This is a genomic window from Streptomyces sp. NPDC088746, from assembly GCF_044751065.1.
GTDB lineage: Bacteria > Actinomycetota > Actinomycetes > Streptomycetales > Streptomycetaceae > Streptomyces.
On record NZ_JBIVLA010000007.1, the window covers coordinates 112,916 to 228,258 of the forward strand.

General features: G+C 71.9%; 89 protein-coding genes and 1 pseudogene (1 of these 90 cut by a window edge). 54 read left to right on the forward strand and 36 right to left on the reverse strand.

From position 1 onward, the window contains the following. The 3 genes from ACIP63_RS28065 to ACIP63_RS28075 all read left to right on the forward strand — a co-directional run. Positions 1-352 carry the final stretch of an alpha-ketoacid dehydrogenase subunit beta gene (locus ACIP63_RS28065; RefSeq protein ID WP_401520979.1) on the forward strand. Its footprint begins 629 nt before the window's first position, so the window shows 352 of its 981 coding nt (coding positions 630-981); its start codon lies beyond the left edge, outside the window; it ends in the stop codon at positions 350-352. A gap of 10 nt (positions 353-362) precedes the next feature. Further along, positions 363-1,763 carry a dihydrolipoamide acetyltransferase family protein gene (locus tag ACIP63_RS28070; protein ID WP_401520982.1) on the forward strand — a complete coding sequence of 467 codons (1,401 nt, stop codon included), beginning with the start codon at positions 363-365 and terminating at the stop codon, positions 1,761-1,763. A 120-nt stretch (positions 1,764-1,883) separates the two neighbouring features. Beyond that, positions 1,884-2,423, forward strand: coding sequence for a hypothetical protein (locus ACIP63_RS28075; protein ID WP_401520985.1), 540 nt, complete (start codon positions 1,884-1,886; stop codon positions 2,421-2,423). Between the two features lie 15 nt (positions 2,424-2,438). Here ACIP63_RS28075 and ACIP63_RS28080 read toward each other — a convergent pair whose 3' ends face one another. Then, positions 2,439-2,861, reverse strand: coding sequence for an ATP-binding protein (locus tag ACIP63_RS28080; protein ID WP_401520987.1), 423 nt, complete (start codon positions 2,859-2,861; stop codon positions 2,439-2,441). 206 nt (positions 2,862-3,067) lie between these two features. On the opposite strand from ACIP63_RS28080, the gene ACIP63_RS28085 reads away from it, so the two are divergent. Continuing rightward, positions 3,068-3,946 (forward strand): helix-turn-helix domain-containing protein, encoded by an 879-nt coding sequence (locus ACIP63_RS28085; RefSeq protein WP_401520988.1) that lies wholly within the window; start codon positions 3,068-3,070, stop codon positions 3,944-3,946. A gap of 2 nt (positions 3,947-3,948) precedes the next feature. Beyond that, positions 3,949-4,131, forward strand: a complete 183-nt coding sequence (locus ACIP63_RS28090) for a DUF397 domain-containing protein (protein ID WP_401520991.1) — start codon at positions 3,949-3,951, stop codon at positions 4,129-4,131. A gap of 59 nt (positions 4,132-4,190) precedes the next feature. Here the strand turns inward: ACIP63_RS28090 and ACIP63_RS28095 are convergent, their stop codons facing one another. Beyond that, positions 4,191-5,090, reverse strand: coding sequence for a D-alanyl-D-alanine carboxypeptidase family protein (locus tag ACIP63_RS28095; RefSeq protein ID WP_401520993.1), 900 nt, complete (start codon positions 5,088-5,090; stop codon positions 4,191-4,193). 208 nt (positions 5,091-5,298) lie between these two features. Between ACIP63_RS28095 and ACIP63_RS28100 the strand changes: the two genes are divergently transcribed. Then, on the forward strand, positions 5,299-5,982 hold the full coding sequence (locus tag ACIP63_RS28100; RefSeq protein ID WP_401520995.1) for a GntR family transcriptional regulator: 684 nt from the start codon (positions 5,299-5,301) through the stop codon (positions 5,980-5,982). Continuing rightward, positions 5,979-7,286 (forward strand): nitrate/nitrite transporter, encoded by a 1,308-nt coding sequence (locus ACIP63_RS28105; RefSeq protein ID WP_401520997.1) that lies wholly within the window; start codon positions 5,979-5,981, stop codon positions 7,284-7,286. Before ACIP63_RS28100 ends, ACIP63_RS28105 begins: the two co-directional genes overlap by 4 nt. 86 nt (positions 7,287-7,372) lie before the next feature. On the opposite strand, the gene ACIP63_RS28110 is transcribed toward ACIP63_RS28105, so the two are convergent. After that, positions 7,373-8,197 (reverse strand): maleylpyruvate isomerase family mycothiol-dependent enzyme, encoded by an 825-nt coding sequence (locus ACIP63_RS28110; protein ID WP_401520999.1) that lies wholly within the window; start codon positions 8,195-8,197, stop codon positions 7,373-7,375. A gap of 198 nt (positions 8,198-8,395) precedes the next feature. Between ACIP63_RS28110 and ACIP63_RS28115 the strand changes: the two genes are divergently transcribed. Next, positions 8,396-9,193 (forward strand): carbon-nitrogen family hydrolase, encoded by a 798-nt coding sequence (locus tag ACIP63_RS28115; protein WP_362927461.1) that lies wholly within the window; start codon positions 8,396-8,398, stop codon positions 9,191-9,193. Between the two features lie 70 nt (positions 9,194-9,263). Here ACIP63_RS28115 and ACIP63_RS28120 read toward each other — a convergent pair whose 3' ends face one another. Beyond that, positions 9,264-9,782, reverse strand: coding sequence for an LURP-one-related/scramblase family protein (locus tag ACIP63_RS28120; protein WP_401521002.1), 519 nt, complete (start codon positions 9,780-9,782; stop codon positions 9,264-9,266). Positions 9,783-9,846: 64 nt separating this feature from the next. Between ACIP63_RS28120 and ACIP63_RS28125 the strand changes: the two genes are divergently transcribed. Next, positions 9,847-11,658, forward strand: a complete 1,812-nt coding sequence (locus ACIP63_RS28125; RefSeq protein ID WP_401521004.1) for an NHL domain-containing thioredoxin family protein — start codon at positions 9,847-9,849, stop codon at positions 11,656-11,658. Positions 11,659-11,737: 79 nt separating this feature from the next. On the opposite strand, the gene ACIP63_RS28130 is transcribed toward ACIP63_RS28125, so the two are convergent. The 3 genes from ACIP63_RS28130 to ACIP63_RS28140 form a co-directional block, all read right to left on the reverse strand. Continuing rightward, positions 11,738-11,959: a DUF6458 family protein gene (locus tag ACIP63_RS28130; RefSeq protein WP_124277833.1), complete on the reverse strand. Its 222-nt coding sequence runs from the start codon at positions 11,957-11,959 to the stop codon at positions 11,738-11,740. A 103-nt stretch (positions 11,960-12,062) separates the two neighbouring features. Further along, a complete protein-coding gene (locus ACIP63_RS28135) occupies positions 12,063-13,361 on the reverse strand; it encodes a M18 family aminopeptidase (protein WP_401521008.1) in 1,299 nt (432 codons plus the stop codon). A gap of 153 nt (positions 13,362-13,514) precedes the next feature. Next, complete coding sequence (locus ACIP63_RS28140; RefSeq protein WP_401521010.1) at positions 13,515-15,341, reverse strand: acyl-CoA dehydrogenase; 1,827 nt, start codon at positions 15,339-15,341, stop codon at positions 13,515-13,517. A gap of 171 nt (positions 15,342-15,512) precedes the next feature. Between ACIP63_RS28140 and ACIP63_RS28145 the strand changes: the two genes are divergently transcribed. The 3 genes from ACIP63_RS28145 (at position 15,513) to ACIP63_RS28155 (ending at position 18,250) form a co-directional block, all read left to right on the forward strand. After that, complete coding sequence (locus tag ACIP63_RS28145; RefSeq protein ID WP_103760589.1) at positions 15,513-15,953, forward strand: SseB family protein; 441 nt, start codon at positions 15,513-15,515, stop codon at positions 15,951-15,953. A 174-nt stretch (positions 15,954-16,127) separates the two neighbouring features. Continuing rightward, a complete protein-coding gene (locus ACIP63_RS28150) occupies positions 16,128-17,084 on the forward strand; it encodes a pirin family protein (protein ID WP_399231978.1) in 957 nt (318 codons plus the stop codon). 89 nt (positions 17,085-17,173) lie between these two features. Next, entirely contained in the window at positions 17,174-18,250 is a 1,077-nt protein-coding gene (locus ACIP63_RS28155; protein ID WP_401521015.1) for an AI-2E family transporter, read from the forward strand. Here ACIP63_RS28155 and ACIP63_RS28160 read toward each other — a convergent pair. Further along, a complete protein-coding gene (locus ACIP63_RS28160) occupies positions 18,245-20,365 on the reverse strand; it encodes a SpoIIE family protein phosphatase (RefSeq protein ID WP_401521018.1) in 2,121 nt (706 codons plus the stop codon). The two genes, ACIP63_RS28155 and ACIP63_RS28160, sit on opposite strands and share 6 nt — an antisense overlap. 174 nt (positions 20,366-20,539) lie before the next feature. On the opposite strand from ACIP63_RS28160, the gene aspS reads away from it, so the two are divergent. From aspS to ACIP63_RS28175, 3 genes are all read left to right on the forward strand, one after another. Next, complete coding sequence (aspS, locus tag ACIP63_RS28165; RefSeq protein ID WP_401521020.1) at positions 20,540-22,357, forward strand: aspartate--tRNA ligase; 1,818 nt, start codon at positions 20,540-20,542, stop codon at positions 22,355-22,357. Between the two features lie 154 nt (positions 22,358-22,511). Further along, the gene (locus ACIP63_RS28170) at positions 22,512-23,429 is read left to right on the forward strand and encodes an intradiol ring-cleavage dioxygenase (RefSeq protein WP_401521022.1); all 918 of its coding nucleotides are present in this window, start codon (positions 22,512-22,514) and stop codon (positions 23,427-23,429) included. Positions 23,430-23,636: 207 nt separating this feature from the next. Next, positions 23,637-24,389 carry a hypothetical protein gene (locus ACIP63_RS28175; RefSeq protein WP_401521024.1) on the forward strand — a complete coding sequence of 251 codons (753 nt, stop codon included), beginning with the start codon at positions 23,637-23,639 and terminating at the stop codon, positions 24,387-24,389. Positions 24,390-24,473: 84 nt separating this feature from the next. On the opposite strand, the gene metG is transcribed toward ACIP63_RS28175, so the two are convergent. Both metG and ACIP63_RS28185 read right to left on the reverse strand, forming a co-directional pair. Next, positions 24,474-26,078: a methionine--tRNA ligase gene (gene metG / locus ACIP63_RS28180; protein WP_401521027.1), complete on the reverse strand. Its 1,605-nt coding sequence runs from the start codon at positions 26,076-26,078 to the stop codon at positions 24,474-24,476. Between the two features lie 183 nt (positions 26,079-26,261). After that, a complete protein-coding gene (locus ACIP63_RS28185) occupies positions 26,262-27,839 on the reverse strand; it encodes a VWA domain-containing protein (protein ID WP_401521030.1) in 1,578 nt (525 codons plus the stop codon). A gap of 291 nt (positions 27,840-28,130) precedes the next feature. Here ACIP63_RS28185 and ACIP63_RS28190 point away from each other — a divergent pair, with 291 nt between their 5' ends. The 3 genes from ACIP63_RS28190 (at position 28,131) to ACIP63_RS28200 (ending at position 32,531) form a co-directional block, all read left to right on the forward strand. Beyond that, entirely contained in the window at positions 28,131-30,191 is a 2,061-nt protein-coding gene (locus ACIP63_RS28190; protein WP_401521031.1) for a PhoX family protein, read from the forward strand. Positions 30,192-30,402: 211 nt separating this feature from the next. Next, entirely contained in the window at positions 30,403-32,079 is a 1,677-nt protein-coding gene (locus tag ACIP63_RS28195) for a hypothetical protein (RefSeq protein ID WP_401521033.1), read from the forward strand. 38 nt (positions 32,080-32,117) lie between these two features. Beyond that, positions 32,118-32,531 carry an RNA-binding S4 domain-containing protein gene (locus ACIP63_RS28200; protein WP_401521036.1) on the forward strand — a complete coding sequence of 138 codons (414 nt, stop codon included), beginning with the start codon at positions 32,118-32,120 and terminating at the stop codon, positions 32,529-32,531. 17 nt (positions 32,532-32,548) lie between these two features. Here the strand turns inward: ACIP63_RS28200 and ACIP63_RS28205 are convergent, their stop codons facing one another. The 4 genes from ACIP63_RS28205 to ACIP63_RS28220 all read right to left on the reverse strand — a co-directional run bounded on the left by ACIP63_RS28205 (position 32,549) and on the right by ACIP63_RS28220 (position 35,735). Then, complete coding sequence (locus tag ACIP63_RS28205; protein ID WP_401521039.1) at positions 32,549-32,794, reverse strand: DUF2630 family protein; 246 nt, start codon at positions 32,792-32,794, stop codon at positions 32,549-32,551. A 49-nt stretch (positions 32,795-32,843) separates the two neighbouring features. Continuing rightward, the gene (locus tag ACIP63_RS28210) at positions 32,844-33,773 is read right to left on the reverse strand and encodes an NADP-dependent oxidoreductase (RefSeq protein WP_401521040.1); all 930 of its coding nucleotides are present in this window, start codon (positions 33,771-33,773) and stop codon (positions 32,844-32,846) included. An 89-nt stretch (positions 33,774-33,862) separates the two neighbouring features. Next, positions 33,863-34,867 (reverse strand): endonuclease/exonuclease/phosphatase family protein, encoded by a 1,005-nt coding sequence (locus ACIP63_RS28215; protein ID WP_401521043.1) that lies wholly within the window; start codon positions 34,865-34,867, stop codon positions 33,863-33,865. A gap of 10 nt (positions 34,868-34,877) precedes the next feature. Next, on the reverse strand, positions 34,878-35,735 hold the full coding sequence (locus tag ACIP63_RS28220; protein WP_401521640.1) for a hypothetical protein: 858 nt from the start codon (positions 35,733-35,735) through the stop codon (positions 34,878-34,880). Positions 35,736-35,862: 127 nt separating this feature from the next. Between ACIP63_RS28220 and ACIP63_RS28225 the strand changes: the two genes are divergently transcribed. The 5 genes from ACIP63_RS28225 (at position 35,863) to ACIP63_RS28245 (ending at position 39,938) form a co-directional block, all read left to right on the forward strand. Further along, a complete protein-coding gene (locus ACIP63_RS28225) occupies positions 35,863-36,285 on the forward strand; it encodes a hypothetical protein (protein WP_401521045.1) in 423 nt (140 codons plus the stop codon). A 151-nt stretch (positions 36,286-36,436) separates the two neighbouring features. Continuing rightward, positions 36,437-37,408 (forward strand): ATP-binding cassette domain-containing protein, encoded by a 972-nt coding sequence (locus ACIP63_RS28230; protein ID WP_401521048.1) that lies wholly within the window; start codon positions 36,437-36,439, stop codon positions 37,406-37,408. Continuing rightward, positions 37,405-38,262, forward strand: a complete 858-nt coding sequence (locus ACIP63_RS28235; protein WP_401521050.1) for an ABC transporter permease — start codon at positions 37,405-37,407, stop codon at positions 38,260-38,262. Before ACIP63_RS28230 ends, ACIP63_RS28235 begins: the two co-directional genes overlap by 4 nt. Positions 38,263-38,374: 112 nt before the next feature. Continuing rightward, a complete protein-coding gene (locus ACIP63_RS28240) occupies positions 38,375-39,502 on the forward strand; it encodes a MerR family DNA-binding transcriptional regulator (protein WP_401521053.1) in 1,128 nt (375 codons plus the stop codon). A 64-nt stretch (positions 39,503-39,566) separates the two neighbouring features. Next, positions 39,567-39,938, forward strand: coding sequence for a hypothetical protein (locus ACIP63_RS28245; protein WP_401521056.1), 372 nt, complete (start codon positions 39,567-39,569; stop codon positions 39,936-39,938). A 71-nt stretch (positions 39,939-40,009) separates the two neighbouring features. Here the strand turns inward: ACIP63_RS28245 and ACIP63_RS28250 are convergent, their stop codons facing one another. From ACIP63_RS28250 to ACIP63_RS28260, 3 genes are all read right to left on the reverse strand, one after another. Then, entirely contained in the window at positions 40,010-40,432 is a 423-nt protein-coding gene (locus tag ACIP63_RS28250; RefSeq protein ID WP_104787263.1) for a universal stress protein, read from the reverse strand. A gap of 93 nt (positions 40,433-40,525) precedes the next feature. Continuing rightward, positions 40,526-41,191: an FMN reductase gene (locus ACIP63_RS28255; RefSeq protein WP_401521059.1), complete on the reverse strand. Its 666-nt coding sequence runs from the start codon at positions 41,189-41,191 to the stop codon at positions 40,526-40,528. Continuing rightward, the gene (locus ACIP63_RS28260; protein ID WP_401521062.1) at positions 41,188-42,288 is read right to left on the reverse strand and encodes an LLM class flavin-dependent oxidoreductase; all 1,101 of its coding nucleotides are present in this window, start codon (positions 42,286-42,288) and stop codon (positions 41,188-41,190) included. Before ACIP63_RS28260 ends, ACIP63_RS28255 begins: the two co-directional genes overlap by 4 nt. Positions 42,289-42,621: 333 nt before the next feature. Between ACIP63_RS28260 and trpS the strand changes: the two genes are divergently transcribed. Then, positions 42,622-43,674 (forward strand): tryptophan--tRNA ligase, encoded by a 1,053-nt coding sequence (gene trpS / locus ACIP63_RS28265; protein WP_401521643.1) that lies wholly within the window; start codon positions 42,622-42,624, stop codon positions 43,672-43,674. Positions 43,675-43,685: 11 nt separating this feature from the next. On the opposite strand, the gene ACIP63_RS28270 is transcribed toward trpS, so the two are convergent. Next, positions 43,686-45,698, reverse strand: a complete 2,013-nt coding sequence (locus ACIP63_RS28270; RefSeq protein WP_401521065.1) for an NAD-binding protein — start codon at positions 45,696-45,698, stop codon at positions 43,686-43,688. A gap of 131 nt (positions 45,699-45,829) precedes the next feature. Further along, positions 45,830-46,468, reverse strand: a complete 639-nt coding sequence (locus ACIP63_RS28275; protein WP_401521068.1) for a hypothetical protein — start codon at positions 46,466-46,468, stop codon at positions 45,830-45,832. 295 nt (positions 46,469-46,763) lie between these two features. Here ACIP63_RS28275 and ACIP63_RS28280 point away from each other — a divergent pair, with 295 nt between their 5' ends. Beyond that, a complete protein-coding gene (locus tag ACIP63_RS28280; protein WP_401521071.1) occupies positions 46,764-47,831 on the forward strand; it encodes a PucR family transcriptional regulator in 1,068 nt (355 codons plus the stop codon). Positions 47,832-48,119: 288 nt separating this feature from the next. On the opposite strand, the gene ACIP63_RS28285 is transcribed toward ACIP63_RS28280, so the two are convergent. From ACIP63_RS28285 to ACIP63_RS28310, 6 genes and pseudogenes are all read right to left on the reverse strand, one after another. Then, positions 48,120-49,367 (reverse strand): cation:proton antiporter, encoded by a 1,248-nt coding sequence (locus tag ACIP63_RS28285; protein WP_401521073.1) that lies wholly within the window; start codon positions 49,365-49,367, stop codon positions 48,120-48,122. A gap of 2 nt (positions 49,368-49,369) precedes the next feature. Further along, positions 49,370-49,840, reverse strand: coding sequence for a cation:proton antiporter regulatory subunit (locus tag ACIP63_RS28290; RefSeq protein WP_401521075.1), 471 nt, complete (start codon positions 49,838-49,840; stop codon positions 49,370-49,372). A gap of 169 nt (positions 49,841-50,009) precedes the next feature. Then, positions 50,010-50,240: pseudogene (locus ACIP63_RS28295) on the reverse strand (hypothetical protein); the annotation flags it as partial. Between the two features lie 151 nt (positions 50,241-50,391). Next, positions 50,392-51,831 (reverse strand): flotillin family protein, encoded by a 1,440-nt coding sequence (locus ACIP63_RS28300; protein WP_401521078.1) that lies wholly within the window; start codon positions 51,829-51,831, stop codon positions 50,392-50,394. 112 nt (positions 51,832-51,943) lie between these two features. Continuing rightward, a complete protein-coding gene (locus ACIP63_RS28305; protein ID WP_401521081.1) occupies positions 51,944-52,465 on the reverse strand; it encodes a hypothetical protein in 522 nt (173 codons plus the stop codon). A 106-nt stretch (positions 52,466-52,571) separates the two neighbouring features. Next, positions 52,572-53,057 carry a peroxiredoxin gene (locus ACIP63_RS28310; protein ID WP_401521082.1) on the reverse strand — a complete coding sequence of 162 codons (486 nt, stop codon included), beginning with the start codon at positions 53,055-53,057 and terminating at the stop codon, positions 52,572-52,574. A 156-nt stretch (positions 53,058-53,213) separates the two neighbouring features. Between ACIP63_RS28310 and ACIP63_RS28315 the strand changes: the two genes are divergently transcribed. The 3 genes from ACIP63_RS28315 to ACIP63_RS28325 are packed head-to-tail and all read left to right on the forward strand — an operon-like array spanning position 53,214 to position 56,175. Then, positions 53,214-53,957, forward strand: a complete 744-nt coding sequence (locus ACIP63_RS28315) for an alpha/beta hydrolase (RefSeq protein ID WP_401521085.1) — start codon at positions 53,214-53,216, stop codon at positions 53,955-53,957. Positions 53,958-54,008: 51 nt separating this feature from the next. After that, entirely contained in the window at positions 54,009-55,724 is a 1,716-nt protein-coding gene (locus tag ACIP63_RS28320; protein WP_401521087.1) for a SpoIIE family protein phosphatase, read from the forward strand. 49 nt (positions 55,725-55,773) lie between these two features. Next, positions 55,774-56,175, forward strand: coding sequence for a hypothetical protein (locus ACIP63_RS28325; RefSeq protein ID WP_401521090.1), 402 nt, complete (start codon positions 55,774-55,776; stop codon positions 56,173-56,175). 27 nt (positions 56,176-56,202) lie between these two features. On the opposite strand, the gene ACIP63_RS28330 is transcribed toward ACIP63_RS28325, so the two are convergent. Both ACIP63_RS28330 and ACIP63_RS28335 read right to left on the reverse strand, forming a co-directional pair. Beyond that, on the reverse strand, positions 56,203-56,421 hold the full coding sequence (locus tag ACIP63_RS28330; protein WP_401521092.1) for a hypothetical protein: 219 nt from the start codon (positions 56,419-56,421) through the stop codon (positions 56,203-56,205). Positions 56,422-56,572: 151 nt separating this feature from the next. After that, complete coding sequence (locus ACIP63_RS28335; protein ID WP_401521094.1) at positions 56,573-57,163, reverse strand: hypothetical protein; 591 nt, start codon at positions 57,161-57,163, stop codon at positions 56,573-56,575. A gap of 330 nt (positions 57,164-57,493) precedes the next feature. On the opposite strand from ACIP63_RS28335, the gene ACIP63_RS28340 reads away from it, so the two are divergent. The 4 genes from ACIP63_RS28340 (at position 57,494) to ACIP63_RS28355 (ending at position 60,591) form a co-directional block, all read left to right on the forward strand. Further along, positions 57,494-57,838 carry a MerR family transcriptional regulator gene (locus ACIP63_RS28340; RefSeq protein WP_401521097.1) on the forward strand — a complete coding sequence of 115 codons (345 nt, stop codon included), beginning with the start codon at positions 57,494-57,496 and terminating at the stop codon, positions 57,836-57,838. Between the two features lie 305 nt (positions 57,839-58,143). Continuing rightward, positions 58,144-58,347 carry a cold-shock protein gene (locus ACIP63_RS28345; RefSeq protein ID WP_031090619.1) on the forward strand — a complete coding sequence of 68 codons (204 nt, stop codon included), beginning with the start codon at positions 58,144-58,146 and terminating at the stop codon, positions 58,345-58,347. A gap of 299 nt (positions 58,348-58,646) precedes the next feature. Continuing rightward, entirely contained in the window at positions 58,647-60,218 is a 1,572-nt protein-coding gene (locus ACIP63_RS28350) for a DEAD/DEAH box helicase (protein WP_401521099.1), read from the forward strand. A gap of 64 nt (positions 60,219-60,282) precedes the next feature. After that, positions 60,283-60,591, forward strand: a complete 309-nt coding sequence (locus ACIP63_RS28355) for an SCO5918 family protein (RefSeq protein ID WP_362927427.1) — start codon at positions 60,283-60,285, stop codon at positions 60,589-60,591. 112 nt (positions 60,592-60,703) lie between these two features. Here ACIP63_RS28355 and ACIP63_RS28360 read toward each other — a convergent pair whose 3' ends face one another. Continuing rightward, positions 60,704-61,612 (reverse strand): zinc-binding alcohol dehydrogenase family protein, encoded by a 909-nt coding sequence (locus ACIP63_RS28360; protein WP_401521100.1) that lies wholly within the window; start codon positions 61,610-61,612, stop codon positions 60,704-60,706. A gap of 181 nt (positions 61,613-61,793) precedes the next feature. Here ACIP63_RS28360 and ACIP63_RS28365 point away from each other — a divergent pair, with 181 nt between their 5' ends. Then, positions 61,794-62,558 (forward strand): SDR family NAD(P)-dependent oxidoreductase, encoded by a 765-nt coding sequence (locus ACIP63_RS28365; protein ID WP_401521102.1) that lies wholly within the window; start codon positions 61,794-61,796, stop codon positions 62,556-62,558. A 6-nt stretch (positions 62,559-62,564) separates the two neighbouring features. On the opposite strand, the gene ACIP63_RS28370 is transcribed toward ACIP63_RS28365, so the two are convergent. Then, positions 62,565-63,476, reverse strand: coding sequence for a ScbA/BarX family gamma-butyrolactone biosynthesis protein (locus tag ACIP63_RS28370; protein ID WP_401521105.1), 912 nt, complete (start codon positions 63,474-63,476; stop codon positions 62,565-62,567). Between the two features lie 106 nt (positions 63,477-63,582). On the opposite strand from ACIP63_RS28370, the gene ACIP63_RS28375 reads away from it, so the two are divergent. Both ACIP63_RS28375 and ACIP63_RS28380 read left to right on the forward strand, forming a co-directional pair. Next, positions 63,583-64,227 carry a ScbR family autoregulator-binding transcription factor gene (locus ACIP63_RS28375; protein WP_365930852.1) on the forward strand — a complete coding sequence of 215 codons (645 nt, stop codon included), beginning with the start codon at positions 63,583-63,585 and terminating at the stop codon, positions 64,225-64,227. A 94-nt stretch (positions 64,228-64,321) separates the two neighbouring features. Continuing rightward, positions 64,322-65,071 (forward strand): peptidoglycan recognition protein, encoded by a 750-nt coding sequence (locus ACIP63_RS28380; protein ID WP_401521107.1) that lies wholly within the window; start codon positions 64,322-64,324, stop codon positions 65,069-65,071. Here ACIP63_RS28380 and ACIP63_RS28385 read toward each other — a convergent pair. Beyond that, on the reverse strand, positions 65,049-65,414 hold the full coding sequence (locus ACIP63_RS28385) for a PH domain-containing protein (RefSeq protein ID WP_205019012.1): 366 nt from the start codon (positions 65,412-65,414) through the stop codon (positions 65,049-65,051). The two genes, ACIP63_RS28380 and ACIP63_RS28385, sit on opposite strands and share 23 nt — an antisense overlap. 126 nt (positions 65,415-65,540) lie before the next feature. Between ACIP63_RS28385 and ACIP63_RS28390 the strand changes: the two genes are divergently transcribed. Continuing rightward, positions 65,541-66,401, forward strand: coding sequence for a transglycosylase family protein (locus ACIP63_RS28390; RefSeq protein ID WP_401521110.1), 861 nt, complete (start codon positions 65,541-65,543; stop codon positions 66,399-66,401). Positions 66,402-66,421: 20 nt separating this feature from the next. Here ACIP63_RS28390 and ACIP63_RS28395 read toward each other — a convergent pair whose 3' ends face one another. Then, positions 66,422-69,739, reverse strand: coding sequence for a right-handed parallel beta-helix repeat-containing protein (locus tag ACIP63_RS28395; RefSeq protein ID WP_401521112.1), 3,318 nt, complete (start codon positions 69,737-69,739; stop codon positions 66,422-66,424). A gap of 187 nt (positions 69,740-69,926) precedes the next feature. Here ACIP63_RS28395 and ACIP63_RS28400 point away from each other — a divergent pair, with 187 nt between their 5' ends. Continuing rightward, positions 69,927-71,132 carry a S8 family serine peptidase gene (locus tag ACIP63_RS28400; RefSeq protein WP_401521115.1) on the forward strand — a complete coding sequence of 402 codons (1,206 nt, stop codon included), beginning with the start codon at positions 69,927-69,929 and terminating at the stop codon, positions 71,130-71,132. A 5-nt stretch (positions 71,133-71,137) separates the two neighbouring features. Here ACIP63_RS28400 and eccCa read toward each other — a convergent pair whose 3' ends face one another. Further along, positions 71,138-75,091, reverse strand: coding sequence for a type VII secretion protein EccCa (gene eccCa, locus ACIP63_RS28405; RefSeq protein WP_401521646.1), 3,954 nt, complete (start codon positions 75,089-75,091; stop codon positions 71,138-71,140). Positions 75,092-75,373: 282 nt separating this feature from the next. Between eccCa and eccD the strand changes: the two genes are divergently transcribed. The 12 genes from eccD (at position 75,374) to ACIP63_RS28465 (ending at position 103,645) form a co-directional block, all read left to right on the forward strand. Beyond that, positions 75,374-76,774, forward strand: a complete 1,401-nt coding sequence (eccD, locus tag ACIP63_RS28410; RefSeq protein WP_401521117.1) for a type VII secretion integral membrane protein EccD — start codon at positions 75,374-75,376, stop codon at positions 76,772-76,774. 15 nt (positions 76,775-76,789) lie between these two features. Next, positions 76,790-78,229, forward strand: a complete 1,440-nt coding sequence (eccB, locus tag ACIP63_RS28415; RefSeq protein WP_401521120.1) for a type VII secretion protein EccB — start codon at positions 76,790-76,792, stop codon at positions 78,227-78,229. A 173-nt stretch (positions 78,230-78,402) separates the two neighbouring features. Further along, entirely contained in the window at positions 78,403-78,738 is a 336-nt protein-coding gene (locus tag ACIP63_RS28420) for a hypothetical protein (RefSeq protein ID WP_401521123.1), read from the forward strand. Positions 78,739-78,792: 54 nt separating this feature from the next. Further along, entirely contained in the window at positions 78,793-79,113 is a 321-nt protein-coding gene (locus tag ACIP63_RS28425) for a WXG100 family type VII secretion target (RefSeq protein ID WP_401521125.1), read from the forward strand. A 95-nt stretch (positions 79,114-79,208) separates the two neighbouring features. Then, the gene (locus ACIP63_RS28430) at positions 79,209-79,664 is read left to right on the forward strand and encodes a type VII secretion system-associated protein (protein ID WP_401521128.1); all 456 of its coding nucleotides are present in this window, start codon (positions 79,209-79,211) and stop codon (positions 79,662-79,664) included. Between the two features lie 2 nt (positions 79,665-79,666). After that, positions 79,667-83,032, forward strand: coding sequence for an AAWKG family protein (locus ACIP63_RS28435; protein ID WP_401521130.1), 3,366 nt, complete (start codon positions 79,667-79,669; stop codon positions 83,030-83,032). A gap of 23 nt (positions 83,033-83,055) precedes the next feature. After that, positions 83,056-83,520: a YbaB/EbfC family nucleoid-associated protein gene (locus ACIP63_RS28440; protein ID WP_401521131.1), complete on the forward strand. Its 465-nt coding sequence runs from the start codon at positions 83,056-83,058 to the stop codon at positions 83,518-83,520. Further along, the gene (locus ACIP63_RS28445; RefSeq protein ID WP_401521133.1) at positions 83,517-83,882 is read left to right on the forward strand and encodes a hypothetical protein; all 366 of its coding nucleotides are present in this window, start codon (positions 83,517-83,519) and stop codon (positions 83,880-83,882) included. Before ACIP63_RS28440 ends, ACIP63_RS28445 begins: the two co-directional genes overlap by 4 nt. After that, positions 83,883-98,087 (forward strand): lonely Cys domain-containing protein, encoded by a 14,205-nt coding sequence (locus ACIP63_RS28450; RefSeq protein ID WP_401521136.1) that lies wholly within the window; start codon positions 83,883-83,885, stop codon positions 98,085-98,087. A gap of 183 nt (positions 98,088-98,270) precedes the next feature. Then, on the forward strand, positions 98,271-101,126 hold the full coding sequence (locus ACIP63_RS28455) for a hypothetical protein (RefSeq protein ID WP_401521138.1): 2,856 nt from the start codon (positions 98,271-98,273) through the stop codon (positions 101,124-101,126). After that, positions 101,126-102,358: an RICIN domain-containing protein gene (locus ACIP63_RS28460; RefSeq protein WP_401521141.1), complete on the forward strand. Its 1,233-nt coding sequence runs from the start codon at positions 101,126-101,128 to the stop codon at positions 102,356-102,358. The genes ACIP63_RS28455 and ACIP63_RS28460 overlap by 1 nt, the downstream gene beginning before the upstream one ends. A 60-nt stretch (positions 102,359-102,418) precedes the next feature. Further along, complete coding sequence (locus ACIP63_RS28465) at positions 102,419-103,645, forward strand: ricin-type beta-trefoil lectin domain protein (protein ID WP_401521144.1); 1,227 nt, start codon at positions 102,419-102,421, stop codon at positions 103,643-103,645. Between the two features lie 13 nt (positions 103,646-103,658). Here ACIP63_RS28465 and ACIP63_RS28470 read toward each other — a convergent pair whose 3' ends face one another. Beyond that, positions 103,659-103,877, reverse strand: coding sequence for a hypothetical protein (locus ACIP63_RS28470; protein WP_401521147.1), 219 nt, complete (start codon positions 103,875-103,877; stop codon positions 103,659-103,661). A 131-nt stretch (positions 103,878-104,008) separates the two neighbouring features. On the opposite strand from ACIP63_RS28470, the gene ACIP63_RS28475 reads away from it, so the two are divergent. Both ACIP63_RS28475 and ACIP63_RS28480 read left to right on the forward strand, forming a co-directional pair. Continuing rightward, positions 104,009-104,770: an HAD family hydrolase gene (locus ACIP63_RS28475; protein WP_401521150.1), complete on the forward strand. Its 762-nt coding sequence runs from the start codon at positions 104,009-104,011 to the stop codon at positions 104,768-104,770. Then, the gene (locus ACIP63_RS28480; protein WP_401521153.1) at positions 104,770-107,202 is read left to right on the forward strand and encodes a glycoside hydrolase family 65 protein; all 2,433 of its coding nucleotides are present in this window, start codon (positions 104,770-104,772) and stop codon (positions 107,200-107,202) included. Before ACIP63_RS28475 ends, ACIP63_RS28480 begins: the two co-directional genes overlap by 1 nt. Before the next feature lie 67 nt (positions 107,203-107,269). On the opposite strand, the gene ACIP63_RS28485 is transcribed toward ACIP63_RS28480, so the two are convergent. Beyond that, a complete protein-coding gene (locus ACIP63_RS28485) occupies positions 107,270-107,965 on the reverse strand; it encodes a class E sortase (protein WP_401521156.1) in 696 nt (231 codons plus the stop codon). Between the two features lie 77 nt (positions 107,966-108,042). Further along, complete coding sequence (locus tag ACIP63_RS28490) at positions 108,043-109,707, reverse strand: ABC-F family ATP-binding cassette domain-containing protein (RefSeq protein WP_401521159.1); 1,665 nt, start codon at positions 109,705-109,707, stop codon at positions 108,043-108,045. Positions 109,708-110,234: 527 nt separating this feature from the next. On the opposite strand from ACIP63_RS28490, the gene ACIP63_RS28495 reads away from it, so the two are divergent. Then, positions 110,235-111,593, forward strand: coding sequence for an SGNH/GDSL hydrolase family protein (locus ACIP63_RS28495; protein ID WP_401521161.1), 1,359 nt, complete (start codon positions 110,235-110,237; stop codon positions 111,591-111,593). Between the two features lie 22 nt (positions 111,594-111,615). On the opposite strand, the gene ACIP63_RS28500 is transcribed toward ACIP63_RS28495, so the two are convergent. Beyond that, positions 111,616-112,734, reverse strand: coding sequence for an NADH:flavin oxidoreductase (locus tag ACIP63_RS28500; RefSeq protein ID WP_401521164.1), 1,119 nt, complete (start codon positions 112,732-112,734; stop codon positions 111,616-111,618). Positions 112,735-112,915: 181 nt separating this feature from the next. Here ACIP63_RS28500 and ACIP63_RS28505 point away from each other — a divergent pair, with 181 nt between their 5' ends. Together ACIP63_RS28505 and ACIP63_RS28510 are read left to right on the forward strand one after the other, a co-directional pair. After that, on the forward strand, positions 112,916-113,872 hold the full coding sequence (locus ACIP63_RS28505) for an SMP-30/gluconolactonase/LRE family protein (protein ID WP_401521167.1): 957 nt from the start codon (positions 112,916-112,918) through the stop codon (positions 113,870-113,872). A 250-nt stretch (positions 113,873-114,122) separates the two neighbouring features. Beyond that, the gene (locus ACIP63_RS28510) at positions 114,123-115,334 is read left to right on the forward strand and encodes a S8 family peptidase (protein WP_401521170.1); all 1,212 of its coding nucleotides are present in this window, start codon (positions 114,123-114,125) and stop codon (positions 115,332-115,334) included. Positions 115,335-115,343 lie beyond the last annotated feature (9 nt).

Here is a 115,343-nt window from a genome sequence, read left to right on the forward strand (position 1 = left end):
GTACGGCCCGATGGTGAAGGTCTGCCTGGAGGCCGCCGCCGCGGCGCAGGAGGAGGGCAAGTCGATCGAGGTCCTGGACCTGCGGTCGATGTCCCCGATCGACTTCGACGCCGTACAGACCTCGGTCGAGAAGACCCGCCGGCTCGTCGTGGTCCACGAGGCGCCGGTGTTCTACGGCTCCGGGGCCGAGATCGCGGCCCGGATCACCGAGCGCTGCTTCTACCACCTCGAAGCGCCGGTGCTGCGTGTCGGCGGCTACCACGCCCCCTACCCGCCGGCCCGGCTCGAGGACGAGTACCTGCCCGGGCTCGACAGGGTGCTCGACGCCGTCGACCGCTCGCTGGCGTACTGAGGAGAGGGTCGTGACGACGATGACCGAAACGTCTGCTCGTTTCCGTGAGTTCAAGATGCCCGACGTGGGCGAGGGACTGACCGAGGCGGAAATCCTCAAGTGGTTCGTCCAGCCCGGCGACACCGTCACGGACGGCCAGGTGGTCTGCGAGGTAGAGACCGCCAAGGCCGCCGTCGAGCTGCCGATCCCGTTCGACGGGGTGGTGCACGAGCTGCGCTTCCCCGAGGGCTCGACCGTCGACGTCGGCGAGGTGATCATCGCGGTGGACGTGGCACCGGGCAGCGGTGACGCCCCGGCCGAGCCGGAGCCCGTGCAGGAGGCCGTGGCGGAACCCGCGGCGGAGGAGACCCCCAAGGGCCGTCAGCCGGTGCTCGTCGGCTACGGCGTGGCGGAGAGCTCCACCAAGCGCCGGGCCCGCAAGGGGGCCGAGATCCCGGGGCCGGCCGCCGCCGCGATCCAGGCCGAGATCAACGGCCACGGCGCGAAGGCCGTGGAGAGCCGTCCCCTCGCCAAGCCGCCGGTGCGCAAGCTGGCGAAGGACCTGGGCATCGACCTCGCCACGGTCACCCCGACCGGGGAGGGCGGCGTGATCACCCGCGAGGACGTCCACGCGGCTGTCGCCCCCGCCCCCGCCCCCGCCGAGGCGGCCGTACGGGCCGAGGAGGCCGCCCCGGCCCCCGCGCCCGTGGCGGTACCCGTGGACCGGGCGGGCCGCGAGACCCGCATCCCCGTCAAGGGCGTGCGCAAGGCCATCGCGCAGGCCATGGTCGGCAGCGCCTTCACCGCGCCGCACGTCACCGAGTTCGTGACCGTCGACGTGACGCGCACGATGAAGCTCGTGGCGGAGCTCAAGGAGGACAAGGAGATGGCGGGGGTCCGGGTCAATCCGCTCCTGATCATCGCCAAGGCGCTCCTGGTCGCGATCAAGCGCAACCCCGGCGTCAACGCCGCCTGGGACGAGGCCAACCAGGAGATCGTGCAGAAGCACTACGTCAACCTGGGCATCGCCGCCGCCACCCCGCGCGGTCTGATCGTGCCGAACATCAAGGACGCGCACGACAAGACCCTGCCCCAGCTGGGCGAGGCACTGGGTGAGCTCGTCTCCACCGCACGCGAGGGGAAGACGTCCCCCGCCGCGATGGCGGGCGGCACGGTGACCATCACCAACGTCGGCGTCTTCGGCGTGGACACGGGTACGCCGATCCTGAACCCGGGCGAGTCCGCGATCCTCGCGGTCGGGGCGATCAAGCTCCAGCCGTGGGTCCACAAGGGCAAGGTGAAGCCCCGCCAGGTCACCACGCTGGCACTCTCCTTCGACCACCGGCTGGTCGACGGCGAGCTCGGCTCCAAGGTGCTCGCGGACGTCGCGGCGGTCCTGGAGCAGCCGAAGCGGCTGATCACCTGGGCGTAAGCATGTGAGATGGGCCCGCGCGATGTTCGCGCGGGCCCATCGGCATGTGCGCCGACGGTGTGTGCGACTACTCTGCGGGCAGGATGCGTCACCCGACGCAGTCACCCGAGGAGCCGCCCTGTGTCATCGAGTTGTGACCCCCAGTACGCTCCCGCCGGCGATGTGGGCGGCGCGCTGATGATGATCGACTCCCGGCTCAAGAGCATCCGCGACGGCAACGCCGAGAGCGACCTGGAGCAAAGGGCGCTGGCGGAGCAGGTCGTCGCTTCCCTGGGCCCTGGGGGTGCCGAAGACGTACTGGACGGCACGTGCACGATCATCTACATGTTCATGAGCTGGCTCCGGCAGGCGCATGAAGCGCAGGACAAGGACGTCATCGAGTACGTGGTCCCCACCCTCGTGGCCTCGCTGCGCCAGATGCCCAGGAGTATCCGCCCCGAGGCCATCCCCACCATGGCCGGCCTGGTCGTCGCCGCGGGTACGGGCCTGAGCCCCAACCTGTGGCGCAAGCAGTACGGGGAGTGGACCGAAGAGGAGATGAACCCCTTGGAGGCCACCGCGTTCCTGCTCGCGGAGCACATCAACCGCATCACGGACGACCCGGACTTCGCCACCCGCACGATCGCCGAAGCGCTGTCCCTTGCGGAGGAGGGCGCCTGAACTGCCGTTCCGCAGTCACCCCACGGTGAGTTCGGCGAAGACGGTCTTGCCGACGGTGCGCGGCTCGACGCCCCAGCGGTCGGCGAGCCGGGCGACGACGAGCAGCCCCCGCCCGTAACAGTCGTCGGCGCCGACTTGGCGCAGCCCGGGCAGCCGCTCGCCGCGGGGATCGCTGACCTCGATGCGGAGGGCGGCGCCGGTGAGGATGAGACGCACCCGGAAGAGCCGCCCGCGCATGCAGCCGTGCAACAAGGCGTTGGTCGCCAACTCGCTGACCAGCAGCGCGGCTTCATCGGCGCGATGGGGCTGCCCCCACTCCGCGACGAGGCGCGCCGCCCGCCGGCGGCAGAGGGAGACGCTACGGGCGGTCGGGGTGTAGTCGAGGCGGTCCTCGTGGAGTACGGGTTCGGGGGCCGGGATCTCTTGGGCTGCGGTCATGCGCGCGAGCTCCTTGGGTGCGGGCGGTGGCGATGTCGCGCCTGCGCAGGGCAGGGCGGTGCACTTCCGCCGGGCGGTGCCGCTGGGAGCGGCGGTTCGCCGAACGTAGCGAGCACGGGTCCATGGGTGCAAGTGAAACGGAGACAAGTGTCTCCAACGAGTGACAGTGGTCGACGACCCGGGCCGTGGGGCGGGACACTGAGGTGGTGAATCGAGCGACTCAGCAAGGCAACCGGTCGTCAACTGTTCTGGCACGCAGACTCGGTAGCGAGCTCCTGCGCCTGAGGGACGCGTCCGGGAAGACGCAACAGCAGGCAGCCCAGGTCATCAGCGCGACCAACTCGAAGATCGTGAAGATGGAGCGAGGCTGGGTTCCGATGAGGGACCCGGACGTGCGCAGCCTCTGTGAGTTCTACGGTGTCGAGGACGCGAAGCTCGTCAGCGGCTTGCTGGAGGTGGCCCGACTGGATCGGGAGCGCCGCAAGGCGAAGGGCTGGTGGAACCAGTACCCGGAGCTGCGCTCGCTGGTTGAGTACGTCGCGCTCGAGGACATCGCTACGGCGGTCAGGACCTGGCAGGGGGCCTTTGTGCCGGGGCTGCTCCAGACGCCGGACTACGCGCGGGCGCTGGCGGTCGGCAACGCGGACTGGGACGACCCGGACGAGATCGAGCGCTTCGTCGAGGCGAAGATCGCCCGACAGGCGCGCCTTGCGGACAGCGCCCCACTCGCGCTGTGGGCGATCGTCGGCGAAGGAGCGTTGCGGCAACTGGTCGGCGGTCGCGAGGTGATGCGCGCACAACTGGATCATCTGGCGACGGCTGCCACCGAGCCAAATGTCACGGTGCAGGTTGTCCCTTTCCTGGCCGGATCCCACCCGGGCATGACCAGCGCTTTTAGCGTTGTTTCGTTCGCCGAACCCGGTGCGATGGACGTGGTCTACATGGACACCACGTCGTCTACGCTGTGGCTGGAGAGTGAGAGGGACGCCGCCCGTCACAACGTCACGTTCAGTCGTATCGCCCGATGCGGACTCGCTCCCCGCGATTCCATTGCCTTGATAGGGCGTATTCGCAAGGAGCTGTAATCGTGCGTTGCTTCGAGTTCGTCAAGTCCAGCTACAGCAGCGGCAACGGCGAGTGCCTCGAAGTGGCCCGCAACGTTCCCAGCACCGTTGCCGTCCGCGACAGCAAGCGGTCCGACAGCCCCTTCCTCATCCTCGCCCCCGCCGCCTGGGACCGCTTCATAGCGGATCTGCGCCGGCAGGCGTAAGACGGCGGAGGGCCCCGCCCGCGCATCGCGCGAGCAGGGCCCAGAGGCGAACCCCGGCGCTACTTCTTGAAGGCGTAGTCCAGGAGCTTCTTCGCGTCGGACGTCCGGGTGGTCGCGGACGTCGAGGTGAGGACGGTCCCGATGACCGTCTTGCCGTTCCGGGTCGCCGCGAAGACCAGGCAGTACTTGGCGGACGGGCCCGAGCCGGTCTTCACGCCGATCGCGCCGCTGTAACTGCCCAGCAGCGGGTTGGTGTTCGTCCACGACATGTAGCGGTAGCCGCCGCTCTTCGTCGTGACCTTCTGCTTGGTCGACTTCGTCTTCACGATCGTGCGGAACGTGGAGTTCTTCATCGCGCTGCCGGCGATCTTCGTCAGGTCACGCGGCGTGGAGTAGTTCGAGCCGCTGCCGATGCCGTCGAACGAGTCGAAGTGGGTGTTCTTCAGGCCGAGGCTCTTCGCGGAGGCGTTCATCTTGCCGATGAAGGACTTCACCCGGGCCGCGCGCGTGGAGCCGGAGCCGAACTTGTCGGCGAGGGCGTAGGCGGCGTCGCAGCCCGACGGCAGCATCAGGCCGTACAGGAGCTGGCGGACCGTGACCTTGTCGCCGACGATCAGCCGGGCCGAGGAGGCGGTCTTCGAGACGATGTAGTCGCTGTACGCCTTCTGGACCGTCACCTTGGAATCCAGGTTCAGGTTCTTCTGCGCCAGCACCACCTTGGCGGTCATTATCTTCGTCGTGGAGCCGGTGGAGCGTCGGGTATCCGCGGCTTTTCCGTAGAGCGTCTTCGCGGTGCCGCTGTTCATCACGAAGCCGCCCTTGGCGGCGATCGAGGGTGTCGGCGGTGTCGCGGCCTGAGCCGTGGAGGCGAAGGCGCTGCCCGCGAGGACGGCGCCCGCGGTGAGAGTGACGGTGGCGGCGACGCTTGCGCGGTTTATGCCCTTGAGACCAGTTTTCAAGTCGAACGCTCCAAATACGCCTGAAATGCGGCCACATGGGGTGCCGCTCGGTGGTGAGACTCGCGAGACGCCCGGATGGATGCCCTCTCGTACGGGTGATTTCACACCCGTCCGGCGCCCGGCCGGAGACCAGGGCCGGATGTCCGCCTCCGCGTCCGGATCGCGGACGGGGAAGCGGACGCACCCATGTTGTATCTATGCTGTGTGCATGCCTGCCGCACCCATCGCCGAACCCGCCGCCCGCAAGGCGGCCCCCAAGCCCCCGCCCGCAGCCGAGCGCGTCTACACGCACATCAAGGAAGCCGTCCTCGACCGCCGCTACGAGGGTGGCACGCTCCTCACCGAGGGCGACCTGGCCGAGGCCGTCGGTGTGTCCCGGACCCCGGTACGGGAGGCGCTGCTCCGGCTCGAGGTCGAAGGGTTGATCAAGCTCTACCCGAAGAAGGGTGCGCTGGTGCTCGCGGTCTCCGCGCAGGAGATCTCCGACGTGGTGGAGACCCGGCTGCTCGTGGAGGAGTTCGCCGCGCGGAAGGCCGTGCCCGCGTCGGCGCAGCTGATCGCCCGGCTGGAGCGGCTCCTGGAGGAGCAGCGGGAGCTCGCCGAGGTGGGCGACCTGGCCGCGGTGTCCGTCAAGGACCGGTGCTTCCACGCCGAGATCGTGAAGAACGCGGGCAACGAGATCCTCTCCCGCCTCTACGACCAGCTCCGTGACCGGCAGCTGCGCATGGGCGTGGCCGTGATGGAGGCGCACCCCGGCAGGATCGCCGCCAACATCACCGAACACGGTGAGCTGCTGGACGCCATCAGGGCCGGCGACGCCGAGGGCGCCGCACTGGTCGTGCGGCGCCACGTCAGCCGGGTCAAGGTGCTGGTCCGGGGTGAGGACCGATGAGCTCCGCGTCCCCCACCCTCTCCCTGCCCGGAGACCCGCCCGGCGGCCGGCGTGCCGCGTGGGTCTGGGGCATCGGTGTCGCCGTCTACTTCGTCGCCATCATCTTCCGTACGAGTCTGGGCGTCGCCGGGCTCGACGCCGCCGACCGGTTCGAGGTCAACGCCTCGGCCCTGTCCACGTTCTCCATCCTGCAACTGCTCGTCTACGCCGGCATGCAGATACCCGTGGGCCTCATGGTCGACAGGCTCGGCACCAAGAAGGTCCTCACCATCGGGGTGGTGCTCTTCACTCTGGGACAGCTGGGCTTCGCGCTCTCCCCCTCGTACGGCATGGCTCTCGCCTCCCGCGCGATGCTCGGCTGCGGCGACGCGATGACGTTCATCAGCGTGCTGCGGCTCGGCGCCCGGTGGTTCCCGGCCCGACGCGGGCCGCTGATCGGCCAGGTGGCCGCGCTCTTCGGGATGGCGGGCAACCTCGTCTCGACCCTCGTCATCGCCCGCGCGCTGCACGGCTTCGGCTGGACCGCGACCTTCGTAGGCAGCTCGCTGGCCGGCGTGGTCGTGCTGGTACCGCTGCTGCTCTTCCTCAAGGACCACCCCGAGGGCCACGAGCCCCCGCCCGCCGAGCACGCCGGAGCGGCGTACGTGCGCAAGCAGATCGCCGCTTCCTGGCGGGAGCCGGGCACCCGCCTGGGCATGTGGGTGCACTTCACCACGCAGTTCCCCGCCATGGTCTTCCTCCTGCTGTGGGGCATGCCCTTCCTGGTCGAGGCGCAGGGGCTGAGCCGGGGCACCGCCGGTGAGCTGCTCACCCTGATCGTGCTCTCCAACATGGTCGTGGGGCTCGTCTACGGGCAGGTCATCGCCCGCCACCACGCGGCGCGCGCCCCGCTGGCCCTGGGGACGGTCGCGATGACCGCGCTGCTCTGGGCGTCGACGATCTTCTACCCCGGCGACCACGCGCCGATGTGGCTGCTGGTCACCCTGTGCGTGGTGCTCGGCTCCTGCGGACCGGCCTCGATGATCGGCTTCGACTTCGGCCGGCCGGCCAACCCGCCGGAACGCCAGGGCACCGCTTCCGGCATCGTCAACATGGGCGGCTTCGTCGCCTCGATGACGACACTGTTCGCGGTCGGCGTGCTGCTGGACGCGACGGGGGACAACTACCGCGTCGCGTTCGCTTCGGTCTTCGTCCTGGAGGCGCTCGGCGTCGTCCAGATCCTGCGGCTGCACGCCGGCGCCACCCACAGGGAACGCGACCACCACGTCGTCAGCCGGGTCGAAGCCGTGCACGTCCCCGCCTGACGGCGGCCCCGGCGGCGCGCCCGTCCCGGCCTGCTCACGGGCGGGCGCCGCCGGTCACGGCGTCAGGGGTGCAGGGGGTCAGGGGATCACGGAGTCAGGGCGAAGTGACGCAGGATCTCGGCCGCCAGCTCCTGGTCACCCTCGATCTTGATCCGGTCCTCCACGGCCTGCGCCCGGACCCGGCCGCAGGCCAGCCGGTAGTACGTCTCCCAGTCCATCGCCAGGGACGCCGCGGGACCCAGCGACGGCGCGCCGTCGACCGAGCCGTGGCCCTCGCCGTCGACCCTGACCGTACGCAGGAACTCCAGCGGGCCGTGCACATCGAAGACCACGGCCGAATTGGGCGGGGCGCCCGCGTCCTTGGCGACCACCTTCGCCAGTCCGGCCAGCAGGGTGTCCCGGACGACGAGGGCGCCGGGGGAGTCCAGGTTGCCGGGCTGTCCCAGCGTCGTGCGCAGGTCCTGCTCGTGGACCCAGACGTCGAACGCCCGCATCCGCAGTGCCAGTTCCAGGGTCTGCTCGGCGCCGAGGGGCGCCCGCACCATGGTCTCGGGGGCGCGCGACTCGTTGCGCAGCTGACGCATGCGCCGGATGAGCGTGTACTCCAGCTCCGAGGTCATCTCCGGCGCGGTGTGGTGGCGCCGTACGTCGACCTGCATCTCCATGTAGCGCTGGTGGTCGTTCTGCACGTGGTAGAGGTCGCGCGGCAGCGTGTGGATCGGGCGGGGGTCGCCGAGCTGCTCGCACTCCATGCCGATGACATGCGAGACGATGTCGCGCACCGACCAGCCCGGGCAGGGCGTCCGGCGGTTCCACTCCCCCTCGACGAGCGGCTTGACCAGCTCGGATATCGACTCGACGGCGTGGGTCCAGGCATCGGCATAGGTCTGGAGGCTGGGATGGACGGTCACGGGACCCCTCGTGCGGTTCTGCGGTGCATGGGCTGGAGAGCAGGGAGTGCCGACCGAGGGCCGGCACCGACGTCGCTGTCTGCGGGCTGCGTGGGAGGTTCGCTCGCTAAGTTACGCTGCGAGCAGGCACCCCGGCAGTGCTTTCGTGTGACGATCGTAGGCCCGCGTTGACGGCTTCCATGCCAGGACGGTGGTAGTGTGCACGCCTCCCTCATCCAGATCGCAGTAAACCCGGATGAATCGGTCAATTCCCGTAGAGAGCGCGCGGCTTCCCTGGTCGTGGCCCAGCGGGGTGCGGACCTGGTCCTCCTCCCCGAGCTCTGGCCGGTCGGTGCCTTCGCCTACACCGCGTTCGCCGATGAGGCCGAGCCCCTGCAAGGCCCCACCCATGACGTCATGGCGAAGGCGGCGGCCGAGGCCGGGGTCTGGCTGCATGCCGGGTCGTTCGTCGAGCGGGCCGAGGACGGCACCCTCTACAACACCTCGCTGGTCTTCTCGCCCGAGGGTGAACGGGCCGCCGCCTACCGCAAGATCCACCGTTTCGGCTTCGACAAGGGCGAGGCGGTGCTCATGGGGGCCGGAGAGGAACTCGTCACCGTCGCTTTGCCGGAGACCGTGGTCGGCCTCGCCACCTGCTACGACCTGCGCTTCCCCGAGCAGTTCCGGGGGCTCGTCGACGCGGGGGCCGAGACCCTGATCGTCGCGGCCGGCTGGCCGGAGCGCCGCCGTTCGCACTGGACCCTGCTGGCGCAGGCCCGCGCGGTGGAGAACCAGGCGTACGTCCTGGCGGTCGGGTCGGCCGGCACCCACGCGGGGGTCGAACAGGCGGGCCACAGCATCGTCGTCGACCCCTGGGGTGAGGTGCTCGCCGAGGCCGGGGCCGGCGAGGAGGTGCTCACCGTGGAGTTCGACCCGGCGAAGGCCACCACCACCCGCGAGCAGTTCCCGGCCCTCAAGGACCGCCGCCTGGGCCTCGCGCCACGGCGCCTGGCCTGAGCCGTACGCAGACGTCCCGAGGGCCCGGTTTCACGTGAAACCGGGCCCTCGGCCGTCCGGCCGCCCGCCGTCAGTCCTCGTCGTGGCCCTTGTCGTGATCCTTGTCGTGCTCCTTGTCCGCGAGGACGATGACGCACACCGCCACGGCGAGAAGCAGCGGCACATCGGCGTCCTCCCGCACGATGTCGACACCGTAGGTGTCGCGAACGGTCAGCCAGCGCCGGGAGATCTGGGCGAGCAGCTCCCCGTCGTAGTCGATCGCGAACTCGCGGTCCAGGATCTTGCCGCTGACGTCCAGCTCGGTGCCGTCCACCAGGGTCACCCGGTAGTGGTTGCGCAGGAGGGAGAGCCTCTTCCGCTTGATCTTGGCGAGCTCCTCGCCGTTCCGCTCGATCAGCATGGTGTCGCGCAGGCTGATCAGTTTCTGGCGGATCTCCACCAGCACCTGGCCGTCGGTGTCCTTCAGCTCGAAGGTGTCACGGAGCCGCATGGCCTTGCCGTCGACGAGGAAGAGCTTCCGCCCGTCCGCGTCCTCGATCCAGTAGTCGTCGCCGACGCCGAACACTCGCTCACGTACGAGAAGTCTCATGGATCACAGGTTCCCCGACGACCTGCCGGAATGCGGGCAGGCCACGGTGCTGTTGACTGTTGTCATGACAGCACGTGCACGTGTCCGCGCCCCCGAACTGATCGGCAAGGGCGGCTGGCTCAATACAGGCGACCGGCAGTACACCCTTGCTGAGCTGCGGGGACGCATTGTCATTCTGGATTTTTGGACATTTTGCTGCGTCAACTGTCTGCACGTGCTCGACGAGCTGCGTGAGCTGGAGGAGAAGCACCGCGACACCGTGGTGATCATCGGTGTCCACTCCCCGAAGTTCGTGCACGAGGCCGAGCACCAGGCCGTGGTCGACGCCGTCGAGCGGTACGAGGTGCATCACCCCGTCCTCGACGACCCCGAGCTCGCCACCTGGAAGCAGTACGCCGTCCGCGCCTGGCCCACGCTCGTCGTCGTGGACCCCGAGGGCTATGTCGTGGCCCAGCACGCCGGTGAGGGCCACGCGCACGCCATCGAGAAGCTGGTCGAGGAGCTGGAGGCCGAGCACGCCGCGAAGGGCACCCTGCACCGCGGCGACGGCCCGTACGTCGCTCCGGAGCCCGTCGCCACACACCTGCGGTTCCCCGGCAAGGCGCTCGCCCTCCCGGACGGCGGCTTCCTGGTCTCGGACACCACCCGGCACCGCCTGGTCGAGCTGGATGCCGACGGCGAGACCGTGCGGGGGCACTTCGGCGCCGGTGAGCGCGGATTCGCGGACGGCGGCCGCGACGAGGCCCGGTTCAGCGAACCGCAGGGTCTCGCCGTGCTGCCGGACGGCCGGATCGCCGTCGCGGACACCGTCAACCACGCGATCAGGGCGCTCGACCTCGCCACAGGAGTGACGACCACGCTCGCCGGTACCGGACGCCAGTGGTGGCAGGGCTCCGCCAGCAGCGGCCCGGCCACGGAGGTGGATCTGTCGTCGCCGTGGGACATCGCCTGGTTCGGCGACCGGCTGTGGATCGCGATGGCCGGCGTCCACCAGCTGTGGACGTACGACCCCGGGCAGGGCACGGTGCGGGCCGCCGCCGGGACGACCAACGAGGGTCTGGTCGACGGGCCCGGGGAGGAGGCGTGGTTCGCGCAGCCGTCCGGTCTGGCGGCGGCCGGGGACCGTCTCTGGGTCGCCGACTCCGAGACCTCCTCGCTGCGTTACGTGGACCTGGAGGGCGCGGTCCACACCGCCGTCGGTACCGGACTCTTCGACTTCGGCCACCGCGACGGCCCCGCGGAGCAGGCGCTCTTCCAGCACCCGCTGGGCGTCACGGCCCTCCCCGACGGCTCCGTGGCGGTGAGCGACACCTACAACCACGCGCTGCGGCGGTACGACCCGGAGAGCGGCGAGGTCACCACGCTGGCCACCGATCTGCGGGAGCCGAGCGACGCGGTCCTGGTGGAGGGCGATCTGGTCGTCGTCGAGTCCGCACGGCACCGGCTGACCCGGCTGCGGCTCCCCGAGGAGGCCGTGCGGGTCGCGGACCGGGCCCACCGAACCCGGCGCGCGGCCACCGAGGTCGCCGCCGGCACGCTGAGGCTGGACGTGGTCTTCCAGGCGCCGGCAGGGCAGAAGCTCGACACCCGTTACGGCCCCTCCACCCGGCTGCTGGTCTCCTCGACCCCGCCGGAGCTGCTGGCCGAGGGGTCGGGCCAGGGGATGGATCTGGGTCGGGACCTGGTCCTCGCGGACGGGGTCACCGAGGGCGTGCTGCATGTGTCCGCGATGGCGGCGTCCTGCGACGACGACCCGGACAACGAGTACCCGGCCTGCCATGTGCACCAGCAGGACTGGGGCGTCCCCGTGAGCGTCACCGCCGGAGGGGCGTCCAGGCTCCCGCTGGTGCTGGCCGGGATGGACGAACAGGGCTGACGGCCCACCGGCCCGGCGGCGCCGCGCCACGTGTCCTCAGGGCGCGTGCCGGCGCCGTGCCGCCTGCCGGGGCGTCAGCTCACTGGTAGCGGCGCTCGTCCTCCGAGACGACCGTGGTGGTGGGCGGCACGACCATGCGGCGGCGCCGCGCGATGCTCACGTAGACGAAGACCCCGACGAGGCCGACGAGCATCATGATCCAGCCGACCAGGTCGACGTTGACGGTATCCATTTCCCAGTCGGTGGCGAACGCCAGAATCGCCCCGGCACCGATCAGGAGAATGCATCCTCCGAGTCCCATGATTTCCGCCTCCTCGACGGCCCGGTGAATCCGGACCGGTGTACGGATCGCGTACCCGGCCCGGCAACAACCATGTCCGTCGGGGCGGTTGGGACGGTCGGGTTCAGCCCGCGAGGAACGCCGTGAGCGCGTTGGTCAGGAGGTACGGGTCGTCGGCGCCGCAGAGTTCACGCGCGCTGTGCATCGACAGGATCGCCACACCGATGTCGACGGTCGTGATGCCGTGCCGGGCCGCGGTGATCGGGCCGATCGTCGTGCCGCACGGCATCGAGTTGTTGGAGACGAACGTCTGCCACGGCACGCCGGCCTTCTCGCAGGCCGCGGCGAACACGGCGCGGCCGCCGCCGTCGGTCGCGTAGCGCATGTTGACGTTGACCTTGAGGATGGGCCCGCCGTTGGCCACCGGGTGGTGCGTCGGGTCGTGGCGCTCGGCGTAGTTGGGGTGGACGGCGTGGCCGGTGTCCGAGGAGAGACAGACCGTTCCGGCGAAGGCCCGGGCACGGTCCTCGTACGAGCCGCCGCGGGCGAACACGGAGCGCTCCAGGACCGTGCCGAGCAGCGGACCGTCCGCGCCGGTGTCGGACTGGGAGCCGTTCTCCTCGTGGTCGAAGGCGGCCAGCACGGGGATGTACGGGAGCTCGGCGTCCGGCTGCCCGGACACGGCGGCCAGCGCGGCCGTCGCGGCGTGCACCGAGAGCAGGTTGTCCATGCGCGGACCGGCGAGGAGTTCACGGTCCCGGCCCAGGTAGGCGGGCGGCTCGACGGGGTGCGGCATGAGGTCCCAGCCGGTGATCTCCGCGGCCTCGACGCCCGCCGCCTCGGCGACGAAGCGGATGAGGTCGCCCTCCTCGATGTCGCCGAGTCCCCAGATCGGCTGCATGTGCTTCTGGCGGTCGAGCTTGAGGCCGTCGGGGTTGGCGGACCGGTCCAGGTGCACGGCGAGCTGGGGGACGCGCAGCAGGGGCCGGTCGATGTTCACCAGCCGGTGCGTGCCGTCGCGCAGGGAGATGCGGCCGGCGAGACCGAGGTCCCGGTCGAGCCAGGTGTTCAGGAGCGTCCCGCCGTAGACCTCGACGGCGATCTGGCGCCAGCCGTGCGCACCGGAGTCGGGCAGCGGCTTGACCCGCAGGTTCGGGGAGTCGGTGTGGGCGCCGACGATCCGGAACGGGGTGTGGGCCGCGGCGCCCTCCGGCACGTACCAGGCCACGATGGCGCCGCCCCGCAGGACGTACTTCCCGCCGGTGGAGCCGTCCCACGCGTCCGTCTCCTCGACCTGCCGGAATCCGGCCTTCTCCAGCCGCGCGGCGGCCGTGGCCACGGCGTGGTACGGGGAAGGGGCCGCCATCAGGAAGGCCATCAGATCATCGGTGTGCCCGCGGTCGAAGCGGAGGGGAGAGCTCATGTTCTTCACTGTAACGACGGGGGACCGGGACGTTTAACGGTGTACGACGTCGTGCCGCCGCCTGTGTCCGGAAAGTTGCCCCGCCCATGACGACGCCGCCGCCCGGAGGATCCGGACGGCGGCGTCATCGACGGCGGGGCGGAGCGGTGACGACTAGAACGCGGCCTCGTCGAGCTCCATCAGCGAGTTGTCGACGGACTCGGCCAGCGCGCGCTCGCCGGAGACGCCCGGCAGGACGTTCGCGGCGAAGAACTTCGCGGCGGCGATCTTGCCCTGGTAGAAGGCGGCGTCCTTGGCGGAGGCGTTGCGCAGCTTCTCGGAGGCCACGACCGCGCCCTTGAGCAGCAGGTAGCCGACGACGACGTCGCCGGAGGCCATCAGGAGGCGGGTCGTGTTGAGACCGACCTTGTAGATGTTCTTGACGTCCTCGCCCGTGGCGGTGAGGTCGGTGATCATCGTGCCGACGATCGCCTCCAGGTCCACCGCGGCCTTGGCGAGGTTGTCCAGCGAGCCGGACAGCTCCTCGTCGCCCTGGGCACTCGCGAGGAACTTCTTGATCTCCTCGGAGAGGGTGTTCAGCGAGGCGCCCTGGTCGCGGACGATCTTCCGGAAGAAGAAGTCCTGGCCCTGGATCGCCGTCGTGCCCTCGTAGAGGGTGTCGATCTTGGCGTCGCGGATGTACTGCTCGACCGGGTACTCCTGGAGGTAACCGGAGCCGCCGAACGTCTGGAGCGACTGCGCGAGCTGCTCGTAGGACTTCTCGGAGCCGTAGCCCTTCACGATCGGGAGCAGCAGGTCGTTGAGGCCGTTGAGCGCCTTGGCGTCCTCGCCCGCGGCCTCCTTCACCTGGATCGCGTCCTGGACGGAGGCGGTGTACAGCACGAGGGAGCGCATGCCCTCGGCGTACGCCTTCTGCGTCATCAGGGAGCGGCGCACGTCGGGGTGGTGCGTGATGGTGACCTTGGGGGCCGTCTTGTCCATGAACTGCGACAGGTCGGTGCCCTGGACGCGCTCCTTGGCGTACTCCAGCGCGTTGAGGTAGCCCGCCGAGAGGGCCGCGATGGCCTTCGTGCCGACCATCATGCGGGCGAACTCGATGATGCGGAACATCTGGCGGATGCCGTCGTGCTTGTCGCCGATCAGCCAGCCCTTGGCGGGGTGCTGGTCGCCGAAGGTCATCTCGCAGGTGTTCGACGCCTTGAGGCCCATCTTGTGCTCGACGTTCGTCGCGTACACGCCGTTACGCGCACCGAGCTCGCCGGTGGTCCAGTCGAAGTGGAACTTCGGGACCAGGAAGAGGGAGAGGCCCTTGGTGCCCGGGCCGGCGCCCTCGGGGCGTGCCAGGACGTAGTGGAGGATGTTCTCGGACATGTCGTGCTCGCCCGAGGTGATGAAGCGCTTCACGCCCTCGATGTGCCAGGAGCCGTCCTCCTGCTCGACCGCCTTCGTGCGGCCGGCGCCGACGTCCGAACCGGCGTCCGGCTCGGTCAGCACCATCGTCGAGCCCCACTGCTTCTCGACGGCGATCTCCGCGATCTTCTTCTGCGCCTCGTTGCCCTCGTCGAAGAGGATGCCGGCGAACGCGGGGCCGGAGGAGTACATCCAGACCGCCGGGTTCGAGCCGAGCAGCAGCTCCGCGTAACCCCAGATCAGGGAGCGCGGCGACGTCGTGCCGCCGATCTCCTCGGGCAGGCCGAGGCGCCAGTACTCGGAGTCCATGAAGGCCTGGTACGACTTCTTGAAGGAGGCCGGGACGGGCGCGGTGTTCGTCTCGGGGTCGAAGACCGGCGGGTTGCGGTCCGCGTCGGCGTACGAGTCGGCCAGCTCGTTCTCCGCGAGGCGGGTCACCTCGTCCAGGATGCTCTTCGCGGTGTCGACGTCCATCTCCGCGAACGGACCGGTGCCGTACAGCTTGTCGCGCCCGAGGACCTCGAAGAGGTTGAACTCGATGTCGCGGAGATTCGACTTGTAGTGCCCCATGGGAAGGCTCCGTAATCAATAGCAGTGGCGCGCAGCGCCCCGTGGAGGAGTGAGGTTCGGGCGACGGACGGCCGGGCGTGGGTATATCACCTGACCCCCACGATGATGCTACCCGTCAGTAATAAGACGCAACCCCCCGAGGCACAGATGTGTCCGATTACTCTTTGCGGCATGTATGGCTACGACCAGAACCAGGGCGCACAGCAGCAGATGGGCGGCGGCTACGGCGAGCAGCCGTTGTACCCCGAGCCCTCGCCGCCGTCCCTGGCCGACGCGGTACGGGCCTTCACGACCGGGTCGCTGTCCGCGGAGGACTTCCAGCAGATCTTCGCCACGGCGAAGGTCTACTGCCCGCGCGGCGACAACCCCGGCTTCCTGGCGCTCCACAACACCCAGCAGCCGGTGATCCCCATGTTCACGACGCTCAAGGAGCTCCGGAGCTATGCGGGCAAGGAGTCCAAGTACTTCGTGATCACGGGCGCCGAGGTGATCGACCTGCTGCCGACCGGCTACGGCTTCGTCCTGGACATGGAGGGTGATCACCGCATGGTCTTCGACGCCAAGGCGGTGGAGCAGATGGTGGACTTCGCGATGCGTCGTATGTACGGATAGGCACCCCCTGCTCCGCGGACGGCCGAGGGCCTCCGCGACCCGAGGTGGCCCGAGGGCCCGCGCCGGCCGGTGCGGGCCCTCGGTGCTGTCCGGGTCGGCGGGAATGGATGTCGCCTTGCTAGATGTTCACCGTTCAACTAAATTGGACGCAGAAGACTCCCGGAGGTGGCTCCCATGCCCGCAGTGACCGTCGAAAACCCGCTGACCCTGCCGAAGGTCGCGGCCCAGGCCGAGGCCGTGGCCCGCCCCGTGCTGACCGTCACGACCGCGCCCAGCGGTTTCGAGGGCGAGGGGTTCCCGGTGCGGCGTGCCTTCGCCGGGATCAACTACCGGCACCTCGACCCGTTCATCATGATGGACCAGATGGGTGAGGTGGAGTACGCGGCCGGCGAGCCGAAGGGGACCCCCTGGCACCCGCACCGCGGCTTCGAGACCGTCACGTACATCATCGACGGGAGCTTCATCCACCAGGACAGCCACGGCGGCGGCGGTGCCATCGAGAACGGCGACACCCAGTGGATGACCGCCGGAAGCGGCCTCCTGCACATCGAGACGCCGCCCGAGGCGCTCGTCATGTCCGGCGGGCTCTTCCACGGCCTCCAGCTCTGGGTGAACCTGCCCAAGGCCGACAAGATGATGGCCCCGCGCTACCAGGACATCCGTGGTGGCCAGGTCCAGCTCCTCGCCTCCCCGGACGGCGGCGCGCTGCTCCGTGTCATCGCCGGCGAGCTCGACGGCCACGAGGGCCCGGGCATCACGCACACGCCGATCACCATGGTCCACGCGACGGTCCGGCCGGGTGCCGAGGTGACGCTCCCGTGGCGCGAGGACTTCAACGGCCTCGCGTACGTCCTCGCCGGGCGCGGCAGCGTCGGTGAGGAGCGCCGCCCGGTCCGCACCGGGCAGACCGCGGTCTTCGGCAAGGGGTCCTCGCTGACCGTCCGCGCCGACGAGACGCAGGACGGCAACACCCCGGACCTGGAGGTCGTGCTGCTCGGCGGGCGTCCGATCCGTGAGCCGATGGCGCACTACGGGCCGTTCGTGATGAACACCCAGGACGAGCTCAAGCAGGCCTTCGAGGACTTCCAGGCCGGCCGCCTCGGCAAGGTCCCGGCGGTCCACGGCATGTGACCGGCCCCTCCGGTCGTACGGGTGACGGGCCGTCACCCGTACGACCGTGCAGAAGGGACATCACTCCCCGCCCGTGATCGGGTGGGAGGGTGCCTGACCGGAAGACCCTCCTGCCCGATGTCGCGCGGCGCACGGCCGCCTGGTGCGGCGTTCTGCTCCTGGTCGTCGGCGTCGTGGCTGTGGCCATCTGGCTCGTGGTGGTGCTCAAGACCGCGGTCACCCCGGTCCTGCTGGCGCTGCTCGGCACGGCGCTGCTCGGCCCCGTCCACCGCTGGCTGACCGCCCACAAGGTGAACAGGTCCGTGGCGGCCGGACTCACCTGCGCCGCGCTCGTCGCGGTGGGCGGCGGCGCCGGATACATCGTCGTCACCGCACTCGTCGACACGGGCGACCAGATCGTGGCCTCGCTGAAGGACGCGGCGCAGTGGGTCATCGACCACTTCGACATCGAAGGGGTCGCGAACGTGGACGATCTGGCGGACAACGCGAAGAAGCTGATCGGGAAGTTCGGCGCGAGTGCGGCGGGCGGACTGCTCACCGGGATCAGCGTCATCGGCTCGCTCGTGACCACCGCGGTCCTGGCCCTGCTGCTGACGTTCTTCTTCCTGCGCGACTCCGACCGGGCCGTCCACCTCGCCCACACCATCGCCCCGCGCGGCACGGGCGGGCTCGTGGAGGCCATGGGGCGCAGGGCCTTCGAAGCCGTCGAGGGGTTCATGCGCGGCACCACCTTCATCGCCCTGATCGACGCGCTGTGCATCACGGTGGGTCTGCTGATCCTGCGGGTGCCGGGGGCGGTGGGACTGGGCGCGCTGGTCTTCGTCGGCGCCTACATCCCGTACCTGGGGGCCTTCATCTCCGGTGCCGTGGCCGTGCTGGTCGCGCTCGCCGACCGGGGCATCGTGATCGCGCTCTGGGTACTGGGAGTGGTGCTCGCCGTCCAGGTGCTGGAGGGGCACGTGCTCCAGCCCGTCATCCAGAGCCGCACGGTCCAGATGCACCCCGCCACGATCATGATCGCGCTGACCGCGGGTGCGAGCGTCGCGGGGCTGCTGGGCATGCTGCTGGCGGTGCCGTTGTGCGCCGCGGTGTTCGGGGTGATCGGCGAGCTGCGCAAGGGATACGAGGCCGGAGGCCGGGAGGGCGCGGTCCCCGGGCGCTCATGAGCCGGTGACGCCCAGCTCGGCCGGCTCCGCGGACTCGTACAGCTCGAACCAGATCGACTTCCCCTCACCCCTCGGGTCCACCCCCCAGGCGTCGGCGAGCATCTCCATCAGCACCAGTCCGCGGCCGCTGGACGCCATCTCCCCCGGCCGCCGCTTGTGCGGCAGCTCGTCACTGGTGTCGGCCACCTCGACACGCAGCCGCCGCTCGCCCCGCTCGCCCGTCACCTCCGCGACGAGCAGCGCGTCCCCGTCCGTGTGGACGAGCACGTTCGTGGACATCTCGGAGACCATCAGCTCCGCCGAGTCGACCTGCTCCGTGTCCGCCCAGTCGTGCAGCAGCTCCCGCACCTGCCCGCGGGCGGCCGCGACGCGCTCGGGCTCCGCCTGGGCGATGCTCATGGCCGAGCGCCGCCCCGGGGTCCTGCGCGTCCGTGCGGCCTCACGGCGCAGCACCATGACCGCGATGTCGTCCTCACGGCGGTCCACCAGCGGCCCGGTCGTGTAGTGGGAGCCGGGACCGTGCACCGTCCGGACGAGGGCGTCCGCGAGCTCCTCCAGGTCCTCGACGGGTTTCTCCAGGACCGGCCTGAGCCTGGTCCATCCGGTGGCCATGTCGTGTCCGCCGGTCTCGATGAGCCCGTCCGTGCACAGCATGATCGTCTCGCCGGGGCTCAGGACCACGCGGGTCGTCGGGTAGTCGGCGTCCTTCTCGACGCCCAGGGGCAGCCCTCCGGCGGTCTGCCGGATGACCGCCGTGCCGTCGACGCTGATCACCACCGGGTCCGGGTGGCCCGCGCGGGCGATGTCGAGGGTCCCGTTCTCGGGGTCCGCCTCCGCGTACAGGCAGGTCGCGAAGCGCGTCGCGTCCGAGCGGTCCTCGCCGTCGTCGAGGTCGTACGTCTCGGTCAGTCCGGACAGGAAGCGCGAGGCCCGGGAGAGCACGGCGTCGGGGCGGTGCCCCTCGGAGGCGTACGCGCGCAGGGCGATCCTCAGCTGGCCCATCAGGCCCGCCGCCCGCACGTCATGGCCCTGGACGTCACCGATGACGAGGGCGATACGGCCGTTGGGGAGCGGGATCACGTCGTACCAGTCGCCGCCGACCTGGAGACCTCCTCCTGTCGGGATGTAACGCGCCGCCACCGTCAGGCCGGGCACGCCGGGGCCCAGGGACGGCCTCATCGCCCGCTGGAGGCCCAGCGACAGCTCACGCTCGTTCTCGGCCGCGCCGGCGCGGGTCAGCGCCTGCGCGAGCATCTTGGCCACCGTCGTCAGCACGGAACGCTCGTCCGGTGAGAAGGCCACGTTGTGCCGGAAACCCGCCATCCAGGCACCCATGGTGTGCCCGGACGAGATCAGCGGCATGAAGGCCCAGGACTGGCGCCCGAACTCCTGGGCGAGGGGCCAGGTGGCCGGGAAGCGGCGCCGGTACTCCTCGGGGGTCTCGAGGTAGATCGCCTGGCCGGTCCGCACGACCTCGGCGGCCGGGTAGTCCGTCTGGAGGGACATCTCGGTGAAGGGCTTCTCGTCGCCGACGTTGTGCCCGTGGTGCCCGATGATCGTCAGCCGCTCGCCCGAGACCCCGAAGACGGCGAGCCCGTCCGGCGAGAAGCCGGGCATGGAGAGCGAATGGGCGACCCGCAGGACCTCCTCGGTGGACCCGGCCTCGGCCAGCGCCCGTCCCGCGTCCAGCAGGAACGCCTCGCGCGACCGCCGCCAGTCGCCCGTGAGCGGGGTCTTCGCCGCGGTGTCCTCCGCGGGCTGGGTGACCTCCTGGAGGATGCCCGTCAGCACGTACGTGTGGCGGCCCGGGGTGTCCAGCGGGATCGGCTTCGACCGGGTGCGCACCGTGCGTACGACCGCGCCGTTCTCGTCCATGATCCGCATCCTGGCCTCGGCCACCGTCCCCTCGGTGATCGCGAAGTTCACGATGCCGTCGATCTCGTTCCAGTCGGCCGGGTGGAACCGGGGGCGCACCTCCTCGCCGGGGCGGGTCGTGGCCTCGGCGGGCAGTCCCACCAGCCGCGCCGCCTCGGCGTCGAGCGTGACCGTGCCCGATGAGCTGTCCCAGCTCCACAGCCCGGTCCCGATCGCAGCCAGGATCTCCTCGGTGCGCATTGCCCCACTTTAGGAAGATGTTCTCCACGGTCGCCACCGAGGGAGAACGCCCGCCGGAGGCGACCGGGCGGGTCTCGGACAGCCGTGCGGCGACAATGCCAATGAAGCGGTGCGTCCACGGGCGGTAGCCTGGGGTGTCAATCCACCCCGACCGCGAAGACTGGATGAACGACGATGCATCGGTACAGGTCCCACACCTGCGGCGAGCTCCGCGCCTCTGACGTCGGCACCGACGTCCGGCTGAGCGGCTGGCTGCACAATCGTCGAGACCTGGGCGGCATCCTCTTCATCGATCTGCGCGACCACCACGGTCTGGTGCAGCTCGTCGCCCGCCCCGGCACCCCCGGCAACGACGCCCTGGCGAAGCTGACCAAGGAGACCGTCGTCCGCGTCGACGGCAAGGTCTCCGCGCGCGGCTCGGACAACGTCAACCCGGAGCTCCCGACCGGTGAGATCGAGATCGAGGTCACCGAGGTCGAGGTGCTGGGCGAGGCCGGCCCGCTGCCCTTCACGATCAACACCGAGGACGGGGTCAACGAGGAGCGGCGCCTGGAGTACCGCTTCCTCGACCTGCGCCGCGAGCGCATGCACCGCAACATCATGCTGCGCTCGGCCGTGATCGCCTCCATCCGGTCCAAGATGGTGGCCCTCGGCTTCAACGAGATGGCGACGCCGATCCTCACCGCGACCTCCCCCGAGGGCGCCCGTGACTTCGTGGTCCCGTCCCGGCTGAACCCGGGCAAGTTCTACGCGCTCCCGCAGGCGCCGCAGCAGTTCAAGCAGCTGCTGATGATCTCCGGCTTCGACCGCTACTTCCAGATCGCGCCGTGCTTCCGCGACGAGGACGCCCGCGCCGACCGCTCGCCCGGCGAGTTCTACCAGCTCGACGTCGAGATGTCGTTCGTCGAGCAGGAGGACGTCTTCCAGCCGATCGAGAAGCTGATGACCGAGCTCTTCGAGGAGTTCGGCAACGGCCGCCACGTCACCTCGCCGTTCCCGCGCATCCCCTTCCGCGAGTCGATGCTGAAGTACGGCAACGACAAGCCCGACCTGCGGGCGAAGCTGGAGCTCGTCGACATCTCCGACGTGTTCGCCGACTCCGGCTTCAAGGCGTTTGCGGGCAAGCACGTCCGCGCCCTTCCGGTGCCGGACACCGCGGGCCAGTCCCGGAAGTTCTTCGACGGCCTCGGAGAGTACGCCGTCGAGCACGGCGCGAAGGGCCTCGCCTGGGTCCGCGTGGGCGAGGACGGCACGCTGGCCGGGCCGATCGCGAAGTTCCTCACCGAGACGGACGTCAAGACCCTCACCGAGCGGCTGTCCCTGGCCCCCGGCCACGCGGTCTTCTTCGGCGCGGGCGAGTTCGACGAGGTCTCCAAGATCATGTCCGCCGTCCGCGTGGAGGCCGCCAAGCGGGCCGGCCACTTCGAGGAGGGCGTCTTCCGGTTCTGCTGGATCGTCGACTTCCCGATGTACGAGAAGGACGAGGACACCGGCAAGATCGACTTCTCGCACAACCCCTTCTCGATGCCTCAGGGCGGTCTGAAGGACCTGGAGGAGAAGGACCCGCTGGACATCCTCGCCTGGCAGTACGACATCGTCTGCAACGGCATCGAGCTGTCCTCCGGCGCCATCCGTAACCACGAGCCCGAGCTGATGCTCAAGGCCTTCGAGATCGCCGGCTACGACCGCGAGACCGTCGAGCACGAGTTCGCGGGCATGCTCCGTGCCTTCCGCCTCGGCGCCCCGCCGCACGGTGGCATCGCCCCGGGTGTCGACCGCATCGTGATGCTGCTGGCCGACGAGCCCAACATCCGCGAGACGATCGCCTTCCCGCTCAACGGCAACGCCCAGGACCTGATGATGGGCGCCCCGACCGTGCTGGACGAGACCCGGCTGCGCGAGCTGAACATCCAGCTCCGTAAGCCCGTCGCGGCGGCGAAGGACAAGGCCGACGTCACGGACGCCGTGGCGAGGGACACCGGCGCGAAGTAGGCGTCACCGGTTCCGCTTCGGTTCCACGTGAAACAGTCCCCGGCCACCGGCCGGGGACTGTTTCACGTGTGGAGCCGGTGACGACGGAACTCGCACAGGAACGCACAGCCGACTCTCATGTTCCTGCCAGCCTGGCTGCCTAGTGTCACCGCTCATGACGGAGAATCAGGGACCCGCGCACAAGAAGGACCTCACCCGGCGCCGCGTGGTGATCGGCGGAGCGGCGGTCGTGGCCGCGGCAGGAGTCGGGGCCGGGGTCGTCGCCACCGCCTCGGCCCAGGAGGAGAGCGAGGCGTCCGGCACGGCGACCGGACAGGGTGAGGCGTGTTACCGCCTGACCTCGGAGACCACCGAGGGCCCGTACTACATCGACGCCGACAAGATCCGGAAGGACATCACCGAGGGCAAGGAGGGCATCCCGCTGACCCTGCGCCTGAAGGTGATCGACTCCGACACCTGCAAGCCGCTGAAGAAGGCGGCCGTCGACATCTGGCACTGCGACGCACTGGGCATCTACTCCGGTTACGAGAGCATGAGCCAGGGAGGCCCCGGCGGCGGCACCCCGCCGAGCGGCGCCCCCACGGACATGCCGACCGGAACCCCCACCGGGACGCCTCCTTCCGGGGGCCCGGGCGGCGGCGGTGGCGGACACAGCGAGCCCACCGACGACAAGCGCTATCTGCGGGGCACGCGCCTCACCGACCAGCACGGGTACGTGGAGTTCACGACGATCTTCCCGGGCTGGTACCAGGGCCGCGCCGTGCACATCCACACCAAGGTGCACGTCGGCGGGAAGATGACCGACGCCGGGTACGAGGGCGGGAACACCTGCCACACCGGTCAGTTCTTCTTCGCCGAGTCCGCCGTCCTCGACTCCGCGAAGGAGGAGCCGTACTCGACGAGCACCACCACCCGCACGACCCTCACCGAGGACACCATCTACGACCAGAGCGGTGTGACGGGCGGGCTGCTGAAGCTCTCGTACCGTAAGGGGAAGATGGCGCGCGGCGTGATCGGCTCCATCACGATGGGCGTCGACCCCGACGAGACCCACGACGGAACCGACCTCTAGGCGGCACAGGACCCCCGGTGAAGGGCCCGGAACCATGACGGTTCCGGGCTCTTTGCCTGCGTACGGGTGGACCGTGCGGCACTCCCGGCCCCCGGGTACACGAACCGGGTACATCCGGATGGCCCCGGTTCCGGTTCGGCGCCGTCGGGCCCGGCAAGGACTGGCACGGGAAGTGCTAGTCCGCCCCCCACCGAGGAGTTCCGCACCGTGTCCGTCCCGCGTCGTCCGTACGTCCTGCTCGTCGCCCTGTTCCTGCTGGTCATCGGCTGTTCCGCCGGGGCGGTGCGGACCACCGACCCCTCCGCGCCCCGGGGCGCGGCCGGCCCGGAGTCCTCCGCCGCCCCCGTGGAGAGCCTCCGCCCCCCGGCGGAGATCCCCGCACTGGGCCCGGAGACCCGGGCACAGATCCCGGCCACGGCCCGGCAGGCCGTCGTGGTGACCGGGCAGGGCCCCGATTCCAACCGTTCCGCCGTCATGCTCTACAGCCTCGACGACCCCGCTCTCGGCTGGAGACCCGGGGCGGGCCCCTGGCCCGCCCACAACGGCATGGAGGGCTGGACGGACCACCACCTCGCCGACGACCTCCGGTCCCCCGTCGGGGTCTTCGGCCTCACCGACGCGGGCGGCCGGCTGCCCGACCCGGGCGCGCTGCTCCCGTACGACGAGCAGCAGCGCTTCGCGGTGAGCGGCGAGGGCTTCCTGGGGGAGCCGCTCGAAGGCTCCTTCGACTACGTCGTCGCCATCAACTACAACCGGACCCCGGGCACCAGTCCCCTGGACCGCACCCGGCCGCTCGGCGCGGAGCGGGGCGGCGGCATCTGGATCCACGTGGACCACGGCGGACCGACCCAGGGCTGCGTCTCGCTGACCGAGGACCGGATGCGCGAACTGCTGCTCACCCTGGACCCCGCCAAGCAGCCGGTGATCGTGATGGGGGACGCCGCGTCGCTGGCCCGGTGAGACGCCGGACGTGCTGACGGGTCACACGCAGGAGCCCGGGTCCCGATGCGTTCGGGTCCCGGGCTCCTGTACCGCGTACGCCGCTCAGGCGGGCTTCTCCTCCAGGCGGGGGAACAGCACCGCGCCCTTCGTCACCGTCGCGCCCACGGGCAGCTGACCCCAGCGGCCCGCGTCCTGCACCGGCTGGTCGGCCAGGGCGCCCAGCGACGCCTCGGCGCCCAGGGACTCCCACAGCTTCTGCGAGGTGTCCGGCATGACGGCGTTCAGCAGGACCGCGACACCGCGCAGCGCGTCGGCCGCCGTGTACAGGATGGTCGCCAGCCGTGCCTGGCCCTCCGGCGACTCGTCCTTGGCGACCTTCCACGGCTCCTGCTCCGTGATGTAGCCGTTGACCTGCTTCACGAAGTCGAAGACCGCCAGGATGCCGCCCTGGAAGTCCAGCTCCTCGCCGATCTTCAGGTCGGCCGTGGCGACGGCCTGCGCGAGGCCCTCCTGGACCGCCCGCTCGGCGTCCCCGGCGGCCGTGGCCTCCGGGAGCGCACCGCCGAAGTACTTGCCGACCATGGCCGCGACGCGCGAGGCGAGGTTGCCGTAGTCGTTGGCGAGCTCGGAGGTGTAGCGGGCGCTGAAGTCCTCCCAGGAGAACGAGCCGTCGCTGCCGTACGCGATGGCCCGGAGGAAGTACCAGCGGTACGCGTCCACGCCGAAGTGCGAGGTCAGGTCCTGCGGCTTGATGCCCGTCAGGTTCGACTTGGACATCTTCTCGCCGCCGACCATCAGCCAGCCGTTGGCGACGACCTTGCCGGGCAGGGGCAGGCCCTGCGCCATCAGCATGGCCGGCCAGATGACCGAGTGGAAGCGCAGGATGTCCTTGCCGATCAGGTGCACGTCCGCCGGGAAGGTGGCGTCGAACTTCTCCTGGTTGGCGCCGTAGCCGACCGCCGTCGCGTAGTTGAGCAGCGCGTCGATCCACACGTAGATGACGTGCTTCGGGTCCCACGGCACCGGGACGCCCCAGTCGAACGTGGAGCGCGAGATCGACAGGTCCTGAAGGCCCTGCTTGACGAAGTTCACGATCTCGTTGCGGGCGGACTCGGGCTGGATGAAGCCCGGGTTGGCCGCGTAGAACTCCATGAGCTTCGGGCCGTACTCGCTGAGCTTGAAGAAGTAGTTCTCCTCCTTGAGGAGCTCCACCGGCTTCTTGTGGATCGGGCACAGCTTCGTGCCGTCCTCGGCCTCGATCAGGTCGCCGGGGAGCTTGTACTCCTCGCAGCCGACGCAGTACGGGCCTTCGTACCCGCCCTTGTAGATCTGGTCCTTGTCGTACAGGTCCTGCACGAACTCCTGCACACGGTCGGTGTGCCGCTTCTCCGTCGTACGGATGAAGTCGTCGTTCGCGATGTTCAGGTGCTCCCAGAGGGGCTTCCAGGCCTCCTCGACGAGCTTGTCGCACCAGGCCTGGGGCGTGACGTCGTTCGCCTCGGCCGTGCGCATGATCTTCTGACCGTGCTCGTCCGTGCCGGTGAGGTACCACACCTTCTCGCCGCGCTGGCGGTGCCAGCGGGTGAGCACGTCGCCTGCGACGGTCGTGTAGGCGTGGCCCAGGTGAGGAGCGTCGTTGACGTAGTAAATGGGGGTCGAGACGTAGTACGCCTTCGCCCCCTGCTTCTCGAATCCAGTGGCCGCCATGGTCGAAATCCTAACGGTCCGTGGGAGATCCACTCACATCGATAAGGCCCGCCCCGGCTTCGGAGAGCTTTGCGAAACATCCTTTCCCGTACCGAAGACGCATCCTGGGAGGCACGGCGGTACGGTCACGGCGGTACCCGGCCCGGAGGGCGGGCTCGCCGTGACCGTACGGCTGCCGGGGGATCAGTCCTCCGCGACGACCCCGCGGGCGGCGGCCCAGGCGGGCAGCGCGGCGAGGACCTCACGGTAGAAGGCCGCGTCGGGGACCTCGCGCGGGGCGGGGCCCGCGTGGAAGAACCCGGCGTTCTCGACGTCCAGCTTGCGCAGGAAGTCGAAGGCCTTCGCGTCCTCGTCGCCGAACGCGACGAACTGGAAGAAGAGCGGCAGCCGTGCGGCGTCCGCCAGGGCCTGCTTGGCCGCCACCTTGGCGTCCGGGGCGCCGTCCGTCTGGAAGACGACCAGCGCCGGGCCGTGGGCGCCGGACTTCTCGTAGTGCGCGACGACCTCCTCGACGGCCCGGTGGTAGTTCGTCCGGCCCAGGCGGCCGAGACCCGCGTTCAGCTCGTCGATCCGGCCCTCGTGGGCGGTGAGGTCGATCGCCCCGGTGCCGTCGATGTCGGTCGAGAAAAAGACGACGGGCACGGTGGCGTTCGGGTCGAGGTGGGCCGCGAGCGCCAGGGTGCGGTCGCCCAGGTGCTGGGCGCTGCCGTCCTTGTAGAACGGCCGCATGGAACCGGACCGGTCGAGCACCAGATACACGGTGGCCCGCAGCCCGGTCAGCCCGTGCGCCTTGAGCCCGGCCTGTGCGGCCTTGTACGGGGTCACGAGCGCGGGCGCCGCCGCCTTGACCCGGGCGAGGGTGACGGCGGGCTTGCCGGCGGGGGCGGCGGACTTGGCGGCGGGCACGGCTTCCGGCTCCGGCTCGGCGGCGACGGGCTCCGACGCGGCTTCCGGCTCGGCGGCGGCGACGGGCTCCGCCTTCGGCGGCTCGGGCGCGGCTTCCGGCTCGGGCGTGGCGACCGGCTCGGCGGCTGCGACCGGCTCCGGCGCGGCTTCCGGCTCCGGCGCGGCTTCCGGCTCGGCGGCGGCGACGGGCTCCGGCGTGGCGACCGGCTCGGGCTCGACGGCCGGCTCGGGCGCGGCGACGGGCTCCGCCTTCGGCGGTTCGGGCGCGGCGACGGGCTCCGGCGCGGCTTCGACGACCGGCTCCGGGGCAGCGACCGGCTCGGGCTCCGCGGCGGCGACCGGCTCGGCCGGCTTCTCGGTGGCGGCCGGCTCGACGGCCGCCTCCGCCGTCTCCTCGGCGCCCGTCGCCTCGGCGGCGGGAAGCTCCTCCGCCTCCGGCTCCGGGTCCATGTCGATCGTGATCGGCGCGGCAACAGCCGGTTCCGTCACCGCGGCGGCCTTCTCGGCCGCGTCCTTCCCGGCGTCCGCGGCCGGCTTCGCCTCCGGGTCCGGCCCCTGGGCCGGAACCCTCGGCGCGGACGTGGAGGCAGACGTGGCCGCCGAGGTCGTGGCCGCCTTGTCGAAGGCCGCCGCGACCAGGTCCGACGCCTGTCCGCTGTCGTCCCCGCCACCGGTGGACCGGTCCGAGGAGGAGGCCGGGGCCGGTACCGAGGCCTTCGCGGGCTCGGCCGCCGAAGTGGCGGTCTCCGGCTCCGTGGGCTGGGTGCGCTCGGCCTGGGGCGGGACGGTGGCCGTGGTCGGCTCGTCCTGCTCCGTCCGGCCGAACACCTTGCGCAGCAAGCTCCGAATGCCCATGGGCGAGGCCTTTCGCATGAGTTGGGTGCGATAAATGTCCGTACTGCGGGAATTGATCCCTGGCCAGGGCGGATACGTAAGGTTAGCGGCCGGATCCGGCCGTTCGGCTGCGCGGCCCGCCCCTGCGTCAACCGAGCTCCAACCGAGTCGCGACCGAGTCCTGAACGGGGCCCAGGGCAAAGGGAAGAGGAGCGGTGTCCCGGACTTCACCCTCCGTTCACCGGCAGTCCCACGAACGGCGTGGATGCGCACCTACCGTCACGCGTGACACACAGACGGAGGGACGAAAACGTGCGCGATCTGCTGCCGCTCATCGGCTCGCACCAGGGCGGGCGCTCTGCGCTGACCTGCCGCTACCGCTGCGGGGACGCCTGCTTCCAGGAGGTCCCGAACACCAGCGACAACGAGTACGCCCGCGACATCATCGCCGGTGCCCTGTCACGCCGGTCGATGATGCGTGCCGCCGCCGTGGTGACCGTGGCCGCCGCCGCCGGAACCACCGCTCTCGCCGGCCCCGCCGCCCCGAGTGCCGAGGCCGCGCCCCTCGCGGGCCGTACGGGCGGCAAGCCGAAGCCCACCGCCTCCGGCGCCCGGGGCCTGCGCTTCGCGGCGGTCGCGCCCAACACGGACGACAAGGTCACGGTCCCCGACGGCTACGGCCAGAACGTCGTGATCCGCTGGGGTGAACCGATCCTGCGCGGTGCTCCCCGCTTCGACCCCGACAAGCAGTCGGCGAAGGCGCAGGCGGGCCAGTTCGGCTACAACAACGACTTCCTCTCCCTGCTCCCGCTGCGCGGTGAGCGCGGCCGTCAGGTGCTGGTCGCCAACCACGAGTACACGGACGAGATCCTGATGTTCCGTGGATACGATCCGGCCAGTCCGACCCGTGAGCAGGTCGAGATCGCCTGGGCGGCGCACGGACTGTCCGTGGTCGTCGTCCAGGAGGAGAACCGCACCGGCAAGCTCGCGCCGGTCAACCGCCACCCGCTGAACCGCCGTCTCACCGCGACCAGCGAATTCCGGGTCACCGGCCCCGCCGCCGGGAGCCCGTTGCTCCGTACCTCCGCCGACCGCACCGGCCGCAAGGTGCTGGGCACCCTGAACAACTGCGCGGGCGGCACCACCCCGTGGGGCACCACGCTGCACGGCGAGGAGAACTTCAACCAGTACTTCGCCAACGGTTCCAGCGACACCGACAAGCGCTACGGCATCGGCACGGCCGCCACCGAGCGCAAGTGGGAGCGGTTCGACAAGCGCTTCGACCTGGCGCAGGAGCCCAACGAGGCGCACCGCTTCGGCTGGGTCGTGGAGCTCGACCCGTACGACCCCGACTCCACGCCCCGCAAGAGGACCGCGCTCGGCCGGTTCAAGCACGAGGCGGCGCAGCCCCGGCTGACCGCCGACGGCCGCCCCGTGGTCTACATGGGCGACGACGAACGGTTCGACTACTTCTACAAGTTCGTCTCCAGCAAGCGGATGAAGAAGGGGAACTCGCGGGCGGCCCGGGAGCACAACCTCACGCTGCTGGACGAGGGAACGCTGTACGTCGCCAAGCTGACCGGGGACTCCCCGGCCGCGGAGTTCGACGGCATGGGCAAGCTCCCCTCGGACGGCGAGTTCGACGGCAGTGGCGTCTGGATCCCGCTCGCCACCGGCACCACCTCGCACGTCCCGGGCATGACGGCCGACGAGGTGTACGTCTTCACCCGTCTGGCCGGTGACAAGGTCGGCGCGACGAAGATGGACCGCCCCGAGGACGTCGAGCCCTCGCCGCGCACCGGCCGGGTCTACATCGCGCTCACCAACAACACCGACCGCGGCAAGGCGGGCAAGGCCGGCGCCGACGAGGCCAACCCGCGCAACGCCAACAAGCACGGTCAGATCCTGGAACTCGCGGAGAACTGGGACGACCCGGCGGGCGACGGCTTCGCCTGGCGGCTGTTCCTCGTGGCGGGCGACCCGGAGGACCCCGCGACGTACTTCGCCGGGTTCCCGAAGGAGAAGGTCAGCCCCATCTCCTGCCCCGACAACGTGGCCTTCGACGACCACGGCAACCTCTGGATCTCCACGGACGGTGCCCAGCTCGGTTCGCACGACGGCCTGTTCGGCGTCGCGACGCAGGGCGAACGGCGGGGCGAGCTCAAGCAGTTCCTGACCGTGCCGACCGGCGCGGAGACCTGCGGCCCGGTGATCCAGGACCGCCGTGTCCTCGTCGCCGTGCAGCACCCGGGCGAGGTCGACGGCGCGTCCGCCGAGAAGCCGGCGAGCACCTGGCCGGACGGACCGGGCCGGATCGTGCGCCCGTCGGTCGTCGCCGTCTGGCGCGAGGACGGCGGCGACATCGGCGTCTGACCGGCCCGGAGACCGGCGCCGGCCACCGCGGCGGCGCCGGAAACGGAAGCCCGTCTACGGACTGTGCGCGCCCGGTGCATGCCTGATGGGGGTCGTCCCTATGTGTGAGCGGGGAACGCAGTTGCGTTGCTAGCGTGACCGGCCGGTGTGCCTGATGACCGATCAGATGCACCGGCCGATCGGTTCACGCGCACTCACGAAGGGCCCCCACATGGGACAACCATCCCGCAGAACACGCCTCGCGGCCTGTGCCGTGGCGGCAGGCGCACTGCTGTCCGCGCTGGTCCCGGCGGCGGGAGCCACAGCCGCCCCCGCCTCCGCCCCGCGCACCGTCGCTGCGGACGACCCCGTCCCGGGCCATGAGGGCATGCCGGACGACGGCTTCGAGGACGAACCCGAGGGCGAGCAGGACGATCTCGCCGGCCCGGACGGAACCCTCACCGGCCGGTCGGCCGCCGACGTGCTTCCGGCCCCGGTCCCGGGCCGCGCCGGGGACTTCAAGCTGGCGGCGGGTTCCTCCCTCACCGGCCTGGTGAACGATCTGGACGCCGCGCTGCCCAAGCAGGGCCTCACCGAGCTCATGGAGCAGGCCAACCGCCCCGCAGGCTGGGAGGGCGCCTGTGGCAGTTCCAGCATCTACGGACCCGATCTCGCGGTGAACCACCGCATCTGCTGGAAGAGCGACGACGCCACGTCCACGGAGTGGATCCCGCAGGCGATCACCGGCGTCTCGGACGCGCAGGAGGACGAGGACTGGGGTTCGTCGAACGCGGAGCCGATCGCCGTCGCGGGGTACGACGCCGCCAACCCGGGCCGCAGCGACTACACGTCGGGCCGGGACAACTGTGTCCAGGACTCCGCTTCCGACGCCTGCAACGAGAAGGGCATCCGGGTCAGCTTCTTCAACCAGGCCACCCAGATGTACCGCCATGTGCTGCTGGTCTGGCCCTACGTCAATTCCAAGGACCACATCTCCTTCGACGCGCTGCACGCGCGTGAGGGCACGTGCACGACCAGCGTGACGGCCTCCTGCAAGGCCCAGGGAGGCATACACGCCGGCGGCATGGTCTGGTACGGCAACTACCTGTACGTCGCCGACACCGCCAACGGCATGCGGGTCTTCGACCTGCGCAAGATCATGGACCTCAACCCCGACAACGACGCGGATGTCAACGACCCGACCCCGGACGGCCTGGTCAGCGACGTCCTGGACAAGAAGCGGGTCGGTCGCCAGAGCAATGTCTGGTACAGCTACGGCTACCGGTACGTGATGCCCCAGGTCGCCACGCTGAAGTTCACGACGGCGAAGAACGGTCAGGAAACCAGCGGGAACCAGTGCTACTCCACCGGCCGCCCCAAGGCCTCGTACATCTCGCTGGACCGGACGGACACCGATCACCTCGTCCTCGGTGAGTACTGCAACCACAACAACGGCGGTGACAGCACGGGCCGGGTCGGGACCTATCCGATGACCGCCCTGACGGCCGCCGTCGAGGGCGCGGCGGGGACGACCGCGAGTGCCGACCTCGCGTACGGGCTGCCGGCCGGTGCCGTCTTCAACGGCGAGGACCTGTGGCACAAGATCCAGGGCGTGACGCGGTACGAGGGCAGGTGGTACTTCCACCGCAGCAACGCGTCGGGCAACGGGCGTCTGCTCCAGGCCACACCGCAGTCGGCCGACGGCACCTCGCAGCTCGTCGGGAACGCGAAGGTCCTGCAGTCCGCGGTCGGGCCGGAGGACCTCTACGTCGCGCACGGCCGGGGTGACGGCTTCGCCCCGCAGCTCTACTCGCTCGGCGAGCACGCCCCGACCACGGAGTGCCCCGGGTGCAAGCGTGAGATGTACAGCTACAACATGGCCGAGGTCATCGGCGACTTCGGTTCCTGACCCGTGCCGCGGCGCCTCACCGGACTAGAGTCGTAGACATGGTTTCCGGTGAGGCGCCGCAGGCGGAGGGAAGCGTCCGGGTCGATGCCTGGATCTGGGCGGTCCGGCTGACGAAGACCCGGTCGCAGGCGGCTGCCGCCTGCCGCGCGGGGCATGTGCGGGTCAACGGCGAGCGCGCGAAGCCCGCCCAGGCCCTGCGTACGGGCGACGAGGTGCGGCTGCGGCACGCCGGCCGGGACCGGATCGTGGTCGTCTCCAAGATCGTGAAGAAGCGGGTGGGCCCACCGGTCGCCGCGGAGTGCTTCGTCGACAACAGCCCGCCCCCGCCGCCGCGCGAGCTGGCGATCCAGGTCCCGGTCCGCGACCGGGGCACGGGCCGCCCGACCAAGCGGGACCGCCGCGAGATGGAACGCCTCCAGGGCTTCCAGGGCCGGGGCCCGGACAGCCCCTAGGCGGTCCGGCAGGCCCTTCAGCTCTGGTAACCCTCCACCTCGTCGGCGGGGCGCACCCGCGCCTGCGAGGGGTCCTCGCCGAATTCGCTGAGCGCGCGCCGCTGCCGCAGCAGGTCCCAGCACTGGTCCAGCCGGACCTCCACCTCGCGCAGCCGTGACCGCTCCTCGGCGGAGAGGCCCAGTTCCGCGGTGGAGCGGGCGCGCAGGGCGCGCTCCTCGGTGATCAGTCCGTCGATGTTCTCGAAGATGTCCTGCTCGGCCATGAGAGCTCCCGGTCGGTGTCCTGGTCGGTGTCCTGGGACCACGCGTCCTTCAGATGACGAAGACGGTCTTGCCGCGCGCCCCGCCCGCGCGGTTCTGGGCGAGAGCCTGCGGCGCCTTCTCCAGGGGCAGCTCCATGTCGATGGGCACCTCCAGCTCCCCACGCGCCACCGCCGAGGCCAGCTCCTCCAGCACCCCGGCGGTCGGAGCGAGCCGGAAGTCGGCCCAGGCGATGCCCGGCGGCGCCGCCACGCCCCGGGTGGTGACCGCGACACCGCCGTCACGCACCAGGGCGGTGTACGCCGCGAACGAGGCGGTGTCCGCCGAGACGAGGTCGACGAGGGCGTCGACGCCGTCCGGGTACAGATCGCGCACCGCGGCCTCCAGCGCTTCCGGGCCCGTGGTCGTGTCGACCGTGGCGGTGGCGCCGAGCGCCCCCATCCGCCGCTTCTCGTCGCCGCGCACGGCGGCGACGACCGCTGTACCGCGGGCCGACGCGAGCTGGGTCAGGAAGCTGCCGACACCGCCCGTCGCCCCGACGACCAGCAGGCTCAGGCCGCTGCGTACGGCCGTGCTCGACAGGATCTGGGCGGCGGTCGTCCCGGCCGACGGGAGCGCCGCCGCGAGCTGGAGCGGCATGTCGCGAGGGACGAGGGCGATCGGGGAGTCCTGCGGGACGCACACGTATTCGCCGTACGCCCCGCAGCGGCCGAGGGGCGGTGCCGTCGCGCGGCCGAAGACGGGGTCACCGACCCGGAAGCGGTTGTCGCCGCTGCCGATCATGTCCACCCGGCCGGCGAAATCGGTGCCCAGGACGAAGGGGAACGCACCGTCCGGGACGCAGTCGGCGGTCTGCCAGTCGAGCGGGTTCAGCGCCGCGTACTCCACCTTGACCCGCACCTCGCCCGCCCCGGGGTCGGGCTTCGGCACCTCGACGGGACAGGGCTCCGCACGGAACGCGCTGACGGCGATGGCTCGCATACGGCAGACCTCTCACTCGCCCCCTGCTCTCACGCATCCCACTGTCGCCCGGCCCACGCACCCGCGCACGTCGGGCCCGGGACACCGGATCAGCCGTCGTGGAGGGCCAGCGAGACGAGCAGGGCCCGGTGGTCGGTACCGCTCAGGTCCAGGAAGCGGGCCGACCGCACGGAGAAGTCGTCGCTGACCAGGACGTGGTCGATCTGGGTGCGCAGGGGCGTACGGCGGTCGGCGGGCCAGCTGTACGTACGCGACCGGCCGGCGATCCTCGCGCTGTCGTGGAGCGCGCCCGCGTCGAGCACCTCGCGGAAGGCGGCGTGGTCCTGGGAGGCGTTGAAGTCGCCCGCGAGCAGGACCGCCCCGCCCCTGGCCCCCGCCGCGAAGTCCCGGAGGCGGCCGAGCTCGTCCCGCCATCCCCCGATCCTGCCCGGCACCGGCGGCAGGGGGTGCGCGAGCTGCAGCCGGACGTCCCGGCCCGCGACGTCGGCCACCGATCCCGGCATCGCCATGACCCCGTCGACGGGATCGGCGGGACGCAGCGGATACCGGCTGAGCAGGGCGGATCCGAGCGAGCCGTCGAGGCGGACGACCTCGCGGTAGGGGTACGCGGCCTCCGGGATCCGGGCGGCGAGGGCGTCGGCGCAGAGCAGATCGCACTCCTGGACGAAGACGAGGTCGGGCCGTTCGCGCCGGACCGTGTCGATGAGCCCGTCCGTGGCGCCGCCGAACTCCACGTTGGAGGTCAGGACCCGGAGCTCGGCCACGACGGGCCCCTGCGCCCCTGTGGTGCCGGAGCCGTAGGGCCTGGCGTACCAGCCGGTGGCCGCGAGCACCACGACCGCCCAGACCATGCCCGTACGCCACCGGGCGATGCCCGCGAGCGCGAGGCCGGCGCCGCCGGGGACGAGCAGCCAGGGCAGGAAGGCCAGGGCCTGGGGCACCGGTGTGGGGCCGTCGGCGTCCGCGGCGCGGAAGCCGAGGACGAGGGTGGCGCAGGACAGGGCGAGCGCGGCGCACCCGCCGGCGGCTGTGCGTCCCCGCCCGCGCGTGCGGGCCCCGTCCCCCACGGCCGCCCTCGCGGCGCTGCTGTTCACGCCGGAAGACCTACCCGCGCCGGGCCGCCACGACCCGTCCCACAAGGCCGCCGACCGCCAGGACCGCTCCCACGAGCAGCACGATCCACACCGTCGTCCGCAGGGACGCGGTCAGCGCGTCGTACACCGCCGCGGCCCCGTCCCGGTCGGTTCCGGGCACCTGGTCGAGCACCCGGGCGCGGCCGACGGCGACCGCGATCCGGAGCAGGGCCGCGCCGAGGAGCAGGCCGCCTCCCGTCACGGCCGCGGCCGTCAGCCCGGCGCGGACGCCGCCGCGTACGAGCGTGAGACCCAGGACCAGGACGAGCAGCACCACCGTCGCCAGGGCCGGCCAGACGCTGCAGTACCTCAGCCACCGGAACGAGGTCCGCAGGTCGTCCGCGCGGTCGGCGGACAGCACGGTGATGGAGGTCTCCCGGACCGGGATCCGGTCGGCGAACGGCACCCCGCTGCTGACCAGTTCCTTCTTGACCTCCTCGATCACCGGCGCCAGATCGATGGTCACCGCCTGCCCGTCGTCCCCGTGCAGCGAGGCGGTCACGGCCTGGTGCGCCGTCCGGTTGGCGCTCTCCCAGGCCCGTCGGAACGCCTCGGTCGTGGTGAACGACAGGGCGGACTCGTGCAGGAACCGCTCGACGGTGTCCTGGAGCGGGCCGACGTCGATGTTCTTCATCGCCTCGTCCGTGACCAGCGTGGCGACGGTCTCCCGTACATCGGAATCGGAGGCCAGCGGCGAGACGGCGGCCAGATAGCGGTCCGTGTCGTCGAGCTCCAGGTCGACCCACGCCGAGAGCGCGCTCACCGGGACCAGCACGGCCAGCACGACGAGCAGCACCGCCGAGAGAGCCGCTGAGAGACAGTTCCGCACAGGCACCAGCCAATCCCCTGCGGCGGCGGGGCGCTCCGGGCCGTAGGCCATCCGAGTTGCCGGGCGGCCCGGCCGGGTGTGCGCTGGAGGAACACAGGGACGGGGGCGACGGAAGGAGCTGTGCGCCATGGCCACACACGCGACGATGCAGGGGCACCGACGGACGCGGGTCCGTGCCCCCGCCCCCGCCCGGCAGGAGCACCGGCGCACCGCGCTCGCCTGGGCGGTGCCCCTCGCACTGGGCGTGATCCTCGGCTTCTGGGCCTTCTTCATCAATCGGGACGGTGGAGCGACCACCGCCGGGCAGATCTGGCTCGGAGTCGTCTCCGGGGTGGTCTTCGCCGCGCTCTGCTTCGCATTCGCGCGGGTCCGCTGGGCCTTGCCGCGTGAGCTGCGGGCGGCCGCCTTCGGTGTGCTGGCCGGGGGCGCGGTCGGCTTTCTCTCCAGCCTGAACGGCAAGAGCGTGCTGATGTCGGGCTTCATCGGGCTGGTGATAGCCGCGGGCACGTTCTGCACGATGTTCTACGCCTACTACACGCGCGAGGAGTGACCCGGCCGTCCTTCCGGAGAACGGGCGCGGTGGCCGGATCCGATCCGGCCACCGCGCCCGTCCCATTCCGTCCGATCCGCCCCGCCACCGGCGTGCGCCGTGCCATCGTTGGCCCGTATCCGCCCTCGACAGAGCCGACAGGGAAGGGACCATGAGTACTGAACTGGCCATCGAGACCACGGGGCTGGTGAAGGTCTTCGGTGACAACCGTGCGGTGGACGGCGTCGATCTCGCCGTGCCCTCGGGCACCGTCTACGGAGTGCTGGGCCCCAACGGGGCGGGGAAGACCACCACCGTCAGGATGCTGGCGACCCTGCTGCGCCCGGACGCGGGCCAGGCGCGGGTCTTCGGGCACGACGTCGTGAAGGACGCCGACACGGTCCGCGGCCGGGTCAGCCTCACCGGCCAGTACGCCTCGGTCGACGAGGACCTGACCGGTACGGAGAACCTGGTGCTGCTGGCCAGGCTCCTCGGCCACTCCAGGCCCGCCGCCAGGACCCGGGCGGCGCAGCTGCTGGAGGCCTTCGGGCTGAGCGAGGCGGCGGGCAAGCAGGTGAAGAACTACTCCGGCGGGATGCGGCGCCGGATCGACATCGCCGCGTCCATCCTGAACACACCGGACCTGCTCTTCCTCGACGAGCCGACGACCGGCCTCGACCCGCGCAGCCGTAACCAGGTGTGGGACATCGTGCGGGCCGTCGTCGCGCAGGGCACGACGGTCATGCTGACCACCCAGTACCTCGACGAGGCCGACCACCTGGCCTCCCGTATCGCCGTGATCGACCACGGCAAGGTGATCGCGGAGGGGACGAAGGGTGAGCTCAAGGCGTCGGTCGGCGCGGGGTCCGTCCATCTGCGGCTGCGCGATCCGGGGCAGCGCCCCGAGGCCGAGCGGGTGCTGGCGGTCGCGCTCGAGGCGACGGTGCAGCTCGACCACGACCCGGTGGCGCTGACCGCCACGGTCGGGGGCCACGGCACCGACAAGGGGGCGGCCGAACAGGCCGCGCGGGCGCTGGCGGAGCTGGCCCGGTGCGGCATCCACGTGGACAACTTCTCGCTGGGACAGCCCAGCCTCGACGAGGTCTTCCTCGCGCTCACGGACAAGAAGGGGGTGGCGGCATGAGCACCGCGCCCACCACGGCCGAACGCGACGACGCCGAACTCACCGCACCGGACGCGAAGAGCCTGGCCTCCCTGCTGGTCGGCCAGGAGCGGCCGCAACGGCCCAGCGCGCTGTCGGCGTCGCTGACCTTCGGATGGCGGGCCATGCTGAAGATCAAGCATGTGCCCGAGCAGCTGTTCGACGTGACGGTCTTCCCGATCATGATGGTGCTGATGTTCACCTATCTCTTCGGCGGGGCGCTGGCCGGCTCCACCGAGGGCTACATCCAGTTCCTGCTGCCCGGGATCCTCGTCATGAGCGTCGTGATGATCACGATGTACACGGGTGTCGCGGTCAACACCGACATCGCGAAGGGTGTGTTCGACCGCTTCCGCACCCTGCCGATCTGGCGGCCGGCGCCCATGGTCGGCTACCTGCTCGGCGACGTCGTGCGCTACCTCCTGGCCTCGGCCGTGATGCTCGTCGTCGGCATCGTCATCGGCTACCGGCCGGACGGCGGGCTCCTGGGGGTGCTGGCGGGCGTCGCGCTCCTGCTGGTGTTCTCCTTCGCCTTCTCCTGGATCTGGACGATGTTCGGCCTGATGCTGCGCACCGAGAAGTCGGTGATGGGCGTCAGCATGATGGTGATCTTCCCCCTGACGTTCCTGAGCAACGTCTTCGTCGACCCCAGGACCATGCCCGGCTGGCTTCAGGCGTTCGTGAACAACAGCCCGGTGACGCATCTGGCCGCCGCCGTAAGGGAGTTGATGGCGGGCAACTGGCCCGCGACGGACATCGCCTGGTCGCTGGGCTGGTCGGCGCTGTTCGTGGTGGTCTTCGGTGCGGTGACGATGCGGCTGTACAACCGGAAGTGATGTGGCTGTACAACCGGAAGTGAAGGCGGCCGACCGGAGGTTGACCTTCCCGGCGGGGGAAGCCCCAGCATCGGCGTGGCCGGGCGCGTCCGCCCGGCGCGAGGAGGCCGTGGTGGAACACGAAGGCGCGGACGGGCGTGCCGGGCTGGTGACGATCGGGGAGTTCGCCCGGCTGTCCAGGCTCTCGGCGAAGGCCCTGCGCCGCTACGACGAGCTGGGGCTGCTCCGCCCCGCCCTGGTCGATCCGGTGAACGGCTACCGGTACTACGACCGGGCGCAGGCGGAGCCGGCACGGCTGGTGGCGTGGCTGCGCAGGATCGGGATGCCGCTCGCCCGGATCTCCGAGGTGGTGGCGCTCGACGACGGCGCGGCCGCGGCGGAGATCCGCGCCTACTGGGCGCGGGTGGAGGCCGAGACGGCCGCCCGCAGGGAGCTCGCGGCCTTCCTCGTCGACCATCTGTCAGCGAAGGAGAACGCCGGAATGTCGAACGGCAACAGGACCGGCCGGGGGCCGGCCACCCTCGGGATCCGCTATGCGGCACTCACCCACCCGGGCGCGGTGCGCACCTCCCAGCAGGACACGGCGTACGCCGGGGCACGCCTGCTCGCCGTGGCCGACGGCTTCGGGGTGAGCGGCGCCGGCGCGAGCGCGGCGGCCGTCGACGCGCTGAAGCCGGCCGCGCGCGGTGCGGTGGACGCGGCGGATCTGCTCAGCGCCCTGCACGAGGCGGCGGAGTCCTCCGCGCGGGCGGTCCACGACGCGGTGGGCGGTGACGGCGCGCCGGAGGAGTCCGGGACCACGCTCACGGCCCTGGTGTGGACGGGCGAGCGGCTGGGGCTGGTGCACATCGGGGACTCGCGGGCCTATGTGCTCCGTGGCGGCGAACTGTTCCGGATCACGCACGACCACACCCTGGTGCAGTCGATGATTGACGACGGCTCACTGACGGAGGAGGAGGCCGCCTCGCACCCGCAGCGCGCGATGCTGCTCAGGGCCCTGGCCGGCGGTCCGCAGGCGCAGGCCCGCCCCGATGTCCGGCTGCACGACACGTTGCCGGGCGACCGCTATCTGCTCTGCTCGGACGGGCTGTCGGCGGTCGTCGACGAGGCGGAGGTGACCCGCACGGTCGTCGCGGCGGACGCCCCGGACGCGGCCGTGCGTGCTCTGGTCGCCCTGGCCGGTGACGCGGGCGCCCCGGACAACGTGTCCTGCGTCGTGGCCGACGTCGTCGCCCTCTGACATCGCGTCCCGCCGGGGCCGGGCCCACACTGGAAGGGGGACGGAGACCGGCTCTGGAGGAGCCATGACGGCGACGACATGGAACGAGACGCCCGTCGCGATCCGGACCGACGAGGCGGAGCTGCGCAGGACGGAGATCGGCGGTGACCTGAGCGTCGCCCTGATCCGGCTGGTCAAGGGTGCTGACATGGGCCCGGCGCTCAAGGGCCTCCCCGACGACATGTGCCCTTGCCCGCACTGGGGCTACCTCCTGAAGGGCCGGCTGAGGCTGCGGACCGGCGCGGGCCCCGAGGCGTACGACGTCTACGAGGAGGGCCAGGCGTTCTACTGGCCGCCCGGCCACGTGCCCGAGGCGCTGGAGAACTGCGAATTCGTGGACTTCTCGCCCACGAACGAGTTCGACAAGGTGATCAGCCACATCAACGCTCAGGGCTGACGTGACCCGTGAGGGCGGGCCTCCGGCGTACCGGAGGCCCGCCCGTCGGCGTGCGGAGACGTGCTGCCGGATCAGTCGCGGACGACGGTGACCGGGCAGTCGGCGTGCTGGGTGACGTGGAGGCTGACCGAGCCGAGCAGCGTCGCCTTGAAGCCGGTGTAGCCACGGGCGCCCACGACCAGCAGGTTCGCTCCCCTGGCGCGGTCCAGCAGGGTCTGGGCGGGGTTGCCGATCACGACGATCTTCTCGACGGCCGCCGCCCCCTCCGCACCGAGGGCCTCCTCCAGCGCCTCGGTGAGCGCCACGGTCGCCGCCTCCTGCGGGTCGAAGTCCTCGGGCATGCCCGGCATCATGGACGCCCAGCTGGTCGCGGGGTACTCCCAGCTGTTGACCGCCTCGACGGTGTCGCCGGTCAGCTCGGCCTGACGCACGGCCCAGCGAAGTGCCTTGATCGAGGCGTCCGATCCGTCCACGCCCACGACGATCCTGCCCATGTCTGCCTCCATTGTTCTCACCATTTACGGCATACAGGCGCCAACTGTAGTCAAGCTGGACATCGGGGGCCGGAGTGCCCCCGATGCCGGGGTTCAGCCGACCCGCAGGCCGGCGAGCTGCTCCTCGAACGGGACGACCGCGTCCTCGCCGTCGTCGAGGGTGAGGGCCCGCGAGGCACCGGAGACGGTCCTCCCGGTGACGGCGGACGCGAGCTCGCCTCCCGCGCGCCGGATCCGGGAGGGCAGCCCCTCGGTGTACTCGTCGCCGTTCGATCCCCAGTCCTCCGACGCCGCGTACACGGAGGTCGGCAGGACGACCGCCCGCAGATAGGCGAAGAGCGGGCGCAGCGCGTGCTCCAGGACCAGCGAGTGCCGGGGCGTTCCGCCGGTCGCCGCGATGACGACGGGCTTGCCCGTCAGCGCGGTGTGCTCGATCAGGTCGAAGAAGGACTTGAACAGCCCGCTGTACGAGGCGGTGAAGACAGGCGTCACGGCGATCAGCCCGTCCGCGCCGGTCACCGCGTCGATCGCCCTCTTCAGGGCGGCCGGCGGGAAGCCGGTGACCAGGTGGTTGGCGATGTCCACGGCGAGGTCGCGCAGCTCGACGACCTGGACCTCGACGCGGCGGTCCTGGTCCGACGCGAGCCGCTCACGCGCGGCCTCGGCGAGCCGGTCGGCCAGCAGCCGGGTGGAGGAGGGGCTGCTGAGCCCTGCCGCGACGGCGACGATCCTCAGGGGGGCGGTGGCGGGCACGGTCATCGGAGCTCCTTCGGGTTCCCTGCGGCGGCGCGGGCGGCGGTGACGGCGGGGTGGACGGGGGCGTCCGGCACTCCGGCCGGGCGCAGGCGGGCGAACTCCTCGCGCAGCACGGGCACGACCTCCTCGCCCAGGATGTCGAGCTGCTCCAGGACCGTCTTCAGCGGCAGACCCGCGTGGTCCATCAGGAAGAGCTGGCGCTGGTAGTCACCGACGTCCTCACGGAAGGAGAGGGTCCGCTCGATGACCTCCTGCGGGGAGCCGACGGTCAGCGGGGTCTGCTGGGTGAAGTCCTCCAGGGAGGGCCCGTGCCCGTAGACCGGCGCGTTGTCGAAGTACGGGCGGAACTCCCGGACCGCGTCCTGCGAGTTCTTCCGCATGAAGACCTGGCCGCCGAGGCCCACGATCGCCTGCTCGGCGGTGCCGTGCCCGTAGTGGGCGTAACGGCGCCGGTAGAGGTCGACCATCTTCCTGGTGTGTTCCATGGGCCAGAAGATGTTGTTGTGGAAGAAGCCGTCGCCGTAGTACGCGGCCTGCTCGGCGATCTCGGGGGAGCGGATCGAGCCGTGCCAGACGAACGGCGGGACGCCGTCCAGGGGGCGCGGGGTCGCGGTGAAGGACTGCAGCGGGGTGCGGAACTTCCCCTCCCAGTCGACGACGTCCTCGCGCCACAGCTTGTGTAGCAGCGCGTAGTTCTCGATCGCGAGCGGGATGCCCTGACGGATGTCCTTGCCGAACCAGGGGTAGACCGGCCCGGTGTTGCCCCGGCCCATCATCAGGTCGACGCGGCCGTCGGCCAGGTGCTGGAGCGTGGCGTAGTCCTCGGCGATCTTCACCGGGTCGTTGGTGGTGATCAGGGTGGTCGAGGTGGAGAGGATCAGCTTCTCCGTGCGGGCGGCGATGTAGCCGAGCGTGGTCGTCGGGGAGGACGGGACGAACGGCGGGTTGTGGTGCTCGCCGGTCGCGAAGACGTCCAGGCCCACTTCCTCGGCCTTGAGCGCGATCGCGAGGGTCGCCTTGATCCGCTCGTTCTCGCTCGGCGTCGTACCGGTCGTGGGGTCGGTGGTGACATCCCCGACGGTGAAGATCCCGAACTGCATGGCGCCCGCCTCCAAAGGTGTTGAGCGGAAGTTGTTGAACCTTGAACTATGTGAACACACCCTACAACGGGGCGCCCCCTCCCTCTATTCCAGCCCTCTCCGGGACGCCCGACAGGCGGGAAAACGCTCCGCGCTGCGGGGGCCGGTGCGCGCTACACTCGGCCCATGACCTCCGTACCGTGCCGGAACTGGTGGCGCTCCTCCTAGGAGCGGCCACCTTCTCAACACGGAACCAGGGCCGTTCGATCTTCGGACGGCCCTTCTCGCTGCCCCGGTGCCCCGTGACGGGCCGTCCTCCACGCGCAGACCACCAGCGAGGAGCCCCCCGTGACCATGACCACCGACCTTGCCGTCAGCCCCGCCGTGCGCCGCAGCGCCGAGCTGGAACAGCAGCTCGCCGGGGACCCCGGCCGCTTCCGCGTCCTCACGGGCGACCGGCCCACCGGAGCCCTGCACCTCGGGCACTACTTCGGCACCCTCCACAACCGGGTGCGCCTCCAGGACCTGGGCGTGGAGGTGTTCGTGCTCATCGCCGACTACCAGGTCCTCACCGACCGGGACGTCGCCGAACGGCTCACCGAGCACGTGGAGGGGCTGCTCCTGGACTACCTCGCCATCGGGATCGACCCCGCCCGCGCCACGGTCTTCAACCACAGCGCGGTCCCCGCCCTCAACCAGCTGCTGCTGCCGTTCCTGTCCCTCGTCTCCGTCGCGGAACTCGGGCGCAACCCCACCGTGAAGGACGAGATCGCGCACTCCAGGCAGTCCGCCGTCAGCGGCCTCATGTACACCTACCCGGTGCACCAGGCCGCCGACATCCTGTTCTGCAAGGGCGACGTCGTCCCCGTCGGCATGGACCAGCTGCCGCACCTGGAGATCACCCGCACCGTCGCCCGCCGCTTCAACGAGCGGTACGGACATGTCTTCCCCGAACCCGACGCACTGCTCTCCGCCGCGCCCCTGCTGCTCGGCACCGACGCCACCAAGATGAGCAAGAGCAGGGGCAACTCCATCGCCCTGGGTGCCGACGCCGACGAGACCGCCCGGCTGATCAAGGGCGCCACCACCGACGCCGACCGGCACATCACCTACGACCCCGGGCTCCGGCCCGGGGTGTCGAGCCTGGTGCTGCTGGCCGCGCTCTGCCTCGACCGCGACCCGCACGAGGTCGCCGAGGAGATCGGGAACGGCGGCGCGGCGGGCCTCAAACGGACCGTGACGGAGGCCGTCAACGCCCGCATGGCCCCGATCCGCGCCCGCCGGGCGGAGTACGCCCAGGACATGGGATACGTGCGGGACGTGCTGCGCGCCGGCAACGAGCGGGCGAACGCCGTGGCCGAGGAGACCCTCCAGGAGGTGCGGGACGCGATGGGGATGTTCCGCTAGCGCCTCTCCTCTCAGCGGCGGCTCGCCGAGCGCTGCCCGCGCAGCATCTCGGCCAGACCGCGCCGGGTCGCGGCGATCACGACCCGGTCCTCCGGCCGCAGCACATAGCCCGGGTGCAGGTCCCAGACCAGGCCGGAGGGCCGGTCCGGGCCCCCCGGGCCCGGCGGGTCGAGGGGGTCGTACGGCGGTACGGCCGCCAGGTCCGGGAGCCGGTCGGCCGGCGGGGTTGCGTCCAGCGCCAGGACCCGCCAGGCGCCGGCCCGGAACGCCTGGTCGACGGTGCGGCCCTCCAGATGGGGGTTGCCCGCCACCTCCAGGGCGGCGAAGAGCATGACCTTGCGCTCCACCGGGACCGCCCCCAGGATCTGCCGGCCCATCATGGCGACCGCGAACGACGGCGCGGCAAGGTGCGACACCGAGCGGGAGCGGGTCAGGGCCCCCGGGTGGGCCGTGCGCAGGGTGCGGTAGACGGCGGTGGCGAACTCGTCGTCGTACAGGCGCAGCGCCACGCGCAGGCCCGGCTTCACCGAGCGGGCGTACAGCGCGGCTTCGAGGTTCGTCGTGTCGACGCTGGTCAGGGCGAGCAGCGCGCGGGCCCGGCGGATCTTGGCCGCCTCCAGGACGCCCTCCTGGGTCACGTCGCCGAGCACCGTCGGGACGTGCAGGCTGCGGGCCAGCGGGATGCCCCGCGCCTCCGGGTCCTCCTCGACGACCACCACGGGTATGTCCAGCTCGCGGAGGCGCACCAGGACCCTCGTGCCGATCTTGCCGAGCCCCAGCAGGACCACATGGCCGGACAGACCGCGCGGGGGGCGGCGCAGGGAGGACGCGGTGCGCAGCGTGCCGAACGCCTCCAGGACGGCGGCGACCAGCAGGGGAAGCAGCAGGAGCCCGGCCATGCCGGAGAGCAGCTGGATGACCTGGCGGGAGTCCGAGTCGGTGTCCTCGACCGCGGGGTCGCCCATCGCCAGCAGGTCGAGCAGGGTCAGATAGGCGGCGTGCAGCGGGCTCTCGCCCGTGGTGATCACCGAGGCGACGGCCAGGCCGACGACGGCCGCCGCCACGCCCAGCGCCGACCAGCGCAGCCGCCGGGAGAAGACCTGGCCGAGCGGCGCGCCCCTGCCTCCCATGCGGGCGGGCGCCCGGTCGGGCCCCGCCTGGCTGATGGCCTCCAGGACGACCGTGCCCCGGCCCGTGGCGGCGTTCACCGTCGCCAGGTCGGGCAGGAGCTGAGGGCCGTCCTCGCCACTGCTGTCGGAGCCCTCGCTGCCCGCCGGGTCCTGGCTGGTGGAGGAGAGGAGCGCCAGCGTGCACAGCCCGGGGTCGGCGAGCTCGCCCGGGCGGGGCGGGGTGCGCTCCACGGCGCGCAGGAGCAGGCCCTCGGCCTGGATGACCTTGCTGCTGCCGGTCAGCGCGGTGGCCGCCAGGGCGGGGGCCGCGGTGTCGGCGTCGGACAGGACGGTGGTGGAGGCGTCCAGGGCGGCCGGGTCGAGTCCGGGCATGGAGACGGCGGCCGCCTGGTCGAGCAGCGTCTCCAGGTGCTGGCCCAGCTTGCGGTTGTAGAGCCGGATGACGAGGCGCAGGCGCGGATTGAGCCGGCGGGCCGTCAGGGCGGCGCGGATGTTGAGCTCGTCGTCGTCGTAGACGAGTGCGAGCGCGGCCGCCCGGTCGACGCCGGCCTCCTCCAGCACGTCGTCGGAGGGCTCGTGCGCCTCCATGATGCGGACGGCCTCGACCCCGGCGTTCGTGTCACCGCTCCCGTTCGCCCCGCCCGCCCCGTTGCGGTTCATCGCCGCCGACATCCGCCCGAACAGGGCGCCGGCACGGGCCCGTTGGGTCAGAGGCACGTCCGGTCGGACGGGCTCCCGGCCCGGCGGGAGGAGGAGCGTGACCCGCTCCCCGTACACGTAGCGCAGCTCCACGGCGAGTCGGCGGCCGAGGGTGTCGTCCCCGCAGACCACCATGTGGCCGCTGCTCGGGGGGCGTTGGGGCTGTTGCGGAAGTGAGGACACATGACCCAGCATGCCTTGCTCCCTCCGGTTCGGTCGGGCGTGTCGGTGATCATCGCGTGACGGGGGCGTGGGCCCGCGTCCGGCCGGCGGGGGCCCACGGCGCGCGGACCCACGGACCCGCGGACCGAAGGGAGGAAGGCGGGTCAGCCGGCCTTGCGCGGCAGCGGGCCCGGGGCGGGCGACGCGTTGTACGGCGAGACCCAGAAGAACTCACCGTCGGCGTCGTACGCGTGGAGGAGGCCCGTGCTGCCGGAGGTGAACACCTCACCCGGCGCGGACGGCCTCAGCGGCTGCCGCACCTGCACGATCGCGGTCGAGCCGTCCGCGGCGGCGACCTCGGCCCGACCGAAGCCGGCGCTGACGGAACCCGTGCGGATCGTGCAGACCCGGCCCACGAAGTCCTCCCGGGGCGGAGGAGGTTCCGCGGGGAAGAACCGGCGGAGGCGGCGTACGAGCACGCGGACCACGCCCCAGGCGATCAGGAGCGCCCCCGCCAGGACGGCGAGGTGCATCACGGCGCGCAGGGTGCCGGTGGCTCCGCTGCGGAGGACGAGGATCGAACCGACCAGGCCGGAGAACCAGGAAACGGCGATGAACAGCGACACCGACACGGAGACGGGCACCCCGCCGAAGCCGACCGCCTCGGTGTCGAGGTCGGTGTCGAAGGAGTCGTGTCCCGCCGCTCCGACCAGCACCAGCAGCCAGAAGCAGACGACGACCACCAGGGCGCCGCCGAAGACGACGGCTGGGAACGTGACTGCTGCGGAGAAGAATTCGGTCATCCGGCCCACCCCCTGCGACGCCGTGCGGTCCGGGGGACCGGGCGGCGTCGGGTGGGACGGGGGACCGGCGCTGCGACACCGCGAACGGCCTCGCAGCAACCGGCTTCTTCCCCCGTGATCCCCCGTAACCCCCGTGCTTCCCCCGTGTGTTGCTGAACGGATCGTGTCATCCGGGCCGGTCCGGGCGCATTGCCGGAATCCGGCAGCCTTTACGGGACCGGTCTGCCGGGCACCGGCACCGGCCTCCGTGCGTTGACGGGATGACGATGCCGGCGATGTGTGGAGGAGTGCGCAAGTGGCGGAGCCCGAGATCCCCGAACGGTTCCTGGAGGGCTATGCCCGGATCCTGGCCGAGGTCGCGGACACCGGCCGCCGGCTCACCCGGGACGAGCTGGAGACGCGGCGCACGCTCGGCCGTGAGGCCGCGGAGGCCGGGCATCAGCTGCGTGCCCTGGTGCGGCTCCATCTCTCGGAGACCCGCGCCGCCTGGCCGCTCACCACGCAGCGTCCGGTCGTCACCGACGCCGTGCTGGGTGCCGTGGAGCAGACGGTCGACGCGTTCGCGGAGGGGTTCGAGCGGGCGCAGCGCATCACGGTGCGGCTGGAGGAAGCGGCGCGGCGGGAGTTCATCGACGACCTGCTGTACGGGCGCAGCGACCTGGGCCGGCTCGCGGAGCGCGCCACCCGGTTCGGGCTGCGGCTCTCGCGGGCCCACGCCGTCGCGGTGGCGGCGGGCCCGGAGGCCTACACCGAGTCCGACGCGGTGCCCCGCAGCGTGGAGGCGGCCCTGCTCGCCCGCTTCGACGGCCGGAAGATCCTGCTCACCACGAAGGACGGGCGCCTCGTCTGCATAGCCCCCGGCAGCCAGCCCGACGTCCTGCGGTACTTCGCGAAGCAGGCCCATGCCGCGACGGACGGCGGCCAGGTCGCGGTCGGCCGCCCGCACCGGGGCCCCGGCGGAGTGGTCCACTCGTACGACGAGGCGCTCGACGCCCTCGATCTGGCTCAGCGGATGGGCCTCGACGACCCCGTGCTGTACGCCGCCGACCTGCTGGTCTACCCGGTGCTGACCAGGGACCGGCAGGCGATGGCCGACCTGGTGCGGAGCGAGCTCGGCCCGCTCAAGGAGGCCCGGGGAGGCGCGGAGCCCCTGCTGCGCACGCTCTCCGTGTACTTCGACGCGGGCTGTGTCGCCGCCGAGACGGCCCGCCGGCTGTCGCTGAGCGTGCGCGCGCTGACGTACCGGCTGGAGCGGATACACCAGCTGACCGGCTCCGACCCCTCCGACCCGACGCACCGCTACACGCTGCAGACCGCGGTGATCGGCGCCCGGCTGCTGGACTGGCCCGCGCATGAGCTCTGACGGGCCCGGCCGGCACCACCCGGCCACGCGCTGTTCTCGCACCGCCCCGCCGGGGCCCGCCGTGCTCCCCGCCTTGGCGGTTTCTCGCCGAAGGGTCCCGTGCCGCGCCGGGTGGCGGCGCTGCTCGACCCCGAAGCCCCGGCCGGACTCCGGCCCCCGGCCTCCGCGCATCCGGCCCTCGCGGCGGTGACCGCGACGGAGGGGACGGCGGCCTCGGCGCTGTCGTCGCTCAACGCGACGGTGACGCTCGTCGGCATCCTCCACGCGGTCACCCCGCTCCGAGCACCGTCAGTCGGAGTCGCGCCCCGCGTGCTCCGGCGTGAGGTCGTCGTGCGACGGCATCGGCTGGTCGGACACCACGTCCGGCTTCTTCCGCCTCCCGGCCAGAGCGGCCTGGAGCTTCGAGGCGACCGGCTCCGTCCACCGGGCGGTGAGCGGCCCGACGATCACCAGGATCAGCACGTACGCGGTCGCGATCGGCCCGATCCGCGGCTCCGTGGCCACGGCCAGACCGGCGATGACGATCGAGAACTCGCCGCGCGCGACGAGCGTGCCGCCCGCACGCCAGCGGCCCCGGGGCCCGATGCCGGCCCGACGGGACGCGTACCAGCCGGTGCCGATCTTCGTGAAGACCGTGACGACCGCCAGCAGGGCCGCCGGGAGCAGCACGGGCGGGATCTCCGCCGGGTCGGTGGAGAGCCCGAAGAAGACGAAGAAGACGGCGGCGAACAGGTCCCGCAGCGGCGTCAGCAGCTTGCGCGCACCCTCGGCGACCTCGCCGGACAGGGCGATGCCCACGAGGAAGGCGCCGACGGCCGCGGACACCTGGAGCTGCTGGGCGATGCCGGCCACCAGGACGGTGAGCCCGAGGACGACGAGCAGCAGCATCTCCGGGTTGTCGGAGGAAACCGCGCGGCTGATGAGCCGGCCGTGGCGCAGCGCGAGGTAGAGCACGAAGCCGACGGTCCCGAGTGCGATCAGCAGGGCGATGCTGCCGCCGGCCAGACCGACACCGGCCAGCATCGCGGTGAGCAGCGGCAGGTAGACGGCCATGGCGAGGTCCTCGATGACGAGGACACCGAGGATGACGGGCGTCTCGCGGTTACCGAGCCGCCCCATGTCGGTCATCACCTTGGCGATCACGCCCGAGGACGAGATCCAGGTGACCCCGGCCAGCGCGACGGCCCCCACCGGGCCCCACCCGAGCATCAGACCGGCTGCCGCGCCGGGCGTCGCGTTGAGCACGAGGTCGACGGCCCCGGACGGGTACTGCGTCTTGAGGCTGGTGACGAGCTCCGATGCGCTGTACTCCAGTCCGAGCAGGAGCAGCAGCAGGATGACGCCGATCTCCGCCCCGATGGCGGTGAACTCCTCGCTGGCGCCGAGCGGCAGCAGCCCGCCCTCGCCGAACGCGAGCCCGGCCAGCAGGTAGAGCGGGATCGGTGAGAGACCTATCCGCCCGGCGAATCTCCCGATGATGCCGAGCCCCAGGATGACGGAGCCCAGCTCCACCAGCAGTGCGGTCGTGTCGTGCACGGTCAGCCCTCCGCAATGATCTCGGAGAGCGTGTCGACGCCCTCACGCGTTCCTACGACGACGAGCGTGTCCCCGATGGCCAGCCGGAAGTCCGGCCCGGGCGACGGATGCGCGCTGTGCGTACGCAGCACGGCCACGATCGAGGCCCCGGTCCGCGTCCGCGCCCGGGTGTCCCCGAGCAGCCGCCCGCCGTACGGGGAGCGGGTCCCGAGCGGAATGTGCTCGGTGACCAGGTCGATCCCCTCGGTCCGCACGGCATCGATCGGCGCCGCGTCGATGAGGTGCGCGAGCGCGGTGGCCTCGGTGGTGGTCAGGGGTACGGAGAGCACGCACGAATCAGGGTCGTCCTTCTCGTAGAACCCCAGGAACCGCCGCCCGTCGTTGTGCACGACGACGGAGACGTGCTGCCCCGACTCGGTGGTGTAGTCGTACTGGACGCCGACTCCCGGCAGCGATGTGCGGTGGCTTCCCATGGCTTCCTCCCGAGGGGCGCGCGGCGGCAGGGCGCGCTTTTGATCAGCTTTTTATCTGCCCATTACCCTAACCGGAGCGAGGTTCCGCCAGGGGTGGGCGGCAGCCGAGGCCGCCGCACGACGGTCAGGCCGGACTGCCGACTCTGGTTGCCGAAGTGGCAGCGGGCGGTCAGTCGCCAGGGCCGACTTCGGGGTGCGTGAACTGCACGGGCTTGCCCAGCGACCGGGCGTAGGCGATTTCGGCTCGGCTGCTGTCTCCGGTGTGGTCGCCGACTACGAGCACCTCGTCAGCGAGCCGGCCATGAAGCGTGTGGAGCCGCAGATCACGACGGCACAGGCTCGTACACAAGCTGGGCCGTGTCGGCGGGAGGCCGTGCGGGCGGCCTGGGGCCAGGCCCGGGCCGCCCAGCCGGCCTCGGCGGAGGGTCACGATCCGTACGCCCACACTCCCTGGCGGGAGAGGGTGGCCGCCGCACAGGCGGTCGGGGCGGGCGTGGACGTGGATGTGCCCGGCCGGTAGCGGTCACCGGCCGGGCACAGGAGAGACCGAGTCAGTCCTTGACCTCGATCTTCTCGCCGCCGGCGGCGGGGGCCGGGACCGCCGGTACGGACTCCGTGCCGCCCGCCTTGCCCTGAAGGTTCCGCAGCAGCGCGGCCAGGTCGACGCCCGTGGTGGAGGTGAGGAGCTCCAGGCCCTGGGCGACGTTGTCGGTCACCGTGCGGGACAGCTGGCTCGCGCCGTCCGTCGAGATGACCGTCAGCTTGTCGATGGCGCTCAGCGGCTCGGACGCCTTGGCGACGACCTGGGGGAGCACCTCGACCAGCATCTGCAGGACGGCCGCGTCGCCGTACTGCTTGAAGGCGTCGGCCTTCTTCTGCATGGCCTCGGCCTCGGCGGCACCCCTCGCGGCGATGGCGGCGGCCTCGGACTCACCCTCGATGCGCACGGCGTCGGCGAGGGCGGAGCGGTGGAGCTTCTCGCCCTGACCGGTGAGGCGGGAGCGCTCCGCGTCGGCCTCGGCCTCCTTGACCTGGGCGATGCGGCGGGCCTCCGCCTCCTGCTCCGCCTGGTAGCGGGCGGCGTCGGCGGGCTTGCGGACCTTGGTGTCGAGCTCACGGTCCGTCAGGGCGGCCTGGCGCTCGGCGACCTTCTCCTGCTCGCTGAGGACCTCCTGCTGGCGGGCGGCCTCGGCGAGCGGGCCCGCGGCGTTGGCCTTGGCCGCCGCGGCCTCGGTCTCCGCCTTGATCTCGGCCTGCTTGAGGTAGAACGTCCGCTCGGCGATGGCGATCTCCTCCGCCGCCTTCAGCCGGGCCTGCTCGGAGGCCCGCCGGGCGATGGCCTCGGCGATGTCCGCCTCCTGCTTGGCGCGGGCGGCCTCCGGACGGCCGAGGTCCTCCAGGTAGGAACCCTCGGTGGTGATGTCCTGGATCTGGAAGGCGTCCAGGATGAGGCCCTGGCCGGAGAGACTGGCCTCGGCCTCCTCGGCGACCTGCCCGGCGAACGCGGCGCGGTCACGGATGATGTCCTCGACCGACATGCGGCCCACGATGGCGCGGAGGGCCCCGGAGAGCACTTCCTGGGTGAAGCCGACGATGCCGTTCTGCTGCTGGAGGAAGCGCTGGGCCGCGGCGCGGATCGCGTCCTCGCTCCCGCCGACCTTGACGATCGCGACGCCCTCGAGGTTGGACTTCACACCCCGCAGGGTGACGGCGCCGCGTACGGCGACGGGGATGTGGCGGCTGGAGAGGTCCAGGGTGAACTTCTGCTGGACGAAGGGCACGACGAAGACGCCGCCGCCCACGACGACCTTCTGGCCGCTGTTGTCGATGCTGGTGCGGCCGGTCACCGGGTCGGTGGACTTCTTGCCGCGGCGCCCCGTGATGATGAAGGCCTGGCTGGGGCCCGCGACCTTGTATCTGGTGATCACGGCGAGGGCCAGGAGTACGAGAAGCACGACGATGCCGATGACGGCGATGACTACTGGGCTCATGAGAGGTGTCCCCCTTGCCCTCCCCACGGAGTTCCCGGCGGGACGGCAGTCTGTTCGGCTGTACGGGTTTCGGACAGGCGTGTGACTTTGTGCTGGTCGGACTCTGTGCTGGTCAGCGCTCGACGGGGCGGACCGTGACCGAGGTGGTCGACAGCGTGGCCTCCACCCAGACCTCGGCGCCGCGTTCGACCGGGACGGCGCTCTTCGCGGAGAACTTCACGGTCTGGCCCGCGAGCCGGAGCAGGACCTCGCCGTAACCGTCGGCCGGGATCGGAGTGACCACCGAGCCCGAGGTGCCGACGAGGTCGTCCCCGCGTGGCGTGGCCGTGGTCTGATCCCGCATCAGGGCCTGGCTGAACTTCCACGTCAGCCAGGCCGCGACGACGCCCGCCGCCGCGCCGGCCGTGAGGGCGAGGGGGATTCCGGCCCCGGTGGTGCCGAGGACGATCGCTCCCCCGAAGCCGAGCATGGACAGGAAGCCGGCGATGACGGGCAGGGAGAGCAGACCGTCGAAGAAGCCGTTCAACAGCCCGCCCAGAGCGTCGCCGAGGAGCCCTTCGAGGATCCCGTCGAAGATCAGGGAGAGGACGAGAAGTGCGATCCCCGCCATGCCGAGACCGAGGAAAACGGTCACGTGATCACTCCCCCGATTGTTCGCTGTCCCCCGAAGCGCCTCCGTCGAACCGACTGAATGGTCCCACGGAGGACGCGATGTCGTCACTGCCGGAGTCCGGCACTTTTTACCGGGTTCCGATGCCGGAAAGCTGCTGGGCGAGCGTGTCGAGCGACTGGAAGGTGGCACCGAGCAGGGCGACGTGCTTCCACCGCACCACGCCGTCCGGACCGATCAGGAAGACGGAACGGCGTACACCGATGCCGGGTGCGGCGACGCCGTAGGCCCGGGCGGTCTCCCGCCCCGTGTCGGCCAGCAGGGGCATGCGCAGGTCGTGGCCGCGGGCGAAGGACTCATGGCTGTCCACACCCTGTGGACTGATTCCCCAGACCTCGGCGTCGAGGTTCTCGAAGGTCTCGAGGCCCGAGGAGTAGGAGCAGAGCTGCTTGGTGCAGACGGCCGTGTTGTCACCCGGGTAGAAGGCGAGGACGACGGCCCGCCCGCGCGCGGAGGAGAGCGTGTAGTCGCGCCGCGTGAAGGCGCCTTCGGTGAGTATGCCTCCGGGCAGAGTGAAGTCCGGTGCGGGCTGGCCGATTTGAGGTCCTGACGCCATGTCGGCGGCTCCTTGGGTCGCGTACGGGAAGAGTCCGTGCGTCCCCCAGTGAACGGCACTTTCCACGCATCGACACGTTCGACCCATCCGTCGGCCCTCCGGCACCGAACATGGGGTGTGCGGGCGTCGGCCCGCGACCCCGATCTGGAGGTACGCGTGGCCGGAAGACCGCCGTCGGCAGCGGTGCTCGTTCTCCACGGCGGCTACGGGACGGGCATGGCCGCGCCGGCACCCGGCGCCCTGAACCTGCCCGGTCTGCGGATGCTGCCGGTCTCGCGCGCGGTGGCCCGCGCGGTGCGCGGGGACCCCGGTGTGCGCGTGCAGCGCGTCCGTTACACGCACCGGGGCTGGAACGGCTCCCGCGAGGACCCGCTGCACGACGCCTTACGGGTGCTGGACGCCCTGCGGCGCGAGGCGGGCGACATCCCCGTGGTCCTTCTCGGCCACTCCATGGGAGCCCGCGCCGCCCTCCACGCCGCCGGGCACCCGCTGGTGCGTTCCGTGGTGGGGCTCGCGCCGTGGTGCCCGCCCGGCGACCCGGTGACGCAGCTCGCGGGGCGCGACGTCGTCCTGCTGCACAGCACGCGGGACCGGGTGACGAGCCCGCTGGCGTCCCAGTCGCTCACGGCCAGGGCGCGCCGGGCGGGCGCCCGGACCTGTCTGGTGACGATCCCGGGCAGCGACCACGCGATGATCCGCCGGGCTCCGGCCTGGCACCACCTGGCGGGCCTTCTGGTGACCGGGCTGCTGGGCCTCGCACCGGTGCCGAAACGGGTCGAGGCGGCGTTCGGACTGCCGCGGGGTGCCGCGGCCTCCGAAGGGACCCTGTCGCTGGACGGACTCGACGCCGGCCGCCCGGCCCCGCGGAGATGCGGGGCGGTGCGGGGCGGCGGACGATGAGGGTCCGGGTGCCCGGTGGCCCGTAAGGGCCGCGCGCTCCACCCGCCCGGCATGATCCCTCCGGAGGCTCCGTTGCAGGCCGAAGAGCACGCCGATCCGCCGCCCTCCGACGTGGCGGCGCTGGCCGCGCTGATCGGCAGCAGCCCGGCAGGGGTGGCGGTCTTCGACACGGAGCTCCGCTATGTGTACGTGAATCCCGCACTCGAACGGCTCAACGGGGTGCCGGCCGCCGCCCATCTGGGCAGGCCCGTCGCCGAGGTGCTGCCGGACATGAACGTCCGGACGGACGTCATGCGCCAGGTGCTGGCCGACGGCAGGCCCCGCGAGATCACCACCAGCGGGCAGACCTGGGTGGACTCCGTCATCGCGCGGAGGTACTGGAGGGTGGCCCTTCACCGGTTCGAGCAGGACGGACGGGTGCGCGGACTGATCGGGATCGCCCAGGAGGTCACCGCCACCGAGAACCAGCGGGAGGAGCTCCGGCGGGCCAGGAGTTATCTGAGGCTCCTGGACAACGCGGCCGTCAGCATCGGTACGACGCTGGACGTGGAGACCACCTGCCAGGAGCTCGCGGAGTTCGTGGTGCCGGCGATGGCCGACGTCGCCGTCGTCGAGATGATTCCGGAGGACGACGGGCGCCCCCGGCGTGAGCCGCCGGCCGGAGTGCTGCGGCTGCGGAGGGCGGGGGTGGCCACGGTCCCGGACCTCGCCGACTCGGTCTCCCAGTTCGGCGGGCCCGGCGCGGACATCGACTACCAGGAGGACGCGGCCGTGCCCCGCTGCCTGGCCGACGACCGGCCGGTGATCGAGAACCTGTACGGCGACGAGCAGCTCAGCCGCTCGGCGCCCACCCCCGAACGGGTCGCCGCCTACCGTGCCGTCGGGCTGCACTCGGCCGTCGTCGTGCCGCTCACCGCGCGCGGGCGCCCGCTGGGCGCACTCAGCCTGCTGCGGGCCGGGGACTCCCCTCCCTTCACGGAGGGCCTGGACGTGGTCGTCGCCCGTACGCTCGCGGGCCGCGCCGCCGTCGACGTGGACCACGCGTACCGCTACACGCACGAGCACCGCGTCGCCCGGGAGCTCCAGCGCTCCCTGCTCTCCGAGCCGCGCGTGCCGAACCCCGGCATCGAGGTCGCGTCCCTCTACCTTCCCGCGGGCGCGGGGGTCCTGGTCGGCGGGGACTGGTTCGACGCCATTCCGTTGCAGGGGGGACGGCATCTCAAGGTGATGGGCGATGTGATGGGGCATGGGGTGGAGGCGGCCGTCGCCATGAGCAACTACCGCTCGATGCTGCGCATCATGGCCGAGGACGACCAGCCGCCGCACCGCATTCTCGAGCGGCTCGACAAGGCTGTGGAACACTCCGGCCTCGACCGGGCGGCGACCTGCCTGATCGCGGTCGTCGACCGGAAGAAGGGGGTCTGCGAGGTGGCCAGCGCGGGACATCCGCCGCCGGTGTTCATCGACCCGGGGGCGTCCGGGGCGCGGGTGGCGCACATGCCCGTGGGGCCACCCCTGGGTACGGGCTTCGGCGGATACCGGACAGCGGTGCTGCCGTGCGCCCCCGGGACGGTGCTGTTCATGTACACCGACGGCCTGGTGGAACGCCGGGGCGAGGACATCGACGTCTCGATCGAGCGGCTCACACGGCTCACCATGCCGGTGAGCGGACGGCTCCAGGACCTGCTGGGGGAGGTCGCCGACCGCTTCGCCGAGGGGGCCGAGGACGACATCGCGGTGCTCGTCTCGCGGAGCCGGGGCTACTGAACGACCGCGTACGGGAGCGTTGTCAGTGGCGGGTGCGAGGATTCACGGCATGGAACCTCTGCTGCTCACCGACATCGAAGCCGCCGTCCGCAGCAGTTGGGACGCGGACACCACCACGCCCGCGCACCGGGCGCAGTGGGACCCGGGGAACCCGGCCCGCGACCAGTGCGGCGTCACCGCCCTGGTGATCAACGACCTGCTGGGCGGCGAGCTGATCCGGGGAGAGGTGCGGGTCGACGGTGTCCGCGTCGATTACCACTGGTGGAACCGGCTGGGCATGGGGATCGAGATCGACCTGACGCGGGAGCAGTTCGCCCCGCACGAGCTGGTGTCCGCAGGCGTGGCCGTCGAGCGTCCGGCCGAGATCGTGCGGCTCCGCGAGGAGTACGAGCTGCTGAGGGCCCGGGTGCTGGAGAGGCTGCGGGGACGGATACGGGCCGCGGCGGTCTGAGCGGGAGGTCCTGGTGGCGGCGCCGGTTCAGCCGGAGTGCTGCCGGGAGTGTCCGCGCAGCCGACGCAGGACGATCAGGGCGGACGTGACCAGGGGGAGCAGCCCGGCCACGGTGTTCGCGGCGGTCAGCTTGTCCTGGTTGCCTCTCGCCCGGCGCATCCGCTTGACGGTGCGGACGACGGCGATCGCGCTGCTGCCCAGGCTCAGGAGCAGTCCGACCTTGGAGTTCGCGGGTTTCCTGGGCATCTGCGTGCCTCCCGGTGACATCGCTGCGCGGCCCCTCCGTCCACGTAACCGGCTCCCGGCCGGCTCCGCAATCGGGGAGGCCGGGCGGGAGCGGGGTTCGGGCGGGGCCGGGGGCCCGGGCGGGACGAGGCGGGATGAGGCGGGGCCGGGGTCAGGCGAAGAGGAAGCCGGCCGCCGTCGCCGCGCCCGCGGCCGCCCCGGCCATCGTCTGGGCCACCGAGTGGTAGCGCAGCGCCACCCGCGACCAGCACACGGCGAGGGCCGCCGCGCCCGCGCACAGCCACCACAGGGAGTGCGTGACGCTGAGCAGGGCCACCACGGCCGACGCGACCGCCGAGTCCACGGAGATCTTCCAGAGCGTGTTGACCGCCAGGAGCACCGTCGTCATGACCCATAGGGAGATCATCGCGATCAGGATGCCGAGGGGAGCGTGGCCCAGCACCATGATCAGCGCTCCGGCGCCGATGGAGCCGAGGATCACCAGGAAGATGGGCGCTCGCTGCGTCCGGTCCACGACATGGCGGTCGCCCCAGGTCCCGCGCCCGCGCTCCCACTCGATGTAGCCGGCGGGGACGAGTCCGGCGCAGAGGGCGCCGAGGAAGCCCCAGGGCAGCCCGGTCCAGTCGCCGGCGGAGGCCAGCCCGATGGCGAGCATGCCGACGAGCAGCACGTTGCGGGGTTGCAGGACGTCCGTGACCGTGCGGGCCACCGTCGTGGCCGTGGTCGGGTCCGTGCCGCTCATGCTGGTGTGCTCCGGGTCGCGCGGGCCACGCGGACACCGGCGGGCGCGCGTGAAGTAGCCCTTCACGACGGGGGATGCGTGAAGGGCTACGCGAGCAGTATGACCGTTCGCCGGGCTGCCGACAACTGACCGGCCGGTCAGCCTTGTTGGAGTGGTCACGCGGCTACCGAGGGCTTCCGCCGGGCACCGCCCGGCCGTCGTCCGCGCGCGGGCACGGGCCGGGGGCGGGCGAAACCTGTTCCGGCCGCAATAGACATGACCTACCCGTACGCCTAGGGTTTCTTGTGCAGTCAGGCCACATCGGGCCGGTGCGCAGCAGAAGAGGTGCAGATGCCCCCGGAGTCCCCGTCGCATGCCACGGACCGTCTCGACGACGACGACTACCCCGCGTACACGATGGGGCGGGCCGCGGAGATGATCGGTGCGACGCCCGGCTTCCTCAGGGCCATCGGCGAAGCCCGCCTGATCACGCCGCTGCGCTCCGAGGGAGGCCACCGGCGCTACTCCCGTTACCAGCTGCGCATCGCTGCCAGGGCCCGGGAGCTGGTGGACGGCGGCACGCCGATCGACGCGGCCTGCCGCATCGTCATCCTGGAGGATCAGCTCGAGGAGGCCCTGCGTCTCAACGAGGAACTGCGGCGGCCCGCGCCCGGCCGGGGCGGCGGCGATTCCTGACCGGCGCACGGGTGCATATCTGTTTCGGTCGGCACAGAAATACGCGCAATCAGCGGTGAGGGTTTATGCCGTGCACGGCGGAGCGACGCCGTAGTGATATGGCGTACAGCTCGCTTGTGCCCGAATCGTGCTACTGTTGATCTCAGTTGCAGTTGTGGTTCCCAAAACTTCAAGTGCACTCACCGTTTTCACTCCGGTGGGCGCGCTTTTGTATTTCCGGTTTCTTCCGGTCGGGGCAATCATTTGCGGCGACGTAGGGCTCACACGGTGTGGGCCCACGGGCAACGCCCCGAAGGAGATATGACATGGCTACTGGCACCGTGAAGTGGTTCAACGCGGAAAAGGGTTTCGGCTTCATCGAGCAGGAGGGTGGCGGCGCTGACGTCTTCGCCCACTACTCGAACATCGCCGCCCAGGGCTTCCGCGAGCTGCAGGAAGGCCAGAAGGTGAACTTCGACGTCACGCAGGGCCAGAAGGGCCCGCAGGCGGAGAACATCACCCCCGCCTGATCACTCAGGCGTACGGCGCAGCTGGGGCCCGCACCTTGGGGTGCGGGTCCCAGCTCGTTGTGTTTTCCCGGCCGTCGCCGAGGACGCCGCACCGGTGGAGTAATTCCCGGTGGGCGCGACGCGCGGCGTGGGGGTATCTGCAGTCATATGGAGTGCCGAATCCGGCTGGTTCATCCGGCGGACGGGCTTCGTTTTTCATTATTTCATCGGCTCGTTCTTGCGATTCTTGGCGCCGTACTTGGCTGCAGCCGCCCGGAAAGAATCCCTCGATACGTGCCATTCGAGGGAAGGGTTCTTCTTTGAACCGCGAACGTACAGCTCGCACGAACGACCGATTTTCACGGACGCGCTCCGGTGGATCCGCCGGCAGTCGTACCGCCAACGGATTCCGCGGGACGGCATCCGGCCGACAGGGCGGCGCCCCGGGTTCGCAGGGCCGCTCCGGCGGACCGAAGCGCTCCGGTGGTTACGGCCGCCGCTCCTCCTCCGTCTCGGGTGAGTTCGCCCTGCCGGTGACCATCACCCCGGCCCTCCCCGCGGCCGAGTCCTTCGCGGACCTGGACATGCCCGCGCCCCTCCTGGCGGCGCTGGCTTCCGAGGGCATGTCGGTGCCGTTCCCCATCCAGGGCGCCACCCTGCCGAACTCGCTCGCCGGACGTGACGTCCTCGGCCGTGGCCGCACCGGATCGGGCAAGACGCTCGCCTTCGGCCTGGCCCTGCTGGCCCGTACCGCGGGCAACCGCGCCGACGCACGCCGTCCGCTGGCCCTGGTCCTCGTCCCCACCCGGGAACTGGCCCAGCAGGTCACCGACGCGCTCACCCCGTACGCCCGCTCCCTCAAGCTCCGGCTGGCCACGGTCGTCGGCGGCATGTCGATCGGCCGCCAGGCCAGCGCACTGCGCGGCGGCGCCGAAGTCGTGGTCGCCACGCCGGGCCGCCTCAAGGACCTCATCGAGCGCGGCGACTGCAAGCTCGACCGGGTCGCCATCACCGTCCTCGACGAGGCCGACCAGATGGCCGACATGGGCTTCATGCCCCAGGTCACCGAGCTGCTGGACCAGGTCAACGCCGAGGGGCAGCGGATGCTGTTCTCGGCCACCCTGGACCGCAACGTCGACCTGCTGGTCCGCCGCTACCTGCACGACCCGGTCGTCCACTCGGTGGACCCCGCGGCCGGTGCGGTGACGACGATGGAGCACCACGTGCTCTACGTCCAGGGCGCCGACAAGTACGCCACGACCACCGAGATCGCCGCCCGTGAGGGCCGGGTGATCATGTTCCTGGACACCAAGCACGCGGTGGACAAGCTCACCGACCACCTGCTGCACAGCGGTGTGCGGGCGGCCGCGCTGCACGGCGGCAAGTCGCAGCCGCAGCGCACCCGCACCCTGGACCGGTTCAAGACCGGTCACGTCACGGTGCTGGTCGCCACGAACGTCGCCGCCCGCGGCATCCACGTCGACAACCTCGACCTGGTCGTCAACGTGGACCCGCCCAGCGACCACAAGGACTACCTGCACCGCGGCGGCCGTACCGCGCGCGCCGGTGAGTCCGGCAGCGTCGTCACGCTGGTGCTGCCCAACCAGCGCCGCGAGATGACGCGGCTGATGGTGGACGCCGGCATCACGCCGCAGATCGCCCAGGTCCGCTCCGGCGAGGCCGAGCTCAACCGCATCACCGGAGCCCAGGCGCCGTCGGGTGTGCCCGTCACGATCACCTCACCGGTGTCGGAGCGCGCCAAGGGCAGCGGTTCCGGCCCCCGCGGCCGACGGGGCGCGCGTCCCGGCCAGGGGCGCCGCTCCAACGCCAACACGCCGACGCCGCAGGCGCGTGCCGCGTCGGCACAGCGCCGGGCCAACAAGGCCGCGTAGTCGCCCGGCCGGGAACCCGGCCGACCCTGTCCGGCTCACTCCACGACCACCCTGTTGAGGCACCATGCGCTGTGTCATCGCCCGCTTCCCTTTCGACCTCTTCAAGCACGAGGTCGAGGACTCGATGAAGGGCGTCAAGCCCGAGCCCGTCACGGGTGACGCGGTGGTGGTCAACCGCCGCGTCTACCCCGTCAAGCAGGTCGGCGAGATCATCACCCGGCAGGACCGCCGGGACTTCTCCGCCGGCGAGGTGACCAGGGCGCTGTCGCGTCTCGGCTTCACCTGCCGCCCGGCGGAGGTGCCCGCCCCCGCGGTGCCCCTCACCCCGCTGGAGAACGCGTCCGCCATGCTCGGAACGCCCGGCGAGGTCTGAGCCTCCGCCCGTCCCGCGCGCACCGCACCCCCGAGGCCTCCGGGCCCGGGGGTGCGGTGCGTCCGGGGGTACGGAGCCGGGGAGGCCGCGGGCCGCCCCGGAAGCCGGCTGTTCAGGGAGTGAGGATCAGCTTTCCGGTGGTCCTGCGCGCGAGCAGGTCCTCATGGGCGCGCCGGGCCTCGGCCAGCGGATAGCTGCCGCCGGTCACGGGCCTGAGGCGGCCCTCGGCGACCAGGGTGAAGAGCTCCTTCAGGGGGCCGCTGACCCCGCCCGGTGCGGCGAGTGCGGGGCGCAGCCAGAACCCGACGACGGAGGCGTTGAGGCGCCCCAGCCGGCCGGGGTCGACGGGGGTGAAGCCGTCGCGGGCGGAGTTGCCGTAGGTCACCAGTCGGCCGAACGACGCCAGGGAGTCCAGGGCCCGGTCGAAGAGCTCTCCGCCCACGGCGTCCAGGACGATGTCCGCCTTCTCCGCGAGGGGATAGGTGATCACCGCGTCCGCCCCGAGCTCCAGGGCGAGCCGCTCCTTGTCCGGCGTGGAGGCCTGGGCCAGCACCCGGCCCGCTCCGAATTCCTGGGCCAGCTGGACGGCCAGGCTGCCGACCCCGCCCGCCGCGGAGTGCACGACGACGGTCTCGCCGCCGCGCAGCCGGGCCGCGGACCGCAGCAGGTGCCAGGCGGTCAGGCCCTGCATCATGAGGGCCAGTGCCTGGGCCGCGCCGAGCTCCTCGGGGATCTCCACGATGCCGGACTCCTTGGCGGTCACCTGCTCCGCGTACCCGTGGGAGACCCGTGCCAGCACCCGCCGGCCGTCCTGGGTGCGGCCCACGACCTCGCTGCCGGGGACGTACGGCAGGGCGTCGGCGGCGAGGTAGGAGCCGTCCACCTGGTGGGTGTCCGCGAAGTTCACCCCGGCGGCCTCGACGGTGAGGAGCACCTCTCCGGGGCCGGGCACGGGAGCGGCCAGTTCCACGGGGCGGAGTACGTCAGGACCACCGAAGCGGTCGAACTGGATGGCGAGCATGCCGCAGAGTACCGCGGGGCCCTCCGGGCGGGCGGGGGCTCCGCGGCCCGCTGCCGGATTCCGGGGAAGGGGGAGACGAAAACAGGACATTCAGTCGGTTATGGCCGGGCTCCGGGGACCGTGGGTGAGGCTCAGGGGAACGGCCATGGCCGGGGTCCGGATCGCCTGCCAGACTGCCGCCATGAGCGATCTTCTCCACGACAGAGTCGTCCTGATCACCGGGGCGAGCAGCGGTATCGGTGCGGCGGCGGCACGGGTGTTCTCCGAGGAGGGCGCGACGGTGGTCCTGGCCGCGCGCCGGGAGGACCGACTGGCCTCGCTGGTGGGCGAATTGAGGGACAAGGGGGCCCAAGCCTCGTACGTCGTCTGCGATGTCACGGTGGCTGCGGACGCCGCCCGCGCCGTCGGCTTCACGGTCGACACCTACGGGCGTCTGGACTCGGCCTTCAACAACGCGGGGCTCGGCGGCGACCGGACTCCCCTCCATCTCATGGGAGATGACGTCTACGACGCGGTCATGGACACCAATGTGCGGGGCGTCTGGAACTGCCTCCGTCACGAGATCGCAGCCATGTTGCCCAACACCAGGGGCTGTTCCATCGTGAACAACAGCAGTGTGGGCGGGCTGGTGGCCATACCGACGGCCGCGCCCTACATAGCGGCCAAGCACGCTGTCGTCGGCCTCACCAGGGCCGCCGCGGACGAGTACGCCCAACAGGGCATCAGGGTCAACGCGGTGGCGCCCGGCACGACCCGCAGCGAGATCACTGCCGACTGGTTCGGACGCAACCCCGGCCTGGAGGAGATGGTCAACAGCCGTACACCGCAGGGGCGTACGGCCGAGCCGGAGGAGATCGCCAACGCGGCGGCTTGGTTGCTCAGCGACCGCTGCCCCTTCCTCACGGGCACGGTCATGCCGGTGGACGGCGGCTTCATCAACCAGTGAGCCGCGTCAGCCGCAGGGACCGGTCAGCCGGCCCCGGAAGACCGTTTCTCCGTCCTGCTCCGCGGTGACCAGGACGGAGATCTCCCCGGGGCCGGCCGGCAGGGTCTCCGCCTCGATCAGGCACGGGCGGTCGAATTCGGCGTACCGCTCGAACGCGCTGGTGACGGTGGTCGCCTCGAAGGGCGCGGGGTGCACCGCGGCGTGCGCGGCCTGGTGCGCGGCCTCCATCAGGACGAGTCCAGGGACGTGATCCACCGGGTGGTCGTAGAGCACGGTGTTGTCCACGTCGTTGCGCAACCGCCATTGCAGGGGCCGGTCCCCGGCCGCCAGGACCACGTCCGACGGGGCGGGCCGGCGGACGGTGCCGGGATCGACGGGGGCGGGCAGGGGCCAGGTGTTCCAGTCGAGGGCGAGTTGCTCACCACGGAGCCGGCGGTACGCGCGCGGTGAAATCCAGCCGAACTCGGATTCCGCGTGGGCCACGATGCTGTCACCCTGGACGACACGGACGTCCATTCCGAGCGAACTGACGGTCCGCCCGCGCTTCTTGGGCTCCGTGACGGACACCTCGACGGCGAGGTCGCAGAGGCCCGAGGGGGAAACGCTGAACCCCGCGGCGACGGTGAAGTCGAAGTAGTGGAGCAGGGTTTGATCGGAGAGGGGAACGCCGTACGCCGCGTGCGCGATGACCAGACCGCTCTGCCGGATGGTCTGCGTGAGCACACGGGGGTCGTACGGGAGCCCGGCCGCGGGGGCGGGCCATCTCGCGGTGAGCGAGAACTCGCCATCTTCGCGGCGCCGCCAGGCGGTCAGGAAAACCATCTCGGGACGCCCGAGGTGGACGTACTCCTTGGGGATGCCTTCCTGGCCCTCCGCTGCGTCCTGCGGCGGTGGCGGAGCAACAGGTATGTCGGGCACAGCCCTCCCGGATACAGAACAAAAATGGGCATTACGGCGCTGATATGATACCGGTTCACCGGTACTTTTTGAAGAAGCGTCAGGCCACGTTCAAGGAGAGCGCGAGTTGGCACGACAGCAACGGGCGATCCGCACGCGCAGAATCTTCCTGGAGGCCGCCGCAGAGGTCTTCGACGAGCACGGCTACGACGCCGCCACGATCGCCGCGATCCTCGACCGGGCCGGTCTCACGAGGGGTGCGCTCTACTTCCACTTCACCTCGAAGGAGGAACTGGCCCGCGGTGTGCTCCAGGAGGCGGTGACCTCGGACGGGGTCACCCCGCAGACCTTCAAGCTGCAGGAATGGGTGGACATAGCGCTCCTGCTCGCCTACCGCCTGCCCCGGGAACCCCTGCTCAGCGCATCGATCCGGCTCTCCGTCGACCCACGGGCGCGCGGGCTGTTCGGCACCCGCTGGCCTGACTGGATCACCCTCGGTACGGAGATACTCACCGAGGCCAGGGAGCGGGGCGAGCTCCTTCCGCACGTCGATCCGGAGGCCACGTCGCGGCTCTTCGTCGGGGCGTGGACCGGGGTCCAGCTGGTGACCGAGTCCATGGCCGAGCCACCGGACCTGGTCGGCGAGATCTCCGCCCTCTTCGAGCTGATCCTCCCCAACAACGCGGTCCCGGGTGTGCTGGCCCGGCTCGACACCTCCCCGCACCGCGCCGCGCGCATCATCGAGCAGCAGCAGGCGGTCGCCGTTTCCTGACCGCCCGGGCGGTGCCGGGGCCGCGTCGGCGCGGGGTTCACCCGATTGGGTGTGGGCGCCTGCGACGTCGCTGGTCAGCACGCATGGTGGCCCTATGTGGCTTCGCCGAACAGCCGTGTGCGCCATGGTCGTGCCGCTGGCGTTCCTGGTCCTGCGGGACGCGCCGGTACGCCTCGCCGCGCCCGATCCGGCGACCGCGAAGCCGGCCACTCCGCCGGCTGCCCCGCGGCCCGCGATCGTCAGCCGGGCGGAGTGGCACGCGGACGAGAGCCTGGTGAAGGAGCACGCCGTGTACACGGGGACGGTGAAGGCCGTCTTCGTCCATCACACCGGTCACACCAACCGTTACGACTGCGCGGACGCCCCCAAGATGCTCCGGGCGATGGAGGAGATGCACGTCCGGGGCGAGGGCTGGGACGACATCGGCTACAACTTCGTCGTCGACCGCTGCGGGACCGTGTACGAGGGCAGGGCGGGCGGTGTCGGACGCTCAGTGCGCGGGGCCCACACCACCGGGTTCAACGCGCACAGTGTGGGCATCGCGGCCCTCGGCACCTTCGGTCCCGGCGTGCCGGTGCCGAAGGCGCTCATCGAGGGGATCGCGAAGGTCGGCGCATGGAAACTGGACCGGGCCGTCGATCCGCGGGGCTTCGTGCGCCTGGTCTCGACGAACGACGACAGCCTGTACCGGCGCGGTGAGGTGGTCCACCTCCACGCCGTGGCCGGTCACCGCGACACGTTCTCGACGTACTGCCCCGGCGAAGCGCTGTACGCCCAACTACCGACGATCCGGGCGGAGATGGCCCGGCTCCGGAACCGGGTCAGCGCGCGACGTACTGGGTGAGGACGGCCTGCACCTCGTAGATGTCGACGCCCTTGGTGAACGTCTTCTGGATCGGCGTCGCGGAACCTGAGAGCCAGATCTTGAGCTCGGCGTCCAGATCGAAGGTCCCGGCCGTCTCCACCGCGAAGTGCGTGATGCTCCGGTACGGGACGGAGTGGTACTCCACCTTCTTGCCGGTGATGCCCTGCTTGTCGATGAGGACGAGCCTGCGGTCGGTGAACAGGATCGTGTCGCGGATCAGGAGATACGCGGCGTGCACCTGCTCCCCCTGCCCGAGAAGCCGTGCGTAGTCACGCTGCGCGGCCGCCGGATCGACGGTGTGCGCGTTACCGAACAGTGCCATGAGGGACCCTCCACCCGAGTGAATGTGCGGGCGTTGAACGCGTCAAAGCCCAACGAAAAGAATATCGGCGGCTTATCTGTTCGTGCCCTTGCACACCTTCCGGAGCACAGCGGAGGAAATACCGTCATGCCGGCATCACCCCTCGCCAAGCGGCCCGTCGAATCGGTGCTCGCCCTTCTGCTCGTCCTCCTGAGCGTGCTCGGCCTCGCCGGCCGCAGCGTCGCCGACGCCCCCGCCCAGGCCCCGGCCCAGGCACCCGCCCAGGCCGTACCGGCGCAGGCCGCCCCCGCCCGGGCCGTCATCGCGCCGACCGTCACGGCGGGTACCGACTGGGACCGCATCGCCGAGTGCGAGTCCAGCGGGCGCTGGAACACCAACACCGGCAACGGCTACCACGGCGGCCTCCAGTTCGCCCCGTCCACCTGGCGGGCCTACGGCGGCGGGCAGTACGCACCCCGCGCCGACCTCGCCACGAAGTCCGAGCAGATCGCCGTCGGTGAACGCGTCGCCCGGTCGCAGGGAATGGGCGCCTGGCCCAACTGCGGACGCCTCGGTGCGAACGGTACGTCGAGCTCCTCGTCCGGCAGCGCCGAGAGCGGCAGCGTCGACGGGACCGACTCGGCGCAGGCAGCCCCTGAGCGCCAGTCGACCGGCAGTTCGAACAGCGGCTCGTCCAGCAGCACGTCCTCCGGCAGCACGTCGTCCGGGAACGCGTCCTCCGGGAACACGTCCTCCGGCAGCACGTCGGGCAGCACGGACGACAGCGACGACAGCACCGCCGGCAGCGACAGCGGCGCGACGCACTACTCCGAGGATCTCGCCGACGCGGAGACGTACGTCGTCGAGCCCGGTGACTGCCTCTCGGTGATCGCCGAGCGTGCGGACGTGTCCGGTGGCTGGCCCGCGCTGTACGAGCTGAACCGCGAGGCCCTGGACCGCGGACCGCACCTCATCTTCCCCGGTCAGCACCTCCGACTGAACGCCTGAACCATGACGACCGCGGTGATTCAGCGACCCGGCAGGGCCGGAACGTCCTCGGGGAGCAGCCGGCGCAGCACGTCGAGAGCCGGGGAGTCCAGTGCGGAGAGCCTGCGGGCCTGCGCCGTGGTCATGATGTCGAGGATCTGCCGAGAGGTACGCGCGTTGCCGAACGAGGCGTCACGCGGAAGCGCGTCCACGTAGCTGTGAAGAGCCTTGAGCGTGTCGTCCGGGCAGTCGTATCCGGAGTCCGCGGCGTGCCGGGCCATGATGCCGACGAGTTCGTCGGTGGTGTAGTGCTCGAATTCCACGGTACGCGAGAAGCGTGAGGCGAGACCCGGGTTGGAATCCAGGAAGCGCCGCATCTCGTGGGTGTAGCCGGCCGCGATGACGACGACGTCGTCACGGTGGTCCTCCATCAGCTTGAGCAGTGTCTCCACGGCCTCACGGCCGAAGTCGGAGGTCGCCCCCTCGGGAGTGAGGGTGTAGGCCTCGTCGATGAACAGCACACCACCCAGGGCGCTTTCGAAGACTTCCTTGGTGAGCTGCGCGGTGTGGCCGACGTACCGGCCGACGAGGTCCGCGCGTGCCACCTCGACGAGCTGGCCCCGGGGCAGTACCCCCAGAGAGTGCAGGAGCCCGGCGTAGAGGCGGGCCACGGTGGTCTTACCGGTGCCGGGAGGCCCGGAGAAGATCAGGTGGTGGCTGACCTTGGGTGTCGGCAGACCGGCGGCCTTGCGGCGGCGGGAGGAGTCCAGGAGGGACACCAGGTCGTTGACCTCGCGTTTGACCGCTGCCAGACCGACCATGGAGTCGAGCCGGGAGAGGAGTTCGGTGGAGTCCGACGCACCACTCGCGGGATCGGCGGGCGGAGCCACATCGTCCGGCAGGAGCATCGAGAGGTCGCTCTCGGCGGGTTCGGCCATGCTGCTGAGCCGGAAGGCCTGACGGTCGACCATCTCCTCGAAGACACGGCGGGCGGCCCGGCCGTTGCCGAAGGAGGCGTCGCGGGTCATGGACGTGTAGTGCGCGGCGAGGGCGTCGAGCGTGCGCGGGTCCAGCTCGTAGCGGTGGGTCTCACACATGGACTCGGTGATGGTGACGAGCTCTTCGACCGAGTAGTTGGCGAATTCGACGGTGCGGGTGAAGCGGGAGGCCAGGCCGGGGTTGGACGTGAGGAAGGAGTCCATCTCGCCGGTGTAGCCGGCGGCGATGACGACGACGTCGTCGCGGTGGTCCTCCATGAGCTTGAGCAGCGTGTCGACGGCTTCCTTGCCGAAGTCGGCGCCGGACCCCTTGCTGTCGGAGAGCAGGGTGTACGCCTCGTCGATGAACAGGACTCCGCCGAGGGCCTCGTTGAAGGCCTCGGTCGTCTTGATGGCGGTTCCGCCGATGATCTGTGCCACCAGATCGGCGCGGGAGACCTCCACCAGGTGTCCTGAGCGCAGGACGCCGAGGTCGGTGAGGATCCCGCCGTAGAGCCGGGCGACGGTGGTCTTGCCGGTTCCGGGCGGGCCGGAGAAGACCAGGTGGCGGCTCATGGGCGGGGCGGGCATGCCGAGACGGGCCCGTCGCTGTGCCAGCTGGTTGAGGTGGACGAGAGTGCGGACCTGGTGTTTGACGTCGGCCAGGCCGATCAGTGACTCCAGCTCCTCCAGAGGACCGGCGGGTGGCGGAGGTGAGGCCTTGCGGCCGGGCGCGCCGGCCTGGCCCGGCGCGGTGCCGGCCGGTTCACCCCAGGAGTCGGGCAGCCCGTTGTCGGCACTGATCAGGTGCTCGACGACGAGCCGGTCACCCGCCGCGGTCCCGCGCAGGCCCGCGCCGCGGTTGTCCCGTACGGCGCAGCCGGTGACGGTGACCGCTTCGGCGGTGTCGACGCGGATGCCGTCCCCCACGTTCGCGTCGGTCCGGCAGTCGTCCAGGGACGCCCTGGCCCCGGCCGCCAGCAGTACGCCGTGGGCTCCCGACGCCGTGAAGTGGGCCCGCAGTGCCGTCAGTTCGCCGGTCCCCTCGACGAGGACGCCGGATGCGGCGGAGGAGCGGACGCTTCCGTCCCGCACGGTGACGGCCCCCTGGGGGCCGACGAGGACGCCGGCCTCACCACTGGCCTCCACGGTGGTGTCGCCGAGCTCCGGCCGGCCCCCGTCGGCGGCCCGGACCCCGGCCTTGCCGGCGCCGCGTATCTCGCAGGACTCCAGCCTGCCGCGGCCGTCCTCGACGACCTCGACGCCGTGGCCGCCGGGCGAGGTGATCCGCGCCCGGCGGAGCAGCGGCTGGGCGCCGGAGCGGATCAGGACGCCCGTCCCGGCCGGGTCACTGACGTCGAGTCGGTCGAACTCCGCCAGTGAGTCGTCCTCCAGGACGACCGCGCCCGAGGTGCCGGCCCCCGCCGCGCAGTCCCGGACGGCCGTGGCCGTGAACATCGGGGTGCTCGATCCCCGTACGAGGACGGCGGGTGCGGCCGAGGCGTCGAACTCGCAGCCGTCGAAGGTGCCCCGGGAGCGCTCCGAGACCGCGAGCCCGCCGCCACCGGTGCGCTGGGTGCGGCAGCGGCGCAGTTCGGGGTCGGCGCCCGAGGCGAGGGCGATCCCGAGTCCCGTGGTGTCCAGGACGGTCACCTCTTCGAGGGCGGGCCGGGCGTCGCTGGTGATGTAGACGCCGACGGCCGTGTCGTGCACGGTCGTCTGCCGGACCTGGGTCGAGCTGCTGCCTTCCAGGGCGACGGCGGGCTTGCGGGCACCGGAGATGTCGCAGTGCTCGACGACTCCCTGTGCCGAGCCGTTGGCGAGGACGCCGTTGCCCCGGGTGTCGCGGATCCGGCAGCCGCGCACCGTCGTACGGGCCTCTTCGCTGAGGACCACGCCCGATGTCCCCAGGTTCTCCACGACGCAGTCCGCGACGACGCTGCCCGTGGGGGACATGTCCACGATGCCCGCGCCCGCCGGGTTGGTGATGCGACAGCCCCGCAGGGCCAGTGCTCCGGTCTCCCTCGCCAGGACGGCGGTCCACCCGGACCCGAGGACGGTGCAGCCGTCCATGCCGAGCTGGCCGCGCGGCGCGTCCACGACGGGGAGGTCGTCGGCGCCGCCGCGCAGGGTGAGGTCGGTGAGCATCACCGCGTCGGCGAGGAGGACGAGGGCGCTGCCCCGGCGCGGGCATATCTCCACACTGCCGGGTTCCCCGTCGGCGACCAGGGTGACCCGGTTGCGTACGGTCAGGCTCTCGGGGTAGCGGCCGGGGGCGATCTGGATCACCGCTCCGGTGCGCGCGGCGGCCAGGGCCTCACCGATCGTCCGGAACCCACCGTTCGGTCGTTCCGGTGACACCGTGAGCAACTGCCGTGACACGCCCTGAACCCCCTCGCTTCGCCGCCGCGTCCGATACTTCCGGACGCCGGGGGACGGGACGGGAGGGCCTCGGTGTGCGCTGGGTGAAGCCTGGGGGAACGGCGGGTGTCCCAGCGGGCGTTGACGGTGGCGGTGCTGTGCCGTGTACGTCGCCCCGACGTCATCTGAGGTGCCTAGCGTGGGCGCCATGCGACGAGCTTGCTGCCACCGTGTATCCGCAGGACCGGGAGCGACGGCGGCTCTCGCAGCCGTGGCCGCCGTGCTGACAACGATGGTCGGCACGCCCGCTGTCGCGGCGGACACCGTCGAACTCCCCGTCGTACGGAGCCTTCTCGCCCCGGGCGAGGCGTGTGCGTCCGCGTCCGGCCGCAGCGCCGAGGCGGAACCCTGGACGGTGCGGGCGCTGGGGCTGTCCCGGGCGTGGACGCTGGACGAGGGCGCCGGGGTGACCGTGGCCGTGGTCGACACCGGGGTGGGGACCGGCGTTCCGGGGCTCGCCGGGCGGGTCCGAGCGCTGGGGGACGCGGGCGAGGACTGCGTGGGCCACGGGAGCTTCGCCGCCGGGATCATCGCCGGTGCGCGCATCGAGGGGGTGGGGCCCGCGGGCGTCGCGCCCCGCGCGCGGATCCTGGCCGTACGCGGCACCGACGAGCGGGGGGCCGCGACCCCGGGCCGGGTGGCGGCGGGCATCAGGGCCGCGGTGGACGCGGGGGCCGGGGTCGTCTACGTCGGGCAGGCGCTCGCCACGAGGGAGAAGGAGCTGACCGCCGCGGTCGCCCATGCCACTGCGGGGGACGCCCTCGTCGTCGCACCCGCCGCGCCGGACGCGCTCGCCGAGGACCGGGACGAGCCGGGCGGCTACGCGCCTGCCGCGCCCTGGTACTGGCCGGCGGCGGCCCCGGGGGTCGTCGCGGTCACCGACTTCGGTCCGGACGGAGGGCGGCCCGCGAACGCGCCGGGAGTGCGCGGCGCGGACCTCGCGGCGCCGGGTGACGCCGTGGTCAGCGTCGGGCCGAAGGGCGCCGGGCACTACCTCGGTTCGGGAGCCTCACTGGCCGCCGCCCAGGTCGCGGGGGCGGCCGCGCTCGTACGGGCGCAGCATCCCGGGATGACGGCGGCCCGGACCGCACGCCAGCTCGTCGGGGCGGCCTACCCGGCCACGCCGCCCCGGCTCGACCCGTACGCGGCGATGACGTCGGTGCTGGACGGCGGCCCCGGCGGCGTACCGGAAGCGGCGCCCGCCCATGTGGCGCCACCGGCGCCCGACGGGCCGCGCGACCGGGCGCTGTTCGTCGCCGGGATCTGCGGCGGGCTCGTGCTGCTGCTGGCGGGGGCGGGCGTGGCACTGCCCCGTGGCCGGGCGCGGCGCTGGCGGCCGGCCGGCGACGAGTAGCGACGTCAGGGCGTGTCCAGCAGGGCCGTCTGCATCTGCACCGTCCTGCGGCGGGCGATGCGGGTGGCGCGGCCGGGCGGGAGGTTGCGGCCCTTGACGTTCCCGAAGACGTAGCCCTCCGAGGGCGGGCAGGACAGCAGCAGACCCGGGGTGTTGACCTCCTGGAGCCTGCGCAGCAGATGGTCGCTGAGGCCCCGGCCCGCCCCGGCAGCCGAACGGGCGACGACCAGGTGGAGCCCGACCTCCCAGCCGAGCGCGAGCTGGTCCAGGAGGGGGTCGAACGGGGCGTTCATCGGGCCGGTGCCGAGCATGTCGTAGTCGTCGACGAGGACGAAGAGCCGCGGGCCCGTCCACCAGTCGCACAGCTTCATCCGGGCCGGCGCGATGTCGGGGCCCGGCACCCGTGTGCGTACCGCACGGACCGCGCCGTCGACGAGTTCCTTGAGCGCGTCGATGGAGACGGCGTGGCCGAGCCGGTAGGCGTCGGGGACCACCTCCACCAGCTCGCGGCGGTAGTCCACCACCATGATCCTGGCCTCGGCCGGTGTGTAGCGGGCCATGACGGCCTCGGCCGTCAGCCGGAGCAGGTTGGTCTTGCCGCTCTCGCTGTCTCCCACCACGATCATGTGCGGGCTCTCGCTGAAGTCGTGCCAGACCGTGGAGAGTTCCTCCTGCTCCAGGCCGAGCGCCATACGGAAGTCTCCTTCCGCCGGGGGGAGTTCCGAGGAGGGCAGCGCCGTCGGCAGCATCCGTACCGGCGGTGCGGGCGGCCCGGACCAGGACTCCTGGAGGGCGGCGACCAGACCGGCCACCCCCTCGGCGAGGTCGTCGGCGCCCTCCACCCCGTCGATGCGGGGCAGCGCCGTCAGGTAGTGGAGCTTGCCCTCGCGGGTCAGGCCCCGGCCGGGGGTGCGGGGGACCGTGGCGGCCCGGCGCATGTCGATGCCGGAGTCCATGGGGTCGCCCATCCGCAGCTCCAGATGGGTGGCCGCCTGGTCGCGTACGGCCGAGGACAGCTCCACCCAGCGGGCGGTGGTGACGATCAGGTGGATGCCGTAGTTCAGCCCGCGCGCCGCTATCGCGTTGAACGTGCTGATGTGGTGGTCGTAGTCCTGCCGCACCGTCGACCAGCCGTCGATGACGAGGAAGACGTCGCCGTGCCGCTCCTCGGGGAACTCCCCGGCCGCGCGGCGGCGCCGGAACGTCGCCATGGAGTCGATGCCGTGCTCCAGGAAGAAGCGCTCGCGCGCCGCCATCAGGGTGTTGACCTCGGCGATCGTACGGCCCACGCGTTCGCTGTCCAGGCGGGCCGCGACGCCGCTGGTGTGGGGCAGGCCCGCGAGTGACGCGAGGGTGCCGCCGCCGAAGTCGAGGCAGTAGAACTGCACCTCGTCGGGGGTGTGGGTGAGCGCCAGGGACGTCAGGATCGTGCGGACCATGGTGCTCTTGCCGCTCTGCGGGCCGCCCGCGACGGCGACGTGCCCGCCGGAACCGGCCAGGTCGACCTGGAGCAGGTCGCGGAGCTGGTCGAAGGGCCGGTCGATGATGCCGATGGGCACCCGCAGCCGGCCGCGCCCCTCCCAGCCCGTCGTCGTCAGCCCCAGAGCGGGGTCGGGGGTGAGCGGCGGCAGGATCTGGTCGAGCGTCGGGGGCAGGCCGAGCGGCGGCAGCCACACCTGGTGCGCGGGCGGCCCGGCGCCCAGCAGCCGCTCCACGGCGACGGACAGCAGCGTGTCGCCGGTCTCGTCGGGCTCGGGGTCGGGGTCGGGGGCGGCGGGCAGATGGCGCGGCACCACGTACCCCGTCGTCCAGGGCACGGTCTGGCTGGCCACCCGGGCCTGGTTCGCCCCGCCGGCGCGCTGCCGGTAGGGGCCCGAGACGTAGGCGGCGCGGAACCTGGTCAGCGCCTCCACGCCCGACTTGAGGTAGCCGCTGCCCGGCTGGGGCGGCAGCTGGTAGGCGTCCGGCACCCCGAGGACGCCGCGGCTCTCCATCGCGGAGAACGTACGCAGGCCGATGCGGTACGAGAGGTGGCTCTCCAGCTGGTGCATACGGCCCTCGTCGAGCCGCTGCGAGGCCAGCAGCAGGTGCACGCCGAGGCTGCGCCCGAGCCGGCCGATCATCACGAAGAGCTCCATGAAGTCGCGGTGCGCGGACAGCAGTTCGCTGAACTCGTCGACCACCACGAAGAGGCTGGGCAGCGGGGCGAGCGGGGTGCCGGAGGCGCGGGCCTTCTCGTAGTCCAGCGCGGAGGCGTAGTTGCCCGCGCTGCGCAACAGCTCCTGGCGGCGGATGAGCTCACCGTGCAGGGCGTCCTGCATACGGGAGACCAGGGCGGCCTCCCCCGCGAGGTTGGTGATCACGGCCGAGGTGTGGGGGAGTTCGTCCAGACCGAGGAAGGTGGCGCCGCCCTTGAAGTCGACCAGGACGAAGTTGAGCGTCTCGGAGGAGTTGGTCAGCGCCAGGGCCAGGACCAGCGTCCGCAGCAGCTCGCTCTTGCCGGAACCGGTGGCGCCGATCAGCATCCCGTGCGGACCCGACCCGCCCTGCGCGGACTCCTTGATGTCGAGCTCCACCGGGGTGCCGTCGGCGCCGACCGCGATCGGCACCCGCAGCCGGGCGGGTCCGGCGCTCCGCTGCCAGAGGCCGGGCGGGTCGTGGCGGTACAGGTCGCCGATGCCCAGCAGAGCGGTCAGCTCCACGTTGGTGGAGAGCGGCTCCCCGGTGTCGGCGCCGGTCCCCATGCGGTACGGGGAGAGACGCTTGGCGAGGGCGGCGGCGCCGGTGGGGCCGAAGCGGTCGGGGCGGCCGAGCAGCGTCGTCTGCTCCTTGCGGTCGCGGTCGGTCCGGACGAGGCCGAAGGAGCCGGGCGTGACGTCGAAGCGGAGGGTGACCCGGCCGGGGCGCCAGGTCAGGGCGCCGGACAGGTCGAGGACGACGGTGTTGCGGAGGCCGGGCCCGTCCAGCCGGTGGCCGGCCGGCACGGTGCCGCCGTCCACGACGATCACGGTGAACGGCTCCTCGCGCCCGGCGGCCGCGTCCGGGTCGAACGGCGGACGTTCCAGGAACTCCGCGCCGAGCAGGTCCTCCAGCTCGTTGAAAGCGGCTCCCGACATCCTGGCCGGGCCCGCGCCGTCGCTCTCCTGCGGGTGCATGTGGTGCGGGAGCCACTTGGCCCACTCCCAGTCCGGCCGACGCTCGTCGGACACGCACAGGGCCACCCACACGTCGTCCGGCGCGTGGAAGGTGACCAGCTGGGCCACCATCGCCCGTGCCACGGAGCGGATCTGCTCCTCGTCGCCCCGGAACAGCACCCGCGCCCAGGCCCGCAGATAGATCGCGATGGGCTGCTCGGGGACGGTCGCGTACGCACGGATGAAGCTGCGCAGGGCGTGTGCGGCGAGCGGCTCCAGGTCCTCCACGGGGCTGGTCGCCATCGGGGTCAGCCGCAGCCCCAGCTTCTGCTCCCCCACGGCCACCCGGACCTCGCCGAAGTCCTCGTCCTGCGGGCGGCGTTCCCAGAGCCGGGTGGAGCCCACCAGGGACCACAGCGCCGCCGGTTCGGGGTGGCGCCAGGCCAGGGCGCGCTGCTGGTCGACGACGGCCGCCCTGACCTTGCGCCGGGTCTGGCCCAGATAGCGCAGGTAGTCGCGGCGTTCGCCCTTGAGCCGCTCCTTGCGCTCGCTGCTCCTGCGCATGGCCTGGCCGACCATCATCGCCCCGGTGGACAGGACCATCAGGCCGAGCGCGAGGTAGATGAAGCCGCCGCTGCCCTTGGTCATGCCGGGGCGCATGAACATCAGCATCATCGACACGGACATCAGCGCCATCGGCAGGTAGGTCCAGACGGCCGAGGAGTCCGGGACCACCTCGGGCAGTGTGGGCGGCTCCTGAAGGCTCAGTTCACCGTCGGGCATTTCCGGGCCGCGCCGGCGGGCCGGCCGTCGGAACAGGACCACGCTCAAGGAAGGGTCTCCATCGTCGGACGGGTCACACAGGGGTTCGACGAAAGCATGGGCCGGGGGCCGTGAACGGACGGACAACGCCCAGGGGCGGATCCGTGAACGCTGGCGGAGAGTCGCCCGTCACCCCCCTCCGGGAGCACCGGGAGGCGGACCGCCGTGCTTACGATCCGTCGGACGTCCCCCACAACACCCCGGGCAGCGGCGGTCGTTCGAGCCCGCGCGGCTCAGGCGGACGCCCGCGCCGCACGGTGGCCGCGCCCCGGGAGAGAGGCCCCCATGACCGACACCCAGGTGGCCGGAGTGTGCCGCCTGACCGTCCGCGCTCCCGCCCGGAGCATCGACCTCGCCGTCCCCGCCGACGTACCGGTGGCCGATCTGCTGCCCGCCGTCCTCGGTTACGCGGGCGACGACCTCGCGGAGGAGGGCATCGAGCACGGGGGCTGGGTCCTGCAACGCCTCGGCGGCCCGCCGCTCGACGAGGAACGCACCCTCGACTCGTACGACCTGCGCGACGGTGAGACCGTCCACCTCAGGCCCCGGACGGAGGCCCTGCCCGAGGTCCACCTCGACGACCTGGTGGACGGCATCTCCACGACGATGAACGGCCGCCCCTACGGCTGGGGGCCCGCGGCGGGGCGGCGGACGCTCTGCGGTCTCGCCGTGGCCGCTCTCCTGGCGGGGCTGGCCGTCCTCGCGCTTCCCGCACCGCACACCGGGACCCGCGCGCTGTGCGCCGCCCTGGCCGGGATGCTGCTGCTCGCGGGTGCGGCGGCGGCGAGCCGCGCGGTCGGAGACGCCGGGGCGGCCGCGGCGCTCGGCTTCATGGTCGGTCCGTATCTGGCGCTGGCCGGCTGGCTGCTGACCGGCGGCGACCTCGGCGGCCCGCACCACGAGGACGTCCTGGGCCCCCGGCTGCTCGCCGCGTCCGCCGCCGGCACGGGCGGGGCCGTGCTCGCCCTGGCGGTGGTGGCGGCGTTCGCCGCGCTGTTCCTGTGCGTGGCCGTGATCGCCGTGTTCGGAGTGCTCGGCGCCGTCCTGATGATCACCGCGGACCTGGCTCCGGCGGAGGCGGCCGCGGTCTGCGTGCTGGCCGCGGTGGTGCTGGGGGCCTTCGTGCCGTCGCTGTCCTTCCGGATGTCCGGGCTGCGGATGCCGCCGCTGCCCACCAACGCCCAGCAGCTCCAGGAGGGCATCGAGCCCCACCCCACCGCACTCGTCGCGAACCGGACCGTGCTCGCCGACGGGTGGATGACCTCGCTCTACGGCGCGGTCGGGCTGGTCTGCGCCGGCTGTCTGGGGGTGCTGGTCCGTCATGCCGGGCTGCCCGAGACCGTCCTGGTGTCGGTCCTGATCGTCCTGCTGGCGCTGCACTCGCGCGGACTGGGACACGTCTGGCAGCGGCTCTCCCTCGTGGTGCCCGCCGCGGGAGGTGCCCTCCTGCTCGCGGTGGCGGGCGCCTGGACGGCCGATCCGGGAACCCGGCTGCTGGTGACCGGAACCCTGCTCTCCGTCGCCGCGCTGGCCGCGATCCTCTCCTGGACCGTGCCAGGCCGCCGGCTGGTGCCGTACTGGGGACGGGCGGGGGAGCTGCTGCACTCGGCGACGGCGATCAGCCTGCTGCCGCTGACCCTGTGGGTGCTCGGCGTCTACGGCGCCCTGCGCGCCCTCAACGCCTGATTCCGAGGGAGCGCCGTGCAGTCCAGACGAGATCAGGTCCAGGCCCACATGTTCGTCATGGGGCGCCTCACCTCCGGGATGCTCCGGGGCGATCCCGACGCACCGGAGAGCCCGCAGGGGCGCACCAACCGGGGCATCGCCCTGGGCATCGTCATCGCCGTGCTGCTGTCCGCCGGGGCGTTCGTCTTCGGGCTGCTGAAGCCGGGTACGACGGACTCCTGGAAGGCCGCCGGGACGCTGGTCGTCGACAAGGACACCGGTTCCCGTTACCTCTACCTGGACGGCCGGCTGCGTCCCGTACGCAACTACGCGTCCGCGCGGCTGCTGGCGGGCGCGGAGATGAAGACCGCGCAGGTCGGGGGCGCGTCGCTGCGGGGCACCCCGCACGGCACCCCGGTGGGCATCGCCGGCGCCCCCGACGTCCTGCCCGCCGCCGGTGACCTGGAGACCGGCGCCTGGCAGGTGTGCTCGGGGAGTGCGACCGGTTCCGCGGCCACCACGCTGGCCGTGGGCGCGGGCACCGGGGGGCAGGGGCTGCCCGCGGACCAGGGGCTGCTGGTGAGCGGTCCCGACGGCGCCGACCACCTGGTGTGGCGTGGCAGCAAGCTCCGGCTGGACCGTGCGGGTGGTGCGCCGGAAGCGCTCGGCTACGCCTCGACTCCGCGGCTGCGTGTGTCGGCCGCGTTCCTCAACGCCCTTCCGTCCGCCCCCGGTCTGGAGCCCGTCGAGGTCGCGGGGCGGGGCGGCAAGGGGCCCGTACTGGGGGGCCGGGAGACCCGTATCGGCGAGGTCTTCCGGATCACCGTCCCCGGGGCCGCGGGGCGCTACCACCTGCTGACCGAGGAGGGCCTCGTACCGCTCACGGCCACCGGCGCCGCCCTGGTGCTCGGCGACCCGGACACCAGGAAGAAGGTCTACGACGGACGCTCGGCCACCGCTGCCGACCTGGGGGCGGACGCCCTCGCGGACCACCGGGCGCCGTCCGGCGCGGCCGCCGGGGAGCTTCCGGAATCGCCGCCCGAGGCGGTGCTCCTGGAGGAGGGGCGGACCCTCTGCGTGCGGATCCAGGCCGGCGACTCCGGTACCCGGGTGAGCGTGGTGCTCACCTCCCAGGGCGCGCTGGGCACGGCGGCGCAGGCCCCGGCGGAGGGGCTGACCCCGGCCTGTGTGCGGGTCGGCCGGATCACCGTCCCGCCGGGCGGCGGCGCGCTGGTGCACGCGCTCGGAGCGGGCGGCGGCGAGGTGGGCGGCACGGTCTACCTGGTCACCGACACCGGCATGAAGTACCGGGTCGGGACGGAGGAGGCGGCCGAGGCCCTCGGGTACACCGCGAGCGCGGCCGAGGGACTGCCGGCCCCGCTGCTGGCGATGCTGCCGACCGGCCCGGACCTGACACCCGAGGCGGCGACGACCGGGCGCGCCGCGACCACCGCGGCCCCGTGCGATCCGAAATGACGGGTTACCGGAAATGGGCGGCGTACGAAAAGTGAATTCCAGGGGCGGCGGCCGACAACAAAGTAATGCGGACCGAGAAATTCACCGGCATTCGTTGCTGCCTCAACTTGCCCTTGCTTACGTTTGTTTGACACGACACCCACAGGTGTCGCCATCACCAGGAGGTGTTGTCCATGGCGGGCATGCAGCAGTCGGAGGCACGCGCCACACAGAACGGTGTGACCGCTCTGGAGCAGGCGTTCACCGGTGTCCAGCGCAGTCGGCAGGACGTCGAGAACATGAAGCTCAACCTCGCCTCCGGTCTCAAGGGATCGGACGGCAAGGCCTATCAGGACCTGCTGAAGCAGTGGGACGACCAGGCCGAGGTCATCTCCCGCAACCTCCGGGAGATGGTCGACACACTCAACGAGACGCTCCGGACCCAGGGCATGACGCAGGGCTCGTCCAACGAGTCCATCAACCAGGCGTACAGCCAGTCGCAGTCGATCTTCGACGCGCTGAAGGGCTGACCCCGCACCGCCGGGCCCCCGAATCACCCCACTCTTTGCGAAACGAGGCCGGACATGAGTGATTTCAGCGACGGTTACATCTATGTCGACTACGCCCACATGCAGAACGCCGCCGACGACATGGTCCAACAGACCAAGGCGATAGCGAGCATTCTCGTGAACCTGGATGCCGAGCTGCAGGAGCTGAAAAACACCTGGGAGGGCGAGGACCGCCAGGTGTACTCGCAGAAGCAGGCCGCCTGGAACTCAGCCGTGGACGCGATGAAGAGCCTTCTCGCCAGCCACTCGGCGCTGCTCACCGACGTCTCGGGCAGCTACCAGTACAGCGAGAAGTCCCTGACCCAGCTGTGGGAAGGCGTCCGCGTCGGCCGCTGACCGCGCGGCACATCCCCACGGGCGGCTGCCCCGGGCACGGGCCGCGGCGGCCGCCGCCCTCATGTTCTGTCCCCACGGCACCAGGAGGTATCGGCATGGCGCAGGGCGCGCCCGTGAACCTGGACAAGGCCTGGCTGGAGAAGTTCCTCAGCCAGGACATCAAGGGTTTCTCGGAGGAGATTCGGAAGATCCAGGGCGACGGGACGAACGCACCCGCGCTCTCCAACCTGCTGCCGGAAGGTGAGCGCCCGGAGGGCACCCTGGCCGGGGCGTCCGTGCCGCTGACGATTGGCGGCATGGTGAAGGACCCCCTCACCAACGGGCAGCGCCTCAACAAGGCGGTGGTCGACATGATCACCGAGATCGTCACGATCCTCGAGGAACAGAAGACCCTCTTCAGCAGTATCGAGGACGGTCTGGAGAGCACGATCGAAGAGCTGTTCAAGACGCAGGGGGCCAATCTGGAGAAGATCGACGGCCAGAAACTGCTGGACATCTTCTCGGACGTCGACGACGTACTCGGTGGAGGCAGCGGCGAGGACGACGACTGATCATGGCCGACGAGAATGTCAAGCCGCTCACCTCGGCCAACGATTCCTGGCACCAAGCGGTGATGTTCTTCACCGGATACAAGGCACCTGCGCGCGACACCCTCTTCAAGAGCCTCATCGGCAACGACGGCATTCCGCAGATGAAGGTGGAGATCAGCAAGCAGAACTCCGTGACGTACGTCGATGTGGACGACCTCAACTGGATGGTGGAGAACTCCGGCTGGCGCATCGAGAACACGGACTTCGTGATCCCCTTCTACGCGACCAGCGATGACACGGCGTCCACGGGCGACCAGGTCTCGATGTACAAGGCCCGTTTCACCCTGCTCGGCAACAAGAGCAACGACGGCCCTCCGGCCGGCGGCGTGGTGGAGGGCGGCGAGTTCAAGAGCCAGTACGACAACCACCTCGGCCTGTCGGGGGACAAGGCGACCTGGAGCACCGAGGACCTCACGCAGTACAGCTACGGCACGGGCCGGGCGCTGGAGGCGCTGCTGTACAAGGACCAGGGGACGCACGGCTTCGCCTGGAACGGCGTGGACGTCCCGAACGACCAGGCCGTCTCGCTGGGGTCCTTCGACACTGCGGCGGCCTCCTTCGACCGGGTCGCCCAGTTCTTCGCCGCGCGTAGCAAGGCCGTGGAGGAGTGGGAGAGCAGGCTCGGGACCGAGCAGAGCGAGGCGTGGCGGGGCCAGGCCGCCGGTGTCTTCTGGAATCTCGTCCACGCGCTCGGCAAGCAGTACGACGGCTACGCGAAGGACATGCGGCCGACGGATGCGACCGGGTCCCTCCAGGGGGACGAGATACGCCAGGCGAAGACGGACTTCCGCAACGCGGTGGTCGAGCTGCACCGCCGGTGGATGGACTGGGAACTCTATATGGGGAACCCGCTGCGATGGCTCCATGATCTGCTGAAGGAAATAGCCGACCATGTGTGGCACAACAATATCAAGCAGATCACTTACAAAGTAAACAGTACGGGCGGACAGTATGCGTCCTACTACACCACCTATCACACGACGGGTTCATTCAATCAGGATGCGACACGTCTGGGTAAAGCCGATGCCTTCGGCAATCTGACGGAACTCTCGACGTGGAAGAAGGTCGGGGAAAGGGCCATCGAGAACTGGCAGGCGTCGGTGATCGAGAACCTGGTGGAGCCCGCCGACGAGGCGATCCGCCTGGTGCACAACAGTTGGAGCACCAAGAACTTCGACCTCGGGTCCATCAGGACCAGGGGCGGCGAGGACCTCTCGTCCCAGTACGCCGAGGACCAGGCGGCCAAGGACAAGGCGGAGGCGGAGGCCGCGGCGGCGGCTGCCGCGAAGGCGCAGGCGGACTTCATGCAGTGGCAGAAGGACCAGGCGGCGGCCGCCGCCGCGGCTGCCGCCGCGGCCAAGGCCGAGCAGGACGCGAAGGAGAAGGCGGCCAAGGCAGAGCAGGACGCGAAGGAGAAGGCCGCCAAGGCTGAGCAGGACGCCAAGGAGAAGGCCGCAAAGGAGGAACAGGCCCGGCGCGACGCGGAGGCCGCGGCCAAGCAGGCAGAGGCCGAGGCGAAGCAGGAGGCCAAGGAGGCAGAACAGGAGGCGAAGCAGGCCGAGAAGGAGAAGGAGCAGGAGGCCAAACAGGCCGAACAGGAGGCCAAGCAGGAGGCCAAGGAGGCCGAGCAGAAGGCCGAGCAGGAACGTCTGCGGGCCGAGCAGGAGGCCAAGCAGGCGGAGCAGGAGAAGAAGCAGGAGGAGGCCCAGGGGCGCCAGGAGCAGATGCAGCTGCTGCAGATGAACCAGTCGAAGGCCGAACAGGAGCGGGCCAGGAAGGAGCAGGAGGCGCAGCAGGCCGAGGCCGAGGCGAAGCAGGCAGAACAGGAAGCGAAGCAGGAGGCCAAGCAGGCCGAGCAGGAAGCGAAGCAGGAAGCCAAACAGGCCGAGCAGGAGGCCAAGCAGGAGGAGAAGGAGAAGGAACAGGAGGCCAAGCAGGCCGAACAAGAGGCCAAGCAGGCGGAGAAGGAGAAGGAGGCCGAAGCCGCGCAGGAGGCGGCGCGCAAGGAGGCCGAGCAGCAGCAGGCCGAGCAGGAGCAGCGGCAACTGGCTCAGGAGAAGGAGCGCGAGGAGGCCCAGGCACAGGCGCAGGCCGCGTACGACGAGCAGCGGCAGCAGGTACTGGGCGGCGGCTCCCTCAATGGTGGCTCCCTCGACGGCGGCTCCCTCGACCGCAGGGCGCTCGTACCGGACTCCCTGGGCAGCGGATCGCTCAACAGCGGTCTTCTGGACGGCGGCACACCGGACGGTGGTTCGGCGGCGCGTGACGCCCTGAACAGGATCTCGGCCGACCCGGGAGCGATCGGCAGCGGTTCACTCAACGACGGGTCCCTCGGCAGCGTCCTCGGCGGTGACGACATCACGTCCCAGTCCCCCACCACCATCAGCGGTCCCGTCTACCAGGGCGACGGTCTCCCCGGCCCCGACGGCGCCGTCACCCACATGGACAGCGACGGCCGGGTGGTCACGGACCATACGGACGGCAGCCGTACGACCATCGACCCGCAGAACCACACCGCGACGATCACCCGTCCGGACGGCACGTCCATGACCGGCCCGCTGAACACCGGCGACACCCTGCCGAACCCCGACGGGAGCCTGTCCCACCTGGACTCCGAAGGCCGGCTCGTCACGGAGTTCCCCGACGGCAGCACCTCGGTCCTGGACCCCGAGACGGGCGCCACGAATTACACGTACCCGGACGGCACGACGACCTCCGGTTACCTGAACGGATCCCCCGGCAGCCCGCTGTCCGGGTACGACGGTTCCGCCTACGACTCCTCCTACGGCTCCGGGTTCCCCTACGAGGAGGAGCTGTACGACGAGCTCCCCTACGCGTCCCCGTTCGACCGGGCGGCAGCTTCGGCCGACGGGGCCACCTCCACGCCGATGATCGGCACACCGCTGAACACCGGCTCGCTCCCCGGCTCCTCGATCAGCGATTCCGGGCAGTCCTCCGGCACGCCCATGGGAGGCATGCCGATGGGCGGGATGCCGATGGGTGGTCAGGGTGGCGGTCAGGGCGGTCAGGGCACCTCCGAGCGCATCCGCAACGTGATCGACGGCGGTCAGGTCGTCAGCAACCGCAAAAACAGGGGCGGCGGCACGGGCCTGACATCGGCGAGCAGGGCGCCCGACGAGGCCCCCATCGCCCTGCCGCGGAACGCCACCACCACGAGCGGCGTGCCGATGGCCCCGCCCCCGGGCGGTGGTGCACCGGCCCGTCCGCAGACGGAGAGCGGCGACCGCGCGCGGGACGCGTGGATCCAGGAGGAAGAGGACGTCTGGGGTACGGACGAGGGAGGCGCGCCCGCCGTGATCGGCCGATGATGCCGGGAGATCCGCGTGAGCCCATGGAGCAACGCGTGGCCCAGGCGATGGCCGAGCTCCAGGCGGTCGAGGCCGCCGTCGCCCGGGCGGAGGAGGACCTGCGCGATGCCTCGCACACCGTGCGCTCGCGTGACCGCACGGTCGAGGTGACCGTCGGGCCGCAGGGCGAGCTGACGGGGCTGCGCTTCCTGGACGGCCGGTACCGCTCCATGCCGGCCGGCCAGCTCGCCGCGTCGGTGCTGGAGGCCGCGGACCAGGGGCGCGCGGAGATGGCACACCGGGTGCGGGAGATCTTCGAGCCGCTGACCCGACCCAGCGGGGTGGCCCCGGAGTTCGGCGGGTTCGACGTCGACTGGGACCGCATCCTCGGCCCCGCCCACGAGGGTGCAGGGGGCGGCGGGCGGCCGGCGAGCGACCGGCTGCGGGACGAGATCCATGACGACACCGACGACGGACGGCCGGGCACAGGGAGAGGCGGACGGGCATGAGCGGGCTGTACGAGGCGGACCCGGGCGGCCTGCGGCGCAGCATCGAGGAGATGAAGAACCTGCCCGCCCTGGCGAAGCAGATGGGTGAGGCCTTCCTGCGCCAGGAGAACGACTACACGGAATGGCCCGGCTGGACGGACGACTTCGCCCGCGAGGTGCGTCCGAAGTACGAGGAGAACAACAGGTACTGCACCGACATCACCCGGGGCCTGTACGAGGCGCTGGACGCCCTGGTCTCGGCGACGCTCACCAACCTGGAGAACATCGAGGGAACCCGCACCGACACCACCGAACAGATCCAGGCCCACCAGCGGAAGACGGACGAGGCCCTCCGGGGCGACGGCGGGCAGGGGAAGCGCTGAGTGCAGGAGATCAATTTCCCCGAGGACGTCAGGAAGATGCTCTGGATCCTGCTCGGCGAGATGCCGTTGCAGGCCAGGGAGAACCTGGCGTGGGACAGCCGTGCCCTCTACCTCGACCTGGGGAAACGGGTCCTCGAACTGCGCGACGCCGTACAGGAGTCCGTCCAGAACGCCGGCCGTGCGCTGCCGGAGGACGTCGCGCGCGGTTACGTCCAGGGTCTGTCCCTGCTGACGGACGACGGGGGGATCAACCGGCTCCAGGAGCTGGTCCGTCAGCTGGACGTCATGGCGGACGGCCAGATCGACTACTCGATGAAGATCCAGGAGTCGAAGTGGGAGATCATCGCCGAGATCGTCATGCTCCTGATCGAGCTGGCTTTCCTGGCGGCGATGGCGTTCTTCACGGGCGGCACCTCGATCTCCCAGATGGCGCTGGCCCGGGCCCGCAGCCGGCTGGCGCTGCTGATGATCATCGACCGGCTGCTGCGGATGACCCATATCGCCCCGGCGCTCAGCGAGGCCTTCGCGGAGGCCATCCAGACGCTGGCGGTCAAGCTCGCCCAGATCGCGTTCAACCCGCCCGGCCGCAAACCGGACGGCATCGACTGGGGTGACGTCGGCAAGGCGGCGGCGTTCGGTGCCCTCGGCGGTCTCTTCGAGAGCGTCGGCGGGTACTTCTCGAACAAATTCAAGAACTGGCTCAACAACGGCGGGGACTACTTCGACAACCTGGATTTCCCCGATTTCCCGAACAACAACCCGTTCGTGTCCAAGGTGCTCAACGACGTCTACGACGTCCCCGCGGTCTTCGTCGTCTCGGGGCTCAGCGAGTCGCTCGCGGAGGTGTTGGTCAACGGACTCTTCGACGGCAACTGGGAGTTCAAGTGGGAGACGTTCGTGGGGGCCGGCACCAGCGGGGTGTTCGGGATGTACGCCGAGTCCGCGGTCGGGGGCGGGGCGCTGTGGCTGAACAACAAGTTCTTCGCCCCGCCGGTGAGTCCGGACTCGCTCAACGACCTGCCCGGCGCCGGGGGTTCGGGTGGCGGTGACGGGGCGACGCGCACGGTGCCGGCGCCGGTGTCGACCACCGGTTCCGGTCTTGGCTCCGGGCCAGGTCCCGGGCTCGTCCCGGGCACGGGCACGGGTCCGGGCTCCGTCGCGGGAAGCGCCCCGCCGCTGACCACCACGCCGCCGTTGACCACGCCGCCGTTGACCACGACGCCGCTGGTCAGTACGCCACCGACTACGACGCCTCTGGCCAGTACGCCTCCGTCGTCGTCGCCGAACGTGACGTCATCGCCGAACGTGGCCCCGTCGTCGAACGTGACGCCCCCGGTGGTCGTACCGCCGCTGATCTCGTCCTCGCTCCCCACGGCGCTCACGCCCGGCATACTGGCGGGTCCGAAGTCCGTCCCGTCGTCCGGTGCCTTGCCGTCGGGTTCCTCGCTTCAGGGTTCCGCGCTCTCCTCGCAGCCCACGCCGCTCGATACAGATCTCGATACGGATCTCACCCCCGAGCTCATGCGGTCGAGCGATGACGAGGCGACGTCCAGGGACGCGACGACGCAGCCCTCCTCGTCGTCGCAGCCACCGGCCGGGCGAGGTGCGGCAGCCGGGACCCCGGACCAGCGGCCGGCCACGGTGACGGAGACGGAGACGGACGGCGAGGGCACGCAAACCGGACTCGGCGACGAGTCGCAGGGATCCTCCGCCGCCGCGCCGCATCTGCCCGCCTCGTCCTCGCCCGCTGCTCCACAGGCATCCTCGCCCCCGGCCGCACGGCCGTTGGCCGGCACGGATCAGACGAATCCGGTCGAGGAATCCGCGTCGGAGGAATCAACCGGAAGTGGGGCGTCGAACGTTGGTGGGACACCAGCCGTTGGCGGGGCGCCGAACGTTGGTGGGGCACCTGCCGTTGGTGGGACACCGACCGGCTCCGCCGCACCCCCGACGTCGTCGTCCGGCGTGCCGACCGCCTCTTCCCCGCAGCAGGAGGACTTGCCCGGTGCGCCCGGCCCGGATGCCGACCTGGCGACGGGCCGGCCCGAGGTGGTCGGGGCATCCGGCCCCACGACAGGGGCCACCGTCGGCGCCCCTGGGTCGCCCGCCTGGGAGGCGGCGCGTGCCGGGGCGGAGCCGGTGCCACGTTCGCACACCTGGGTCGACCCGGTGTCGGCGCCGCCGGACCCCCAACAGCCGGGTCAGACCACCCAGTTCGCGGTGAAGTCGAAGTTCGACGTACGCCGTTTCGAGCTGGACGGCGAACAGGTCACCGACCTCACCGTCAAGGTCGGTGTCGGCAGCCCGGACCGGATGCCCGAGGGTGTCTGGGAGAAGGTGCTCAGCGGCGTCGAGGCCGCGCTCAACGCACCGGGCCACCGGCTGCCGAACGGTGACCTCCTGCATGTGACCGTGGAGCGCGTCGAGAGCGACCCGCACCCCAACGGGCTCAACGTCGGCTTCATCGGCCGCGACCGGCAGATGACCCGCTCCGCCTGGTGGGCGGACGCCGACCCCGTCGACTACGCGCACGAGATCACGCACATGCTCGGCCTGCGCGACGAGTCCCGGCACGCGGTCGCTCCCCACCGCCCGGACGTCGAGGGGAGCCTCCTGGGGGACTACCGGCGCCCCGCGCCCGAAGGGCTCGCCCAGGGTGGTCTGCGCGGCCGCCATCTGCAACTCATCAGCACGCTCGTCGGGGACCTCACCCCCGCACGCCCCGAAACCGCCGGCGCCACCCCCGCACGCTCCGAAACCGCCGGCGCCACCCCCGCACCCGCACCCGCACCCGCGACCGCGACGGCGAGGCAGTCCGCCGCGCCACCCGTCCGCCGCCCGGCCACGACCGGCGGCGGGCCCGGCGGCGCGCTCGGCGCCGAGCCTTACGCCCCCGTGCTCCCCACCACCCGGCCTCCCGTCCTGGACCGGGAGCTGCCACGGCCGCTCGGCGGGCGGCGGGACCGGGCCGACTTCGGCAACGGCTCCCGGATGCCCGCCTACATCGACGACGTACAGGAACTCCTCCAGGACGCGCCCCCGGAGGTTCTTCTCGAACTGGTCTCCGGCGGCGTGACCTTCGGGCACAGCGACGTCGTCCTGCGCGGCACCGGCCAGGCGCTGGCCGAGATCGGCCGGCTGCTGTCCGCGGGGACCGACACCGTGCGTCCGGCGCGGCCGAAGAAGGGCCGCCCGACCGGTTCGAGCCTGATGGACGACGTCACGTACGCCTTCACGCACGAGCCCAAGACGCTGGCCGGGGACGGGCGCGTCTTCCCGTACACGGCACAGGACGGCAGCGCGCGGAAGCTTTCGGTCACCGCGCGGCACTACGGCGACTGGGAGCAGTTCACCGACACCTACGGCAGCCCCGTCAAGGTGGACGGGATGCACCGCTCGGTCGTCACCGCCGGGCAGAGCAAGACCATGCAGTCCGCGGTACAGATCGCTCTCGGCGGCCCCATCGGACCCGTGGGCGCGGCCGCCTTCAGCGGCTTCGGACGGATCGGTCTGCGACTCGGTTTCACCGACCGCGTGGGATACGGGCAGACCGAGCAGGGGACGAGCCAGACGGAGACCCGCGCGCTCGACGGCTCGCGGGTGTATCTGGACCACGTCTACTACGACCTGCGGGTCACCGACGCGGAGGGCCGGATCGTGACCGGCCCCGAGCCCGCCGTCTTCGGGTTCGCGGTGCGCGACGGGCTGTCCGTGCGGCTGCCGGACAGCGTGACGAGCACGACCGCGACCCCGGGGCGCATCCCCCGCTCGATGGAGCTCGGCCGGCAGTCGGCCTACCGGCTCGTCCGGACGGAGGGGTTCGGCCCCGTCTCCCGGATGCGGGACTGGGCCGCCCAGGAGATCGGCGTGGCACCGGGCAGCACCGCCTACGGTGAACTGAACTCCTTCTTCTCCTCGTTGAGCTTCCAGCGGCAGAGCCCCGCGCTGTCGAGAGGCCGGGTCACCACCGTGCCGCTGTTCGCCGACGACAAGGCCCGCACGCCGCTGGGCGTCTTCGTCGTCGATGTGGTGCCGGGCCGGGCGACGCTGATCACGGAGACGCCCGACGCGGAGATGCGCGACATCAACACCCTGACCGTACGCAACGACCGGAGCGTCCAGAAGACGGCGGCACTCGGCATCGACGGCGTCGCGGGACCGGCCTTCAACTTCTTCGACCTGGGGAACGGGACGCTCAATCTCCGGCTCCAGTTCGGCGGGGCGTTCCGCTACCTCTTCTCCGTGTCGCGCACCGCCGGCCTCGGCGGCTCCGGGGCAGTCAAGACGGCCGGCCAGGTCAAGGGCGACGCCACCGGCCTCTACCTGGTCCGCAAGACGGTGTACGTCCAGCGCAGCGGCACCGGCACCCGGCCGCAGCGGTTCCACACCTGGAGTGTGGACCGGATGACCCGTACGGAGGCGCGGCGGCTGGCCGGCTGGGACGACGGGCTGCGGCGCGCGCTGCGGGCGGGGGCACCCGAGCCGTTCGCCCCCGCGTATCTGACCCCGGACAGGCCGCCCACCCTGGGCATGCACCGGGTGGAGGAATTCGCCTTCAGCGACGGTACGAAGACCGGGCCGGCCGGTGTCACAGGACAGGAGCGCACCCTCCTGGACACCTTCGCCGACCAGGTGCTGACGGCGCTCGCGGCGACGTATCCGGGGCTCGTCGCACGGCTCGACCAGCTGGCGCCGCCCGAGCACAGGACCTGGCGGGAGCGGGCGCACGCCCTGCTGGACCGGCCCGACCCGTCCGCCGTCGCCCGCCCCGCGCCGATGCGGTGGAGGAACGACGACGAGTACCGCACGGCTCTCGCCAACACGCTGGAGGTCCTCAGCGCCCTGTCGCACCGGAGCATGGCGGGGAACCTGGAGGCACTGACCACGACCGGCATCCGGATCCGGTTCAACGAACCGGGCCGGATCGGACAGGGCCACCGCTACATCTGGCTGCACGGAGAGCTGACCAACCGCCGCTTCGAGGGCGTGCAGGACGACTTCAAGCTGCGCTACAGCTCGGTCGGCGTCGAGCGGGTGGACGGTCAGAAGAGTGCCAAGCGCATCGGGGAGGCGGGCGTCGAGGGACTGCTCGCCTTCCGCGACCCCATGACCGACGACATCGGCGCTCCGCACAACTCGGGCGGTCCGAGCGCCGGCGTGCGCTGGGGGTGGCAGAACGACGAGGAGACCAGCTTCGGCGCGACGGCCACGTACGAGCCGATGACGGTGAGCGCCGGGCCGTCGCACCTCTACCGTTACGACCTCTCGCTCACCGTGGACCGCGGCGGGTACTGGCGGTTCCGGGGCCTGCTGCGCGGGGCGGCGACGCTGGGGCTGCTCGGGACCCAGCCGTTCGTCTTCAGCCGGCCGCAGGACCTGCTGATCGGTACGGCCCCGGGCGGGCGCCGGGTCGGCGGCGGCCCCCTGGCCGCGCAGGTGCTCATCAGTATCCCCGGCACGCACGCGCCCGCGGTGGACCCGCACCACCACGGCGCCGCCAACCCCTATGCGAGCGTCGCACTCCAGCCGGTACGCACCCTGCGCCCCGACCGGGCGCGGGCGCTGGCCCTCGGTGACCTGTCCCGGCCGGGCAGCCTGGTACGCGCCACCGACCTGGTAGGGGAGCCGGGCCCGGTGACAGCGGACGGCCGGGGCTCGAAGATGTTCCGGGACCTGCAGAACCATCCGTTCCTCACCATCGACGTCGTGCCGTCACCGGCACTCGTCGCGGCACTGGGGCAGACGATGACCTCCGGGTCGGGCGGTGCGTGGCAGCTCACCGAGGAGGGGGCCCCGACCCGCGAGGCGGTGCTCCGTGCCTTCCAGCCGCAGTATCTGACGGCCAACTTCGACCAGAGCTCCGGGCCGCTGGGCTGGAGCGCGTCGGGGCTGATGGGGAAGGGCCCGTACGCCACCCTGTGGGCCACCTTCCGGCATCTGACGGCGGTGAACGGCATCCAGGCACTGACCGGGTCGGTGCCGATGGACACGGAGATGGTGCTCGGCGGCACCGGCCAGACGGCGGGGAAGCTCACGAAGACCCGCACCTTCTTCGTCGGCGGGCAGCTCGTCTACGCACGTTCCCACGCGGCCGGGCCCGGACTGCTCGGCACGTACGGTCTGGTCGCCAGCCCCTGGTCGACGGCCGACCAGTCGAGCAGGACCGTGACCCGCTCCTTCGTCCACGACATGAACCGCAAGGGCTTCGGCCACCAGGTGCTCGTGTCGGGCACCGCCGAGCACTGGCTGGCCCTGACATCGAGCCTGCTGGGCTCCGGCGCCGCGGGCCGGCCGCTCGTGCCCGACTGGATCGCCGCGGCGGCCGGCCGGATGACGACCGTGCCCGGCGGCTGGCTGGCCCATGTCCCGGAGAAGAGCGCCCATCTCGTGGGGCTGATCGACGACGGCATGGGCGAGGTGCCGCGCTACACCCGCCACCGCTGGTCCCCGCAGTCATGGCTGCGGGAGGAGAACTTCGGTACGTACGCCGTCAATGCGCTGGACCCGACGACGGCGCTCGCCGCGTTCGAACAGCAGGTGGCCGCGCTCGGGCTCGACGACGCGGGCAGCGAACGCGTCCGCACTCTGGTCTCCTCCCGCGTCCTTCGGTCGCTGGACAAGGAGACGACGGGCAGCGGCTCCTCCGTCCCGGCCCGCACCGGGGCGTGGGGCTGGCACACCCTCCGCCTCGGCAAGCGGCAGGTCCGGATCAGGGTCCAGCTCGAACCGGGCACGCCGACGTTCGAGATGCTGGACCACAGCGTGGAGATGGAGGAGAACCGGCGGGCCATCGAGACGGTCACCGAAGGCGCCGAGTCCACGAAGGGCGCCGACTTCGGCTACCTCGTGGGGGAGGCCGTCCACACGGAGAACACCACCGGGGCCGTGGCGGGGGGCCCCACCTTCACGGAGACCGGCTCCGGCCGGAAGTCCAGCGGCGAGAGCCGCACGGAATCCACCCTGACCGTGTTCCGGGCGGCGTCGACGGAACCGTATGCGGAGATCGCCACGCCCTACACCCTCCGGATCACCCTGGAGGCGGACGACCCGGCGCCGGGGGACCGGGGGGCCGTACGGAAGGGGTTCGACCGGTTCCGCGGCAAGCAGGTCATCAGCGTGGCGCACTCCGCCGGGACCCTGCGCGAGCACGTGCCCCTGAGCCTGATGGCGCCCGACGCCGAACCGGGCGCCGATCTGCTGCCGCCCCCGGACCTGACGGGGCTCGCCGCGCCGCGGCAGGGCATCTCGCCGTACGTGCTGGGCCCTGACACCCTGCACGGTGACGGCACCCTGAAGCCGTTCCGTTTCCCCGCCACCGGCTTCGACGTCCGTCGGATCGTCGGTCTCGCGGAGATCCAGGTGGCGAACACCTACGCGCTGGCCCTGTCGTACGACGCGGGCTTCTCCATGGACGGGCCCGACGCGGCGCGCCGGGCCAGGGACACCGGGCTGACCCGGCTGGGCACCGGCTCGGCCCAGGCACTGGAGGACGGCTCCGGCAACGCCGCCCTCACGGCGTACTACCACCGTGCGGTGACACCGCAGGGCTACGGCATCCCCGGGCTGACCGAGAAGAACATCGCCGCCACCGAGAGCGCGCAGCTCGAGCTGTACGCCAAACCCGACTTCAGCCGCGCCCGGCTGCTGACCGTCGCCGACGGCAAGAAGATGGAGATGCTCCGGCGGACCGGGGTCGGCGCCGCCTCTTCCGTCGGCCGGGAGAACGTCCAGGACTCCGCTCTCGGGGCGGGAGTCCTGATCAGCTCCGACAAGACGGGCCTCCACCAGATCGGCGGTTCGGGCACCGGGCCGTACGCCGCCGAAGGCGACGCGCTGCCCACCTCGGCGGATCAGCTGACCTCCATCAACACGAAGCCCAAGACGGGGCGGGTGTTCCTGTTCGCCGTGCCGACCTCGTGGCTGAGCGTCGCCGATGTGCGCCGGGGCATCAAGGACACCCCTGTCGGGCGCTTCGTCGGCGGCACCTTCGGGCGTGTCAGGCCCGGCCCGAAGGCGGTGGGCTCGGAGGCGTACGCCCTGACCTGGATCAGGGACGACGTCGCCAGGGACCTCGGCCTGATCGACGACACGAACTTCCCCGCCCAGGTGGGAGCCGCGTGGGACGCGGTCGGCAAGGCGAGCAAGGCCTGGGTCGACGCGGACAAGGCGTACTGGAAGAAGCGCCGTTCGGCGACCGGCCTGAGGGAGGAGCGGGACGCGGCGCAGGTCGTCCTCGACGACGCGGAGACCGCTGCCGGGGCTGCGGGCCGACGGCTGTCCCGGGCGTACGACGTGGCCGAGGCGGCCCACCGCGCGGTGGACGCGGCGGAGGAACGCCTGGACGGGGTCCGGAGGGCCGGTCAGCGAGACGTACGCGAGGCCCAGGAGGTCCTCGACGCCGCCGAGGCGGCCGACACCGGTGAGGCCGCCCATGACGGCTGGGCGGAGCTGATACGCGAGCAGATCGCGGAGGCCCGTACGGCCCTGGCCGCAGCCGAACGGGCCGCCCGGGAAAGGGTCGCGGCCGCACAGGTCCGCACCGTCACTCCGCGGGAGCGGGCGGTCGCGGCCGACCGGCGCGTGACGGCGGCCGAGAAGGACGTGGCCACGGCGGACAGCCGGGTCGGGGCGGCCACCCGCCGGCGCGACGCCGCCGCCACCGCCTTCGGCAACCGGCGCGCACTGCTCGACACGCTGAGGACGACCGCGGAGGACGCGGCGGCCGAGTACCACCGGGTGCGGTCGGCGACGGACCAGCTGACCCGGTGGCACCAGGAAGCGGCCACCGCCGAGGGCCGGGAGCGCCTGGCGGGCCGGGCGGAGCCCCCGGCGGTCACCTACCGGAAGCCCGCGGCGGTGCCGCCGCCCCCCGCGTCGCCCGCGCCCCCGGCGTACACGAGGGCCGGCACCGGCACGGACGCCCGGCTGACCTCGCCCGACCACGTCACGTACGCGCTGCACGACGTGCCGGAGGACGGGGACGCCTTCCTGCACGCCCTGGTCGAGGGGCTGAGCAGGAGCGCGCCGCACCTGCTCACCGAACAGGGGGTGGACCTCGGAGACCGGAGAGCGGCGGCCGACGCCGTACTGCGGATGCTCACCGCCAGGCTCATGGACCCGTCGGACGCGGACCTGCTCGACGCCGTCGCCCCGGACGTCACGGACGCCTTCAGCGACGCCGAGGCGACCGGGGCGGGGCTGCGGGGGACCGGGCCGCTGGGGGCGGGCACCCCTGGGGGCCGCGAGTTCGACGGGCTGGGAGGGCTGATGCCGCACTCCGTGACCCCGGACCGCGCGGCCCGGGCCGCGTTGGCCGTCGCCCAGCTGACGCGCCCGGGGAACACGGAGGGTGAGGCGGGCTGGAACCACGGGGCGGCCGATCTGCTGCCGGTGCTGGCCGCCCGGACGTTCGGGGTGGACATCACCGTCGTGGACGAGGCAGGGCGCTTCCAGGACTTCGGGCCGGGACCGTCCGACCCCACAGGGCACCTGGCGGGCTCGCTGGACGCGCTGCCGGAAGGCCCGAGGCCGCGCGTGGTGCTGAGCCTGGCCGACCGCCACTACCAACTCGCGGTTCCCGAGCCGGTTATGACGGAGACACCGAAGCCCGGGCCGAAGCCCGAACCGAAGCCTGAGCCCGAGCCGAAGCCGCAGTCTGAGCCTGAGCCCGAGCCGAAGCCGAAACCGAAGTCTGAGCCCGAGCAGGCACCGAAGCCGGAGCCCGAGCAGCGCCCGGCCGACGCGGCCAAGGGGCGGCCCGTGCGGGTTCCGGGCACTGGGGCGTGCCTCTTCCTCTCGTTCATGGCGAGCGACCCCGGATACGTACGCAGCCGGCTGCCCGGCCTGGCGAAGTCCCACCCCGCCGTGTACGCCTGGCTCGACGACGCCGGCACCGTACGCCGCGAACTGAGCAGCCGTGCGGAGGTCCGGTCGACGAGCGGGTACTACCCGGGCGGCCCGGAGACCGCTGTCGTCGACGCCATGCGCACGGCCGTCGAGGACTACCTGACCGGCAGCGAGGGCCGGCTGCCCCCGTCCGTCATCGGGCAGCTGCGCCTGTCGGGGGTGGCGGAGTTCGGGTCCAGGATCGCGCGACTGCACCGGGCCCAGCTCGTCCCGCTGCTCGCGCACCACGGCGTGGACGCGGACACCCTGGTCGACGGCTCGGAGGCGGGCCTGCGCACGGAGCTGGCCCTCCTGTACCCGACGAGTGACGCCCCCCTGGACACCGCGGAGATGCACACGGTCCTGGACGCCGTCTCCCGCTGGGAGGACCGGTACCTGACCGACGTCGGCGAGGTCTTCCTGCCCCTGCTCGCGCACACCTTCGAGGCCCGGGTCGAGGTCGCGTGGAACGGCCGCCTGGCCGACACCCGCAGGGCCGGCCCCGGCGACGCGTCCCGTGTGGTCGAGGTCCACTACAACGGGGTGGACCACTACGACGGGAGCAGCGCGGAACCCATGGACCTGCTCGTCTTCGGCGAGAGCGTGGCACCCAAGCGCGTGAAGCCCGAGGAACGCGACAGCGAGGGCGACGTACGGGTGAACCCGCTGTGGACCCCCCTGGACGAGGTCGACCCCGATCTGCTGATCACGGCGAACCCGGACGCGGTGTGGATCTACACCGTGACCGGGGACGGGCGGGTCCTGCTCGGCAGCGAGCAGCCGAGCGCGATCCTCACGCAGGAACAGTTCGACGCGCTGCTCGACGGGATGCGGCGTGAGACGCCGGACCTGACGGCGGACCAGCTGCGGAGGGACCTGGACGGTCTCGGGCACACGGGCATCGCGGCGCGGTTCGGGGAGTCGGGCCGGTCGGAGCCCGGGATGAGCCGGGTCTCCGGCGAGTTCCTGTGGAGCAAGGAGCTGAAGCGGTGGACGGTGAACGACAAGTCCGGCCGCTACATGAGCGAATCCGTCCGGCCCGGCCTCGATCCGGACGTCGCGGCGGGCTGGCTGCGGGAGGTGGCGAGGCTCTTCACGGAACGGCTGGGCGTGCGGGTCGTACCCGAACAGGTCAAGACCGCCTCCGCCGCCCCCGCGGATCCTCCGGCTCCGCCCGTGGTGGTGCCGGTGAAGGGGATGGTGTCGCTCGCCGAACTCGACGCCATCGGGGTGACGCTTTCGCTGGCGCAGTCCACCCAGGCGGCGATTCTCGGCGACAGACTGCCCGTCGACGAACTGGGCCTGACGCCGGAGCAACACCGGCTCATCCGGGTACAACGAGGCGAGCCGGACACCACCGCGACCACGAGGTTGTTGCTCGCTTCGCCGGAGCCCTCGTCCCCGGAGGGCAGCGTCGACTCCCTCGACATGATCCTGGACTGGGAGGACGGTGACGAGGGGGACAGCCTGGACGTCGAGCCGGACCACCACCAGATCCTGGAGGACCTCTACGGCCCCGGGATCGACGCGGCCCCGCTCTATCCGGCGCTGCGCGAGACCCTGGTGCGGCTGGACACCCTGCGCCGGGCGGTGGCCGCATCCCCGTTGCGTGACGGCCCGTTCGACCTGGACGAGGTGACCCGGTACGTCCTGGGACTCGGCGAGCAGGCTCCCGTGACCAAGGCGCAGCGCGGCGAGCTGTTCCGGGTGGCGCTCGACGAGAACGTGGAAGGGGCCACGAGCCTCGCCGGCCTGGCCGCCTTCCGTCTGATGCTGGACGGGGTGTTCTCCGTCGCCCGCACACTGCCCCGGACCGGCGGCAGCCGGGGGAGGAACTGGACGGGCGGCAGGATCAGGGACCTGGACACCGCGCGGGCGGTCGGAGCGGCTCAGCAGCCGTACGGAGAGCCCCCGCTCGGCGACACCGACCCGGCGCCGTATGTCGTCCTGGCGGCCGAGGGCGGCCACGACCACGTCGTCGTGCTGGACGGGGGCGGCACCCCGCACCGGGTGACCACGGAGGTGTTCGCCGAGCTGCTCGCTCTGGACCCGGTGCTGGCCGGGCTGCCGGACGACACCCCTGTGGTCCTACTGGTCCCGGAGGCCGGTGCGCGGGGCCTGGATCTGCCGCGCGCCGTCGCCGACCGCACCGGCCGCAAGACCTGGGCCACCAGCGGCCGTCTGCGGTTCACCCCGCAGACGGAGGGGGGCCCGGCCGCCGTCTCACCGGAGCACCGTCCCGGTGAGACGGCGGGGGCCTGGAGCGTCAGCGAACCGGGCAAGGTGCTGGGGCCGGACGACCTGCGGGACGCGCCCGCCTGGGAGAGCGAGGTCGTGTCGTACACCCAGGTCGCGGAGGGCCGGTCGATCGGACGCTTCGTGTTCCACCCCGCCGAGGCGGCCCGCGTCGAGGGGCTGATGCGGCAGATGCCGGCGGCGACGGAGCTCTGGCACCAGGATCCGGTCACGGGCGTCCTGACCAAGGACCCCGACCCGGTGCCCTGGGCGGGCCGGCCGGCCTACTTCTTTGCCGTACACGGGTTCCCGGGGATGACGGACATGGCGCTGGAGGACGGCACGAGCCACATCGTGCGTTCCACCGCGACCGGTGCCTTCCTCAAGCGGCGGCCGAGCGTGGCACGGCTCTCCGACGACCACGTGATCGTGATGGACGAGTGCTGGCACGCGACCGCGGGCGGCCCGGACTTCGTCAACGGGGACGCCCCGCTGATGCCTTACGTCGCCGACCCCCTGGCGACCGTCAGCGACGCCCAGCACACCGCGAACGAGACCGGCCGCACGGTGTTCGCCTCCACCAGGCCGAGCGGCATCCAGCGGCTGAGCGCGGAGCAGGGCGGCGGATACGTCCGCATCCTGAGCACCGATCCGCGGGGCAGGCGGGGGCGGTGGCTGGAGTTCCGGCCCGAACCGTCCGGCGCCGCACTCGACGAGGTGGCCCGAGCCGCCGGCCTCCACCAGGACGACGGGCCGGCTCCGCCCGCTGTCCGGGACGCGACCCTGCGACTGGTACGCGCCCTGCGGACGGCCTTCGGGGCGGACGTGGACCAGGACGCCGACTACCCCCGGCTGCTGGCCGGCATCGGCGCCCTGGAGACGATGCGCGGGAGAGATCCATGGCTGGCCGGCGCCACACCGTTCACCATGGACCTGCTGGACCAGGCCGTACGGGAGATCCGCGGGCCCCTCCCGGACGGTCCGCCGGACGGCGCCGCCCTCGGCGCCGAGGACTACCGCGCCGCCCTGCTGCACACCGCCGCGGCACCCGGCACCGATGCCGCCCTCACCGCGTTCGTGCCGCTGCCCCTGCTCGTGGAGGCGGCCCGCCGGCTGGGCGGCTTCGACGGGCCCGGCGCCCTCGACGCCGAGGCCGCACGCGTATTGCGGCTGCCGGACGGCGCCGGGGTGGGCCCGGCCCAACGGGCCCGCTTGTTCTGGGCGACCGCAGCGGCGCTCGCCTGGGAGCACCGGACCCCCGACCCGGACGGCGAGGGCGCGCGGATCCTCCACCTGGAGCGGCCCGACCCGGCGCGGCGCGACGAGCTCATCGGCCTGGTGGCGATGGCGGCGGCCGCGGGACGGGGCCTGGACAACCCGGCGGCCCTGGCCGCGTTCCATCTGGAGGTGCTCGGGGCCCTCGCACCGGAGACCCGGCTGCTCGGCGCGGACGGCACCGCGGCGGGACGCACCTGGTTCCCGAGCGCGCGGACGCCGGGACCGCTGAACACGGGTGTCCTCGTCACCGCGGTGCCCAAGCCGGGCGGCGGACACCAGCCGGGCGGCGTGGAGCCCGCGCCGTGGAAGACCCCCGGCAGCCCCGACCCGTACGTCGTCTGGGCCCCCGGGAACTCCGGCCATCTCCTGATGTCCCTGCCCGGCAGCCCCGTTCTCCGGGTGCCGTACGACGAGGTCGGCGAGCTGTTGTCCCACGACCGGGAACTGGTGGGCAAGCCCCTGCGGACCGACCTGGTCCTCGCCGTGCGCGAGGCCGGGGCGGCTGCCGGGGCCGACCCGCGCGACACGGTCAGCGCGCTGACGGGCAGGGGCGTGTGGACCACCACCGACAAGGTGTTCCTGACCGGTAACGCCGCGCCCGGCTCTCCGTACGTCGTCGTGTCCCTCAAAGATCCGCCGGCCCCGGGCGGGCCGTCGGCGGCGGGTTCCTGGTCCCGTGTCCGGCCCGGGGACTCCACGCGGCCGGAGCCCGGCACCACGGTGCCGCACACCGGTGAACCCGGGCTCATGCTGACGCCGGACAGCGCACCGGGCACGCCGGACGTGGAGAGGCCGGCGGCGGAGTGAGGGAAGAACCACTGACCGGTGCCGCCGCGCCGGGGAGCGGGAGTTGTCGTATGTTCACCCAGTCTTCATGAAGTAACTGCCCGTTTTCTGCCACCAGTTGGGCCTACTTGGGTGATGTGGGGCGGGTGTGGTTGCCGAGGCGTAGACACGTGAGGACCGTATGACCGATCCCGGAGCCGGGCTGTGAGCCGATGGTCCCTGAAGCGGAAGAGGCAGACCGGTCACGGCCGCACCCCGGAGGCAGCCGGCACCGCCGTGTTCGCCGTGGAGGAGTACGACGGGATCGTGCTGCTCAGGTCGGCCACGGACGACTCGCTCACCACCGCCGACATCGGCGACCTGGCTCGTTCCCTGGCGTCGGACGACGGCACGGTTACCGTGGTGACCGGGGCCGAGGAGGAGACGGCGGACGCCCTGTGGCCGCGCCTCGCCGCCCTGCTGGACTCCCTCCGCGACGAGGACGTCACGTCCGTCAGGCTGGTCATGTCCGGTGCAGGGGACGACAGGCCGGGCCGTGAGGCACCGGCGCGCCGCATCGCGGAGGCCTGGGGGCTGGAGGTCATCGCACCCGACGCCGTCGTCCTCGTCGTACCGGGCGGCGGCCTCTTCGTCCCGGGGGTGCGCCCCGACTCCCGTACGGTGTGCGGCTGGTGGCGCTTCGCGCCGGGTGAGGAGCCCGTCGCGCTCGGTCCTCGTCAGCCCGTCCCCGACTGGCAGCCAGGGCCCCCGGTCCGGGTGGAGAGCACCGCGGGCGGGTGCGTGGTCGAGCAGATACCCGCGGGACTGCTCGTACGGCCGAAGGACGCGCTCGCTCCGCGCCTCGGGGACCTCTGTTACGCGATACCCGTGGACCGGAGCGGACCGCTGGTCCTGGTCGGCGTCCCGGACGGGGAGGACGTCCTGCCCGCCGATGTGGCGGAGGCCGTCGCCTCGCTGCCTGCCTCCGCGCGGTCCCGGGTCCGGATCGCCCCCGGGGGGCGGAGCGACGTGCTGGAGGTCGGCCGCTCCCTGGCCGGGTCCCTCGGCCACGACGTCGTCGTCCACACCGGGCTGCCGCTGCTGCCCACGGGCGGCCTGACGGACCGGTACGCCGTACGGGCCACGATCGCCGACGCCGACGGGGTCCCCCGCTGGCATCCGTACGTGGACGCGGTCGTGTGTCCCCCCGGGGAGGACCCGCGGCTGCTGCGCTGGAGCTCGCCGGTGCCGGGCCGAGGGCGGGGGGAGCAGGGGGTGCTGCCGCTCTCCGACCGCTGGCAGGCCGCCGTGACGCGGGCGGGGCTGTGGATCAGCGGGCCGGACGGCGACCCGGTGCCGGTCGCCGGACGCCCGGTGGCCGCCGACGGCCCGGTGATCGAGGTGGGGAGAGCCGGAGAGCCTCTGGACGCGTCGCTCTGGCCGGAGCTGTCCCGGCTGCTCGACGCGCTGGGGCCGGATGTCTGCGGCCGTGCCCGGCTCATGGTGCACGGCACCTGTGTGGACGGCGGTCAGGCACTGCGGGGTCTGGCCGGGCGGCATCACCTGCGGAGCCTCCGCTTCGGGTCGCTCCCCGTGCCGGGGGCGGGGCGTGCGGTCCGTTCCACGGCGCCGGCCGTACCGGCGCCGGCCTCGCCCGCCGGCTCCACGGCGACCCAGGGAGCCCGGCCGGCCCGGGGCCTCACGTCCGGCTCCACGCCTGCCCGGGCCTCTGCGCCGGCTCGTACCTCTGCGCCTGCCCGGGCCTCTGCGCCGGGTCCGGCGTCAGCTTCCGCTTCCGCGGTAGCTCCGGGCTCCGCGGCTGCCTCTGCCTCCGCTTCCGCTTCGGCCTCCGGGCCGCTGCCCGCGCGTGCGCTCGCTCCGGCCGCGCGTCCGCGTGGAGCCGGTCCGCGCATCCCTCTGGCCCAGCTCCTGGAGCCGGACTCCGGCCCCGAGCCGGCCCCGGTGTCCGGCTCCCCGGCGCCCGCCTCGCCCGCTCCCGCGCCGACGCCTGCCGCCGCGGCGGAGGAACTCGGCTCGGCGGCCACCGGGACAGCTCCCGGCCCTGGGGAGCCTGGCCCCGCGCGAGCGTCCGGCGCCGCGGGGGCTTCGGGCTCGACCGTGCCCCCGGGCGAGTCCACAGCCCCCGCGGCCCCCGCCCCCGCTCCCGTACCTCCGGAGCCCGGGCCCGCCGAGCCGCCCACCGCGCCCGCCAGGGTGATCGCGACCTCCTCGGACCCCGACCCCGTACCGGCGCCTCCGACGGCGAGCGGCGCGCTTCGGGGCGCCGAGGCCTTCGCCCCGGCGCCGTTCCTCCCCGGGTACAGCAGTACGGAGGAGGAGCGAACGGCGTTCCGGGAGCTCGCGGCCGGCGAGTGGGAGCGTCACGGGGCCGCCGTGGCCCGCATGCTCACCCGCATGCCCGCGCTGCGCGGGCGGGAGCAGGAGGCTGCCCGGGCCGACCTGATCGCCCTGCGGCTCTATCTCCTGGGCCCGGAAGGGCCGTTGGGCCACGCCGCACTGCACCACGCCCTCGGAACGGGCGACGGAGAGCTTCTGCCCTACGCCGCCTGCGTGGCGTCGGGGCTGCGCCGTCTGCCCGCGTTCCGGGGAGCCGTCGTGCGGGGCGCCGGCCCGGGGGAGACCCCGGCGGCGGGGAGCCTGCTGAGGGATGCCGGTCCGGTCAGCGCCCTGCCGGCCGACGGCGACCGGCCGATGCCCGGCGGCGCACGCTACCTGGTCCCGTCGGTCACCGGGCGCCGGGTGCGGCAGCTGTTCGACGGATCCGCGGACGACGTCCGGGCCGACGAAGTGGTGTTCCCGCCGGGGACGGTCTTCCGGGTCCTGGACGTCCGCGCGGACAGCGGATCCCCCGCCTCCCCTCTGATCCTTCTGCGTGAACTCCCTGGAATCCCACCGGCGTCCGCCTCCGGCGGGGCACCGCTCGACGACCAGGACAACGCCGCGCTCGCACGGCTGGACGCCGCGCTCGGCGGCGGCCCCGCGGCAACGGCCCCGGGTCCCTGGCCCGACCGCTGCTCCGGACCGGTCGGTCTCCCCCACAGCAACGGAAAGAGTGACTGATGGCCCGTGAAGAAGGCGCCACGCGCCCTGAGGTGCGCCGCGCCACCGCTCTGCCCCAGGTCTCCGGCACCGCCGTGGGCCCCGCCCTCACTCCTCGTACCCCCGCGGCCGGCCGGGCGGCGGGCGAGGAGCCGGGTGGAGAGGCGGAAGGGCGCGCCGAGACCGTGGGCACCGCCACCCGCACCCCCGCCACCGTGTCCGAACCGGAGGCCGGTTCAGGCTCCGCCGCCGACGCCGGTGCCTCGACGGCCGGCCCCTCCGCCGAACCGGACCACACGGCCGCGGTGGCGGCGGGGGCCGGCGGCATGACGGAGCCGCCCGCGGCGACGGCGGCCACCGGTGAACCCCCGTCCCCCCGGCCCAACAAGCCGCTGCTGGCCGCCGCCGCCATCGGGGGAAGCCTCCTCATAGGCGTACCCCTCCTCTTCATGGGGATGAGCGACGACGACACCCGGACCCGGCCCGCCGCCGCGTCGGTCTCGTCCGACGTGATGCCGCTCGACAAGGGGCGGACCGGCCGCACGGCGGGGAGTTACGTGCCCGCCTCGCCCTCCGCGACACCTTCCCCCAGCAGCACGCCCAAGGAGCCCGCCGGGCCGTCGCCGTCGGCGCCGGTCACGCAGGACAGCGGGAAGGGCACGACGAGCGGTACGCGGAAGCGGACGGAGGCGAAGACCGCCGCGAAGCCTGCCCCGTCCAAGGCCGCCGTGCGCCGGGCGGCCGTCCGGGCCGGGGGCGCGCTGCCCACGGCGGCGCAGTTCTCGACGGTGACGGGCGTCCTGATCAAGAACCGGATGACCGGGCTCTGCGCCGATGTGCCCGACTACGGGAAGGGGAAGCTCAACGGCAAGGTCGAACAGTTCACCTGCGACGGGTCCAGCCGCGACAACCAGCTCTGGGACCTGGTGGTCAACCAGAAGGGCGCGGGCCCCGGCGGCGCCGACCTGTTCACGGTCCGCAACGCCAAGGACGACTACTGCCTCGACCTGCCGGACTACGGGGCCCGGCCTTCCCGTACCGGCGTCTTCGAATGGCACTGCAACCCCGGCGCGGGTGACAACCAGATGTGGTTCCTGGACAAGCGGGCCGACAGTTCCTTCTGGATCCGCAACCACAAGAGCTCCAGCCTCTGTCTGGACGTCTCCGGCCTGGGAGGTTCCGGCGGCCGCGGCGCTCATCTGACCGTGTTCACCTGCTCCGCCCAGGACGACCACGCGTGGTCGTTCGCGTGACCCCGCACCGGGCCGCCCCCGTCCCCGCCCGCGTTCCCTCACCCCACGGAGGTTGATCCGATGCCCGCTCCCCGGGCTCCCGAAGGCCCCGGGCCCGCTGCCGCGGCCGGTCCGCCCGCCGTCCGCCAGGCGGTCGCGCTCCCGGCGGGCACCGGTGTGCCCAGCGGCGCCCTGGCCCCGGCCGGTTCCCGGCGTGTCCCCGCCGCCCTCCCCGAGGGGCCCGGCGCACCCGCCACCCCGCACGGGGGAAGGAGCACGGAACCGGAAGCCGGGACGGCCACGACGACAGGCGAGGCCACGGCGACAGGCGAGGCCACGACGGCCGATTCCACGACGGTCGGGACCACGACGGTCGGCGGGGAGCCGACGACGGCCGGGACCACGACGGTCGGCTCCCGTCCGGTCACGGGCGAGGCGACGGTCACGGGTGGCCCCCCGGCCACGGGCGAGGCCGGAGCCGCGGCAGTCGGCGGGTCTCCGGGCGCCGCGGCAACGGCGCCCGCACCCGACGCACCCGACGCCGGTGCGGACGGGGCGTACGCGGGGCGCCCGAAGAAGCCGCTGCTGGCCGCCGCCGCGATCGTCGGCTCCCTCCTGGTCGCCCTGCCCTTCGCGCTGGCCTCGGACGGCGGCCGGGACGACGCGGCCGCCGGTCTCGTCACCTCGGCCACGACAGGCACCGTGCTCCACGACGACCCCTCCGGCCTGCCCGGTGCCTTCACCGCCGAGTCCCCCTCCGCCTCCCCCACGGCCTCCCCCTCGGTGGAAGCCGCCACCAAGAAGCCGAAGGCGGCCCCGAAGCCCCCGGAGCCGCCCGCGGCGTCCACCGAGCCCACGACGGAGAAGAAGAAGAAGCCCGCCGCCACGCGGAAGGCCGCGACCGCGGCGGCCACCGAGAAGGCGGCGCCGCGCTACCCCGGGCGCCCCCTGGTCAGCGCCCAGTCGGGCAAATGCCTGAGCGCGGGCTCCGGCAAGGACGGCACCCAACTCAAGCTGTGGACCTGCGACGGATCAGCCTCCCAGCGCTGGGACTTCAGGTCCGACGGCACCGTACGCGCCCTGAACATGTGCATGGACGTCGCCTGGGCCTCGACGGAGGACCTCACGGCGATCCAGGTGGCGTACTGCAGTGGCAACCCGGCCCAGCAGTTCACGCTCAACTCCACGCAGGACCTGGTCGCCGGGATCGCGGGCAAGTGCGTGGACATCTATCAGGCGGCCACGGCCAACGGCACCCCGGCGGTGCTCTTCCCCTGCTCGGGCGCTCCGAACCAGACCTGGTCCTGAGCCGGGGCGCCCCTCACCGCCCGACGTGCCCCAGCCCCCGGGCGGTGTGGGACGCGTCCTCGGACTTCGCCTCGTAGCTGTGGCACTCGGGGTTGTGACACGGCCCGGCTCCCCAGTGCGGGACGAAGATGCCGAGGGTCTTGTGCCGAGCCAGGACGGTCTCGACGGGCTGCTTGCAGGCCGGACACACGTAGTCCGCCTGCCGGTCGGTCTGACGCTCGGTTCTGGCCATGCTTTTACGGTAGCCCCGAAAAGGGCACGAAGAAACTTTTCCGACTTTTTGCCAAACCGGCCACGAGGAGCGGTCCGGCCCGGAACCTGGTGCCATGGAACGGGGACGTCTCGACGAAGGGACCACCGGGCATGGCACGTGCAGCGTCACCGGCCGCAGTCCTGCTCTCCGTGCACGCCGTCGTCTTCGACACGGACGGTGTGATCACCGACTCCGCTCCGGCGCACGCCGCAGCCTGGAAGAAGGCGTTCGACGCCTGCCTGGCCACCCACGAGGGCCAGCGGCCCTTCGACGAGGAGGACGACTACCGCCGCTACGTCGACGGCAAGGCGCGCATGGACGGTGCCGCCGCGTTCCTCGCGTCCAGGGGCCTCGACCTCCCGGAAGGCGGCCCCGACGACCCCCCGGGCACCGGGACCGTACGGGCCGTCGCCGCGCGCAAGGACGAGGCGTTCACCCTGCGCCTGCGTGACCGTCCGGTCGAGGTCTGGCCGGGCACGGTCCGTCTCCTGCACGTGCTGCGCGAAGCGCGGGTGCCCTTCGCCGCCGCGTCCGCGTCCCGGCACGCGACCGAGCTGCTGGCCGGGGCCGGTCTGCTGGACCTGTTCACGGCGGTCGTCGACGGCAACGAGGCGCGCCGCCTCGGACTGCCCGGCAAACCCGACCCCGCCCTGTTCACCGAGACGGCACGGCGCCTGGGCGTCCCGCCTGGGGACACCGCCGTCGTGGAGGACGCCCTGGCCGGGGTGGAGGCGGGCCGGCGCGGCGGCTTCGGGCTCGTCGTCGGGGTCGACAGGACGGACAGCCCGGAGGGGGCCGCCGGCCTGCGCCGTCACGGCGCGGACCTCGTGGTGGCCGATCCGGGAGACCTGCTGATCAACGGGGAGGACTGATGGCGGCGCGCGGCTGGACCTGGGCGTACGAGGGGTACGAGCCGGAGAAGGAGCGCCTGCGCGAAGCGCTGTGCACCCTCGGCAACGGCTACTTCGCCACCCGGGGCGCCGCCCCCGAGAGCCCGGCGGGCGAGTCGCACTACCCGGGTACGTACGTCGCGGGCTGCTACAACCGGCTGACCTCCTCCGTCCAGGGGCGGCAGGTCGAGAACGAGGACATGGTCAACCTCCCCAACTGGCTGCCGCTGCGCTACCGCATACGCCCCGCCGGCTCCCGCCCCGGCCCGTGGCTGACCCCCGACCACGCCCACCTCGTCGACCACCGTCAGGCGCTCGACCTGCGCGGCGGGACGCTGACCCGCCGCTCGGTGTACGAGGACGGCGCCGGCCGCAGGCTGACGGTGGAGCAGGAGCGCCTGGTGCACATGGGCAACCCCCATCTCGCCGCGCTGCACACGGAGTTCACCGCGGAGGGCTGGTCGGGCGAGCTGCAGGTGGAAGCCGGGATCGACGGGGACATCCGCAACAACGGCGTCGCGCGCTACCGCGCCCTGGCCGACCGCCACCTCACCGGCTGGGAGACCGGCACGGAGCCCGGTTCCATGGTGTGGCTGCGCTGCCGCACGGTGGAGTCGGACATCGGCATCGCCCTGGCCGCCCGCACGGTGGCCTCGTGCGGCCCGGAACGTAACGGCGACCACCGGACCGAACCGGAGCAGCAGCCCCGCGCGGTCCACCAGACGCTGCTCCTCCCGCTCGCCCCGGACTCCGGAGCCGTCGTCGACAAGACGGTCGGCCTCTACACCTCCCGCGACCCGGCCATCGGCAGCCCGCTGCGGGCCGCCGTGTCCGCGGTGGGCGACGCCCCGGCGTACGTCCGGCTGCGGGCCTCGCACCGCCGGGCCTGGGCGGACCTGTGGCAGCAGGTCAAGCTGGAGGTGCCGGGCGAGCCCGGGCACATCCTGCGGCTGCACCTCTTCCACGTGCTCCAGACCCTGTCCCCGCACACCGCCGAGCTCGACGTCGGGGTGCCGGCCAGGGGGCTGCACGGCGAGGCGTACCGGGGCCACGTCTTCTGGGACGAGCTCTTCGTCCTGCCCTTCCTGAACCTCCATCTCCCGGAGGTTTCCCGGGGATTGCTCGACTACCGCCACCGGCGGCTCCCCGCGGCCTGCGCCGCCGCGCGCGCGGTGGGCAGGGCGGGGGCCATGTACCCGTGGCAGAGCGCCGACGAGGGGCGCGAGGAGACCCAGGAGGTCCACCTCAACCCCCGCTCGGGACGCTGGCTGCCCGACCGTTCCCGGTTGCAGCACCATGTCGGCTCGGCGGTGGCGTACAACGTGTGGCAGTACTGCCAGGCCACCGGCGACACGGAGTACCTCTACTCCAAGGGCGCCGAGATGCTGATGCAGATCGCCCGCTTCTGGGCGGACAGCGCCGAGTGGGACGACGCCCTCGCGAGGTACCGCATCCGGGGAGTCGTCGGCCCCGACGAGTACCACGACGCCTACCCGGATTCCGACGCCGCGGGGCTCGACGACAACACGTACACGAACGTGACGGCGGCCTGGGTGCTGGCCCGGGCCGGTGAGCTCTGTCGCACGCTGCCCCGGAGCCGGTGCCGGCAGCTCCTCGAACTGATCCGTCTCGACCCGTCGGAGCTGGACCGCTGGGACGACATCTCCCGGCGGCTGTACGTGCCCCACCACCGGGGTGTCATCAGCCAGTTCGCCGGCTACGGCGACCTGGAGGAGCTGGACTGGGACGGCTACCGGCAGCGGTACGGGGAGATCCGGCGGCTCGACCGGATCCTGGAGGCCGAGGGCGACACCGTCAACCGCTACCAGGCGTCCAAGCAGGCCGACGTGCTGATGCTCGGCTACCTCTTCTCACCCAAGGAACTGGTCGAGCTGTTCGGCCGGCTCGGCCACGCACTCGACGACGAGACCTGGCGGGCCACCGTCGACTACTACGTGGGCCGTACGAGCCACGGCTCCACGCTCAGTTCCCTCGTCCACGCCTGGGTGCTCGCACGCGTCCACCGCGACGACGCCTGGGCCTACTGCGAGGAGGCGCTGATCGGCGACGTGGCCGACATCCAGGGCGGCACGACGGAGGAGGGCATCCACCTGGGCGCGATGGCCGGCACCCTCGACTTCGTCCAGCGCGGCATGACGGGCCTGGACACCCGCGAGGACGCCCTGTGGCTCGCACCGGCCACGCTGCCCCAGCTCTCCAAGTTCCGCATCCGGCTCCGCTTCCGCCAACACTGGGACGTGGACCTGCGCATCCGTGCCGAGCGCCTCAGGATCGCCGTACCGGACTCGGAACGGCCGGCGGTCCGGGTGAGGGTGGACGGCAGCTCCTCCATCATCGAGCCGGGCACGGCGCGGTGGCTGGAGCTGCCCGAGGACATGCCCGGCGGCTGGTGAAGGCCCGGTCCACGCGGGCCGGGACCCGGTTCACGCGGGCCGGCCCCCGGTTCACGCGTTCACGCGTTCACGCGGGCCGGGAGGAGACCAGGACGCCGATCTTGTCGATGCGGTGCTCCGGATTGTGGTGGGCGTCGCGCCAGAAGTTCCCGGCCGCGTCGTCCTCCGGGGTCGCGCAGGTGGACAGCGTGATCATCGCCCGGGTCGGCTTCTCACCCGGTTCACCCGGCACCTCGGCCCGCTGTTCGGCCAGGGAGCGCTCGGACCGGAAGGACGTCTCCCTGGTCTCCGTGATCCGGTACTCGTACACCGTGGAGCCCTCCGTGACCAGGACCTCGTCCCCCTTCTCCAGCGACGGCAGATCGCGGAACGGGCCCCCGGCGGAGAGCCGGTGGGCGGTCACGAGGTAGTTCCCGGTCTCGCCGGGCCCGACGCCGCCGTCCTCGCCGTACGGGCTGGCGGCCGCACCGCGGTCCTGGACACGGGTCCCGGGGCCGTCGTCCGTCGTCCCCTCGTACGGGACCACGCGCAGCTCCGTCAGGCCGATCGCCGGGACGGTGAGCTCGGCGGTCGCCGTACGCGGGTCGGTCCGGTCGGCCGGGGCCCCGGCGGACGGGCCCGCGACGGCCGGCGCCGCCACCGGTGCGGCCGGGGGAGGACCGGCGGCGGCCACCGCCGGTCCTCCGGCCGCCACCAGGGCGACGGCCGCGCCCGCGAGGGCCCGGGAAACGCCTCGGAATCGGCATCCTTGAGGACGGTGCATGACGTGATCCGGATCAGTAGCCGCTGGTGCCTGGGGCGGGCCCGGGAGCGCGGCCCGCCCTTCCAGTACACCACCGGTCACCCGATCGCGTCGGGCGCGCCGAGCAGCTCGCGCACCTCCTCGGCGCTCAGCTCGGTGAGCTCCTCGCCCACGAGCAGCCAGCGGGTGATTCCGACGGAATCCAGGAACGCCAGATCGTGGCCCGCGATCATCAGCGCGCCCTCGTACGACTCCAGGGCGCTCGTCAGCTGACGCACGCTCGCCAGGTCCAGATTGTTGGTCGGCTCGTCCAGCATCAGCAGCTGCGGGGCGGGTGTGGCGAGCATCGTCGCCGCGAGGGCCGCGCGGAAGCGCTCGCCCCCGGAGAGGGTGCCCGCCGGCTGCTCGGCGCGTGCCCCCTTGAACAGGAAGCGGGCGAGCTGGGAGCGGATCTCGTTGTCGGTGGTCCCGGGCGCCGCGCGGGCCACGTTCGCCGCCACGCTCAGCCCGTCGTCCAGCACGTCGAGCCGCTGCGGGAGGAAGCGCAGCGGCACATGCGCCCTGGCCTCGCCGGCCTCAGGCGCCAGCTCCCCGGTGAGGGTGCGCAGCAACGTCGTCTTGCCCGCCCCGTTCCGCCCGATGAGCGCGATGCGTTCCGGCCCCCGGACATGGAGCTCCCCGTCACGCAGGGCGCCGAAGCGGGGACGCAGCCCCCGCGCGCTCAGGACCGTGCGGCCCGCCGGGACGGCGGTGTGCGGCAGCCGCACCCGGATCTCGGCGTCCTCCCGGACAGCCTCCGACGCCGTGTCGAGCCGCTCCCGCGCCTCCTGGAGACGGTCCTCGTGCAGTCCGTGGAGCTTGCCGGCCGCCTCCTGGGAGGACCTCTTGTGCGCGCCCGCGACGATCCGGGGCGCGCGCCGCTGGGCGTCCATCTTCTTGTTGTGCCGCTGGCGGCGGGCGACCTTGATCTGCGCCTCCTCCAGCTCGCGCTTCTGCCGGCGTACGTCGGACTCGGCGGCCCGCACCATGCGCCCGGCCGCCTCCTGCTGGGTGGCCAGCGCCTCCTCGTAGGCGGACCAGCCGCCGCCGTACCAACTCACCGCACCGGCCCGCAGATCGGCGATCCGGTCCACGCGTTCGAGCAGGTCACGGTCGTGGCTGACCACGAGGAGCACCCCGGAGCGCCAGGACTCGACGGCGTCGTACAGCCGGCGCCGCGCGAACACGTCGAGGTTGTTGGTCGGCTCGTCGAGCAGCAGGACGTCCGGGCGTTCCAGCAGGAGCGCGGCCAGCCGGAGCAGCACGGTCTCGCCGCCGGACAGCTGTCCGACGGTGCGGTCGAGACCGATGTCGCCGAGGCCGAGGGAGCCCAGCGTCGCCAGGGCCCGCTCCTCGACGTCCCAGTCGTCGCCGACGGTCTCGAAGTGCTGGTCGGCGACGTCGCCGGCCTCGATCGCGCGCAGCGCCGTACGCCGCTCGGTGATGCCGAGCGCGTCCTCGACGCGGAGGTCCGTGTCGAGCGTGAGGTTCTGCGGCAGGTAGGCGAGGTGCCCGCCGACGGTCACCGAGCCGGCGGAGGGCTTCAGCCGGCCCGCCAGCAGCCGCAGCAGGGTGGACTTCCCGGAGCCGTTGGTCCCGACGAGGCCGGTGCGGCCCCGGGGGACGCTCAGGGACAGCCCGTCGAACAGCTCCGTGCCGTCCGCCCAGCGGAAGGACAGGGCGGAGCAGCTGAGGGAGACGGCGGGCGTAGGGGGGTGGGACATGTGGTCCTCGCAGTCGCAAGCGTGTGAACAGGGGCTTCGTGTGCGAGCACCACGCGGCGACCGGCCGGGAGAGGAAGGGGTGCGGTCCTCCGGGCATACGGGGGACGGATCCTGCACCGAGGTCGCATCCACGCGGTGGGTCACGCGGCGGCATAAGGCCGACAAGGCGTGACGGGCTACGGCAGGGGCCGTACCGCGCGATGATCGCGGACCTCAGATGCGCAACGTCCACCTCTATCGGAGACGACAGGACTCAAAAACTGTACACCGGACCCGGCCCTGGCGGTCCGGAATTACGGCGGGGACGCCCGTGCGGGCGCGGCGGGCCCTCTTGACGCGGGGCATCGGGCGTCCATAGCGTCTGCTCGCCCGATCGCAAGCCGTTCGAAACTTTTCGATCCCGCGGGGTGACCCACGGGAAGCGGAGGCGGCGTTGCGCCGGGCCCCCCGTCGGAAGGTGCCGCCCGGGCACCTCCGGGCAAGGGGGCGCCCGCATCCCGCCCCTCCAGCCCAGGAGACACGCCTCCATGAAACCGCACCCCGCAGGATCCCCGGCAGCCCCGCGGACCACCCGCCCCGCCGGCTTACGGGCCCGACGGGCCGCCCGCCACCTGGGCGCCGTACTCACCGGAGCGCTGCTCCTGGCGACGGCGGCCGCCCCCGCCATGTCCGCCGAGTCCGCCCCGGCCGGACACAACGCCCGGTCCTGGACCGGGACATGGGCCGCCGGGCCCACGACCGCCCCGGCCTCGGACACCACGGAGTTCGAGAACCAGACGATCCGCCAGACCGTCCGCACCAGCATCGGCGGCGACCAGGTCCGCGTGCGGCTGTCGAACGAGTTCGGCAGCGGGCCCCTGGTGATCGGCGAGGCCCGTGTCGCCCGCCCGGCGGCCGGCGGGCCCTCCTCGCGTATCGACCCGCGCACCGACCGGCCGCTCACCTTCGGGGGGCGCACCTCGGTGACCGTCCCCGCCGGGGCCCCGCTCGTCAGCGACCCGGTCTCCCTGCGGGTGCCCGCGGGGACCGACCTCGTGGTGAGCATCCACCTGCCCGGGCCCACCCGCGGCTCGACGCTCCACGCGTCCGCCTTCCAGCACAACCACGTGGCCGCCGGGAACGTCACCGGCCGTGCCGACATCGAGCCCACCGCGACCGTCGAACGCTGGTACTTCCTGACCGGCGTGAGCGTGCGCACCGGCCGGCCCTCCTCCGCGGTGGTCGCGCTCGGCGACTCCATCACCGACGGCTCCGACACCGACGTCGACGCCAACCACCGCTGGCCCGACTTCCTCGCCGGCCGGCTGCGCGCCTCCGCCGGGCCGGACACCATGGGCGTACTCAACGTGGGCATCGGCGGCAACCGCCTCCTGCACGACCCCAATCCGCCCGCCGGGTCCGACGCCGAGGACTTCGCGGCGTACTTCGGCCAGAGCGCCCTGCGCCGCTTCGACCGCGACGTCGCGTCCCAGCCGGGCGCCGAGCACCTGATCGTGCTCCTCGGTGTGAACGACCTCGGCCATCCCGGCACCGTCGCCCCCGAGTCGGAACGGGTCACGGCGGCCGAACTCATCGAGGCACACCGCCAGATCATCGCCCGCGCACACGACCGGGGCCTGAAGGCGTACGGCGGCACGGTCCTGCCCTTCAAGGGCGACACCCTGGGCTTCTACAGCCCGGAGAACGAGGCCGCCCGGCAGACCCTCAACCGCTGGATCCGCACCGGCGGCGCGTACGACGGGGTGGTCGACTTCGACAAGGCGCTGCGCGACCCGTCCGACCCGCAGCGCCTCCTCGCCCGCTACGACAGCGGCGACGGCCTGCACCCCAACGACGCCGGGGCCGAGGCGATGGCGGGGGCCGTGCCGCTGCACCTGCTGCGCTGACTGCCCGGCCCCAGCCCTCCCGTCAGCGCAGGGACTTCAGCATCTCCGCCCCGAACGCCGTGATGTCCTCCGTACGCCCCCGCAGGGTCTTCGCGGCCCACTCGGGGTCGGCGATCAGCGCACGTCCGACGGCGACCATGTCGAACTCGTCGCGCTCCAGCCGGTCCAGCAGCTGGTCGATCCCGGTGACCGAGGAGCTGTTGCCCTGGAAGGCGCTGAAGAAGTCACCGTCCAGGCCGACCGAGCCGACGGTGACCGTCGGCCTGCCGCTGATCTTCTTCACCCATCCGGCGAGGTTCAGGTCGGAGTCGTCGAACTCCGGCAGCCAGTAACGGCGGGTGGAGGCGTGGAAGACGTCGACACCGGCCTCGGCCAGCGGCGTGAGGATGGTGTCCAGCTCCTCGGGAGTCCGGGCGAGCTTCGCCTCGTAGGCGCCCATCTTCCACTGGGACATGCGGAAGAAGAGCGGGAAGGAGTCGGACACGGCCGCGCGGCACGCCGCCACGATCTCCGCCGCGAAACGCGTGCGCGCGACGATGTCCCCGCCGTACGCGTCGGTGCGGCGGTTGCTGCCCTCCCAGAGGAACTGGTCGATCAAGTAGCCGTGTGCTCCGTGCAGTTCGACGCCGTCGAAGCCGAGGCGCTCCGCGTTCGCCGCCGCGTCGGCGAACGCGGTGACGACGTCGTCGAGGTCCTTCTGCGTCATGGCGCGCCCCTTGGGCTCGCCCTCCAGGGACACGCCCGACGGGCCGACCGGCTCCGCCTCCGCCACCGGCGGTGCGCCCTCCGCGCGCGTGACACCCACGTGCCACAGCTGCGGAATGACCGCGCCGCCCTCGCGGTGCACGGAGTCCACGACACCCGACCAGCCCGCGAACGCGTCCTCGCCGTGGAACAGCGGGATCCGGCCGCTCGTGCCGGCGGACGCGTGGTCGACGTAGGTGCCCTCGGTGATGATCAGGCCCACACCACCGGCGGCGCGCCGGGCGTAGTAGTCCGCCACGTCCTGGCCGGGTACGCCGTTCGGGGAGAACTCCCGGGTCATGGGCGCCATGGCGATCCGGTTGCGCGAGGTGAGGCCGCGGACCGTGAACGGTCGGGAGAGGGCGGCTGCTGCACGGCGGGCGGTCTCGTCTGTCACTGCGTGTCCTGTTCGAAGGGTGGGGGCAGGTCCACCCGTCGCCAACAGGCGACCGCCGCCTCCGCATCCCCGGACCGGGCCCGATGTGGCGAAGGTCTCCCCTTGATCTCCGGCCCGGGCATCCAGCAATCTTCGGCCAAGCCGAAGTGTTCGGCCGTCTCTCCCGAAGGGATGGATGTCCATGACCAGCGAGCACCCCGGGCTGTACGAGAGCTTCGACGACCGGTTCCGCGAGGGGCGGTGCATGAACGGCGACGACGCCCTCGAGGTCCTGTACACCGGCTGCCGCTGGGCCGAAGGCCCCGTGTACGTGCCCGCCTGGCGCCACCTGGTCTGGAGCGACATCCCGAACGACCGGCTGCTGCGCTGGGACGAGGAGACGGGCGCCGTGAGCGTCTTCCGCCGTACGGCGGGGCACACCAACGGCAACACCCTCGACCGCGAGGGGCGGCTCGTCACCTGCGAGCAGGGGAACCGGCGGGTGACGCGGACCGAGCACGACGGCACGGTGACCGTGCTCGCGGACCGCTGGCAGGGAAGGCGTCTGAACAGCCCCAACGACGCCACCGTGAAGTCCGACGGCTCGATCTGGTTCTCCGACCCGGACTTCGGCATCACCAGCGACTACGAGGGCTATCGCGCGGAGAGCGAGATCGGCTCCAACAACGTCTACCGCGTCGATCCGTCCACCGGTGAGGTGCGCCTGGTCGCCGACTGCTTCGGAGCGCCGAACGGGCTCGTCTTCTCGGCGGACGAGCGGCAGCTGTTCGTCTCCGACACCCGCGCCGGCTTCGTCCGGGTCTTCGACGTACGGGACGACGGCACCCTGTCGGACGGCGAGATCTTCGCCGAGGCCGGGGCCAGGGAGGCCGCCCGCTTCGACAACCTCCGCTTCGACGACGGCGGCCGGCTCTGGGTGGCTGCCATGGACGACGGGGTGCACTGCTACGACCCGGACGGCACGCTGATCGGACGGCTCGTCGTCCCGGAGGCGGTGGCCAACATCGCCTGGGGAGGCGCCAAGCGCAACCGCCTCTTCATCACCGCGGAGACCAGCCTCTACTCGGTCGTCATGGGAGTCACGGGCACCCACCCGACGGGCCCCGGCCGCAGGCCCTGGCTGGACGCGGCACGGTGAAGCAGGCTTCGGCACGGTGAGGCAGGCTTCGGCACGGGAGACGCGCGCCTCGTGCGAATCCTGTATTGCGTTGTGTTGACGCCGGATTGACGGACCGTCACCAGTGTGGCGCGGTCATGACAGCTACCTGGATTTCCTTGCTCCGCCCGAACGCACCGCGCCATCGTCAGGTGGGGCGTACGAACCCCGTACGCCCCACCCGTCGGCGCGTCGGACCCCTGGCGCGCCACCGTTCGAGGAGGACCTCTCGATGGCAGCAGTGAGTGACACCAGGAGGCGGATCGCCGGGGCGATCGCGACCGCGACGACTCTGGCGCTGGCAGTGGGCGTCGGTGCGGCGTTACCCGCCCAGGCGGCCCAGCCCGAGGGCAGAGTCCTGCACGCCGGGGCAGCCGGGGCGGTCCCCGGTAGCTACATCGTCACGCTCAGGCCGACGGCCGGGTTCAAGGCGTCCGCCGGCCAGGGCAAGCAGCTGATAGCCGACCACGGCGGCACGATCGAGCGCACCTACACATCGGCGCTGAACGGCTACGCCGCCACGCTCAGCAGCACGGAGGCCAGGCGGCTCGCCGCCGACCCGGCGGTCGCCTCGGTCGAGCAGGACCAGAAGGTCCACTCGACCGCCACCCAGAGCAACGCCCCCTGGGGACTCGACCGGATCGACCAGGCCACCCTGCCGCTGAGCGGCACGTACACCTACCCGGACACGGGCGGCAGCGGCGCGACCGTGTACGTCCTCGACACCGGGGTGCGCATCACCCACCAGGAGATCAGCGGGCGGGCCTCGTACGGCTACGACTTCGTCGACAACGACAGCACCGCCCAGGACGGAGCGGGCCACGGCACCCACGTCGCCACCACCGTCGCCGGAACCACCTACGGCGTGGCGAAGAAGGCGAAGATCGTCGCGGTGCGGGTCCTCGGCAACGACGGCTCCGGCACCACCGCCGGGGTGATCGCCGGTGTCGACTGGATCACCGCCAACCACGTCGCGGACTCCGTCGCCAACGTCTCGCTCGGCGGCGGGGCCAGCACCACACTGGACAACGCGGTGAGCAGGTCGATCGCGTCCGGAGTCACCTACTCCATCGCGGCCGGCAACTCGGGCGCACTCGCGTCCGGTTACTCCCCCGCGCGGGTCGCCACCGCGATCACCGTCGGTGCCACGACCCGGACCGACGCCCGCGCGAGCTACTCCAACTACGGCCCCGTCGTGGACATCTTCGCGCCGGGCTCCGACATCACAGCCGGCTGGAACACCTCGAACAGCGCGACCTACACCGGCAACGGCACCTCCTTCGCCGCCCCGCACGTCTCCGGCGCCGCGGCGGTCTACCTGACGAGCCACCCCGGTGCCGCTCCGGCGACCGTGGCCTCGGCACTCGTGAACGGCGCGACGTCCGGCGTCCTCACCGGCGTCGGGACCGGCTCACCGAACAAGCTCCTCAAGCTCGTCCCGTGACGACCTGAC

Excerpts from the sequence above, each read along its gene's own strand:
- ACIP63_RS28080 (WP_401520987.1), bottom strand. The coding sequence starts at position 2,861 with ATGACCGCAGCCCAAGAGATCCCGGCCCCCGAACCCGTACTCCACGAG.
- ACIP63_RS28100 (WP_401520995.1), top strand. The coding sequence starts at position 5,299 with ATGCCTGCCGCACCCATCGCCGAACCCGCCGCCCGCAAGGCGGCCCCC.
- ACIP63_RS28105 (WP_401520997.1), top strand. The coding sequence starts at position 5,979 with ATGAGCTCCGCGTCCCCCACCCTCTCCCTGCCCGGAGACCCGCCCGGC.
- ACIP63_RS28120 (WP_401521002.1), bottom strand. The coding sequence starts at position 9,782 with ATGAGACTTCTCGTACGTGAGCGAGTGTTCGGCGTCGGCGACGACTAC.
- ACIP63_RS28125 (WP_401521004.1), top strand. The coding sequence starts at position 9,847 with ATGACAGCACGTGCACGTGTCCGCGCCCCCGAACTGATCGGCAAGGGC.
- ACIP63_RS28130 (WP_124277833.1), bottom strand. The coding sequence starts at position 11,959 with ATGGGACTCGGAGGATGCATTCTCCTGATCGGTGCCGGGGCGATTCTG.
- ACIP63_RS28135 (WP_401521008.1), bottom strand. The coding sequence starts at position 13,361 with ATGAGCTCTCCCCTCCGCTTCGACCGCGGGCACACCGATGATCTGATG.
- ACIP63_RS28140 (WP_401521010.1), bottom strand. The coding sequence starts at position 15,341 with ATGGGGCACTACAAGTCGAATCTCCGCGACATCGAGTTCAACCTCTTC.
- ACIP63_RS28145 (WP_103760589.1), top strand. The coding sequence starts at position 15,513 with ATGTATGGCTACGACCAGAACCAGGGCGCACAGCAGCAGATGGGCGGC.
- ACIP63_RS28150 (WP_399231978.1), top strand. The coding sequence starts at position 16,128 with ATGCCCGCAGTGACCGTCGAAAACCCGCTGACCCTGCCGAAGGTCGCG.
- ACIP63_RS28160 (WP_401521018.1), bottom strand. The coding sequence starts at position 20,365 with ATGCGCACCGAGGAGATCCTGGCTGCGATCGGGACCGGGCTGTGGAGC.
- aspS (WP_401521020.1), top strand. The coding sequence starts at position 20,540 with ATGCATCGGTACAGGTCCCACACCTGCGGCGAGCTCCGCGCCTCTGAC.
- ACIP63_RS28170 (WP_401521022.1), top strand. The coding sequence starts at position 22,512 with ATGACGGAGAATCAGGGACCCGCGCACAAGAAGGACCTCACCCGGCGC.
- metG (WP_401521027.1), bottom strand. The coding sequence starts at position 26,078 with ATGGCGGCCACTGGATTCGAGAAGCAGGGGGCGAAGGCGTACTACGTC.
- ACIP63_RS28185 (WP_401521030.1), bottom strand. The coding sequence starts at position 27,839 with ATGGGCATTCGGAGCTTGCTGCGCAAGGTGTTCGGCCGGACGGAGCAG.
- ACIP63_RS28195 (WP_401521033.1), top strand. The coding sequence starts at position 30,403 with ATGGGACAACCATCCCGCAGAACACGCCTCGCGGCCTGTGCCGTGGCG.
- ACIP63_RS28200 (WP_401521036.1), top strand. The coding sequence starts at position 32,118 with ATGGTTTCCGGTGAGGCGCCGCAGGCGGAGGGAAGCGTCCGGGTCGAT.
- ACIP63_RS28205 (WP_401521039.1), bottom strand. The coding sequence starts at position 32,794 with ATGGCCGAGCAGGACATCTTCGAGAACATCGACGGACTGATCACCGAG.
- ACIP63_RS28210 (WP_401521040.1), bottom strand. The coding sequence starts at position 33,773 with ATGCGAGCCATCGCCGTCAGCGCGTTCCGTGCGGAGCCCTGTCCCGTC.
- ACIP63_RS28225 (WP_401521045.1), top strand. The coding sequence starts at position 35,863 with ATGGCCACACACGCGACGATGCAGGGGCACCGACGGACGCGGGTCCGT.
- ACIP63_RS28230 (WP_401521048.1), top strand. The coding sequence starts at position 36,437 with ATGAGTACTGAACTGGCCATCGAGACCACGGGGCTGGTGAAGGTCTTC.
- ACIP63_RS28235 (WP_401521050.1), top strand. The coding sequence starts at position 37,405 with ATGAGCACCGCGCCCACCACGGCCGAACGCGACGACGCCGAACTCACC.
- ACIP63_RS28245 (WP_401521056.1), top strand. The coding sequence starts at position 39,567 with ATGACGGCGACGACATGGAACGAGACGCCCGTCGCGATCCGGACCGAC.
- ACIP63_RS28250 (WP_104787263.1), bottom strand. The coding sequence starts at position 40,432 with ATGGGCAGGATCGTCGTGGGCGTGGACGGATCGGACGCCTCGATCAAG.
- ACIP63_RS28255 (WP_401521059.1), bottom strand. The coding sequence starts at position 41,191 with ATGACCGTGCCCGCCACCGCCCCCCTGAGGATCGTCGCCGTCGCGGCA.
- ACIP63_RS28260 (WP_401521062.1), bottom strand. The coding sequence starts at position 42,288 with ATGCAGTTCGGGATCTTCACCGTCGGGGATGTCACCACCGACCCCACG.
- trpS (WP_401521643.1), top strand. The coding sequence starts at position 42,622 with ATGACCACCGACCTTGCCGTCAGCCCCGCCGTGCGCCGCAGCGCCGAG.
- ACIP63_RS28270 (WP_401521065.1), bottom strand. The coding sequence starts at position 45,698 with ATGCTGGGTCATGTGTCCTCACTTCCGCAACAGCCCCAACGCCCCCCG.
- ACIP63_RS28275 (WP_401521068.1), bottom strand. The coding sequence starts at position 46,468 with ATGACCGAATTCTTCTCCGCAGCAGTCACGTTCCCAGCCGTCGTCTTC.
- ACIP63_RS28290 (WP_401521075.1), bottom strand. The coding sequence starts at position 49,840 with ATGGGAAGCCACCGCACATCGCTGCCGGGAGTCGGCGTCCAGTACGAC.
- ACIP63_RS28300 (WP_401521078.1), bottom strand. The coding sequence starts at position 51,831 with ATGAGCCCAGTAGTCATCGCCGTCATCGGCATCGTCGTGCTTCTCGTA.
- ACIP63_RS28310 (WP_401521082.1), bottom strand. The coding sequence starts at position 53,057 with ATGGCGTCAGGACCTCAAATCGGCCAGCCCGCACCGGACTTCACTCTG.
- ACIP63_RS28320 (WP_401521087.1), top strand. The coding sequence starts at position 54,009 with ATGATCCCTCCGGAGGCTCCGTTGCAGGCCGAAGAGCACGCCGATCCG.
- ACIP63_RS28325 (WP_401521090.1), top strand. The coding sequence starts at position 55,774 with ATGGAACCTCTGCTGCTCACCGACATCGAAGCCGCCGTCCGCAGCAGT.
- ACIP63_RS28330 (WP_401521092.1), bottom strand. The coding sequence starts at position 56,421 with ATGCCCAGGAAACCCGCGAACTCCAAGGTCGGACTGCTCCTGAGCCTG.
- ACIP63_RS28335 (WP_401521094.1), bottom strand. The coding sequence starts at position 57,163 with ATGAGCGGCACGGACCCGACCACGGCCACGACGGTGGCCCGCACGGTC.
- ACIP63_RS28340 (WP_401521097.1), top strand. The coding sequence starts at position 57,494 with ATGCCCCCGGAGTCCCCGTCGCATGCCACGGACCGTCTCGACGACGAC.
- ACIP63_RS28345 (WP_031090619.1), top strand. The coding sequence starts at position 58,144 with ATGGCTACTGGCACCGTGAAGTGGTTCAACGCGGAAAAGGGTTTCGGC.
- ACIP63_RS28355 (WP_362927427.1), top strand. The coding sequence starts at position 60,283 with ATGCGCTGTGTCATCGCCCGCTTCCCTTTCGACCTCTTCAAGCACGAG.
- ACIP63_RS28360 (WP_401521100.1), bottom strand. The coding sequence starts at position 61,612 with ATGCTCGCCATCCAGTTCGACCGCTTCGGTGGTCCTGACGTACTCCGC.
- ACIP63_RS28365 (WP_401521102.1), top strand. The coding sequence starts at position 61,794 with ATGAGCGATCTTCTCCACGACAGAGTCGTCCTGATCACCGGGGCGAGC.
- ACIP63_RS28380 (WP_401521107.1), top strand. The coding sequence starts at position 64,322 with ATGTGGCTTCGCCGAACAGCCGTGTGCGCCATGGTCGTGCCGCTGGCG.
- ACIP63_RS28385 (WP_205019012.1), bottom strand. The coding sequence starts at position 65,414 with ATGGCACTGTTCGGTAACGCGCACACCGTCGATCCGGCGGCCGCGCAG.
- ACIP63_RS28390 (WP_401521110.1), top strand. The coding sequence starts at position 65,541 with ATGCCGGCATCACCCCTCGCCAAGCGGCCCGTCGAATCGGTGCTCGCC.
- ACIP63_RS28400 (WP_401521115.1), top strand. The coding sequence starts at position 69,927 with ATGCGACGAGCTTGCTGCCACCGTGTATCCGCAGGACCGGGAGCGACG.
- eccD (WP_401521117.1), top strand. The coding sequence starts at position 75,374 with ATGACCGACACCCAGGTGGCCGGAGTGTGCCGCCTGACCGTCCGCGCT.
- ACIP63_RS28420 (WP_401521123.1), top strand. The coding sequence starts at position 78,403 with ATGGCGGGCATGCAGCAGTCGGAGGCACGCGCCACACAGAACGGTGTG.
- ACIP63_RS28425 (WP_401521125.1), top strand. The coding sequence starts at position 78,793 with ATGAGTGATTTCAGCGACGGTTACATCTATGTCGACTACGCCCACATG.
- ACIP63_RS28430 (WP_401521128.1), top strand. The coding sequence starts at position 79,209 with ATGGCGCAGGGCGCGCCCGTGAACCTGGACAAGGCCTGGCTGGAGAAG.
- ACIP63_RS28435 (WP_401521130.1), top strand. The coding sequence starts at position 79,667 with ATGGCCGACGAGAATGTCAAGCCGCTCACCTCGGCCAACGATTCCTGG.
- ACIP63_RS28440 (WP_401521131.1), top strand. The coding sequence starts at position 83,056 with ATGGAGCAACGCGTGGCCCAGGCGATGGCCGAGCTCCAGGCGGTCGAG.
- ACIP63_RS28445 (WP_401521133.1), top strand. The coding sequence starts at position 83,517 with ATGAGCGGGCTGTACGAGGCGGACCCGGGCGGCCTGCGGCGCAGCATC.
- ACIP63_RS28460 (WP_401521141.1), top strand. The coding sequence starts at position 101,126 with ATGGCCCGTGAAGAAGGCGCCACGCGCCCTGAGGTGCGCCGCGCCACC.
- ACIP63_RS28465 (WP_401521144.1), top strand. The coding sequence starts at position 102,419 with ATGCCCGCTCCCCGGGCTCCCGAAGGCCCCGGGCCCGCTGCCGCGGCC.
- ACIP63_RS28470 (WP_401521147.1), bottom strand. The coding sequence starts at position 103,877 with ATGGCCAGAACCGAGCGTCAGACCGACCGGCAGGCGGACTACGTGTGT.
- ACIP63_RS28475 (WP_401521150.1), top strand. The coding sequence starts at position 104,009 with ATGGCACGTGCAGCGTCACCGGCCGCAGTCCTGCTCTCCGTGCACGCC.
- ACIP63_RS28480 (WP_401521153.1), top strand. The coding sequence starts at position 104,770 with ATGGCGGCGCGCGGCTGGACCTGGGCGTACGAGGGGTACGAGCCGGAG.
- ACIP63_RS28485 (WP_401521156.1), bottom strand. The coding sequence starts at position 107,965 with ATGCACCGTCCTCAAGGATGCCGATTCCGAGGCGTTTCCCGGGCCCTC.
- ACIP63_RS28490 (WP_401521159.1), bottom strand. The coding sequence starts at position 109,707 with ATGTCCCACCCCCCTACGCCCGCCGTCTCCCTCAGCTGCTCCGCCCTG.
- ACIP63_RS28495 (WP_401521161.1), top strand. The coding sequence starts at position 110,235 with ATGAAACCGCACCCCGCAGGATCCCCGGCAGCCCCGCGGACCACCCGC.
- ACIP63_RS28505 (WP_401521167.1), top strand. The coding sequence starts at position 112,916 with ATGACCAGCGAGCACCCCGGGCTGTACGAGAGCTTCGACGACCGGTTC.
- ACIP63_RS28510 (WP_401521170.1), top strand. The coding sequence starts at position 114,123 with ATGGCAGCAGTGAGTGACACCAGGAGGCGGATCGCCGGGGCGATCGCG.